The 113633-nt window shown below is 63.4% G+C and carries 103 protein-coding genes and 1 pseudogene (2 of these 104 cut by a window edge); 67 read left to right on the top strand and 37 right to left on the bottom strand.

Features of this window, described 5'->3' with window-relative positions; translation table 11 throughout:
- On the bottom strand, positions 1-215 hold the 5' end (the start) of the coding sequence (locus tag LMTR13_RS19195; protein ID WP_065729194.1) for a peptidylprolyl isomerase. The gene continues 1687 nt to the left of window position 1, outside the view; 215 of the gene's 1902 nt are visible here — the first part of the coding sequence; its start codon is at positions 213-215; its stop codon lies off the left edge, out of view.
- A 251-nt stretch (positions 216-466) separates the two neighbouring features.
- Between LMTR13_RS19195 and tpiA the strand changes: the two genes are divergently transcribed.
- Positions 467-1216 (top strand): triose-phosphate isomerase, encoded by a 750-nt coding sequence (gene tpiA, locus LMTR13_RS19200; RefSeq protein ID WP_065729195.1) that lies wholly within the window; start codon positions 467-469, stop codon positions 1214-1216.
- Position 1217: 1 nt separating this feature from the next.
- Here tpiA and LMTR13_RS19205 read toward each other — a convergent pair whose 3' ends face one another.
- Genes LMTR13_RS19205 through LMTR13_RS19215 form a run of 3 tightly spaced genes read right to left on the bottom strand, consistent with a single transcriptional unit; the run spans position 1218 to position 2697 of the window.
- Positions 1218-1751, bottom strand: a complete 534-nt coding sequence (locus LMTR13_RS19205) for a GNAT family N-acetyltransferase (RefSeq protein ID WP_065732808.1) — start codon at positions 1749-1751, stop codon at positions 1218-1220.
- Between the two features lie 20 nt (positions 1752-1771).
- Complete coding sequence (locus tag LMTR13_RS19210) at positions 1772-2125, bottom strand: hypothetical protein (RefSeq protein ID WP_236843434.1); 354 nt, start codon at positions 2123-2125, stop codon at positions 1772-1774.
- A 5-nt stretch (positions 2126-2130) separates the two neighbouring features.
- Entirely contained in the window at positions 2131-2697 is a 567-nt protein-coding gene (locus tag LMTR13_RS19215) for a helix-turn-helix domain-containing protein (protein ID WP_065729196.1), read from the bottom strand.
- 227 nt (positions 2698-2924) lie between these two features.
- Here LMTR13_RS19215 and secG point away from each other — a divergent pair, with 227 nt between their 5' ends.
- The 5 genes from secG (at position 2925) to LMTR13_RS19240 (ending at position 7755) form a co-directional block, all read left to right on the top strand.
- Complete coding sequence (gene secG, locus LMTR13_RS19220; RefSeq protein ID WP_065729197.1) at positions 2925-3302, top strand: preprotein translocase subunit SecG; 378 nt, start codon at positions 2925-2927, stop codon at positions 3300-3302.
- 167 nt (positions 3303-3469) lie between these two features.
- On the top strand, positions 3470-5101 hold the full coding sequence (locus tag LMTR13_RS19225; RefSeq protein ID WP_065729198.1) for a CTP synthase: 1632 nt from the start codon (positions 3470-3472) through the stop codon (positions 5099-5101).
- A 191-nt stretch (positions 5102-5292) separates the two neighbouring features.
- Positions 5293-5619 (top strand): NIPSNAP family protein, encoded by a 327-nt coding sequence (locus LMTR13_RS19230; RefSeq protein WP_065729199.1) that lies wholly within the window; start codon positions 5293-5295, stop codon positions 5617-5619.
- Between the two features lie 94 nt (positions 5620-5713).
- A complete protein-coding gene (kdsA, locus tag LMTR13_RS19235; protein ID WP_065729200.1) occupies positions 5714-6565 on the top strand; it encodes a 3-deoxy-8-phosphooctulonate synthase in 852 nt (283 codons plus the stop codon).
- Positions 6566-6579: 14 nt separating this feature from the next.
- Positions 6580-7755 carry an MFS transporter gene (locus tag LMTR13_RS19240; RefSeq protein WP_065732810.1) on the top strand — a complete coding sequence of 392 codons (1176 nt, stop codon included), beginning with the start codon at positions 6580-6582 and terminating at the stop codon, positions 7753-7755.
- Positions 7756-7859: 104 nt separating this feature from the next.
- On the opposite strand, the gene queF is transcribed toward LMTR13_RS19240, so the two are convergent.
- The 3 genes from queF to LMTR13_RS19255 are packed head-to-tail and all read right to left on the bottom strand — an operon-like array spanning position 7860 to position 9738.
- Positions 7860-8324 carry a preQ(1) synthase gene (gene queF / locus LMTR13_RS19245; protein WP_065729201.1) on the bottom strand — a complete coding sequence of 155 codons (465 nt, stop codon included), beginning with the start codon at positions 8322-8324 and terminating at the stop codon, positions 7860-7862.
- A gap of 56 nt (positions 8325-8380) precedes the next feature.
- On the bottom strand, positions 8381-8755 hold the full coding sequence (locus LMTR13_RS19250; RefSeq protein ID WP_065729202.1) for a c-type cytochrome: 375 nt from the start codon (positions 8753-8755) through the stop codon (positions 8381-8383).
- Positions 8752-9738: a Vgb family protein gene (locus LMTR13_RS19255; protein ID WP_065729203.1), complete on the bottom strand. Its 987-nt coding sequence runs from the start codon at positions 9736-9738 to the stop codon at positions 8752-8754. Before LMTR13_RS19255 ends, LMTR13_RS19250 begins: the two co-directional genes overlap by 4 nt.
- A gap of 179 nt (positions 9739-9917) precedes the next feature.
- Between LMTR13_RS19255 and eno the strand changes: the two genes are divergently transcribed.
- The 13 genes from eno to LMTR13_RS19315 all read left to right on the top strand — a co-directional run bounded on the left by eno (position 9918) and on the right by LMTR13_RS19315 (position 24054).
- Positions 9918-11201 (top strand): phosphopyruvate hydratase, encoded by a 1284-nt coding sequence (eno, locus tag LMTR13_RS19260; RefSeq protein WP_065729204.1) that lies wholly within the window; start codon positions 9918-9920, stop codon positions 11199-11201.
- A gap of 47 nt (positions 11202-11248) precedes the next feature.
- Positions 11249-12385 (top strand): zinc-binding dehydrogenase, encoded by a 1137-nt coding sequence (locus tag LMTR13_RS19265; protein ID WP_065732811.1) that lies wholly within the window; start codon positions 11249-11251, stop codon positions 12383-12385.
- Between the two features lie 132 nt (positions 12386-12517).
- Complete coding sequence (locus tag LMTR13_RS19270) at positions 12518-13072, top strand: NADPH-dependent FMN reductase (RefSeq protein WP_065729205.1); 555 nt, start codon at positions 12518-12520, stop codon at positions 13070-13072.
- 111 nt (positions 13073-13183) lie between these two features.
- Positions 13184-13501: an FtsB family cell division protein gene (locus LMTR13_RS19275; protein WP_065729206.1), complete on the top strand. Its 318-nt coding sequence runs from the start codon at positions 13184-13186 to the stop codon at positions 13499-13501.
- Positions 13502-13731: 230 nt separating this feature from the next.
- A complete protein-coding gene (pdhA, locus tag LMTR13_RS19280) occupies positions 13732-14754 on the top strand; it encodes a pyruvate dehydrogenase (acetyl-transferring) E1 component subunit alpha (protein ID WP_065729207.1) in 1023 nt (340 codons plus the stop codon).
- Between the two features lie 103 nt (positions 14755-14857).
- Entirely contained in the window at positions 14858-16258 is a 1401-nt protein-coding gene (locus tag LMTR13_RS19285) for a pyruvate dehydrogenase complex E1 component subunit beta (RefSeq protein ID WP_065729208.1), read from the top strand.
- A 6-nt stretch (positions 16259-16264) separates the two neighbouring features.
- Positions 16265-16570, top strand: a complete 306-nt coding sequence (locus LMTR13_RS19290; protein WP_028345892.1) for a DUF5076 domain-containing protein — start codon at positions 16265-16267, stop codon at positions 16568-16570.
- A 2-nt stretch (positions 16571-16572) separates the two neighbouring features.
- Positions 16573-17916 (top strand): pyruvate dehydrogenase complex dihydrolipoamide acetyltransferase, encoded by a 1344-nt coding sequence (locus LMTR13_RS19295; RefSeq protein WP_065729209.1) that lies wholly within the window; start codon positions 16573-16575, stop codon positions 17914-17916.
- A 145-nt stretch (positions 17917-18061) separates the two neighbouring features.
- Positions 18062-19480, top strand: coding sequence for a dihydrolipoyl dehydrogenase (lpdA, locus tag LMTR13_RS19300; protein ID WP_065729210.1), 1419 nt, complete (start codon positions 18062-18064; stop codon positions 19478-19480).
- A 124-nt stretch (positions 19481-19604) separates the two neighbouring features.
- Positions 19605-20846, top strand: coding sequence for a threonine synthase (locus tag LMTR13_RS19305; protein WP_065729211.1), 1242 nt, complete (start codon positions 19605-19607; stop codon positions 20844-20846).
- Positions 20847-20879: 33 nt separating this feature from the next.
- Complete coding sequence (locus LMTR13_RS19310; RefSeq protein ID WP_065732812.1) at positions 20880-21848, top strand: tripartite tricarboxylate transporter substrate binding protein BugD; 969 nt, start codon at positions 20880-20882, stop codon at positions 21846-21848.
- 97 nt (positions 21849-21945) lie between these two features.
- A complete protein-coding gene (locus tag LMTR13_RS40860; RefSeq protein WP_156795677.1) occupies positions 21946-22110 on the top strand; it encodes a hypothetical protein in 165 nt (54 codons plus the stop codon).
- A gap of 606 nt (positions 22111-22716) precedes the next feature.
- Positions 22717-24054 (top strand): hemolysin family protein, encoded by a 1338-nt coding sequence (locus tag LMTR13_RS19315; RefSeq protein ID WP_065729212.1) that lies wholly within the window; start codon positions 22717-22719, stop codon positions 24052-24054.
- 133 nt (positions 24055-24187) lie between these two features.
- On the opposite strand, the gene LMTR13_RS19320 is transcribed toward LMTR13_RS19315, so the two are convergent.
- From LMTR13_RS19320 to LMTR13_RS19330, 3 genes are all read right to left on the bottom strand, one after another.
- Positions 24188-25477: a hemolysin family protein gene (locus LMTR13_RS19320; protein WP_065729213.1), complete on the bottom strand. Its 1290-nt coding sequence runs from the start codon at positions 25475-25477 to the stop codon at positions 24188-24190.
- Positions 25478-26234: 757 nt separating this feature from the next.
- Positions 26235-27191 carry a calcium-binding protein gene (locus LMTR13_RS19325; protein WP_065729214.1) on the bottom strand — a complete coding sequence of 319 codons (957 nt, stop codon included), beginning with the start codon at positions 27189-27191 and terminating at the stop codon, positions 26235-26237.
- 520 nt (positions 27192-27711) lie between these two features.
- Entirely contained in the window at positions 27712-31680 is a 3969-nt protein-coding gene (locus tag LMTR13_RS19330) for an autotransporter outer membrane beta-barrel domain-containing protein (RefSeq protein WP_236843478.1), read from the bottom strand.
- 725 nt (positions 31681-32405) lie between these two features.
- Between LMTR13_RS19330 and ilvD the strand changes: the two genes are divergently transcribed.
- Both ilvD and LMTR13_RS19340 read left to right on the top strand, forming a co-directional pair.
- Positions 32406-34130: a dihydroxy-acid dehydratase gene (ilvD, locus tag LMTR13_RS19335; protein WP_065729216.1), complete on the top strand. Its 1725-nt coding sequence runs from the start codon at positions 32406-32408 to the stop codon at positions 34128-34130.
- Positions 34117-34968, top strand: a complete 852-nt coding sequence (locus LMTR13_RS19340; RefSeq protein WP_065729217.1) for a tetratricopeptide repeat protein — start codon at positions 34117-34119, stop codon at positions 34966-34968. The genes ilvD and LMTR13_RS19340 overlap by 14 nt, the downstream gene beginning before the upstream one ends.
- Before the next feature lie 147 nt (positions 34969-35115).
- On the opposite strand, the gene xth is transcribed toward LMTR13_RS19340, so the two are convergent.
- Positions 35116-35907, bottom strand: a complete 792-nt coding sequence (gene xth, locus LMTR13_RS19345; RefSeq protein WP_065729218.1) for an exodeoxyribonuclease III — start codon at positions 35905-35907, stop codon at positions 35116-35118.
- A gap of 157 nt (positions 35908-36064) precedes the next feature.
- On the opposite strand from xth, the gene LMTR13_RS19350 reads away from it, so the two are divergent.
- The 4 genes from LMTR13_RS19350 (at position 36065) to LMTR13_RS19365 (ending at position 42636) form a co-directional block, all read left to right on the top strand.
- Positions 36065-37195 carry an efflux RND transporter periplasmic adaptor subunit gene (locus LMTR13_RS19350; RefSeq protein ID WP_065729219.1) on the top strand — a complete coding sequence of 377 codons (1131 nt, stop codon included), beginning with the start codon at positions 36065-36067 and terminating at the stop codon, positions 37193-37195.
- Positions 37196-37198: 3 nt separating this feature from the next.
- On the top strand, positions 37199-40327 hold the full coding sequence (locus LMTR13_RS19355; protein ID WP_065729220.1) for an efflux RND transporter permease subunit: 3129 nt from the start codon (positions 37199-37201) through the stop codon (positions 40325-40327).
- Positions 40324-41178 (top strand): amidohydrolase family protein, encoded by an 855-nt coding sequence (locus LMTR13_RS19360; protein WP_236843435.1) that lies wholly within the window; start codon positions 40324-40326, stop codon positions 41176-41178. The genes LMTR13_RS19355 and LMTR13_RS19360 overlap by 4 nt, the downstream gene beginning before the upstream one ends.
- A gap of 162 nt (positions 41179-41340) precedes the next feature.
- Positions 41341-42636, top strand: a complete 1296-nt coding sequence (locus tag LMTR13_RS19365) for a Spy/CpxP family protein refolding chaperone (RefSeq protein ID WP_065729221.1) — start codon at positions 41341-41343, stop codon at positions 42634-42636.
- A gap of 129 nt (positions 42637-42765) precedes the next feature.
- Here LMTR13_RS19365 and LMTR13_RS19370 read toward each other — a convergent pair whose 3' ends face one another.
- Positions 42766-43740 carry a tripartite tricarboxylate transporter substrate binding protein BugD gene (locus LMTR13_RS19370; protein WP_197521130.1) on the bottom strand — a complete coding sequence of 325 codons (975 nt, stop codon included), beginning with the start codon at positions 43738-43740 and terminating at the stop codon, positions 42766-42768.
- 82 nt (positions 43741-43822) lie between these two features.
- On the bottom strand, positions 43823-44896 hold the full coding sequence (locus LMTR13_RS19375; protein ID WP_065732814.1) for a tartrate dehydrogenase: 1074 nt from the start codon (positions 44894-44896) through the stop codon (positions 43823-43825).
- 150 nt (positions 44897-45046) lie between these two features.
- Here LMTR13_RS19375 and LMTR13_RS19380 point away from each other — a divergent pair, with 150 nt between their 5' ends.
- The gene (locus tag LMTR13_RS19380) at positions 45047-45952 is read left to right on the top strand and encodes a LysR family transcriptional regulator (protein WP_065729223.1); all 906 of its coding nucleotides are present in this window, start codon (positions 45047-45049) and stop codon (positions 45950-45952) included.
- A gap of 139 nt (positions 45953-46091) precedes the next feature.
- On the opposite strand, the gene erpA is transcribed toward LMTR13_RS19380, so the two are convergent.
- Positions 46092-46421: an iron-sulfur cluster insertion protein ErpA gene (erpA, locus tag LMTR13_RS19385; RefSeq protein ID WP_065732815.1), complete on the bottom strand. Its 330-nt coding sequence runs from the start codon at positions 46419-46421 to the stop codon at positions 46092-46094.
- Between the two features lie 105 nt (positions 46422-46526).
- Here erpA and LMTR13_RS19390 point away from each other — a divergent pair, with 105 nt between their 5' ends.
- The 12 genes from LMTR13_RS19390 to surE all read left to right on the top strand — a co-directional run bounded on the left by LMTR13_RS19390 (position 46527) and on the right by surE (position 58496).
- Positions 46527-47735: a deoxyguanosinetriphosphate triphosphohydrolase gene (locus LMTR13_RS19390; RefSeq protein WP_156795678.1), complete on the top strand. Its 1209-nt coding sequence runs from the start codon at positions 46527-46529 to the stop codon at positions 47733-47735.
- Positions 47736-47744: 9 nt separating this feature from the next.
- Complete coding sequence (gene argS / locus LMTR13_RS19395; protein ID WP_065729225.1) at positions 47745-49538, top strand: arginine--tRNA ligase; 1794 nt, start codon at positions 47745-47747, stop codon at positions 49536-49538.
- 120 nt (positions 49539-49658) lie between these two features.
- A complete protein-coding gene (locus LMTR13_RS19400; protein WP_065729226.1) occupies positions 49659-51152 on the top strand; it encodes an SPOR domain-containing protein in 1494 nt (497 codons plus the stop codon).
- 47 nt (positions 51153-51199) lie between these two features.
- The gene (gene nagZ / locus LMTR13_RS19405) at positions 51200-52222 is read left to right on the top strand and encodes a beta-N-acetylhexosaminidase (RefSeq protein ID WP_065729227.1); all 1023 of its coding nucleotides are present in this window, start codon (positions 51200-51202) and stop codon (positions 52220-52222) included.
- Positions 52219-53046, top strand: a complete 828-nt coding sequence (locus tag LMTR13_RS19410) for a segregation and condensation protein A (RefSeq protein WP_065729228.1) — start codon at positions 52219-52221, stop codon at positions 53044-53046. The genes nagZ and LMTR13_RS19410 overlap by 4 nt, the downstream gene beginning before the upstream one ends.
- Positions 53047-53064: 18 nt before the next feature.
- Positions 53065-53817, top strand: a complete 753-nt coding sequence (scpB, locus tag LMTR13_RS19415; RefSeq protein ID WP_065729229.1) for an SMC-Scp complex subunit ScpB — start codon at positions 53065-53067, stop codon at positions 53815-53817.
- A 146-nt stretch (positions 53818-53963) separates the two neighbouring features.
- On the top strand, positions 53964-54203 hold the full coding sequence (locus tag LMTR13_RS19420; protein ID WP_028345916.1) for a twin-arginine translocase TatA/TatE family subunit: 240 nt from the start codon (positions 53964-53966) through the stop codon (positions 54201-54203).
- Positions 54204-54320: 117 nt separating this feature from the next.
- Positions 54321-54839 carry a Sec-independent protein translocase protein TatB gene (tatB, locus tag LMTR13_RS19425; protein WP_065729230.1) on the top strand — a complete coding sequence of 173 codons (519 nt, stop codon included), beginning with the start codon at positions 54321-54323 and terminating at the stop codon, positions 54837-54839.
- Positions 54836-55657: a twin-arginine translocase subunit TatC gene (gene tatC, locus LMTR13_RS19430; RefSeq protein WP_065729231.1), complete on the top strand. Its 822-nt coding sequence runs from the start codon at positions 54836-54838 to the stop codon at positions 55655-55657. The genes tatB and tatC overlap by 4 nt, the downstream gene beginning before the upstream one ends.
- A 212-nt stretch (positions 55658-55869) precedes the next feature.
- Positions 55870-57213 carry a serine--tRNA ligase gene (gene serS / locus LMTR13_RS19435; RefSeq protein WP_065729232.1) on the top strand — a complete coding sequence of 448 codons (1344 nt, stop codon included), beginning with the start codon at positions 55870-55872 and terminating at the stop codon, positions 57211-57213.
- A 12-nt stretch (positions 57214-57225) separates the two neighbouring features.
- Positions 57226-57633: a hypothetical protein gene (locus tag LMTR13_RS19440; protein ID WP_065729233.1), complete on the top strand. Its 408-nt coding sequence runs from the start codon at positions 57226-57228 to the stop codon at positions 57631-57633.
- A gap of 95 nt (positions 57634-57728) precedes the next feature.
- The gene (gene surE / locus LMTR13_RS19445) at positions 57729-58496 is read left to right on the top strand and encodes a 5'/3'-nucleotidase SurE (RefSeq protein ID WP_065729234.1); all 768 of its coding nucleotides are present in this window, start codon (positions 57729-57731) and stop codon (positions 58494-58496) included.
- Between the two features lie 138 nt (positions 58497-58634).
- Here the strand turns inward: surE and LMTR13_RS19450 are convergent, their stop codons facing one another.
- Complete coding sequence (locus LMTR13_RS19450; protein WP_082637436.1) at positions 58635-59012, bottom strand: response regulator; 378 nt, start codon at positions 59010-59012, stop codon at positions 58635-58637.
- A gap of 255 nt (positions 59013-59267) precedes the next feature.
- Between LMTR13_RS19450 and LMTR13_RS19455 the strand changes: the two genes are divergently transcribed.
- Both LMTR13_RS19455 and LMTR13_RS19460 read left to right on the top strand, forming a co-directional pair.
- Positions 59268-59912, top strand: a complete 645-nt coding sequence (locus tag LMTR13_RS19455; RefSeq protein WP_418219782.1) for a protein-L-isoaspartate(D-aspartate) O-methyltransferase — start codon at positions 59268-59270, stop codon at positions 59910-59912.
- A 109-nt stretch (positions 59913-60021) separates the two neighbouring features.
- Positions 60022-61392: a peptidoglycan DD-metalloendopeptidase family protein gene (locus tag LMTR13_RS19460; RefSeq protein ID WP_065729235.1), complete on the top strand. Its 1371-nt coding sequence runs from the start codon at positions 60022-60024 to the stop codon at positions 61390-61392.
- Positions 61393-61535: 143 nt separating this feature from the next.
- On the opposite strand, the gene LMTR13_RS19465 is transcribed toward LMTR13_RS19460, so the two are convergent.
- Positions 61536-62519, bottom strand: coding sequence for an ATP-binding protein (locus LMTR13_RS19465; protein ID WP_065729236.1), 984 nt, complete (start codon positions 62517-62519; stop codon positions 61536-61538).
- Positions 62520-62714: 195 nt separating this feature from the next.
- Between LMTR13_RS19465 and yajC the strand changes: the two genes are divergently transcribed.
- The 5 genes from yajC to LMTR13_RS19490 are packed head-to-tail and all read left to right on the top strand — an operon-like array spanning position 62715 to position 67058.
- Positions 62715-63077 carry a preprotein translocase subunit YajC gene (gene yajC / locus LMTR13_RS19470; RefSeq protein ID WP_065729237.1) on the top strand — a complete coding sequence of 121 codons (363 nt, stop codon included), beginning with the start codon at positions 62715-62717 and terminating at the stop codon, positions 63075-63077.
- A gap of 55 nt (positions 63078-63132) precedes the next feature.
- Positions 63133-64734: a protein translocase subunit SecD gene (gene secD / locus LMTR13_RS19475; protein WP_065729238.1), complete on the top strand. Its 1602-nt coding sequence runs from the start codon at positions 63133-63135 to the stop codon at positions 64732-64734.
- Between the two features lie 11 nt (positions 64735-64745).
- Positions 64746-65747 (top strand): protein translocase subunit SecF, encoded by a 1002-nt coding sequence (secF, locus tag LMTR13_RS19480; RefSeq protein WP_065732817.1) that lies wholly within the window; start codon positions 64746-64748, stop codon positions 65745-65747.
- A 55-nt stretch (positions 65748-65802) separates the two neighbouring features.
- Positions 65803-66198 (top strand): Mth938-like domain-containing protein, encoded by a 396-nt coding sequence (locus LMTR13_RS19485; RefSeq protein WP_065729239.1) that lies wholly within the window; start codon positions 65803-65805, stop codon positions 66196-66198.
- Positions 66195-67058, top strand: a complete 864-nt coding sequence (locus tag LMTR13_RS19490; protein ID WP_065729240.1) for a phytoene/squalene synthase family protein — start codon at positions 66195-66197, stop codon at positions 67056-67058. Before LMTR13_RS19485 ends, LMTR13_RS19490 begins: the two co-directional genes overlap by 4 nt.
- A gap of 180 nt (positions 67059-67238) precedes the next feature.
- Here the strand turns inward: LMTR13_RS19490 and LMTR13_RS19495 are convergent, their stop codons facing one another.
- The 5 genes from LMTR13_RS19495 to LMTR13_RS19510 all read right to left on the bottom strand — a co-directional run bounded on the left by LMTR13_RS19495 (position 67239) and on the right by LMTR13_RS19510 (position 72623).
- Positions 67239-68348 (bottom strand): serine/threonine protein kinase, encoded by a 1110-nt coding sequence (locus tag LMTR13_RS19495; protein ID WP_065729241.1) that lies wholly within the window; start codon positions 68346-68348, stop codon positions 67239-67241.
- Positions 68349-68352: 4 nt separating this feature from the next.
- Positions 68353-69786 carry a methylenetetrahydrofolate--tRNA-(uracil(54)-C(5))-methyltransferase (FADH(2)-oxidizing) TrmFO gene (gene trmFO / locus LMTR13_RS19500; protein WP_065729242.1) on the bottom strand — a complete coding sequence of 478 codons (1434 nt, stop codon included), beginning with the start codon at positions 69784-69786 and terminating at the stop codon, positions 68353-68355.
- Positions 69787-69966: 180 nt separating this feature from the next.
- Entirely contained in the window at positions 69967-70119 is a 153-nt protein-coding gene (locus LMTR13_RS39405) for a DUF1127 domain-containing protein (protein ID WP_074278622.1), read from the bottom strand.
- 568 nt (positions 70120-70687) lie between these two features.
- Positions 70688-71500, bottom strand: a complete 813-nt coding sequence (locus tag LMTR13_RS19505; protein ID WP_065729243.1) for a lytic murein transglycosylase — start codon at positions 71498-71500, stop codon at positions 70688-70690.
- Between the two features lie 211 nt (positions 71501-71711).
- Positions 71712-72623, bottom strand: a complete 912-nt coding sequence (locus tag LMTR13_RS19510; protein WP_065729244.1) for a DUF2189 domain-containing protein — start codon at positions 72621-72623, stop codon at positions 71712-71714.
- 291 nt (positions 72624-72914) lie between these two features.
- Here LMTR13_RS19510 and LMTR13_RS19515 point away from each other — a divergent pair, with 291 nt between their 5' ends.
- Positions 72915-73292: a DUF3597 domain-containing protein gene (locus LMTR13_RS19515; protein WP_065729245.1), complete on the top strand. Its 378-nt coding sequence runs from the start codon at positions 72915-72917 to the stop codon at positions 73290-73292.
- A 224-nt stretch (positions 73293-73516) separates the two neighbouring features.
- Here LMTR13_RS19515 and LMTR13_RS19520 read toward each other — a convergent pair whose 3' ends face one another.
- On the bottom strand, positions 73517-73789 hold the full coding sequence (locus LMTR13_RS19520; protein ID WP_065729246.1) for a GNAT family N-acetyltransferase: 273 nt from the start codon (positions 73787-73789) through the stop codon (positions 73517-73519).
- 391 nt (positions 73790-74180) lie between these two features.
- On the opposite strand from LMTR13_RS19520, the gene LMTR13_RS19525 reads away from it, so the two are divergent.
- The 3 genes from LMTR13_RS19525 to LMTR13_RS19535 all read left to right on the top strand — a co-directional run bounded on the left by LMTR13_RS19525 (position 74181) and on the right by LMTR13_RS19535 (position 77367).
- Positions 74181-74582, top strand: a complete 402-nt coding sequence (locus LMTR13_RS19525; RefSeq protein WP_065729247.1) for an SPW repeat protein — start codon at positions 74181-74183, stop codon at positions 74580-74582.
- Between the two features lie 333 nt (positions 74583-74915).
- Positions 74916-76505, top strand: coding sequence for an acyl-CoA synthetase (locus LMTR13_RS19530; RefSeq protein WP_065732818.1), 1590 nt, complete (start codon positions 74916-74918; stop codon positions 76503-76505).
- Positions 76506-76509: 4 nt separating this feature from the next.
- Complete coding sequence (locus LMTR13_RS19535; RefSeq protein ID WP_065729248.1) at positions 76510-77367, top strand: PCC domain-containing protein; 858 nt, start codon at positions 76510-76512, stop codon at positions 77365-77367.
- 120 nt (positions 77368-77487) lie between these two features.
- Here LMTR13_RS19535 and LMTR13_RS19540 read toward each other — a convergent pair whose 3' ends face one another.
- Together LMTR13_RS19540 and LMTR13_RS19545 are read right to left on the bottom strand one after the other, a co-directional pair.
- Positions 77488-78153, bottom strand: a complete 666-nt coding sequence (locus LMTR13_RS19540) for an outer membrane protein (RefSeq protein WP_065729249.1) — start codon at positions 78151-78153, stop codon at positions 77488-77490.
- 464 nt (positions 78154-78617) lie between these two features.
- Complete coding sequence (locus LMTR13_RS19545) at positions 78618-78941, bottom strand: hypothetical protein (RefSeq protein ID WP_065729250.1); 324 nt, start codon at positions 78939-78941, stop codon at positions 78618-78620.
- A gap of 78 nt (positions 78942-79019) precedes the next feature.
- On the opposite strand from LMTR13_RS19545, the gene LMTR13_RS19550 reads away from it, so the two are divergent.
- Both LMTR13_RS19550 and LMTR13_RS19555 read left to right on the top strand, forming a co-directional pair.
- Entirely contained in the window at positions 79020-79787 is a 768-nt protein-coding gene (locus LMTR13_RS19550; RefSeq protein ID WP_065732819.1) for an AAA family ATPase, read from the top strand.
- 185 nt (positions 79788-79972) lie between these two features.
- Positions 79973-80299: a PRC-barrel domain-containing protein gene (locus LMTR13_RS19555; protein ID WP_065729251.1), complete on the top strand. Its 327-nt coding sequence runs from the start codon at positions 79973-79975 to the stop codon at positions 80297-80299.
- A gap of 50 nt (positions 80300-80349) precedes the next feature.
- Here the strand turns inward: LMTR13_RS19555 and LMTR13_RS19560 are convergent, their stop codons facing one another.
- The 4 genes from LMTR13_RS19560 to LMTR13_RS19580 all read right to left on the bottom strand — a co-directional run bounded on the left by LMTR13_RS19560 (position 80350) and on the right by LMTR13_RS19580 (position 85711).
- The gene (locus LMTR13_RS19560; RefSeq protein ID WP_236843436.1) at positions 80350-80706 is read right to left on the bottom strand and encodes a barstar family protein; all 357 of its coding nucleotides are present in this window, start codon (positions 80704-80706) and stop codon (positions 80350-80352) included.
- Positions 80707-80789: 83 nt separating this feature from the next.
- Positions 80790-83771, bottom strand: coding sequence for an excinuclease ABC subunit UvrA (gene uvrA, locus LMTR13_RS19565; protein WP_065729252.1), 2982 nt, complete (start codon positions 83769-83771; stop codon positions 80790-80792).
- 264 nt (positions 83772-84035) lie between these two features.
- Positions 84036-84695 (bottom strand): outer membrane protein, encoded by a 660-nt coding sequence (locus tag LMTR13_RS19575; protein ID WP_065732821.1) that lies wholly within the window; start codon positions 84693-84695, stop codon positions 84036-84038.
- 227 nt (positions 84696-84922) lie between these two features.
- Positions 84923-85711, bottom strand: coding sequence for an outer membrane protein (locus LMTR13_RS19580; RefSeq protein WP_065729254.1), 789 nt, complete (start codon positions 85709-85711; stop codon positions 84923-84925).
- A 513-nt stretch (positions 85712-86224) separates the two neighbouring features.
- Here LMTR13_RS19580 and LMTR13_RS19585 point away from each other — a divergent pair.
- From LMTR13_RS19585 to LMTR13_RS19605, 5 genes and pseudogenes are all read left to right on the top strand, one after another.
- Positions 86225-86713: a single-stranded DNA-binding protein gene (locus LMTR13_RS19585; RefSeq protein ID WP_065732822.1), complete on the top strand. Its 489-nt coding sequence runs from the start codon at positions 86225-86227 to the stop codon at positions 86711-86713.
- Between the two features lie 329 nt (positions 86714-87042).
- Positions 87043-87439: pseudogene (locus LMTR13_RS19590) on the top strand (DUF2306 domain-containing protein).
- 191 nt (positions 87440-87630) lie between these two features.
- Positions 87631-90360, top strand: coding sequence for a DNA gyrase subunit A (gene gyrA, locus LMTR13_RS19595; RefSeq protein ID WP_065729255.1), 2730 nt, complete (start codon positions 87631-87633; stop codon positions 90358-90360).
- A 220-nt stretch (positions 90361-90580) separates the two neighbouring features.
- On the top strand, positions 90581-90793 hold the full coding sequence (locus tag LMTR13_RS19600; protein WP_156795679.1) for a hypothetical protein: 213 nt from the start codon (positions 90581-90583) through the stop codon (positions 90791-90793).
- Positions 90794-90951: 158 nt separating this feature from the next.
- Positions 90952-91461 (top strand): hypothetical protein, encoded by a 510-nt coding sequence (locus tag LMTR13_RS19605; protein ID WP_156795680.1) that lies wholly within the window; start codon positions 90952-90954, stop codon positions 91459-91461.
- 140 nt (positions 91462-91601) lie between these two features.
- Here the strand turns inward: LMTR13_RS19605 and LMTR13_RS19610 are convergent, their stop codons facing one another.
- Positions 91602-92312, bottom strand: a complete 711-nt coding sequence (locus LMTR13_RS19610) for a hypothetical protein (protein WP_197521131.1) — start codon at positions 92310-92312, stop codon at positions 91602-91604.
- Between the two features lie 756 nt (positions 92313-93068).
- On the opposite strand from LMTR13_RS19610, the gene LMTR13_RS42605 reads away from it, so the two are divergent.
- Together LMTR13_RS42605 and LMTR13_RS19615 are read left to right on the top strand one after the other, a co-directional pair.
- Positions 93069-93341, top strand: a complete 273-nt coding sequence (locus LMTR13_RS42605) for a hypothetical protein (protein ID WP_236843538.1) — start codon at positions 93069-93071, stop codon at positions 93339-93341.
- On the top strand, positions 93245-94300 hold the full coding sequence (locus LMTR13_RS19615) for a threonine--tRNA ligase (RefSeq protein ID WP_065729259.1): 1056 nt from the start codon (positions 93245-93247) through the stop codon (positions 94298-94300). The genes LMTR13_RS42605 and LMTR13_RS19615 overlap by 97 nt, the downstream gene beginning before the upstream one ends.
- A 187-nt stretch (positions 94301-94487) precedes the next feature.
- Here LMTR13_RS19615 and LMTR13_RS19620 read toward each other — a convergent pair whose 3' ends face one another.
- Positions 94488-95483, bottom strand: coding sequence for a Bug family tripartite tricarboxylate transporter substrate binding protein (locus LMTR13_RS19620; protein WP_065729260.1), 996 nt, complete (start codon positions 95481-95483; stop codon positions 94488-94490).
- Positions 95484-95516: 33 nt separating this feature from the next.
- Positions 95517-96854, bottom strand: coding sequence for a 3-carboxy-cis,cis-muconate cycloisomerase (gene pcaB / locus LMTR13_RS19625; RefSeq protein ID WP_065729261.1), 1338 nt, complete (start codon positions 96852-96854; stop codon positions 95517-95519).
- A 136-nt stretch (positions 96855-96990) separates the two neighbouring features.
- Here pcaB and LMTR13_RS19630 point away from each other — a divergent pair, with 136 nt between their 5' ends.
- Positions 96991-97773 carry a GntR family transcriptional regulator gene (locus LMTR13_RS19630; protein ID WP_210184841.1) on the top strand — a complete coding sequence of 261 codons (783 nt, stop codon included), beginning with the start codon at positions 96991-96993 and terminating at the stop codon, positions 97771-97773.
- Between the two features lie 168 nt (positions 97774-97941).
- On the opposite strand, the gene LMTR13_RS19635 is transcribed toward LMTR13_RS19630, so the two are convergent.
- Together LMTR13_RS19635 and LMTR13_RS19640 are read right to left on the bottom strand one after the other, a co-directional pair.
- Positions 97942-101169: an alpha/beta fold hydrolase gene (locus tag LMTR13_RS19635; RefSeq protein ID WP_197520868.1), complete on the bottom strand. Its 3228-nt coding sequence runs from the start codon at positions 101167-101169 to the stop codon at positions 97942-97944.
- A 239-nt stretch (positions 101170-101408) separates the two neighbouring features.
- The gene (locus tag LMTR13_RS19640) at positions 101409-101666 is read right to left on the bottom strand and encodes a hypothetical protein (RefSeq protein WP_065729264.1); all 258 of its coding nucleotides are present in this window, start codon (positions 101664-101666) and stop codon (positions 101409-101411) included.
- Between the two features lie 269 nt (positions 101667-101935).
- Here LMTR13_RS19640 and coaD point away from each other — a divergent pair, with 269 nt between their 5' ends.
- From coaD to LMTR13_RS19675, 7 genes are all read left to right on the top strand, one after another.
- Positions 101936-102433, top strand: a complete 498-nt coding sequence (coaD, locus tag LMTR13_RS19645; RefSeq protein ID WP_065729265.1) for a pantetheine-phosphate adenylyltransferase — start codon at positions 101936-101938, stop codon at positions 102431-102433.
- A gap of 44 nt (positions 102434-102477) precedes the next feature.
- Positions 102478-103020, top strand: coding sequence for a peptidylprolyl isomerase (locus tag LMTR13_RS19650; RefSeq protein WP_065729266.1), 543 nt, complete (start codon positions 102478-102480; stop codon positions 103018-103020).
- Positions 103021-103024: 4 nt separating this feature from the next.
- Positions 103025-103465 carry a hypothetical protein gene (locus LMTR13_RS19655; RefSeq protein ID WP_065732823.1) on the top strand — a complete coding sequence of 147 codons (441 nt, stop codon included), beginning with the start codon at positions 103025-103027 and terminating at the stop codon, positions 103463-103465.
- The gene (locus tag LMTR13_RS19660) at positions 103441-103902 is read left to right on the top strand and encodes a peptidylprolyl isomerase (RefSeq protein WP_065729267.1); all 462 of its coding nucleotides are present in this window, start codon (positions 103441-103443) and stop codon (positions 103900-103902) included. Before LMTR13_RS19655 ends, LMTR13_RS19660 begins: the two co-directional genes overlap by 25 nt.
- 142 nt (positions 103903-104044) lie before the next feature.
- The gene (gene queA / locus LMTR13_RS19665; protein WP_065729268.1) at positions 104045-105121 is read left to right on the top strand and encodes a tRNA preQ1(34) S-adenosylmethionine ribosyltransferase-isomerase QueA; all 1077 of its coding nucleotides are present in this window, start codon (positions 104045-104047) and stop codon (positions 105119-105121) included.
- A gap of 178 nt (positions 105122-105299) precedes the next feature.
- Entirely contained in the window at positions 105300-106601 is a 1302-nt protein-coding gene (locus tag LMTR13_RS19670) for a PQQ-dependent sugar dehydrogenase (protein WP_065729269.1), read from the top strand.
- Between the two features lie 186 nt (positions 106602-106787).
- Positions 106788-108116: an IS1182 family transposase gene (locus tag LMTR13_RS19675; RefSeq protein ID WP_197520869.1), complete on the top strand. Its 1329-nt coding sequence runs from the start codon at positions 106788-106790 to the stop codon at positions 108114-108116.
- 109 nt (positions 108117-108225) lie between these two features.
- Here LMTR13_RS19675 and LMTR13_RS19680 read toward each other — a convergent pair whose 3' ends face one another.
- The 4 genes from LMTR13_RS19680 to LMTR13_RS19695 form a co-directional block, all read right to left on the bottom strand.
- Positions 108226-109275, bottom strand: coding sequence for an aspartate-semialdehyde dehydrogenase (locus LMTR13_RS19680; protein WP_156795682.1), 1050 nt, complete (start codon positions 109273-109275; stop codon positions 108226-108228).
- 228 nt (positions 109276-109503) lie between these two features.
- Positions 109504-110109: a PepSY domain-containing protein gene (locus LMTR13_RS19685; RefSeq protein WP_065729271.1), complete on the bottom strand. Its 606-nt coding sequence runs from the start codon at positions 110107-110109 to the stop codon at positions 109504-109506.
- A 274-nt stretch (positions 110110-110383) separates the two neighbouring features.
- Positions 110384-111124: a TetR/AcrR family transcriptional regulator gene (locus LMTR13_RS19690; protein WP_065732824.1), complete on the bottom strand. Its 741-nt coding sequence runs from the start codon at positions 111122-111124 to the stop codon at positions 110384-110386.
- 136 nt (positions 111125-111260) lie between these two features.
- Positions 111261-112352 (bottom strand): patatin-like phospholipase family protein, encoded by a 1092-nt coding sequence (locus LMTR13_RS19695; protein WP_236843028.1) that lies wholly within the window; start codon positions 112350-112352, stop codon positions 111261-111263.
- A 306-nt stretch (positions 112353-112658) separates the two neighbouring features.
- Here LMTR13_RS19695 and tgt point away from each other — a divergent pair, with 306 nt between their 5' ends.
- Positions 112659-113633: the 5' portion of a tRNA guanosine(34) transglycosylase Tgt gene (gene tgt, locus LMTR13_RS19700; RefSeq protein WP_065729273.1), read on the top strand. Its footprint extends 159 nt past the window's final position; only the first 975 of its 1134 coding nucleotides appear in the window; its start codon is at positions 112659-112661; its stop codon lies off the right edge, out of view.

Genomic DNA, 113633 nt, shown 5'->3' on the forward strand with positions numbered 1-113633 from the left:
CGGCCGAGCTGCTGCAGCTTTTCCGTGTAGATCTGGCGGAATTGATCCGTCGAAATCTCGGTGTTGCCGATCGTGGCGAGCGACGACTGGCCAAATCCCTTGAAGATGTCGGCGATGCCCCAAACTGCGAAACTGACAATCAAAACGCCCATCACGGTGGCCATGACAATCTTGCCGAGCCAGTTTGATGAGGCTTTCCGAATTCCTCGAAGCATGGGTCCAACTTGTTTTTAAAGGAGAGGGGAAGCGGGTCGTGCCCTAGGGAATTCGATCCGGGACCGAATTCCGCAACAAGGCGTCACCGAGTTGAAAACGCATCATAAAGTGGCCGCAGCCCCCCCGCAACCTCGGCCATGCGGGCGAATTGAAGCGGTTGATGGCTCGCCGATCCCCAGACCGGCATCTGGAACTGGTGGCGCGGCTCTGCTAGCGCATCTAGAACGTTGACATTTGCGGGACAATCGACATGACCGATGCCATCCGGCCACTGATCGCCGGCAACTGGAAAATGAACGGCCTGAAATCTTCCTTGGGTGAATTCGAGGCAATGATTGCGGGGGCGGGTGCGTTGGCCGGCAAGGCCGACCTGCTTGTCTGCCCTCCGGTCACCCTGATCGCCGGTTTCGCCGACAGGGCGCTCGGTTCAAAACTTGCCGTCGGGGCCCAGGATTGTCATGCCAAGGCCTCGGGCGCCCATACCGGCGATCTCTCGGCGGAGATGCTGGCGGACGCCGGCGCCGGCGCCATCATCGTCGGGCATTCGGAGCGGCGTGCCGACCATGGTGAGACCGACGCGGTGGTCCGGCAGAAGGCAGAAGCGGCCTGGCGGGCGGGCTTGGTGGCCATCGTCTGCATCGGCGAGACCCAGAAGCAACGCGATGCCGGCCAGACGCTGGATATCTGCGGCGGGCAACTCGCGGGTTCGCTGCCGGACGGTGCGACGGCGGCCAATCTTGTGGTGGCCTATGAGCCGGTCTGGGCGATCGGCACCGGTCTGACGCCGACACCAAAAGATGTCGAACAAGTTCATCGCTTTATCCGCGATGTTCTCACCAGCCGATTTAAGGAAGGCAGCAAGATCCGGATTCTCTATGGCGGATCGGTCAAGCCCTCGAACGCGGCCGAACTGATGGCGGTTGCCGACGTCAATGGCGCGCTGGTCGGTGGCGCCAGCCTGAAGGCGACGGATTTTCTGGCGATTGCGGAGGCATGCTAACTCAGGCAGCCACGCCTTCCTGCAACCGCTTCCAGTAGATCAGCGTGCCCGTCAGCCCGCCATGCGGCTTGAACGCGTAGTCCGGAATCACGCCGGTCAGCTTGAATCCCATCCGCTCATATAGTCCGGCGGCGCCCTCGTCCTCGGCGGTATCGAGCACGAGCAACCAGCGCCCGCGCGCGATCGCCAGCCGCTCGGCCTCGCGCAATAGCGCGGTCGCGACGCCGCGGTGGCGGTGACTGACGAGCGTCATCATCTTTGCGATCTCGGCGCGATGCGGCTGGTTCGGCGGAAGATCGAGCAACAGCGTGACCGTCCCGATCAGCCTGTCCTCTTCAAAGGCGCCAAGGATGATCCGCTCGCCGCGGCCTGCAGCGCCAAGCGAGTTGGACCAGAACGCTTCGGCCGCCTTCCGCGATAACGGATGCATGAAACTGACCGAGCCGCCGTTCGCCACGGTTTCGATCAGCAAATCACCGAGCATCGCGCAAATTTCGGGCGACCGGTTCAAGGCTTTGATCAGGATGTCAGACATCAGCGTGAATTTCCGCAAGTTCAGCTTCGAGGATTGACGGCGCGCCGCGAGCGCGCCCGCTTGATTTCTGCAATCTGCTCGACATCCTCGATCTGCAGGTGACGGCCGCGTTCGAGAATCTCCAGCGTGTATTCCTCGTAGGTGAGGCCCAGCCGCTCGGCTTTCCGGATTCGGAACGCGACAATGCCGGGCGAGGGGTTGTGCCAGGCCGCGCGATGCGCCGCCTTCCAGTAAAAGTAATTGCCGATACCATCATGACCCCATTCCGGCGTGTGCTCCTCGTCGAGCGGCGGACCGCCATTGTGGCCGGTCGGAATAGGGTCATCGGCGCTTGCAGGCTCGATCGCGGTATCGTTGCGGGCGATCTCCTGCATCGGCGTCAGCTCCGGGCAAGGGCAACGACGTAAGTGCAGGGCGCGGCACTCTCGTTGGCGAACGTCACTTCCGCCGGCGGACCGAATCCGAGGCAGTCGCCGGCCCCGAGTTCGTGTCGTTCGCCGCCATCGATCAGCACGAGTGTGCCCGACAAGACCCAGAGGACCTGGCGGATGTGGGCGTAGGATGAAGCGGGCAGCGTCACGCGCTGCTTCGCCGGCATTTCGACCTTGACGATTTCGATGGGATGATCGGGCCGGTTGAACACCTGCCGGCGCAAATAGCCGGTTTCGGGATCGCGCCACACTGGCTGCTCGGCAGCGCGCGACAGACGTCCGCCCTGGCCTTCGGCGCGCAGCATCAGGCCGGCAAGGGTGAGGTCGAACGCGCTGGCGAGCCGAACCAGCACCACTGCGGTCGGGCTGACCTCGGCGCGCTCGATCTTGCTGATGGTGGCCTTGGAAACCCCGGAGCGCTCGGCGAGATCGGCGAGCGACCAGCCGCGGCTGTCGCGCTCGAGCCGAAGGCGGTGGGCGAGGCGGGTGCTGAGATCGTCTACTATAGTATCCATTTGTCTATTATATGAGAAATCGCCGCGACATCAAGTCCCGGATGCGAACATCGAGCGGGAGGTGTAGGCAGCCTTGCCGTCGCACCTGCGGCAATTATCTCCACGGCGGCGGTTGGGGGTGACAATGCCCCGTCCAATCGTGTAACACCGCGCAACTTCAGGAAAACCCGCAAGCCCTTGGTGCAGCCGAAGCCCGGCGCTCTTCGCTTGTGACGGAAGGTTTCGAGATGCAGACCGTCATTATCGTCGTTCACCTCATGATCGTCGCCGTGCTGATCGGCGCCGTGCTGCTGCAGAAATCCGAAGGCGGCGGCCTCGGCATGGGTGGCGGCGCCGGCTTCATGTCGAGCCGCGGCACCGCCAATCTCCTGACGCGGACGACCGCCGTTCTCGCAGGGCTTTTCTTCGTGACCAGCATGACACTGGCCTGGCTCGCGGGCGTCGATCGCAAGCCTGCTTCGATCCTCGGCACGCCGGCGACGCAGTCGCAGCCGGGTGGCGCAACGCCCGTCGCTCCGCCGACCTCTGGCGGCGTGCTCGATACGCTTAAGAAGGTGGATGAACAGCAGGGTCAGTCCGGTCCGCAGGCGCCGCGCTCGCAATAAAGCAGGGTGGCTATGCAGGGCGGCCCTCTACCGTCCTGCATCAGAACTTCCCATCAATGCTCTGAAATCGCTTTAAAATTCACGTCACCCACAGCCCGGCAAAATGTTTGCCCGCGCATGCGATTCGTTTTGGAGAATCGGGGCAGTGGCCTTAAAGGTAGAATCCCATGGCGCGGTACATATTCATCACCGGCGGCGTGGTTTCTTCGCTCGGAAAGGGTCTGGCTTCGGCGGCACTCGGTGCCCTGCTGCAGGCTCGCGGGTACAAGGTCCGTCTCCGCAAACTCGACCCCTATCTCAACCTCGATCCTGGAACGATGTCGCCGTATCAGCACGGCGAAGTGTTCGTGACCGATGACGGCGCCGAGACCGATCTCGATCTCGGCCATTACGAGCGTTTCACCGGGCGTCCGGCGACCAAGGCCGACAACATCACGACGGGGCGCATCTACCAGGACATCATCAGCAAGGAACGCCGCGGCGACTACCTCGGCGCGACGATTCAGGTCGTTCCGCACGTCACCAACGCGATCAAGGAATTCGTCCTCTCGGGAAATGACGAATATGATTTCGTGCTGGTCGAGATCGGCGGCACCGTCGGCGACATCGAAGGTCTGCCGTTCTTCGAGGCGATCCGTCAGCTCAAGAACGAGCTGCCGCGCGATCATGCGGTCTACATTCATTTGACGCTGCTGCCCTACATCCCGAGCGCGGGCGAACTGAAGACAAAACCGACCCAACACTCGGTGAAGGAGCTGCGTTCGATCGGCATCCAGCCGGATATCCTGCTCTGCCGCACCGATCGCGAAATCCCGAAGGAAGAGCGGCGCAAGCTCGGCCTGTTCTGCAACGTGCGCGAGAGCGCCGTGATCGAGGCGAGGGACGTCGACAATATTTACGCAGTGCCCGAGGCCTATCACGCCGCCGGCTTGGACGATGAGGTGCTGGCCGCGTTCGGCATCGCGCCAAAGATTCCGCCGGCGCTGCAAAGCTGGAACGTCATCAACGAGCGCGTGCGCAACCCCGAAGGCGCCGTGACGATTGCCATTGTCGGCAAGTACACCGGCATGAAGGACGCCTATAAATCGCTGATCGAGGCGCTGTCGCATGGCGGCATCGCCAACAAGGTGAAGGTCAATCTCGACTGGATCGAGAGCGAGGTGTTCGAGAACGAGGACCCGGCGCCGTTCCTCGAACACGTCAACGGCATTCTGGTGCCCGGCGGTTTCGGCCAGCGCGGCGCCGAAGGCAAGATCCGCGCGGCGCAATTCGCGCGCGAGCGCGACGTGCCGTATTTCGGCATCTGCTTCGGCATGCAGATGGCGGTGATCGAAGCCGCGCGCAACCTCGTCGGCATCGAGGAGGCCAACTCCACCGAATTCGGTCCGACCAAGGAGCCGCTGGTCGGCCTGATGACGGAATGGCTGCGCGGCAACGAGTTGGAGAAGCGCTCGCAGTCGGGCGATCTCGGCGGCACCATGCGCCTTGGCGCCTACCCCGCCATGCTGAAGCGCGGCAGCCGCGTCTCGGCCGTCTATGGCGGCGCCACTGAGATTTCAGAACGCCACCGCCACCGCTACGAGGTCAACACCGCGTACAAGGATCGCCTTGAACAGCATGGCCTGCGCTTCTCGGGCCTCTCGCCCGACGGCGTGCTGCCGGAGATCGTCGAATACGAGGACCATCCCTGGTTCATTGGCGTGCAGTTCCACCCCGAGCTGAAATCGCGCCCGTTCGAGCCGCATCCGCTGTTCGCGTCGTTCATTCAGGCGGCGGTGGTGCAGAGCCGGCTGGTGTAGATCTGCTACGAGCCGTAGGGTGGGCAAAGGCGCGCTCGCGCCGTGCCACCATCGCGCAGCACATACTTGGATCGAATGGTGGCACGGCGCTTCGCGCCTTTGCCCATCCTACACCTTTGACGAATGCGCCAATTGTTGCGACAAACCGCTCTCGTTACCTGCAAGAACAATAACCTTAGGGAGTAAAGCCGATGATCATGGAAATGCGCGTCTATCGCTGTCTGCCGGGCCGACTGCCGGCGCTGATGAAGCGCTTCGATACGCTGACGCTGAAACTGTGGGACAAGCATGGCATCAAGCAGGCCGGCTTCTTCACCACGCTGATCGGCACCTCCAATCAGGAACTGACCTACTTCATCGCCTGGGACTCGCTGGCCGACCGCGAAAAGAAATGGACCGCATTTCAGAGCGATCCCGACTGGATCGCCGGGCGCGCCAGAAGCGAGGAGGACGGCCAGATCATCGACAACATCGTCAGCCAGTTGCTGGTGCCCACCGCGTTCTCCGCGGTAAAATAACCGCCGGCGCAATCCTGATATTCAGGGGTTAAACGGGGTTGATCCTGAAGACGCGGACCGGCATGGTCCGCGCCTGACGTAAAGGAAAAATCCCTTGAACGCGAACCTTAAGGCAGCTCCGGTCGTCTCGGTCGGCAAAGTCAAATTCGGCAATGAGCTGCCGATTTCGATCATTGCCGGTCCGTGTCAGCTCGAAAGCCGCGCGCACGCCCTCGAAGTGGCGGGTGCGCTGAAAGAGATCGCAGGCCGGCTCGGCGTGGGCCTCGTCTACAAGACGTCCTTCGACAAGGCCAATCGAACCTCGGGCTCGGCCGCGCGGGGAATTGGCTTGGCGCAGGCCTTGCCGATCTTCGCCGAGATACGCTCCTCGCTCGGTTTGCCCGTGCTGACCGACGTGCACGAGACCGCCCAATGCGCCGAGGCGGCGCAGGCAGTGGACGTGCTGCAAATCCCGGCCTTCCTGTGCCGGCAGACGGACCTGCTGCTCGCGGCGGCGGCGACCGGCAAGGTCGTCAATGTGAAGAAGGGCCAGTTCCTCGCGCCGTGGGAAATGACCAACGTCGTCACCAAGATCACCGGCGGCGGTAATCCGAACGTGCTGGTCACCGAACGCGGCGCCTCGTTCGGCTACAACACGCTGGTCTCGGACATGCGTGCGCTGCCGATCATGGCGCAGACGACCGGTGCGCCGGTCATTTTCGACGCCACCCATTCAGTGCAGCAGCCCGGAGGGAAGGGCACCTCATCCGGCGGCCAGCGCGAATTCGTTCCGGTGCTGGCGCGCGCCGCGGTCGCGGTCGGCGTCGCCGGCGTGTTCATCGAGACCCATCCCGATCCCGATCATGCGCCGTCGGACGGGCCCAACATGGTGCCGCTGCGCGAGTTCGAAGCCTTGGTGAAGAGGCTGATGGGTTTTGACGCGCTGGCCAAGAACGCCTTGCCGTGACCGCAACCAGCGGCATGCCGCCGGCGCTCAATATCATTGCGCTCGCGACCTTTTCGGCAAGCCTGTCCGCCCGCGCGCTCGATCCGGTGCTACCGCATGTAGCCGAGGAATTCTCCGTCAGCATCGCGACCGCCGCGAGCTTTGCCGCCGTCTTCGCCTTCACCTTCGCCATCATCCAGCCGGTGCTCGGCGCCCTGGCCGACATGTTCGGCAAGGCGCGCCTGATGATCGTTTGCCTGGTGCTGCTCGGCTTCGCCCACATTCTCGGCTCACTATCGACCTCGTTCGGCATGCTGTTCGCCTCGCGGATTCTCGCCGGCATCGGCGCCGGCGGCGTATTCCCGGTCGCGCTCAGCTTGACCAGCGATCTCGTCGGTCCCGATAAGCGCCAGGTAGCGATCGGACGGACGCTGGCCGGCGCAATGGCCGGCAATATCCTGGGGGCATCGGCGGCTGGCCTGATCGGCGACTTTCTCGGCTGGCGCGGCGTGCTCGCCGTCCTCGGGGGATTGGTGGTGCTATCGTCAGTCGCGGTGGCGGCCGGATTCCGCGGCGCTGCGTTGACGCGCCCGCCGCGTACCAGCCTTGCGCAGCTCCGTAAAGGTTATCGGACCATCTTCAGCAATCCGAACGCGCGCATCTGCTACGGGGCGGTGTTCATCGAGGGCTGCTGCGTGCTCGGGTTGTTTCCCTTCATCGCGGCGTTTCTGTTCGAGCTCGGCGAAACCTCGCTGTCGGTCGCCGGCATCGTCATCGCAGGCTTCGCCGTCGGCGGTCTGTTCTACACCATGACGGTGTCGCGCTTTCTGCCGAGGATCGGCGTTAACGGCATGATGATCGGAGGAGCGACGCTGGTCGGTGTACAACTCATCGCGGTGGCGATGGGTCCGGAATGGAGGCTGCAAACGCTCAGCCTGATCTTCATGGGCTGGGGATTCTACATGATCCACGGCAGCCTGCAGGTATTCGCCAGCGAATTGTCGGCAGAAGCGCGCGCGAGCGCATTGTCGCTGCACGCGTTCTTTTTCTTCATGGGCCAGACCGTCGGCCCGATCGCCTACGGCTTCGGCATCCAGCATGCCGGCAAGGTGCCGACCTTGCTCGGCGCGGCGGCCGTGATGATCGCGCTGGGCCTCGTCTGCGCTCGGTTGCTGCGCCAGACGCCGCCGGCGGACGCGGCGGCGAAGTAATCCGCGTAGCTAACAAGTGCAACCGCGTGCGCCTGATCCTCGCCAATGCCAAGGTCGATTTGCTCAGCGCATAGTCCGGCACCGCGTCCGGGACACGAGAGGCGTCATCCCCGCCCGCGATACGGCGCGACGCCCTGATCGGGCACCCACACGTCCTTCGGCAGTTTGCCGGTCTGCCAGAACACGTCGATCGGGATGCCGCCGCGCGGATACCAATAGCCGCCGATGCGTAAGAACTTCGGTTTGATCTCGATCGCGATCCGCTTGCCGATCATGACCGTGCAATCCTCGTGGAAGGCGCCGTGATTGCGAAAGCTCGCGACGTAGAGCTTTAGCGATTTGGACTCCAGCAGCCATTGTCCCGGCACATAGTCGATCACGAGATGCGCGAAATCCGGCTGGCCGGTCACGGGGCAAATCGAAGTGAACTCTGGCGCGGTGAAGCGAACCAGATAATTGGTGCCGGCTTGCGGATTGGGCACGCGGTCGAGCTGCGCCTTTTCAGGGCTATCAGGCCATTCCACGGCGCGGCCGAGCTGCAATGATTGGGGTAATGATTTCTTGGCCATTCTGATCGTCCTTTGCGTGCGCAGACATGGCCGCAACGGGCCGTGATCGTCAACCGTTACCGGGAGGACGGATCGGCGAGAAATCGCACCAACGCCTGCCGCTCAGCAGCGTCCTCAACCCCGCGGATCGACATCCACAATCCCGGAAACATCGCGGCTGGATCGGCGAGGAACGTATCGAGCCGCTTCGCATCCCAGCGCAACCCTTCCTCGCGCGCCTTGCGCAGCGCCGGCGAATAGTCGAACTCGGGATCGCCGGCCACCGTGCGGCCGATCAGCCCGGAAAGATTGGGACCGGGCAGGCCTCGCTCAGCGGGATCGAGGCTGTGGCAGGCGCGGCAGGGCGCAAACGCCCGCGCGCCGCCTTCTTCCGCGAGGGCGGGAAGGGGCAGGGAAAACAACAACAGCAGCGGGACGGTGAAGAACTTCACGCGACCGTCTGTATCACGACCAGCCGGTCATTGCCGGATTCGCCGCCCCAGGTTTCGCCGGGCCGGCCGTCGAGCTGGCGCACATTCGCGCCTGGCTTGTCGCTGGGGAATGCGTTGAACTTTTCCGTCACCGGATCGAAGCGCACGATCGCATTGGCACCGAAATCGGTAAGCCAGACCTTATCCTTATCGTCGACGTAAACCGCATAAGCGCGCGGGCTTGTGCCGGGCAATTTCCACGCCTTCCAGGAGCCGTCGGCTGGATCGTGCACCGACACATTGCCGCTATTCCATTCGCTGACCCAAATCCGGCCCTTCGAATCCGACCATACCCGGCGCGCGCCCTGCTTGGGTGTGGGTGGCTCGACCACAGTCGCGTTGCCGGTCGCCGGATCGATCTTTGCGATGTGGTTGCCTGCGAGCGAGGCATACCAGATATCGCCGTTCGGCGTGACGGTCATGCCGTAAGTGCCCGGGCCGCGTGGCGATTTGAACACGGTCATGTCGCCCGATTTGGGGTCGAGCCGGCCGTAGATACCGGACTGGCCGGTGAACCAGTAGATGCCGCCTCTGTCGAATACGCCGGTGTTGAGGTTGGCGTAGGCCTCCTTTTCGGGCAGGCGGAACAGCGTCACCTTGTGATCACTGGGATCGACGCGCGCGATCGCGTTCTGTCCACCCTCAGTGATCCAGGGCGCGCCATCTGGACCGATGATGACACCATGGGGCGCGGCGCCCTTGCCGAGGTTGACCAGCTTGTAGGAGCCATCGCGCGGATCGAGCCGGCCGAGTGTCCCATTACGCTGGCCGCAGAACCAGATCGAGCCATCAGGGGCGGGGGTCGTGTCGCGCGAACCCGTGCCGGGCGCGACCGGATAATATTTGACGCGGAACGGACCTTCCTGTGCATTCGCGTGGCGCAGGATGGCCGGCGCGGCAAGAATTCCCGCGGCGGCGGTTCCAAGAAACTGGCGGCGATTCATTGCGTTACCCCGGCTTGTGAACATGAAGGTTTGGACGCCGATATCGAACCCTGAAGCAGTCTATCCTCACCGAGCGGTACCGTCCGGAAAAGGCCATTCCTCAAGCGTTCACATTTGCTTGCGTGCCGTGTAAGACCGCCCCCGAAACCCGACCACCCCTTCCCAGGAAAGTTTAAGACATGACCGCCATCGTCGACATCATTGGCCGTGAAATTCTCGATAGCCGGGGCAACCCCACCGTTGAAGTCGACGTGGTGCTGGAAGACGGCTCGATCGGCCGCGCGGCGGTTCCCTCCGGTGCCTCCACCGGCGCCCATGAGGCCGTCGAGCTGCGCGACGGCGACAAGCAGCGCTATCTCGGCAAGGGCGTGCAGAAGGCGGTGGAAGCCGTCAACGGCGAAATCTTCGAGGCGCTCAGCGATCAGGCCGTCGAGGACCAGGTCCACATCGACCAGATCATGATCGATCTCGACGGCACGCCGAACAAGAGCAGGCTCGGCGCCAACGCCATCCTCGGCGTTTCGCTGGCCTGCGCCAAGGCGGCGGCCGAATCCTTCGACATGCCGCTCTATCGCTATGTCGGCGGCACCTCGGCGCGGACGTTGCCGGTGCCGATGATGAACATCATCAATGGCGGCGTGCATGCCGACAACCCGATCGACTTCCAGGAATTCATGATCCTTCCCGTCGGCGCCGCGAGCTTCGCCGAGGCCCTGCGCTGCGGCTCGGAAATCTTCCACACGCTGCGCAGCGAACTGAAGAAGGCCGGCCACAACACCAATGTCGGCGACGAGGGCGGCTTTGCGCCGAACCTGCCGTCGGCGGATGCAGCGCTGGAGTTCGTCGTCAGCGCGATCGGGAAGGCCGGCTACAAGGCGGGCAGCGACGTCATGCTCGGCCTCGACTGCGCCGCAACCGAGTTCTTCAAGGACGGCAACTACGTCTATGGCGGCGAGAACAAGACCCGTTCGCGCTCCGAGCAGGCGAAATATCTCGCCGATCTCGTTGCGCGCTATCCGATCGTTACCATCGAGGACGGCATGTCCGAGGACGACATGGAAGGCTGGAGGGAATTGACCGATCTGATCGGCAAGAAGTGCCAGCTCGTCGGCGACGATCTGTTCGTCACCAACGTCACCCGGCTTGCCGACGGCATCAAGAACGGCCGCGCCAATTCGATCCTGATCAAGGTCAACCAGATCGGTACGCTGACCGAGACGCTCGCCGCCGTCGAACTGGCGCACAAATACGGCTACACGTCCGTGATGTCGCACCGTTCCGGCGAGACGGAAGATTCCACCATCGCCGATCTCGCGGTCGCCACCAATTGCGGCCAGATCAAAACCGGATCGCTGGCCCGCTCCGACCGCACCGCCAAGTACAACCAGCTCCTGCGCATCGAGCAGCAACTCGGCGCGCAGGCGAAATATGCCGGCAAAGCGGCGTTGAAGGCTCTGGCGTAACGCATCCGCGTACCCAGATAGAACGAACACAAAGGGGGAGGATGGCGATGAGTGACGGCAAGAGCGGGCTTCAACTGCGTTCGCTGCTCAAGAAGAGCGGCGAACTCGAACTGTCGCTGCTGGACGTCCCGACGCCGGAGCCGGCCGACGACGAAGTCGTGGTTCGTGTCGAGGCGACCCCGATCAATCCGTCCGACCTCGGGCTGCTGATCGGTCCGGCCGACATGTCGACGGCGAAGGAGTCCGGCACCAACGACGCGCCTGTGGTCACGGCGAAGATGCCGGAAGCCGCGATGCGGATGATGGCGGCGCGCCTCGACCAGTCGCTCCCCGTCGGCAATGAAGGTGCCGGCGTAGTGATCAGGACCGGATCCTCGGACGCTGCGAAAGCGCTGATGGGCAAGGCGGTCTCGATGATCGGCGGCGCGATGTACACGCAGTTTCGCACCATCAAGGTCAGGGACGTCATGGAGCTGCCACCCGGGACCACACCGGCCGACGGCGCGTCATGGTTCGTCAATCCGCTGACCGCGCTCGGCATGACCGAAACGATGCGGCGTGAGAACCACAAGGCGCTGGTTCATACCGCTGCCGCTTCCAATCTCGGCCAGATGCTCAACAAGATCTGCATCAAAGACGGCATCGGCCTCGTCAACATCGTGCGCAGCAAGGAGCAGGCCGACATCCTGCACAAGATCGGCGCCAAATATGTCGTCGATTCCACGTCAGACACGTTCATGGACGACCTGACCAATGCGCTGGTGGAAACCGGTGCCACGATCGCGTTCGACGCCATCGGCGGCGGCAAGCTGGCAAGCCAGATTCTCACCTGCATGGAGATCGCGGCCAACAAGACCGCCAAGGAATACAGCCGCTACGGCTCGAACGTGTACAAGCAGGTCTATATCTACGGCAGCCTCGATAACCGCCCGACCGAACTGAGCCGCGCCTTCGGCCTGACCTGGGGCGTTGGCGGCTGGCTCCTGACGCCGTTCCTGCAGAAGATCGGTCCCGCCGAAATCGGCCGGCTACGCCAGCGCGTGGCCTCCGAGCTCAAGACCACCTTCGCGAGCCACTACACGCAAACTGTGTCGCTGCAGGAGACGCTGCAGCTTTCCAATATCGCCGTCTACAACAAGCGCTCCACCGGCGAGAAATTCCTGATCAATCCGAGCAAGGTTTGACGCGACCAAGGGCGTTCATCCCGCCGCGAACAAGACAGGCCGCCCGAAAAGGGCGGCCTTCATGCACTTGCATCCTTTTTGCCGATCTGGCTTAAGTGAGCGCAGGCGCTTTTGCTGTAACAGGGAAATCCAATGGCCACCCATACCATCGTCACGATCGTCGGCTCTCTCCGCAAGGAGAGCTTTTCGCTCAAGGTCGCCAACGCGCTCGCCAAACTGGCGCCGGCTTCGCTCAAGCTCGACGTGACCACGCTGCATGACATTTCCTTCTTCAACCAGGACCTGGAAGCCAATCCCCCGGCCGACTGGCTTGCCTTCCGCGAGAAGCTGCAGAAGTCGAACGGCGTGCTGTTCGTGACGCCCGAATATAACCGCTCGATTCCCGGCGTGTTGAAGAATGCGATCGACGTCGGGTCGCGCCCCTATGGCAAGAGCTCCTTCCTTGGCAAGCCGACCGGCATCGTCAGCAACTCGCCCGGCGCGCTCGGCGGCGTCAGTGCGGCCAAGCATTTGCAGAACATCCTGCCCGGTATTTCCGGCCCGATCCTCGGCCAGCCCGAAATCTACCTCAACGGCATCGGCGACGCTTTTAACGAGAAGGGCGAACTCGTGAAGGAAGCGGTGCAGAAGGTGCTGCAGCAATATATCAACGCGTTCGCGGCGTTTATTGAACAGCAGAACAGGTAAACAAGCCTATCTCCGTCATTGCGACCTGGTGGCTCACAATGACGGGGCGCCGTTCTCGTTCGCCTCCGCCGCCTTAGCATTCCATTAACCCAGCCGTCGCATCTTGGCGGCATGGTCTCCCGCGCCCGATTGAAATCCATCCTGACCGGACTTGCCCTCTATACGGTGGCGGCGATGATGGTCGGCTATTTCGGCGTCAACGCCTATACCGGCAAGTACGGCTTGAACGCGCGCCAGGAGCTTGATCAGGAAATCATCGCGCTGACTTCGGAACTGGCGCGGCTGAAGCGGGAGCGGGCAGAGGGCGAGCAGCGGGTATCGCTGCTGCGCTCCGACCGGGTCGACCCCGACATGCTGGATGAGCGTGCGCGCTTTCAACTCGACTACGCCAATCCGCGCGATCTGATCCGGATCGTCAGGCCGAACTGACTTCAGACGCTCTGCCGTTGGCCCTGCATATCGGAAAGATCGTTACGCAGGGATGACGTCTCGACGCCCGGTCCGCAAATTTCAAAAAATCGCGAAATCAATTTCGAAAATGTCGCGGCCCACATTGCACTGCGGCATAGCAATATTTTCTCCAGCGCACGCAATCCTTTCACGGCGGTTTGAGTTGGGATAGAGAGGGCTGATCCGTCTCTCTTTCACCCGGAATTGCCATGGCTGCACCCAAGAAAAGCGTCCCGAAAGAATCAGGGCAGGAGAAGGCAAACGGGTCCCCACCGGAATTCACCAAGGCGCAGGAGCTGGCCGCGCTGCGGGACATGCTCCTGATCCGGCGCTTCGAGGAAAAGGCCGGCCAGCTCTACGGCATGGGTGCGATCGGCGGCTTCTGCCATCTCTATATCGGCCAGGAAGCTGTGGTGGTCGGAATGCAGATGGCCCTGAAGAAGGGCGATCAGGTCATAACGGGATACCGTGACCACGGCCACATGCTGGCCTGCGGGATGGACGCCAACGGCGTCATGGCCGAACTCACCGGCCGGCGCGGCGGCTACTCCAAGGGCAAAGGCGGCTCCATGCACATGTTCAGCATGGAGAAGAATTTCTACGGAGGCCACGGTATCGTCGGCGCCCAGGTTTCGCTCGGGACCGGCCTTGCTTTCGCCAACCGGTATCGCGGCAATGATTTCGTCAGCGTCGCCTATTTCGGCGACGGCGCGTCTAACCAGGGCCAGGTCTACGAGAGCTTCAACATGGCGGAGCTGTGGAAGCTCCCGGTGATCTACGTGATCGAGAACAACCGCTACGCCATGGGCACGTCGGTGACGCGTTCCTCGGCCCTGACCGATTTTTCCAAACGCGGCGCTTCCTTCAACATTCCGGGTCAGCAGGTCGACGGCATGGATGTCCGCGCCGTAAAGGCTGCCGGCGACGAGGCGGTCGCCTGGTGCCGCGCCGGCAAGGGGCCGTTCATCCTGGAAATGCAGACCTATCGCTACCGCGGTCACTCGATGTCCGACCCGGCGAAATACCGGACCCGCGAAGAGGTCGAGAAAATCCGCACCGACCAGGACCCGATCGAGCAGGTGCGCAACCGTCTGCTCGCCGCCAAGGTCAGCGAGCAGGAGTTGAAGGCGATCGACGCCGAGGTCCGCGAGATCGTCAACGCATCCGCCGACTTCGCCCAGCGCGATCCCGAGCCCGATCCGTCCGAGCTCTGGACCGACGTCTACCGCTGACTTCAAACCACGCGCAGAACTAGAGTGTGATCCGGAAAGTGGAAACCGGTTTTCCGAAACGATCATGCTCAAACGATCTAAAGAGTGATTTTCGGGAGCCGATATGCCCATTCAAGTGCTGATGCCTGCGCTGTCGCCCACCATGGAGAAGGGCAACCTTGCGAAGTGGCTGAAGAAGGAAGGCGAGACGATCAAATCGGGCGATGTCATCGCCGAGATCGAGACCGACAAGGCGACGATGGAAGTCGAGGCGACCGATGAGGGCACGCTCGGCAAGATATTGATCCCGGAAGGCACCGCCGACGTCGCCGTCAATACGCCGATCGCGACCATTCTGGCCGACGGCGAGAGCGCCGCCGATCTCGGCAAGGCCAGCGCGCCGGCGCAAGCGGCGAAGGCCGCGGAATCCGCGCCCCCTGCTGAAGCCAAAGCGGAAGCGCCGCAGCCCAAGGCCGAGAAGGCGCCTGCCGCGCCGCCGGCCGCGGTCGCCGAGCCCGATCCGGAAGTCCCTGCCGGTACCGAGATGATCACCCAGACCATCCGCGAAGCCTTGCGCGATGCGATGGCGGAAGAAATGCGGCGCGACCCCGACGTGTTCATCATGGGCGAGGAGGTCGCGGAATATCAGGGCGCCTACAAGGTGACCCAGGGCCTGCTGCAGGAATTCGGCGCGCGGCGCGTGATCGATACCCCGATCACCGAGCACGGCTTTGCCGGCGTCGGCGTCGGTGCGGCGATGTCGGGGCTGAAGCCGATCGTCGAGTTCATGACCTTCAACTTCGCCATGCAGGCGATCGACCAGATCATCAACTCGGCGGCCAAGACGCTGTACATGTCGGGCGGCCAGATGGGCTGCTCGATCGTCTTCCGCGGCCCGAACGGCGCCGCCGCCCGCGTTGCCGCCCAGCACAGCCAGGACTACTCGGCCTGGTACTCGCAAGTTCCCGGACTGAAAGTGATCGCGCCGTTCTCGGCGGCCGACTACAAGGGGCTGCTCAAGGCCGCGATCCGCGATCCCAACCCGGTCATCTTCCTCGAAAACGAAGTCCTGTACGGCCACACCGGCGAGGTGCCGAAACTCGACGACTACGTGATCCCGATCGGCAAGGCGCGTATCGTTCGCTCGGGCAAGGACGTAACGCTGATCTCGTGGTCGAACGGGATGACCTACGCGCTGAAGGCGGCCGACGAGCTCGCGAAGGAAGGCATCGAGGCCGAGGTGATCGACCTGCGCACGCTGCGACCGATGGACACCGAGACGATCATCGCATCGGTGAAGAAGACCGGCCGTGCGGTGACGGTGGAGGAGGGCTGGCAGCAGTCCGGCGTCGGCGCCGAGATTGCCGCGCGCATCATGGAGCACGCCTTCGACTATCTCGATGCGCCGGTCGCGCGGGTCTCGGGCAAGGACGTGCCGATGCCTTATGCCGCGAACCTCGAAAAGCTCGCATTGCCTTCCGTTGCCGAGGTGGTCGCAGCCGCCAAGGCCGTTTCTTATCGGTAGGTCCAGATGGCCGGTCCCAACGAACAACCGCTGCCGCCGGACGTGATCGGCCGCGAGGACGCCGTCGAAGTCCTGCGCGCCTTCGTCGTCGATGGCGGACTCTCGATCGCGTTCCAGCGCGCGTTCGAGGAGCCTGACATGTGGGGCCTCCTGCTGGTCGATATCGCCCGCCACGCCGCCCGCGCTTATGCGCGCGAGAGTGGCTACACCGAGGACGAGGCGCTCGCGCGCATCGTCGAGATGTTCGAAGCCGAAATCAATCGGCCGACCGACATGGGCTCCACCACGCCCCGGTCGCAACAGGGTCACTGACGATGCCGATCAACATTTTGATGCCCGCACTGTCGCCCACGATGGAAAAGGGCAACCTTGCCAAGTGGCTCAAGAAAGAGGGCGACAAGGTCAAGTCCGGCGACGTGATCGCGGAGATCGAGACCGACAAGGCGACGATGGAAGTGGAAGCCGTCGACGAGGGCACGATTGCCAAGATCCTGGTGCCGGAGGGCACGCAGGACGTCCCCGTCAACGACGTGATCGCGGTGTTGGCCGGCGACGGCGAGGACGTGAAGGCGGCTGGCGCCGCGCCCGCGCCGAAGGCGGCTGAAACGCCCAAAGAGGCGGCACCCAAAGAAGCGCCGAAGCCTGCTGCCGCGGCACCAACGCCTGCGCCCGCAGCGGCTCCCGCGCCTGCCCCTCAGGCGGCGGCTGCGCCTGCCAAGGGTAACGGCCAAGGCCGCATCTTCTCGTCGCCGCTCGCGCGCCGTCTCGCCAAGGATGCGGGCATTGATCTTTCGCGCATCAATGGCTCGGGCCCGCATGGCCGTGTTGTTGCACGCGACGTCGAGGACGCGAAATCCGGCAAGGGACTAAAAGCTCCGGCCGCAGTACCTGCGGCGGGTCCGAGCATCGCGCCGTCGATGTCCGACAAGCAGATTCTCGCGCTGTTCGAGGAGGGCACTTACGAAATCGTGCCGCATGACGGCATGCGCCGCACCATCGCGCAGCGGCTGACTGCGTCGGTGCAGACCGTGCCGCATTTTTATCTCACGATGGATTGCGACATCGGCAAACTCCTGGTCGCGCGTGAGGAGATCAACGCCGCCGCGCCCAAGGACAAGGAAAAGAAGCCGCTCTACAAGCTCTCGGTCAACGACTTCGTCATCAAGGCGATGGCGATCGCGCTGCAGCGGATTCCGAACTGCAACGTGAGCTGGACCGAAGGCGGCATGGTCAAGCACAAGCATTCCGACATCGGAGTGGCCGTTGCGATGCCGGGTGGCCTGATCACACCGATCATCCGCAAGGCGGAAACCAAAATGCTCTCGACCATCTCGTCCGAGATGAAGGACTTTGCCGCACGCGCGCGAGCCCGCAAGCTGAAGCCGGAAGAGTATCAGGGCGGCACCACCGCGGTGTCGAATCTCGGCATGTATGGCATCAATCACTTCACCGCCGTGATCAACCCGCCGCATGCGACCATCCTGGCCGTCGGCACCAGCGAGGAGCGTCCTGTGGTGCGCGCCGGCAAGATCGAGATCGCGCAGATGATGAGCGTGACGCTCTCCTGCGATCACCGCGCCATCGACGGCGCGCTAGGCGCCGAACTGATCGGCGCGTTCAAGCAGTTGATCGAAAACCCCGTCATGATGATGGTGTGACCATCATATGATGTAGCCCCCGTCATTTCGAGCGCAGCGAAGCAATCCATTTCACCGGCGACACGATAGATTGCTTCGTCGCAAGAGCTCCTCGCAATGACGAAAAGAACTGTGATGGTCGCACCACGATAACGAGCACATAGCCATGGCCGATACATCCTTCGACGTCATCATTATCGGCTCCGGCCCCGGCGGCTACGTCACCGCAATCCGCTCGGCGCAACTCGGCTTCAAGACCGCCATCGTCGAAAAATCCTATCTCGGCGGCATTTGCCTGAACTGGGGCTGCATCCCCACAAAAGCGCTTCTGCGCTCGGCTGAGATCTTTCACTACATGCAGCACGCCAAGGAGTACGGCCTCTCCGCGGAGAAAATATCGTTCGACCCGAAGGCCGTCGTGCAACGCTCGCGCGGCGTCTCGAAGCGACTGAATGACGGCGTCGGTTTCCTGATGAAGAAGAACAAGGTCACGGTGATCTGGGGCGACGCCTCGATCGACGCGCCCGGCAAGGTCACAGTGAAGAAGTCCGGCGTCGAGGCGCCGAAGGGGGCGCTGGGTGAGGGCGCCTATCAAGCCAAGCACATCATTCTCGCCACCGGCGCTCGGCCCCGCGTGCTGCCGGGACTGGAGCCCGACAAGAAGCTGGTCTGGACTTATTTCGAGGCCATGGTGCCGGAGCGGATGCCGAAATCGCTGCTGGTGGTCGGATCGGGCGCGATCGGCATCGAGTTTGCCTCGTTCTTCCACACCATGGGCGCGGACGTCACGGTGGTCGAGGTGCTGCCGCAGATCCTTCCCGTCGAGGATGCGGAGATTGCAGGCCTGGCGCGCAAGCGGTTCGAGAAGCTGGGCATCAAGATCCTCTCCAACACCAAGGTCACAAAGCTCGAGAAAAAGACCGACAGCGTCGTCGCCACCATCGACGACGGCAAGAAGCCGCAGACGGTCGAGTTCGAGCGGGTGATCTCGGCGGTCGGCGTGGTCGGCAACATCGAGGGGCTCGGGCTGGAAAAGCTCGGCGTCAAGACCGATCGCGGCGTCGTCGTGATCGACGGCTACGGCAAGACCAACGTGCCCGGCATCTACGCCATCGGTGACGTCGCCGGCCCGCCGATGCTGGCCCACAAGGCGGAGCATGAGGGCGTCGTCTGCATCGAGGCGATCAAGGGCCTGCACCCGCACGCCATGGACAAGAACCTCATTCCCGGCTGCACCTATTGCCACCCGCAGATTGCCTCGGTGGGCCTGACGGAAGCCAAGGCGAAAGAGGGCGGTCGCGAGATTCGCGTCGGCCGTTTCCCGTTCGTCGGCAACGGCAAGGCGATTGCGCTCGGCGAGGACCAGGGCCTCGTCAAGGTGATCTTCGACAAGAAGACGGGCCAATTGCTCGGCGCCCATATGATCGGGGCCGAGGTGACCGAGTTGATCCAGGGTTACGTGGTCGCGATGAATCTGGAGACGACAGAGGAGGAGTTGATGCACACCGTATTCCCGCATCCGACGCTGTCCGAGATGATGAAGGAGGCCGTACTGGACGCCTACGGCCGCGTGCTGAATATCTAGCCTAGTCCGTAACCGTCACGCGCGGGCTTGACCCGCGCATCCATCGCGCTTCACAAGAGCCTTGCGAAGAAGATGGATTGCCGGGTCGAGCCCGGCAATGACAAGCAAACCAGAAAGAACAGTTGTGAAAGACAACGACAATCTGACCATCGAACGCCCGACTTTCGTGACCCATCTCGAATGCGCGATGGAAGGCGATCGGTACGAGGCCGACCAGATCCACAACCTCTCCAAGGCCGGCAAGCCGCTGCTGGTGCGCTACGACCTCGCCGGCGTGAAGAACGCGCTGACCAAGGACGCGCTTAAAGAGCGCCCCGCTGACATGTGGCGCTATCGCGAACTGCTGCCGGTGCGGAAGGTCACCGACATCGTCAGTCTCGGCGAAGTGACGACGCCGCTGATCCGGCTGCCGAAGCTTGCGAAAAAACTCGGCGGAGCTGAAATCATCGTCAAGGACGAGGGGCGGCTGCCGACCGGCTCGTTCAAGGCCCGCGGCCTTGTCATGGCGGTGTCGATGGGCAAGGCGCTCGGCATCAAGCACATGGCGATGCCGACCAACGGCAATGCCGGCGCGGCGCTGGCGGCCTATGCCACCTCCTGCGGCATCAAGACCACGATCTTCTGCCCCGCCGATACGCCGGAAGTTAACGTCAGCGAGATCGAGCTGCAGGGCGCCACCGTCTATCGCGTCAACGGCCTGATCGACGATTGCGGCAAGATCGTCGGCGAGGGGAAAGCAAAAGCCGGCTGGTTCGACACCTCGACGCTGAAGGAGCCCTACCGGATCGAGGGCAAGAAGACGATGGGCCTCGAGCTCGCCGAGCAGCTCGGCTGGGAGATGCCCGATGTGATCTTCTACCCGACCGGCGGCGGCACCGGCCTGATCGGGATGTGGAAGGCGTTCGCCGAACTGGAAGCCATCGGCTTCATCGGTGCGAAGCGGCCGCGCATGGTGGCGGTGCAGGCGTCGGGCTGCGCGCCGATGGTGCGCGCCTTCGAGAACGGCACCGAGCATGCGCCGCGCTGGGAAGATGCCCACACCATTGCATCAGGCATCCGCGTGCCGCAGGCGGTCGGAGATTTTCTGATCCTGCGCGCGGTCCGCGAGAGCAAGGGATTTGCGATTGCGGTCCCGGATGAGAAGATTTCTGCTGCGCTCAACGAAGTGGCGCGTGAGGAGGGCCTGCTGTTGTGTCCGGAAGGGGCGGCGACGTATGCTGCCTATCAGCAAAGCCTTGCCGACGGCCGCGTGACGAAAAACGATCGCGTCATGCTGTTCAATTGCGCGACAGGGCTTAAATATCCGCTGCCGCCGGTCACGCGAACGCTCGATCGCCACCAGCCGATCGATTACGCCAAGCTCTGACCGTCATGCGGCGGAATGGGATGGGAGCACGAGATGCGAAAGATCATTCTGGCCGCGATTGCAGTGTTGGCGTTCGGCGGTGTTGCGGCAGCGCAAAACTTTCCGTCGCGCCCCGTCACCATCATCGTGCCGTTCTCCGCCGGCGGTCCCTCGGATGCGATGGCACGGATTCTGGCCGAACGCATGAAGGTTACGCTCGGCGAGCAGGTCCTGGTCGAGAACGTGACGGGGGCGGGCGGATCGGTCGGCGTCGGCCGCGCGGTGCGTTCGCCGCCTGACGGCTACACGATCAGCTTCGGCCATCTCGGCACCCACGTCGCCAACGGCGCGGTCTACAAGCTCGGTTACGATCTCGTCACCGACCTCGAGCCGGTCGCGCTATTGCCGAGCAATCCGATGATCATCGTCAGCAAGAAGGCGGTGCCCGCAACCTCGCTGAAGGAATTTGTGGCGTGGCTGAAAGCGCAGCCGACGGCGCCGACGGCAGGCACGGCCGGCGCCGGATCTGGTAGCCATATCGCCGGGGTCTATTTCGAGAGCATTACCGGCATCAAGCTTCAGTATGTGCCGTATCGCGGCACGGGACCGGCGATGAACGATCTCGTCGCCGGCCAGATCGATATGATCGTCGACCAGACATCGAACTCGATCGGGCAGGTGCGCGCCGGTAACATCCGCGCCTATGCCGTCACCGACAGCAAGCGCGTGGAATCCGCGTCCGACATCCCGACCGTGGACGAAGCGGGATTGCCGGGATTCCACATGACGCTCTGGTCCGGCCTCTGGGTACCCAAGGGTACGCCGAAGGACGTGGTTGCAAAGCTGAATGCGGCGACGGTGGATGCGCTGAACGATCCTGCGGTGCGCAAGCAGCTCGAAAATCTCGGCCTGCAGATGCCGCCGAAGGACAAGCTCACGCCCGAAGCGCTCGGCGCCTGGCAGAAAGCCGAGATCGCAAAATGGTGGCCGATGATCAAGGCCGCCAACGTCAAGGTGGATTAGCCGGCTCTGGATGCGCGCGGTCGAATCTTCAAGCACGGGGGCAGGAACCTACGGATAGCGCGGACGTTAACGTTCCTATACGTATACGGAGCGCACAATGGCTGGCAATGACAACCGACCCAAGCGCACAATCGGACTCATTCTCGGCGGAATCATCGCGGTGGCTGCCGCGGCATTCATTCTCACCGGCGGGGAATTGGGCGGGGTTAAAGAGGTGACTAGCGATTCTGACCTTGCGCCGGTCGCGCCCGGAAAGAAATAGCGTGAACATGGATTGGTGAGTGGGCTGATTTGTCCTATCTCCTTTGACTGCAGCGGCTGGGCCGTCCTCTATATTGACCGGATCCATTTCGGCTGAGCGTCCTCATCGTTTTGATCCTGGTCAATGGCATGCTTTGCGATGACCCAGCTTGCGTTGTCGCTCTCGCTGTGCCCGATTGCAGGCGCTCGTTGATCGGGACGTCGTCGGCTTGCGCCGCGTTGGCCCTCGCGGCTTATCCGGGTCTTGTCGACGGTCCGGATAGGCACCGCTCTCGTGGATGTTGCGCCTACAATCTCTTTGCTGCCTATTGCTTCGGCACAACTTCGGCCAGTTCGAGCTCTCCCGCAGTTTCTTCGGAGTTCCCGGCTGGGCACTACTTCGTCGCGAGTGTCCAAATGCCGCATCATTAATCGCCGGTAGCGGGCTATCTTTGTCGGTGCCGGCCATGAGCGACGAACCTCCAAGCACACATTCCCTGAAATCGACGAGCAGCGAGACCTGCCTCGCGGCATCAATGCTTGCGCGAGTCTTGCGAGGGTCGGCACATCACATCGAGAGGGTCCGCGTCGGACGGACGGGAACGGTCGACGCCCACGGGAGGTGACTATGCCCACGGACGATGGCAGTTTGGTCAACATACTTGGAATCCTCTCGATCATCGTACTCGTCGTTGCTAATGGCTTCTTCGTTGCGTCCGAATTTTCCCTCGTTGCGATACGCCGAAGCCGGGTAGGCCAGTTGGTCACCGGCGGCCGCATGAATGCTCGGGCGCTGCAACGAGCCATTACTCGGCTCGACTACAATCTTGCGGCGTGCCAGCTTGGCATCACGATTTCCTCGCTGGCGCTGGGCTGGATCGGCGAGCCGGCCCTGGCGCACCTGATCGAGCCACTATTGGTTGGGCCTCTTGGATCCGGCTCGACGTTCGGCGCTCACGCGATTGCCATCGCGATTGCATTCGTCATCCTTACGATGCTGCACATCGTGCTTGGCGAACTTGCGCCCAAGAGCCTCGCGCTGCAGCGGACAGAGATAACCGCGCTCCTGATCGTGCGACCGCTCGTGCTGTTCGGATTCCTGTTCAAGCCAGCCATCGTGTGCTTGAACGGGCTGGGCAACAGCGTTCTCCGCTTGGCCGGGTTGAGGCCGGCGAGCGAACAGGAAACAATCCACTCCCCTGATGAAATAAAGCTCCTGGTAGCCGAAACCGAGGCAGCAGGCTTGCTCGCGCGCGCGCAGCGCAATGTCGTCGAGCGGATCATCAACATCACCAGTCGTGAGGTGTGCGATATCATGACCCCACGGACGGATATCGATTGGACTGATGCTAACGACAGCCGGGACGAAGTCCTGCGCGCCGTGCGAGAGTGCTGCCACGAGCACGTCGTCGTGAGCCGTGGTAGCCTTGATGAGATCGTCGGCGTCATACGCAAGCAAGATCTGCTTGATCAGGCTCTCGATGGCGAACCACTCGATCCCCTCGCCGCAATTCAGCAGCCTTTGGTTCTCCCCGAATCGATTCCGGTGCTTCACGCTATCGAGAGGTTCAAGGCGCAGCCCGCTCGCGTCGGCGTGATCGTCGACGAATATGGAACGCTTCAGGGTATCGTGACGCGGACCGACCTCCTTGAGGCAATTGCGGGCGATCTGCCCGATGTCGATGAGGACCCAGCGGTGCTTGAGCAACAGGACGGCACCTTCCTCTTGGATGGCAAAGTGGCAGCGGACGAAGTTCTGATGCGCCTCAATATCGGTCGCAGGCCGGAAGGCGACTTTCACACGCTTGCAGGATTTGCAATTGCTCTACTCGGCAGAATACCCGCCGTTGGCGACCAGCTCGCTTGGGAGGGATGGCGATTCCGGATCGTTGATATGGACGGTCCGCGGATTAGCAAGGTTCTTGCATCAAGAGATTCTGATCCACCCTCGACTAGGCCATTATAGGTAACATCCGTGGCTGCGCCATCACCGACAACAAGCGCGTGGAATCGGCTGCCGATATTCCGACCGTTGACGAGGCGGGATTGCCGGGCTTCCCACGCTGTGGTCCGGCCTCTCTTTCTCCTTGAGTCGACATTTATGCCGGTTCAAGTCGGCTGGCCAACACCTTGTCAATCCGCCTGCCGTCGAGATCGGCAACTTCAAACTGCCATCCCTCATCTTCAATTCTATCACCCACGTTGGGAATCTTGCCAAACTCCTGAAGCAGAAAGCCGGCAAACGTCTGATACGGCCGCGATGTTGGAAGGGTAATACCGAGCAAATGTGCGGCCTCAAGTGCCGGCATCCAACCGGAGATCAAATACGATCCGTCGTCACGCTTTACGGCAGCAGGCTCGGCCGGTCCGTCTTTGGTATGGAAGGAGCCGACAATCGCTTCGAGGATGTCAGCGCTGGTCACGACACCTTGGAAAACGCCATATTCGTCATGCACCAGTCCCATGTGAACAGGTGCGCCGCGCAAGAGCATAACCACATCTCGAGCATCGAGCGCTTCCGGTATTATGGGCGCTTCGCGAACCAGATCTCGGACTTTGGGGATCTTGCCCGCCAGGTAGACGTCAAGCAGATCTTTTGCGCTCACGATGCCTATCGCGCCTTCGCGATTGCCATCAAAGACGACGAGATGGGAGTGTTCGCTCTCCAAGAGGTCAGCGAAAATCTGGTCGTTACTATCTTCCAAGTTGATAGAATCTACTTCGTGACGTGGGGTCATTACCGCCCCCACGGCCAGATCGCCGAGCCGCATCACCCCGGCGATCCAATCCTTTTCGCCCGGTTCTAATACTCCGGCATTCTCAGCCTCGGCGACGAGCGTTCGAATTTCATCCTCACTGACTCTATCGGCCGCTTGCTCTCGATGACCCAACAGCCACAGCAATATCTTGCCGGATCGGTCGAGCAGCCACACCAGCGGATGCGACGCCTTGGCAAGCAACACCATTGCCGGTGCCACCTTCACTGCCACGGCTTCCGGATCACGAAGTGCAATCTGCTTCGGAACGAGCTCGCCGACAATCAGTGACGCATAGGTGATGAAAGCCACGACAATGCCGACCCCGACCGGCTCTGCGATGCCGGGCGGCAGGCCGGCCTCGATCAGCCAAGATGCAAGACGCAGCCCTAACGTCGCGCCTGAGAAAGCGCCGGACAACACGCCAATCAGGGTAATGCCGATCTGCACCGTCGACAGGAATTTGCCGGGATCAGATGCCAGCGCAAGGGCGCGGCGAGCCCCCTTAACGCGCTTCTCGACAAGGCCGGCCAGCCGCGCCGGACGTGACGATACGATGGCCAACTCCGACATTGCGAGTAGGCCATTGAGAACAATCAGGACCGTGACGATCCCGAGGTCTAGATATAACACTATTTTACCTTCTATCGCGCGGGTGGCCGCGTTGGTACCACACGATCGCCGCAGCACATATGTAGTGTCCTGCCATGGGCACGCAAATGGAACCAGCTCCCGGAGGCCGGCATGCGGGACAGTCAAGGTCGTGGCTTAATCAGCTTCCGAACTTTTGTCGTTATCGCTGCAGCAATCATTCTGATGATTGCCGCCCTTGCATGGGAGAACGTCGCCCATGTTCCCAGTAATCCCGGACCAAGCGGAATACCGGGATCGACGGTGCGAGATCAGACCCCGCCGCCCGCCGGGGATCTCTCGGGGACGACCACCGGGAAGTCGCGCTGACCTCAGGGCGTTGATTGGCACGTTCCGATCGCGTCAGGCATCGTCAGCGATACAGATGCGCTCGAAAGCCAAAAGGCGGTGTGGGGCGGTGGAGCGTGCAGTCGGCCCGCAGCTTGAGTGCAGTATCTTGTCTCTGAGGAACTGAGCGAAATTGAACCGGACCTCGCGCCGCGGGCCGGGCTTTTTCATACAATGAGCGCTTTGCCTGGCAACAGGCGTAGGCTCCGGCGCGCTACTGCCGGCGCGCAAGCGCGCCCGATGGCAGGCTCCGCGATGTCTGAGAGCGTCAGCGTCCTACATCTCACTGCGCTCACGCGGCGACTGCATAAGGCGCAGTTCAGCGCCCGGTGACGAGTGAATCGAGACCGGACGCTGGAGAACAAGGGCCGTAGGCGGCCCTTGTTCGTGATCGTGTCTTGTTGTTTTCGGCTTACCCGTACATGGCCATGTTGGCCATCGCCGTCGCTTCAAGGTGATGTCCGCCGTCGGTGCCGCCATTCGGCAGCACGCCGTTGTCCTCCAACTGGAAGTGCGCGCCGTTAAGCTGGCCGACCTTCTCGTAGGCGCCATACACCGTCTGGGTCACGGTGATATCGCTTTGCTTCACCAGGTCGCCGTAAACAGTGATGGTGCCGAGCAGATCCTCGTCATGCGCGCCGGCATTGCCCTGCTGGCTGATGACGGTGATCACGCTGTAGTCGTTCTTGCCGTCGCCGTTGCTGTCCTTGTACGTGATCGACTTGACCTCGGCGGTGTGCGCCGAGATTTCGATCTTGTCGCCCTGGGCCCGACTGAAATCACGGATCGTGTCGTTGCCGAAGCCGTCGACCCAGTGATCGTGAACGGCGCCGTTTTCGCCGGTGACGCCGACCCAGTCGATGGTGCCGTCCGCATTGACGTGCTTGGCGACGATCTCGTCCTTGGCGTTCACCATGCCTTCGAAGCGGAAGGTATCGGCCCCCCGGCCGCCGGTCATGATGTCGTTGACCTGCTTGAATGCTGCCGTTTCAGCCGCGAAGATCTGCGTCTTGCCGTCCTGGGCTGCGACCATCTCGCCCGCATCCGATCGGCTGAGCAGGACGTCGTTGCCGGCGCCGCCATCCATGCGGTCGGCGCCGAAGCCGCCGACGAGAAGGTCATTGCCGGTGCCGCCCGAAAGGTTGTCATTGCCGGAGCCGCCCCACGCCTTGTCATCGCCTGAGCCGCCGTTGAGCGTGTCGTTGCCGGCCATGCCGGCGAGCGTGTCTGCCTTGGCTCCCCCGAACAACGTGTTGTTGCCCGTTGTCCCGTTCAGATGATCATGGTCGGAGCTGCCGCCGCCGAACCTGGCGAAAAAATCTTCGAAACGGTCGTTGTCGAAGAATCTGTTCAGATTGAAGCGTGCCATTATTTCAAACCTCTTACTCAGAGGCCTCACGAGCTACAAACGACCACCCTGGATTTTGGGAATGCGAGGTGATGCGCGCGGGGAGAACGTGAGGCAGGATTCCCTCGCCCGCATCGAAGGAAAAACAGCAAAACGGGCCGGGGGCTGGACCTGTGCGCGGCGGATTTGCGCTGCGTAGGGGCATTACGGTGACGCGAAAGGCGTTCGTGCGCCGATCCTTTGGCACGCGCCTCAATTCCGGCCGGTGTTCAAAACGTCTGCGACAAATTGCGTACCGCGTTGTTCTCTTTGCATATCAACGACAAGCGCCGACGGGACGCATGTCGCGGGCCGCGCCATCGCGTGACGAAAACTGGCGCAAAAGTGCCGGCCGCACAAAAATGACGCGATCCCTTTCGAACAGGATTGATGTCAGGCGCCGTAACTTTAGGTGCGCGCAGCCGCGGCATAGCGATCGGACGATCAGATGATGCAGGGATGCGCAGGAATCCGCCGCACTGCTCTGGACTGACCGAACGTGTCAAAACCTCACGGCGAGGCGGCCTCGGACGGCGTGGTCTTCGGCGTTGCGTGCGACCTGGCCCTGGTAGAGAATGCCGAGCGTGGTGTGCGCATTGAGATACAGGTCAGCGCCGGCTTCGAGGAGCGCGCTGTCGCGCGCGAGCGGCGCGCCCGCGATCTCGAAGGCAGTGCCTCCGCTCGCGAAGGAGAGGGTGGTGACCGGCGTCACGTCGCCGAGCACGTGCTGCCAGGCGGCGGAGAGGCGTGGCGCCAGCGTCATTCCCCCGACCACGACGCTGGTGGCGAGCCGCGCGCCAAGCGTCGCGAAGCCCGCCTCTTCGCGGTCGCGCGCACCCGTGAGCGCCGCGACGCCGCCCTTCTCCGTGAAACCGCTTGTCCTCGCCTGCACCCAGGCAGCCCCTGCGAACGGCTCGAGCGCGACCGGGCCGAGTCCGAAACCGTAGCCGATCTCGCCAAACACCTGGGTGGTGCCGCCATGATAGGCGGCCGACGCGCGATCGACAAAGCCCGGAAACGCGATGGTGCGGGTGGTGTCGATCTGGTGGTACGAATAGGCCATGCCGGCGCGCACGCTCCAGGCGCCGGCACTGCCCGCGCCGTAGAATGCCGCGTGGCTGCTGTCGACCGAGGCCGAGCTCGCGCGCGCGTCCACGCCGACCGCGGAGTCCGAATAGCCCGCTGCGAAGCCGAAGCGCCAGTCATCAACAGCGCCGTCGAGCCCCGCGACGGCGCCGGCGTGGCGGCGACCGACCGTTGCCGCATTGCCGTCGCCGTCGATGCGACCGCGCGCGCCGATTCCCTGCGCCCAGAAGGTCAGGCGGGACGAGTGCGTCTCCGGCACGGTCCCCGCAAGGGCCGCCGGGCGGGCGGCACGCGACGCTCTCCCGCCTGCCGCGCTGTCGAAGGACGCCTGGCGCAGACGGCCGAGCACCGCGTCGCGCAGATCGCGCGATTCGTCGACGAGCACGCCCGCCGTACTCGCATGCAACTCGCCCGAGAGTGCATCGAACGCCTGCCGCGCCTGCGCGGCCGTGCCGTAGAGCACCGTATTGAAGATGGGATTGCCGAAGCCCAGCGAATCGACGCCGGTGCCGGTGGCAATCTGGTTGCGCGTCCAGCCTGCGCTCGCGAAGCTTGCCGTGCGTGCGAGGGTGAAGAATACGCGGTCGGCATCGTAGGACACGGTCGGCGCCATGAAGGTGGACGACGTGAGATTGGAAGTCACGCTGTCGAACGTGCCGGCGATGCCGCCAGTCGCCGTGAGAATCGTGTAGGTGGTGCCCGGCGCGTAGGTCCCGGGCGCTGCGACCACACGCAAGGCACCGGCGAGCTGCGCCGCGCCCGTAACATCGGTGCGATCGGCATTCGTCGGCGCAATCTCGACCAGGTAGGTCGAGGCCGCCGACAGCACGAGATTGCCCTGCACCGTGATGGTGCCGATCGAGTTGCCGGGCGAGAGCGTGCCGGCACCGATGGTCGTTGCGCCAAGAAAACCGGTGCCCCCGACAAGACCGTCGCCATCCACCGTCAGCGGTGACGAGGCGATCGAGCCGTGCACGATGAGCGTAGCGCCGTTGACAGTCGTGGGACCCGTGTAGCTGTTGGCAGCCGTCAGGATGGTGGTGCCGGACAGCACATTGAGGCTGCCGTTGCCGGTCATCGTCGATCCGAACACGTAGTTGGCGGACGTATGATTGAAGTTGATCGTGCCAATGCCAGCGCCGAACACGAGGCTTGCCGCGTCGAGCGTGCCGGCGACCGCCGCCGGACTGCCTGCCGCCGCGCCGATGTTCAGCGTGCCTTGCGAGCCGGCTTGGCTTGCCACATGCACGGTGCCGGCGTGCACCGTCGCACCCTCCGCGACGGTGAGCGTACCGGTGCCGTAGAATCCGAGATGGAGGTCTCCGGAATTGGTCCATGTCGAGCCGGCGCCCGTCACCGCCACGGTTCCTTGCGAGCCGATGGCCGATCCGATGATGGCGGACGCGCTGCTCACGGATCCACCATTGTCGACGGCGAGCACACCAGTGCCGCTGACGCCAATTGTGAGGGAGGCACTGCTGTTCCAGGCCGAGCCCGGACCCGTCACTGTCACCGTGCCTTGCGAGCCGGTGTCGTAACCGGCGTAGCCGTTCGCATTGCTCACCGTGCCGCCATTCAAGACCGCAAGCGAACCCGTACCGGCGTTGCCGACGTAAAGGTCCTGGGAATTGGCCCAGGCCGAGCCGGCGCCCGCGACCGTGGCCGTGCCCTGCGCACCGGCAAACTCGCCGAGGATCCCATATGTGCTGCTGACCCTTCCCCCGCTTGCGACAGCGAGCAACCCGACGCCGGAGTAGCCGATCGAGAGTTGTGAGGAATTGGTCCAGGTGGAGCCAACCCCCGTCACCGTCACGCTCCCTTGCGAGCCGTTGGCCGACCCGACAATTGCGGAGGTGTTGCTCACGGCTCCGCCATTCTCGATGGCGAGTACGCCCGTGCCGCCGCCGCCGATCGTGAGGGAGGAACTGTTGCTCCAGGCCGAGCCGGCGCCTGTCACCGTCATGGACCCCTGCGAACCGGCGCCGAAACCGACGAAACCGAGCGTGTTGCTCACCCGGCCGCCGTCCACGATGGTGAGCGCGCCCGTACCGGCGTTACCGACGAAGAGGCTTCCGCTGTTGGTCCAGGCGGAGCCGTTGCCGGTCACCGTCCCCGTGCCGTGGGAGCCGGTGTCGTTGCCGACGATGCCGATTGCGCCGCTCACCCGGCCGCCGTCCGCGATCGTCAGCATGCCTGTGCCGGCATCGCCGATGACGAGATTTCCGCTGTTGGTCCAGGCGGAGCCGGCGCCGGTCACCGTCGCCGTGCCAAGAGACACAGCGCTGCGGCCGAGATAGCCGTCCGTATTGCTCACCGTTGCGCCATTCGCGATGGCAAGCGTGCCTGTGCCGTCATCCCCGACGAAGAGATTTCCGGAATTGGTCCAGGTGGATCCCGCGCCGGTCACCGTTATGGTTCCGCTGGCGCTACCGAGGGCGCCGACATAGCTGTTCACGCTGCTTACCGTTGCGCCGTCCGCGATGGTGAGCGTGCCCGTGCCGGCACGGCCGACGAAGAGATTTCCGGAATTGATCCAGGTGGAGCCGTTGCCGGTCACCGTCATCGTGCCATGAGAGAAGACGCTGTGGCCGAGATAGCCATCCGTATTGCTCACCGTTCCGCCATTCGCGATGGTGAGCGTGCCTGTGCCGGCACGGCCGACGAAGAGATTTCCGGAATTGGTCCAGGTGGATCCCGCGTCGGTCACCGTCACGGTTCCGCGGGCGCTATCGTCGTTGCCGACATAGCCGTCCACGCTGCTCACCGTTGCGCCATCCGCGATGGTGAGCGTGCCCGTACCGCCACCGCCGGCGAAGAGATTTCCGCTGTTGGTCCAGGTGGAGCCGGCGCCGGTTACCGTCACCGTGCCTGCGGAGCTGGAAATCGCGGCGACATAGCCGTCCACGCTGCTCACGGTCCCACCGGCCTCGATGGTGAGCGTCCCTGTGCCGAAGTAGCCGACGTAAAGGACCTGGGAATTGCCCCAGTTGGATCCGGGACCGGTCACCGTCACCGTGCCATGAGACCCCAAGGTGGCGTAGCCGACATAGCCATCGGCGCTGCTCAGCGTACCGCCTCCCGTTATGGTGAGCGCGCCCACGGCGTTGATGCCGACCGCAACGACGTGCGTGGCAGCGCCGGGTGCATTCACCACTGGAGCGTTCGGCACAGTCGCGTCGACGGCTGCCACTCCTCCGCCAGCGGCCGGAACGCCGCTCGTCCAGTTGCTTGCGTCGAACCAATTGCTGGATGCGGCACCGGTCCAGTCGGTGGTTTGCGCCGCGGCCGGCAACGACGTCGCCGCTGGCACGAGACAGATGCCGCCAAGGATAGCCGATGAGCACAACCAGGAATTGCGCAACCAGGAGTGCATGCGTGGCCACATCGACAACTGACCCGCCTCCCTCTCACGCTCGCCGCTCGATCCATGTCGCGAGCCGCGTCGCATCGCTCCTAATGCACGCCGTACTTACCTCCAAGACAGCGCGGCATGTCAATCGAGGCAGGTGCCATGCACCATTCAGAGGTGCTAATTCCCCCGCATGTTGCGCCCCAATCACACGGCATGCCTTTGAATATGACGCGAGCCGCACTCGCGCGCGCCGCTTCGGCGAGGTGCAAGCCTCAAACGAGATGTCGGCCACATGAGCCGCCGGCCGCTCGCCGCGAAGGCTGGTTGGCAGCCCTGCGGAGACAGAAAGCGATGAGTACCGATGTTGACGAACGCACAACCGGCTTCTCGCCGATGCTTGCCAAATTCAGTTCGGCCGAGTGATGAGGCGAATCTGCATCGAGCAGACTCTCTATCGATCGCCCTGAGATTGTGGGGCCGACCGAGGCGCGGGCTCTGAAATCGACGCCCGAAGGGCAGGGGCGGGTTCGACAAAACCCGCATAATGGTTGCCGTCCGGCCACGATTGTTGCGGAACCGCAACAGTGGGGGAACATTTGGTTAACCGTCCCGCCAGCCTATTGCTTGCGCCGCTTTTTGGCCACACCCCTCCATGAAACCATTTCTTTCATAGCTGATTGGCCATAGCGCCGGCGAAGGCGACGGGAAATTGCTCCCGAGACCGACAGGGAAAATGGCTGGGAGAACAGGTTCCGCGGATGGACGCCAAGACCGACATCAAGAAGAGGTTGCCGAGCCGTCACGTGACGGAGGGGCCGGAGCGTGCCCCTCATCGGTCCTATCTCTACGCGATGGGGCTGACCACCCAGCAGATCCACCAGCCTTTCGTCGGCGTCGCTTCCTGCTGGAATGAAGCCGCGCCCTGCAACATCTCGCTGATGCGCCAGGCACAGGCGGTCAAGAAGGGCGTCGCGGCTGCCGGCGGCACCCCGCGCGAATTCTGCACCATCACTGTGACCGATGGCATCGCCATGGGCCATGACGGCATGCGCTCGTCCCTGCCATCCAGGGAGTGCATCGCCGATTCGGTCGAACTGACCGTCCGCGGCCATGCCTACGACGCTCTCGTCGGGCTCGCCGGCTGCGACAAGTCGCTGCCGGGCATGATGATGGCGATGGTCCGGCTCAACGTGCCCTCGATCTTCATCTATGGCGGCTCGATTCTGCCCGGCAATTTCCGCGGCCAGCAGGTCACGGTGCAGGACATGTTCGAGGCGGTCGGCAAGCATTCGGTCGGCGCAATGTCGGATGCCGATCTCGACGAAATCGAGCGGGTGGCTTGCCCCTCGGCCGGCGCGTGCGGCGCGCAATTCACCGCCAATACCATGGCGACGGTGTCCGAGGCGATCGGCCTGGCGTTGCCCTATTCCGCCGGCGCGCCCGCGCCTTACGAAATTCGCGACGCGTTTTGCGCCGCTGCCGGCGAGAAGATTTTGGAGCTGATCGCAGCCAACATTCGCCCGCGCGACATCGTTACCCGCCGCTCGCTGGAAAACGCCGCCGCCGTCGTTGCTGCCTCCGGTGGGTCGACCAATGCTGCGCTGCACCTGCCGGCGATCGCGCATGAGTGTGGAATAAAATTTGACTTATTCGACGTCGCCGAAATCTTCAAAAAGACTCCTTATGTCGCGGATTTGAAGCCAGGGGGCCGTTATGTTGCCAAAGACATGTTCGAGGTTGGCGGCATTCCGCTTCTGATGAAGACGCTGCTCGACAATGGCCACCTGCACGGAGATTGCATTACCGTCACGGGCCGTACGATCGCCGAAAACCTCAAGAGCGTGAAATGGAATCCGCATCAGGATGTGGTGCGGTCCGCCGACAACCCGATCACCGTCACGGGAGGCGTTGTCGGGTTGAAGGGTAATCTCGCGCCGGAGGGTGCGATCGTGAAGGTCGCGGGCATGTCGAAGTTGAAATTTACTGGTCCTGCCCGTTGCTTCGACCGCGAGGAAGACGCCTTCGAGTCGGTTCAGAAAAAGACCTACAAGGAGGGCGAGGTCATCGTGATCCGCTACGAGGGACCGCGCGGCGGTCCCGGCATGCGGGAGATGCTCTCGACCACGGCGGCGCTGACCGGGCAGGGGATGGGCGGCAAGGTCGCCCTGATCACCGACGGCCGGTTCTCCGGCGCCACCCGCGGCTTCTGCATCGGCCATGTCGGGCCGGAAGCGGCCGTGGGCGGCCCGATCGCGCTGTTGCAGAATGGTGACATTATCGAGATCGACGCCGAGGCCGGGACTCTTAACGTAAAATTGACCGACACCGAACTCGCCGAACGTAAAACCAAATGGCTGCCTCGACAGACTAACCATACGTCGGGTGCGCTGTGGAAATATGCCCAACAGGTTGGGCCGGCGGTGGACGGGGCTGTGACCCATCCTGGCGGTGCGCACGAGAAACAGTGTTATGCGGACATCTAGGCGTATCATTCTTGCGTTGATGCTGGGGGCCGCGCCGGTGGCCGCCCCCGGATTCGCATTTGATGGCTCACCGGTGAAGCCGGACGCGGCGCTCCCCGTGATGAACCAGCCCGCGGCCGCGCAGGCGGTCACGGCGCAGGCGCTGAAGAAGGCTGCGCCCGCGGCGGCTACCGCCACGGCGACTGCGGTTAACGCGCCTTCGCTGACTTCGCTGCAATACGCCGCCGAGGGTGGCCATCCCGTCGCGCAGTGGAAGCTCGGCCGGATGTATGCCGACGGCGATGGCGTGGTGCAGGATGACTTGCGCGCGTTTGAATATTTCAGCCGTATCGCCAACCAGCATGCCGAGGATAGCCCGTCAGCGCCGCAGGCCGCGATCGTTGCCAACGCCTTCGTGGCGCTCGGCCGCTACTACCTCAACGGCATCCCGAATTCCAAGATCAAGGCGGATACCGATCGTGCCCGGGAGATGTTCTCCTATGCCGCGTCCTATTTCGGCAATGCCGACGCGCAATACGATCTGGCACGGCTTTATCTGAAGACTCCGGACGCCTCGCGGGACGATTTCCGCTACGGCGCGCGCTGGCTTGGTCTGGCGGCCCAGAAGGGCCAGCATCAGGCGCAGGCCATGCTCGGCCAGATGCTGTTCAACGGCGACCGGCTACCGCGGCAGGCCGCCCGCGGATTGATGTGGCTGACGCTGGCGCGTGACAACGCCGCGCCCGATGAGACCTGGATCCGCGAAAGCTACAACCGCGCCTTCGCCAAGGCCTCCGACGACGACCGCGCCACGGCCTTGCAGATGCTCGAGCACTGGGTGCAGGGCAAGCGCGACTGACCGCGATTTGTCGGGTGGGCAAAGGCGCTCCTGCGCCGTGCCCACCATCTTTCCGAGATCGTGGATGACAATGGCGGGCACGCGGAGCCTGTCACCGGGCGCGCGCATTCGCGCGACCCGTTGACTTTGCCCACCCGGTTCTCCCGCTCAAGCCTTCTCCAGATCGAAATCCGCCCAGACCGGCACGTGGTCGGACGGCTTCTCCCAGGCGCGGACGTGGCTGTCGACGCCGACATCGGTCAGGCGGTCGCTGGCCTGCGGCGACAGCAGGAGGTGGTCAATTCGAAGGCCCCAGTTCTTCTGCCAGGCGCCGGCCTGGTAATCCCAGAAGGTGTAGTGGCCCGGCTCGTCGGTCACCGCGCGCAGGGCATCCGTCAGGCCGAGGCCGAGCAGGGACTGGAAGGCCTCGCGGGTTTGCGGGCGGAACAGCGCGTCGTTACCCCAGGCAGCGGGGTTATAGACGTCGGCGGCCGCCGGAATGACGTTGAAGTCGCCTGCGAGCACCAGCGGTTCTTCCGCCTTAAGCCGCTCCTTCGAGTACTCAAGAAGCCGGGACATCCATTTGAGTTTATAGGGATATTTGTCGGTATCCGGAGGGTTTCCGTTGGGCAGATAGAGGCAGGCGATCCGGATCACGCCGGTCTTCAGCGTCACCACGCCTTCGAGGAATCTGGCATGGGCGTCCTCGTCGTCGCCGGCCAGGCCCGATTTGGTCTCGTCGAACGGCAGTTTCGACAGTAGCGCGACACCGTTGAAGGTTTTCTGTCCGTGGGTGACGACGTTATAGCCAAGCGCCTCGATCTCCAGCCGCGGGAACGCATCGTCGACGCACTTGGTTTCCTGCAGACAGACGACGTCCGGCGAGCAGTCTTTCAGCCACGTCATGAGATGGTCGAGCCGCTGCCGGATCGAATTGACGTTCCAGGTTGCAACACGCATGAGATGGCTCGGGATTGTAACTACACATTTTCTGGCAGTGGCATACCATGTGCAGTGAGGCTGTGGTAACCGTTTAGAAATAAGGCGCAAAGATCGCCGTCAAGGGGCTAGGAGAATACTGTCCCGTCCTTTGTCAGGACCGGCGGGCGTGAAGAATATGAAAAAGCGTACCTTGATACTTCTTGCCGGCGTCATCGCCATTGCTACCGTGGCCGGCTTCATTACCCGCTCCTCATGGATGGGCGGCAGCAGCAGCGCCCAAGCCCCGCAGCGGCCGCGAACGGTTTCGGTCGAACTGGCGAAGGCGGAGCGCAAGTCCGTCCCGGTCGATGTCGACGCCAATGGAACGGTGACGCCGATCTCCAGCGTGGCGCTGAAATCGCGGCTGGAAACCACCATCGTCGCTGTGCATTTCGAGGATGGCGCCAGGGTCAACCAGGGCGACTTGCTGTTTACGCTCGATAGCCGCCAGATCGACGCCCAGATCGAACAGGCCGAGGGCGTGCTCGCCAGAGACCAGGCGCAGCTCGAGGGCGCGCACCGCGACCTCCGCCGCTTCAATGATCTGGTCGCCAAGGGCGCGACCACGCAGGTCAACGTCGATAATGCCAGGACACAGTCGGATATCCTGACTGGTACGATCAAGGCCAATCAGGCTGCGCTGGACAATCTGAAGGTCCAGAAGAGCTACACCATGATCCGCGCGCCTTTCTCGGGCCGGATCGGCGCGGCCAACGTGAAGATCGGCAATTTCGTACGCCCCGCCGATACCACCCCGCTTGCGGTCATCAACCAGATGGCGCCGGTCTACGTGACCTTCGCGGTGCCGCAGCGCGTGCTGGTCGATTTGCGGGAGTCGATGGCGAAAGGGATCTCAACCGTCACTGCGATGATCCCAGGCCATCAGCATTCAGAGACCGGCAAGGTCGCCATGGTCGAAAACACGGTGGACGCCACCACCGGCATGGTCACCGTTCGCGGCATCATGGCCAACGAGAATGAGACGTTGTGGCCGGGCACGCTGGTCGCCACCAAGCTCGTCATCCGTCACGAAGACGCGGTCGTGGTGCCGACGGTCGCCGTGCAGCGCAGCCAGAGCGGCAATTTCGTCTTCGTCGTCAAGGACGGCATCGCCAAGGTCCAGCCGGTCACGGTCGACCGCACCTCGCAGGGCATCTCGGTGATTTCCGAGGGGCTCGCCGGCGATGAGAGCGTGGTGGTCGACGGGCAATTGCTGCTGTCTGACGGAACGCGGGTCGAGCCGCGGGCCAGAAAGGCCGGGGCGTAGCCGATGACGCTGTCCGAACTCTGCATCCGCCGGCCGGTCATGACGACGCTGATCACGGCGTCGATCATCGCGTTCGGGATATTCGGCTTTCGCCTGCTGCCTGTATCGGCGCTGCCGCGGGTTGATTTCCCGACGATCGCGGTGACCGCGACCTTGCCGGGCGCGAGCGCGGAGACCATGGCGTCCTCAGTTGCTGGAGTCATCGAGCGCCAGCTCTCGACGATTGCCGGCATCTCGTCGATGTCGTCGAACTCCTCGCAGAGCACCAGCGTCATCACCATCCAGTTCGATCTCAATCGCGACATCGATGCCGCCGCGCTCGATGTGCAGACCGCGCTCACCATCGCGCAGCGGCGGTTGCCAATCGAGATGAGAATCCCGCCGAGCTTCCGCAAGGTGAACCCGGCCGAATTCCCGGTGCTGTTCGTGGTACTCGGCTCCTCTACGCTGCCGCTGTCCACCGTCAACGAATATGCCGAGATCAACATCGGCCAGACCGTCTCGCAGATTCCGGGCGTCGCCCAGGTCAGCGTCTATGGCGCGCAGAAATTCGCCATTCGCGTCCAGGCCGATCCCGAAGCCGCCGCGGCCCGCGGGCTGTCGCTCGACGACATCCGGAATGCGGTTTCGGCTGCCAATTCGTCGACACCGGTCGGAACGCTGAACGGGCCGAAGCAGGACGTGGCATTGCAGGCCTCGGGCCAGATGGACAAGGCGATGGACTATCGCCAGATCGTGGTGGCCTGGCGCAACGGCTCGCCGGTCAAGCTCGACGAGGTCGCGCGGATCTACGACAGTGTCGAGAACGACAAGATCGCGAGCTGGCTCAACGGCAACCGTTCCATCGTGCTCGGCATCCAGAAGCAGCCGGACGCCAACACGGTCGCGGTGGTCGATTCCATTCTCGCCAAGTTGCCGGCGCTGCGAGCGCAGATCCCGCCATCGGTCTCGGTCAACGTGCTGATGGACCGCTCGATATCCATTCGTCAGTCGGTGGCCGACGTCGAGGAAACGCTTCTGATCGCGATCGGGCTGGTCATCCTGGTGATCTTCCTGTTCCTGCGATCGGCCTCCGCGACCTTCATTCCGGCGCTGGCGGTTCCGATCTCCCTGATCGGCACCTGCGCCGTGATGTACGCGCTCGACTATTCCATCAACAACATGACGCTGCTGGCGCTGGCGCTGTCGGTCGGCTTCGTGGTCGACGACGCCATCGTCATGCTGGAAAATATCGTCCGCCACATCGAGCACGGCATGCGGCCGTTCGAGGCCGCACTGAAGGGCGCGCGCGAGATCGGCTTCACGATCATCTCGATCACGTTTTCGCTGATCGCCGTGTTCATTCCGGTGCTGTTGATGGGCGGCATCGTCGGCCGCGTATTCCGCGAGTTCGCGGTCACGATCTCGGTAGCCATCCTGGTGTCCGGATTCGTCTCGCTGACGCTGACGCCGATGCTGTGCGCGCGCGTGCTGCGGGCGCACGACGCGACCAGGAGGCCGAATATCATACTCCGCGCCTTCGAGGCGATGTTCGACTCCTGGCTGCGCGCCTATGAATGGACGCTCGATCTCGTGCTGGCGCGCAAGTTCCTGATGCTGATGGTGACGCTGGCAACGCTCGGCGGCACCGTCTACCTCTACATGATCGTACCGAAGGGTTTCTTTCCGCAGGAGGACACCGGCTTCCTGGTCGGCATAACGGAAGCCGCTACCGACACCTCCTTCGAGGCGATGAAGGAGCGGCAGCAGGCGCTGGTCGATGTGCTGAGATCCGATCCCGCCATCGAATACATCAACTCCACCGTCGGCGCCGGCGGGCTCAATACCACGACGAATTACGCACGCATGTTCATTGCACTGAAGCCGAAAAAGGAGCGCGACAAGCTCGCCGTCGTGATCGGGCGGCTACGTGCCAATTCCCAGCAGATTCCGGGCATGAAGACGTATTTCCAGCCCATCCAGAACCTCAATATCGGGGGCCGGATCTCGAAGGGCCAGTATCAATACGTGATGCAGAGCGGTGACACCGAGTCGCTGTACCGGCTGGCACCGGAGATGAGCGACAAGATCGAAAAGGTGCCGGGTCTGCTCGACGTCAACACCGATCTCTACATCAAGAATCCGCAGATGACGGTCGATATCGACCGCGAAAAGGCCGCGGTCTACGGCGTCACCGTCGATCAGGTGCGCAACCAGCTTTACAATGCCTACGGTGCGCGCCAGATCGGCACCATCTACATGCCGTCGAACGACTACCAGATCATCCTGGAGGTGCAGCCGCAGTTCCGCGTCGATCCGTCGGACCTGTCCAAGCTTTACATGAAGACCCAGGACAACCAGACCATCCCGCTGTCGGCGGTGGCGCAACTGGTTCCGACGGTCGGTCCGCTGCAGATCAGCCATCAGGCGCAGCAGCCGGCAGTGACGATCTCGTTCAACCTCGCGCCCGGCTACTCGCTGGGCCATGCGGTCGACGAGATCACCAGGCTCGAGCAGGCCGCGAACCTGCCGGCGACCATTGCCACCGGCTTCTCCGGCACCGCGCAGGTGTTCCAGGATTCGCTGCGCGGGCAGGGCGTCCTGATCCTCGCCGCCGTGTTTGCCGCTTTCGTCATCCTCGGCATTCTCTACGAGAGCTTCATCCACCCGATCACCATCATCTCCGGCCTGCCGTCGGCCGGCATCGGCGCGATCCTGACCCTGATGCTGTTCGGGATGGAGATGTCCGTGATTGCGATGATCGGCATCGTCATGCTGGTCGGCATCGTCAAGAAGAACGCCATCATGATGGTCGACTTCGCGCTGGAGCGCCGCCGCGTCGGCCTGAGCGCCGAGCACGCGATCCGGGAAGCGGCGCTGTTGCGCTTCCGCCCGATCATGATGACGACGTTCGCCGCGATCTTCGGCACGCTGCCGATCGCCCTCGGCACCGGCGCCGGCGCCGAATTGCGCCAGCCGCTTGGCGTCGCCGTGGTCGGCGGCCTGTGCCTGTCGCAATTGCTGACGCTCTATATCACCCCCGTGATCTACATCTATCTCGACCGCATCGACCGTCGCCTGCGGCGCAAGCTCGAGCCGCAACTGCAGGAAGCGGGCGAGGGCGAGCGGCCGCACGTGGTTGCTGCCGAATGACGATGTTCGGACGGACGTCGCGCTTCGTTGTCCTGCTGATCGCGCTCGCATGGACCGCAGGCACAATCGATCGCGCCACTGCCGACGAGCCGATCGAAATCTTCGACGCCCATCTGCACTACAATTGGGAGCCAAAGCCTCATTTTGGCGTCGACGAGGTGCTGGCGCTGTTCAGAAAGCACCGCGTCACCGGCATTCTCGCGACCAGCCGTCCGAACACCGGCACGCATGCGCTCATGGATGCCAAGCCGGAGGACCTTTGGATTGTGCCCTTCATCCGGCCCTATCGGGTGCGCGCCGACATCCAGACATGGTTCGGCGACCCCTTCATCTTCGACCTTGTGCAGGACGAGTTCAAACGCGGCTATTACCGCGGCATTGGCGAATTCCACATCTCGGGCAAGGCGGCCGATACCGAATGGGTGAAGAAGACCGTCGATTTCGCGGTCGAGCACGACCTCTATCTGCATGCCCATGCCGACGACGTCGCCATCGAAATCCTGATGCGCCACAATCCGCGCGCCCGCATCGTCTGGGCCCATACCGGTTTTGGTCTCTCGACCGACCGCGTCGCCGAGATGCTCACAAAATATCCGAAGCTGTGGGGCGAGTTGTCCTATCGCGGCGGCATCACCAACGGCAGCGGCAAGCTGACGGCGGAATGGCGCGCGCTGTTCGAGCGCTTCCCGGACCGCTTCCTGCTCGGCTCCGACACCTGGATCAACGAGCGCTGGGAGAGCTACGGCGAGATCATGACCGGCTATCGCGCGTGGCTTGCGCAATTGCCGCCGAAGATTGCGGCGCAGATTGCCAACGGCAATGCCAGGGCGCTGTTCGGCAGCGATCGCTGAAAGCCTGTTCGGTAGCATCGGCTTGACAGCAGTGCACTCCTCGTCAGCTAGCGGTTGCTGCCGTTTTCCAAGCGCGATGCCTTTGTCTGCATTAATTGACGGAACTTTCGGACCTGTGCAGCGTCATAGCTAGCGCAGCCAAGGCTTGGCACGGGAGGTGCCATGTCGAAGTTCGGCGTTACACTAATCGCTGTCGTCCTGGTGACCGCGCTGTCGAGTGCCGCCACTGCGAAAAGTCGCGGACATTTTGGTCTCGGCCCACTTGGCAGCGTGAAATCCGCGTTCGCCCGCGTGCTTGGGCCAGGGCTGTTTCATAGCCGCCCCAGGCATCACCGCCGGGTGCACGTCCGTCGGATCAAAAACGCTCCCGTCGCTTTAAAGAGCGCTCCCGTCGCTTTACAAGGCATCCCGTCCGCAACGAAACAGCCCTCCGGCGAGGAGGGGTTGGTTGTTGGCAGGCTATTCACTGACCCTGCGGCACGCAGGCAGATCGCGGCGACTGCCGCACTTGCTCACTGGCATGGCGACCGTAACGCCACAGACGGGTGGTGGTCGCATGGCCATGGCGGATATGGCTGGGTTGGGCCGCTGTTCTGGCCGTTCGCCTACAATGATATTTATGGTTATGCCATCTTCGGCGATGGCATGGGCTTCTGGGACTACGGCTACCCCGACATCTATGCAGGAGTTTTTGGGCCTTACGGCAGTGACGAACTAGCGGCTTATATGGCACCGCGCTCTTCCGACCGACGAGAGCAAGGGATTCCGCCGCTGCAGCAGCTCTGCGGTGATGCCGGCCGCGAAAGTACCGGTCTCGCCATTGATCAGATTCAGCGGGCGATTCAGCCGACCGAGGCGCAACGGGCCGCGCTGGACCATCTTGCCGACGCGTCGAATTCGGCCGCTCAGATCATTCAGGCATCTTGTCCGACGCAGCCCGCATCAACGGCGCCGGCCCGATTGGCCCTGATGCAGCAGCGCACTGCGGCTATTCTCACTGCAGTAATATCCCTGCAGCCGCTGCTGGGGGACCTTTATGATCTGCTGAATGACGAGCAGAAAACACGGCTCAACGCACTCGCCGATGATCAGCTCAAGACGGCGTCCGCAAACGGGGCCATGAAGGCGCCGGCCCAGGGCTGCGAAGCGTCCCTGCCAGCGGCGTTGCAATGGCCGGCTGGCGAGATCGAGGCCAGCCTACACCCTAACGAGGCCCAACGCGACGCGCTTGAACGGCTGCAGCGTGCCAGCGCCAGAGCTGTCGAGATGCTGAGCTATGAATGCCAGCCGAAAGATGCGATCACGCCACCCGCTCGCCTCGCCGCGGTGGATGGTCGGCTCGATACCATGCAACAAGCCATCAATCTGGTGAGCGACGCGCTGGAAGACTTCTATAATACACTGAGTGATGAGCAGAAGTCTCAATTCGAGCTGATCGGACCAAAACGAGCGCCGTGATTGCCATGTATTCCGATCAGCGAAGGATCGGAGAAGACGCCTGGCTGGCGCGGCGGTCGCCGAACATCGCCGCGGATGGCGCACGGCAATGCGCGCGCACTGTTCGCCGCGGCGCAGTGATGGGACGCCTCAATCCGCGAACTGCCCCGCCGCATTGATGATCGGCGCCCAGCGATCGACCTCGCTGATCAGTTTTGCCTTCAAGGCTTCCGGCGTCGCTTCGTTCTGAGGAACAGGTTCCGTGTTGATGTCATTGAACCGCTTTACCAAATCCGGATCGCGCAGCGCTTGCTGCAACGTCTTGGAAAGTTTCTGAACGATCTCGTCGGGCGTGCCCTTGGGCGCATAGATGCCGTGCCAGGCGCCGACTTCAAAGCCCTTCAGCCCGGCCTCATCCGCGCTCGGGAGATCGGGCATGGACGCGAGCCGTGTCTTCGTCGTGATGGCGTAGGCCTTGACCAGCTTCGACGCGATCGGGCTCGTGGTGTTGGTGGTCTGGTCGCAGGAGAGGTCGATCTGCTTGGCGATCAAATCGTTCATCACGGGGGCATTGCCCTTGTAGGGCACGGTCAGGATTTCCTTGCCGACCGCGGTCATGAACAGCATGCCGCAGAGATGCGAGGCGGCCCCTAAGCCTGCATTGCCAAAGGTCATCTTCTCGCCATTGGCCTTCATGTAGGTGACGAGTTCGGCCAGCGTGTTCGGCGGCAGATCGGGACGGCCGATGATCGTCATCGGCGCGTTGGTGACGAGGCCGATCGGCGCGAACGCGGTCTTGGTGTCGTAGGGCAGCTTGCGGTAAAGCGTGGCGGCCGTCGAGATACCGATGTGGTGGATCAAGAGCGTATAGCCGTCCGGCTCCGCGCGCGAGGCGCGTGTGGCCGCGATCGTGCCGCCGGCGCCGGTGGCGTTTTCTATGACGATGGTCTGGCCCAGCAGTTTTGACATCGACTGCGCGGTCACCCGCGCCACCGTGTCGGTGGCGCCGCCGGCGGCGAAGGGCACCAGCAATGTGATTGGCCGGCTCGGATAATTCTGCGCGAGCGCCGCAGAGCTGACCATGGCGAACGCCAGCGCGATGACGGCTGTCTTCTTCATTTGCATTTACGCCTCCCTGAATTCTTGTTCTGATTTGTCTCGCGGGCCTTTTGCCTCGCGACCGTACCGTCACCCCAGTGAGGGACCGTCACACGTTCGAGCTATGGATCGCCTCCACCACTGCGTTGGTAACATCCTTCGTGGTCGCGGTGCCGCCGACATCCGGCGTGGTGATGCCGGCGCCTGTAACCTTCTCCACGGCGCGCATCAGCCGCGCCGAGGCTTCATCCTCGCCGAGATGATCGAGCATCTGCGACGCCGTCCAGAAGCTCGCGACCGGATTGGCGATGCCTTTGCCGGTGATGTCGAAGGCCGAGCCATGGATCGGTTCGAACATCGAGGGAAAGCGCCGCTCCGGATCGATGTTCGCGGTCGGCGCCACGCCGAGGCTGCCGGCGAGCGCGCCGGCGAGGTCCGAAAGGATATCGGCGTGGAGATTGGTCGCGACGATGGTATCGAGGCTCTGCGGCTTCAGCGTCATCCGCACCGTCATCGCATCGACCAGCATCTTGTCCCAGGTGACGTCGGGAAACTCTTTCGAGATCTCTTCGGCGATCTCGTCCCACATCACCATGCCGTGCCGCTGCGCATTCGATTTTGTGACCACCGTGAGCAGCTTGCGCGGCCGCGACTGCGCCAGCTTGAAAGCGTAGCGCATGATGCGCTGGACCCCGACGCGGGTGAACACGGCCACTTCGGTGCCGACTTCCTCCGGCAGCCCGCGATGCACCCGCCCGCCGCAGCCGGCATATTCGCCTTCGGAATTTTCACGCACGATCACCCAGTCGAGGTCGCCCACCTCGGCATGGCGAAGCGGCGAGGTGATGCCGGGCAGGATCCGGGTCGGACGGACATTGGCGTATTGATCAAAGCCCTGGCAGATCGGCAGGCGCAGGCCCCACAGCGTGATGTGATCGGGCACGTCGGGCGCGCCGACCGCGCCGAAATAGATCGCATCGAATTTCTTCAGCGTGGCGAGGCCGTCAGCCGGCATCATCACGCCGTGCTTGCGATAATAGGCCGAGCCCCAGTCGAAGGTTTCGACGTTGAATTTTACGTCGCCGAGCCGCTTCTGAAGGCTTTCGAGCGCGGTGACGCCGGCGGCGATAACCTCTGGGCCGATGCCATCGGCAGGTATGGCCGCGATTGAATATTCGCGCATCGAAATCTCCTTGGAAACGGCCTCGGTCTGCGGTCTACCCGCGTCGGGGCGCCAGCGAGTCTTGCTCTGCGCATCCTGCGGCCGCCGCCACCAATGGACAATCGCCTCGCGTTTATACAAAAAATTGATATAATCGCCCCAGGAGGATCGATGGATCTGCATCACTTGCGCTGCTTCGTGGCTGCGGCAGAAGAACTGCATTTTGGCCGGGCGGCGCAGCGGCTCGATATGCTGCCGTCGGCGCTCGGCCGTTTTGTCCGCCTGCTCGAAGAGGACCTCGGCACGCGGTTGATGACGCGCACGACGCGGAGCGTCGCGCTGACAGATGATGGCGCCGTGCTGCTCAAGGAGGCGCGGGCGCTGTTGACGCAGGCCGATGCGCTTGCCGGCAAGTTCCGTACGCGCGGCCGCAAACGCGCGGCAATCATTCGCGTCGGCGCCATCGACAGCGCCGCTGCGGGGCTGTTGCCAAAACTGCTTCATGACTTCCGGCAGCGCCGGCCCGACGTCACCGTGCAATTGGTCGAGGACAAGACGGTGCGCCTGCTGCCGCGCCTGTTGTCCGGCCGGCTCGATCTCGCCTTGGTGCGCCCGCCGGAGCGGCCCGACAAGCGGCTGGAGTTTGCCTTCCTGCTGCACGAGACCGCCGTCGTTGCGGTCGCCGACCGGCACCCCCTGGCATCGCGCAAGCGGGTCGCCATCGCCAATCTCAAAAACGAGCCGTTGATCGTGCCCGAGCGCCGCTCGCGTCCGCACAGCCACGACCTCACCATGAAACTGTTCGCCGAGGCGGGGCTAGATGCGCGCGTCGCCCAGATCGCCGACGAGAAGCAGACCATCGTCAATCTGGTTTCCACCGGCCTCGGCGTCGCCATCGTCCCGCGCTGGACATCGCGCATGGCGACGCGCGGCGTTCGCTTCATCCGCCTTGCCGCTTCCGACATGAACAAGCTGCCGTTGGCGGCTGCCTGGACGCGAGGCACACGCGATCCCGTGAGGGACGACATTCTGAAAATGCTGAAAGCCGATTTGCCGCGCTACGCGCGCGAGGCTTAGCCGTTCCCGTCATCGTCCGCGAAGGCGGACGATCCAGTATTCCAGAGGCCGGAGTGACTGAACGGATAAGTCCCGGCGTACTGGATACCCCGCCTTCGCCGGGTATGACAGTCAGCGTGATGAAACGCGCAGTAGCTTCTCAAATCGAAAAACTGGTCCCGCAGCCGCACGATGCCGTGGCATTCGGATTGACCACGCGGAACGAGGCGCCGATCAGATCGTCAACGAAATCGACCTCCGAGCCGGCGAGGAACGGCACCGAGGCCGGATCGACCAGCACCACCGCGCCCTCGCGCGCGATCACCAGGTCGTCCTCGGCCTTGGCGCGGTCGACGTCGAACTTGTACTGAAAGCCGGAGCAGCCGCCGCCCTCGACGGAGATGCGCAGCATGGCGCCGTCGCCTTCGCTCTTTAGGATTTCGCCGATGCGGCGGGCAGCCCGTTCGCTGACGGTGATGGCAGTGGTCATGGCAATCGTCTCCGGCCCCGTCATACCCAATTCATTTGGTATGGCGTGTCAGACATAGTTAAGTGCGTAATCTCGCGGAATCAAATGGATAAGGACTAAAAAACCGTGTCGGTCGGAATGGCTGCCCCCCGTGCGCTTTATGGCTGCGACCCTGATTCCAGCCGCGGCCGGCTGTTTGCGGAGCCGCCCAGCCGGACCCGCAGCCCGTTCCGGCGCGATTGCGACCGGGTGATCCATTCCACCGCGTTCCGCCGGCTGAAGCACAAGACACAAGTTTTCGTGTTCCACGAGGGCGACCACTACCGCACGCGGCTGACCCATTCGCTGGAAGTGGCGCAGATCGCCCGCGCGCTGGCCCGCCAACTCGGCCTCGACGAGGATCTCACCGAAACCCTGGCGCTGGCCCATGATCTCGGCCATCCCCCGTTCGGCCATGCCGGCGAGCGGGCGCTCGACAAATGTCTGAGAGACCATGGCGGCTTCGACCACAACGCGCAGGCGCTGCGGGTCGTGACCTCGCTGGAGCATCGCTATCCGGAGTTCGACGGGCTGAACCTGACCTGGGAGTCGCTGGAGGGCATCGTCAAGCACAACGGCCCGCTGACCGAGCGGGACGGGGCCCCGGCCGGGCCTTACGGCGACAGCGGCATTCCCGTCGGCATCGCCGACTTCAATCAAAAATTCGATCTGGAACTGTGGAGCTACGCCTCGCTGGAGGCGCAGGCCGCAGCGTTCGCCGACGATATCGCCTATGACGCCCACGACATCGATGACGGCCTGCGCGCCGGCCTGTTTGCCGTCGACGACCTCAAGGTGATGCCGCTGACTGAGGCGATCATCGCCGAGATCGACAGGCATTATCCCAAACTCGACGATGCCAGGCGTGGCGCGGAACTGGTGCGTGAGCTGATTTCCTACATGATCGGGGCTGTCATGTCGGAGGCGGGCAGGCGCCTTGCGGCGGCGAATCCGCAATCGGCCCATGATGTCCGCCACCATCACCAGCCGTTGCTCGCCTTTCCGCCTGACGTTGCCGAGCAGGAGGCCGCCATCAAGGCGTTTCTGAAGCAGCACATGTACCGCCACCACCGGGTGATGCGGGTGATGGGCGAGGCCGAAGGCATCCTGTTCGACTTGTTCGCGCGCTATCAGAATTCGCCGGGGGACCTGCCGGCCGAATGGGTGGAGGGTACGGAGCGCGTCACGGACGGCGAGCGGGCACGCCGGATCGGCAATTTCATCGCCGGGATGACTGACCGCTACGCCCTGATGGAGCACCAACGGCTTTTTGACTCGACCCCGGATTTGCGTTAGGCGGCGGCCATGTCCGACAAGCCAGCTACACAACACCTGTTCGCCGACGCGCTGGCGCGCGTGCAGGCGATCTGCGCCACGCTCGCAGCCGAGGGCGGGTGGCCCGCCGGCATCGATTTTTCCCGCATCGTGGTCGAACCGCCGCGCGATGCGAGCCATGGCGACATGGCGACCAACGCCGCGATGGTGCTGGCCAAGGATGCCAAGATCAAGCCGCGCGATCTCGCCGACATGATCGCCGAAAAATTGCGCGCCGATGATCTGATCGCCGCCGTCGAGGTCGCTGGTCCCGGCTTCATCAATCTCACCTTGAAGCCTCAGGTCTGGGTCGATGAACTGCGCACGATGCTGCGCGAAGGTGCGGCGTATGGCAAAAGCGCCGTCGGCGCCGGGGCCAAGGTCAATGTCGAATACGTCTCGGCTAATCCGACCGGGCCGATGCATGTCGGCCATTGCCGCGGCGCGGTGTTTGGCGACGCGCTTTGCGGGCTGCTTGATTTTGCAGGCTACGACGTCACCCGCGAATATTACATCAACGATGCCGGCGCACAGGTCGACGTGCTCGCGCGCTCGGCCTACCTGCGCTATCTGGAAGCACTCGGCGAAATCATCGGCGAGATCCCGGAAGGACTCTATCCTGGCGACTATCTCGTGCCGGTCGGGCAGGCGCTTGCAGCCGAGTATGGCGACAAGCTGAAGGCGATGGCCGAAGCCGCCTGGCTGCCGATCGCGCGCGCCAAGGCGATCGCCATGATGATGGATATGATCAAGGGCGATCTCGCCGCGCTCAATATCAAGCACGACGTGTTCTTCTCGGAGCGGTCGTTGATCGAGACCGGCAACAACAAGGTCACCGAAACCATCGACTTCCTGCGGGCCAAGGGCGACATCTACGAAGGGCGGCTACCGCCGCCAAAGGGCAAACCGGTCGAGGATTACGAGGACCGGATCCAGACGCTGTTCCGCGCCACCGCCTATGGCGACGACGTCGACCGTCCGCTGATCAAGTCGGACGGCGCCTACACCTATTTCGCCTCAGACATCGCCTATCACAAGAACAAGGTCGATCGCGGCTTCCTCGACATGATCGACGTGTTCGGCGCCGATCATGGCGGCTACATCAAGCGCATGCAGGCGGCGGTGAAGGGCGTCAGCGACGGCAAGGCCGCGCTCGACGTCAAGGTGGTGCAACTCGTGCGCCTGCTGCGTGCCGGCGAGCAGGTGCGGATGTCGAAACGCTCCGGCGATTTCGTCACGTTGCGCGAGGTGGTTGACGAGGTCGGTTCCGACGCGGTGCGGTTCATGATGCTGTTCCGCAAGAACGACGCCGTGCTTGATTTCGACCTCGCCAAGGTGCTCGAACAATCGAAGGACAATCCGGTCTTCTACGTCCAGTACGGGCATGCCCGCGGTCACTCCATTTTCAAGAATGCCCGCGAGGTGGTTCCAGACCTGCCTGAGGATGACACAGCCCGGGCGGCCTATTTGGGGGATGCCCCGGTGGATCGGCTGACCGATCCGTCCGAATTTGACCTTTTGAAGCGGTTGGCGCTCTATCCCCGGATCATCGAGGCGGCGGCGGTCGCACATGAGCCCCACCGAATCGCTTTTTATCTGTATGATTTAGCCAGTGAATTTCACGCGTTGTGGACGAAGGGGCGGGATTTGCCCTATTTACGCTTCATTATAACTAATGATGCAGAGATCACGAGGGCGCGACTGGCTATGGTCCAGGGCGTCGTCTCGGTTCTGGCATCGGGCTTAGCCGTTCTCGGCGTCCACGCTCCGACCGAGATGCGGTAGGCAGGGGCGAAGGCCCTTCACGAATGGGGGTTCGTGAGGGTATCTGGCAGGGGCCACGCTCGTCATGGTTTGTTTGACATGGCGGGTTTGGCGCTGTCCCGTAGGGGATGCATCATCACGATGGCTGATCGATATCAGGACCGACCTTTTCCCTCCGCCGACCAGGACCGCGGCGAGAGCGATCCGCTTGCCGAGCTCGCAAGGCTGATTGGGCAGAGCGATCCGTTGGGGGGCGCGGCCAAGCCCGCGCCGCACCCGCTGCAGTCGCGGGCCAATGCGCGTCCGCGGCAGTACCATCCACCGGAAGAAGACCTCGACGCGCCGCCGGCCCCGCCAGCATGGATGCAGCGCGCGCGCCAGGAAACGCGTCAGGAAACAACCCCGCCACCGCCACTTCCATCGCCGCTGCCGCAGGATCAGGCTTACGACGACGAGCCGGACTACCAGCCGGCGCCGGTACATCCGTTACACCGCTACGCGGCCCAGCATCAGGCGCCCGAGCAGGAAACGCAGGACTATTACGAGCCTCCACAGCAATATGCCGACGAGCCGCAGCAGGATCCCGCGCGCTACGACGATGCGCTGTATGGACGGTTAGAGACCGGCGAGCACGACTACCAGCGCGATCCGGCCTATCCGGACGATCCCTATGCCTACCAGGGCGAATACGAGGAAGAGGAGCCCGCGCCGAAGAAGCGCTCGAGCGGCCTGATGACGGTCGCCGCGGTGCTGGCGTTGGCTGTGGTCGGGACGGGCGCTGCCTTTGCCTATCGCACCTATGTCGGTTCGCCCCGCTCGGGCGAGCCGCCGATTATCAAGGCCGACAACAGCCCGACCAAGGTGGTGCCGGCGCCGTCCGACGGGGGCGCCGGCAAGGCCCCTGACCGCATGCTGCCGGGCGATGGCGGCGAGAAGCTGGTGTCGCGCGAAGAAACGCCGGTCGACGTCAATGCGAGGTCCGGCGCGCCCCGTGTCGTATTTCCGCCGCTCAATCCGAACAGCAACCCGCCGCCGGTCGCGAGTGTGTCCCCGTCCGGTCCGCCGCCTGCATATGGCGCCAACGGTACGATGCCGAACAACGAGCCGCGCCGGATCAAGACGCTCGCCGTCAGGGGCGACGCCGCAGACAACGGTGGCATCCCGGCAGGGGCCGGTGCGCCGCCGCCGAAGCCGACGACGAGAAGCGCCGCCGCCCCAGCCCAGGCTGTCGCGCCGGGTCCCGGTCCCATTGCGCCGCCGGCGCGTAATCCGGCATCGGCCAATGCCAGTGCCAATGGGCCGATGTCGCTGGCGCCGCAGGCCGATGCCGCGCCGCCGACCCGGATGGCAGCGACTAATCCGACCCAGTCGGCCCCCGCGGCCGGAGGCGGCTATCTGGTTCAGGTCTCCTCGCAGAAGAACGAGGCGGACGCGCAGGCCTCCTATCGCGCGCTGCAGGGCAAGTTCCCGAACGTGCTGGGGCCGCACTCTTCGCTCATCAAACGCGTCGATCTCGGCGAAAAAGGTGTCTACTACCGCGCCTTCGCCGGCCCGTTCGGCTCGTCCGAGGAGGCGGCGCAGGTCTGCAGCAGCCTGAAATCTGCCGGCGGGCAGTGTTTCGTCCAAAGGAATTAACGGCGGTTTCCTTGACCAAGGGGCTGCGAGGGGCCTAATCGGCCCCCATGACAAGCCGCGCATTCATTACGGGCGTATCGGGACTGGAACTGCGCGCCGCGGAACGCGAATTCATCCGTGGCGAGCTGCCATGGGGCTTGATCCTGTTCAAACGTAACGTCGAGACGCCGGATCAAGTATCTGCGCTTGTTGAGGAATTCCGGAACCTTGTAGGCGAGGCGGATGCGCCGGTCCTGATCGACCAGGAGGGCGGACGAGTGGCGCGGCTCGGGCCGCCGCACTGGCAGGTCTATCCGCCCGGCGCCAGCTTCGGCGCGCTCTACGACATCGAGCCGGAGCTGGGTCTGCAAGCCGCGCGCTTGAGCTCGCGCCTGATCGCGGCCGATCTGATCGACATCGGCATCACGGTCGACTGCCTGCCGCTGGCGGACGTGCCGGTGGCCGGCGCCGACGCCGTGATCGGCAACCGGGCTTACGGAACCGAGCCGGGCAAGGTCGCGGCGATCGCCCGCGCCGTCAGCGATGGGCTGGAGCACGGCGGCGTGCTGCCGGTCCTGAAGCACATCCCCGGGCACGGCCGGGCTACAGCGGATAGCCATTTTCGGCTCCCAACCGTTGATACCTCGCGGGAGGAGCTGGAACGGACCGATTTCGCGGCCTTTCAACCGCTGTCGGACCTGCCAATGGCCATGACCGCACATGTTGTGTTTAGCGCGTTAGATCCCGTCCAACCGGCGACGACTTCTGCGACAATCATCCGGCAGGTGATTCGCGGCGTAATTGGGTTCCAGGGTTTGTTGATGAGTGATGATGTGTCCATGAATGCGTTGGCGGGATCGATCGCTGATAGGACCCGAGCCATCGTCAACGCGGGCTGCGACATGGTCCTGCATTGCAACGGCAAGCTCGACGAAATGCGCGACGTGGCGCGCGAGACGCCGGCACTGACGGGCGAGGCCTTGGAACGCGCCACACGGGCGCTGGCCTCGCGAAAGCAGCCTGAGCCGCTCGACCGGCAGGCGGCGCGGGTTGAACTTGAAGCGTTGATGGATCGGGTAGGAACGGCATGACGGCTGAGATTCTATCGTTTGAAACCGGACGGCCCGCCGAAGTCACCGACGGCGAGCCGGCGCTGGTCGTCGACGTCGAGGGCTATGAGGGTCCGCTCGACCTGTTGCTCACGCTGGCGCGGCAGCAGAAGGTCGATCTCGCCAAGATTTCGATCCTGGCGCTGGCGGACCAGTATCTGACCTTCATCGAGGCGGCGCGAAAAATCCGCCTCGAACTCGCCGCCGATTACCTCGTGATGGCTGCGTGGCTGGCGTTCCTGAAATCGCGGCTGTTGTTGCCCGAACCGGCGACGCCCGATGGGCCGAGCGCGGAGGAAATGGCCACCGCGCTGGCCAACCGGCTGCGCCGGCTCGAGGCCATCCGAGAAGCCGCCAACCGGTTGATGAACCGGCCGCAGTACCAGCGCGATATCTTTCCGCGCGGCAATCCGGAAACGATCGCCGAGATCAAGCATCCCAAATTTACGGCGACGCTGTTCGACTTGCTGACCGCCTATGCCACGCAGCGTCAACAGCGAGTGCTGGCGACGGTGCATCTGGCCAAGCGCACGGTGTGGTCGCTGGCCGAGGCGCGCGCCTCGCTGGAGCGGCTGGTCGGCATGACCGAAACCGAGGAATGGAGCTGCCTCGACGACTACCTGCTCAGCTACGTGGTCGACCCCTCGCAGAAAGCAACAGTGTTCGCGTCGAGCTTTGCCGCGGCGCTCGAACTGGTGCGCGAAGGCGAGATGGAATTGAACCAGAAAGAGGCGTTCGCGCCGCTGTATTTTCGGAAGCGTCCGCCGCAGGCAGCAATCCCTGCACCGGATATGACGGTCGAGTAAGTGGAAGGAGACCTAGCCATGGCAAGCCTGGCGGAAAAACGCATGGAAGATGCCGAGGACCATCCCATCGACCAGAATGTCGATCAGGCCGCGCGGCCCGAGGAATTGCGGCTGCTCGAAGCGTTGCTGTTTGCCTCTGCCGAGCCGATCGACCAGGCGACGCTCGCCAAGCGCATGCCCGACGGCGTCGACGTCAAGGCGGCGCTGGCGCAGTTGCAGGCGGAATATGCGCCGCGCGGCGTCAATCTGGTGCGCGTCGCCAACAAATGGACGTTCCGCACTGCTGGCGATCTGTCGTGGCTAATGACACGCGAAAGCACGGAGACGCGGAGGTTGTCGCGGGCGGCGATCGAGGTGCTCGCGATCATTGCCTATCACCAGCCCGTGACGCGGGCCGAGATCGAGGAGATCCGCGGCGTGATCACGTCCAAGGGAACGCTGGATGTGCTGCTCGAAACCGGCTGGATCCGTCCCCGCGGCCGCCGCAAGACGCCGGGCCGGCCGCTTACCTTCGGCACGACGGAAGCGTTCCTGTCGCAGTTCAGTCTGGAAGCGCTGAGCGATCTGCCGGGCCTGGAAGAGCTGAAGGGTACGGGGCTACTAGATTCGCGGCTGCCTTCCGGCTTCAGCGTTCCGACGCCGTCGGACGACGTGGCGCTGCGTGAGGACGAAGATCCGCTGGACGCTGGCGACAATCTGGAACTCTTGCTGGCGCCGGCGGCCGAGCCTGAGGATGGTGGCGGAGCTGGTTCCGAAGGCTCCGCCGGCTAGTCCGGCAAGAGGGGTTAATAATAGCCATAATACGTAGCCGCGACAGCGATTTGCCGCGGCATGGGTCCTTGTTTTTGACACCCCGCGGGCCTACCTTCCGCCAAAGCTTGGCCGGAAGCCGGCCGTCTCTTTTGGAGGGTTGCAGGATGGGTTCGCTTAGCATTTGGCACTGGATCGTCGTGATCGCAGTGGTCCTGCTGTTGTTCGGCCGCGGCAAGATTTCCGACCTGATGGGCGATGTCGCGAATGGTATCAAGGCCTTCAAGAAGGGCATGCAGGACGATGAAAAGGCGCCCGAAAAGCCGGCCGAGCCGGTGAAGACCATTGATCACAATGCGACGCCGGCGCCGACGGCGCGGACGGATGTCGGCAGCAAGGCTGTCTAACCGGGCATCTTGAACCTGGCGTCGGTTCAGGACGCCGGTTGAGAAAAGGCGCGGGCTGCTCCAAATCTTGGTTATGATGGATTGGAGCGCGGACGTCTCGCGCGAGCGGAAGAATTCATGTTCGACATCGGGTGGAGTGAACTGGTCATCATCGCGGTTGTCGCGCTGATTGCCATCGGCCCGAAAGAGCTTCCGGGCGTGCTGCGCATGGTCGGGCAATGGATGGGCAAGGCGCGCAAGATGGCCTCCGAATTCCAGGGCCAGTTCCAGGAAGCCATGCGCGAGGCCGAAATGGCCGATCTCAAGAAGAGCTTTGACGAGGTCAAGGACACCGCGACGGCGCTTTCCCCGGCTAGCGTCATGACCTCGCTGCAGAAGGACGTCAACGACGCCCTGCAGATCGGCGATATCGACAAGCCTGCCACGACCCAACCCAACGACGCGCAGATGGCGTCCGCGATCGGCGAACCCGTCACCCCGACGACGCCGGCAGCGCCGGCGCCGGAAACCTTCGTCGAAGCCGAGGCGCATGCGGCTGCTTCCGAGCCGTTGGCGATCACCCGTGAAGTTCAGGCCGTCCAGCAGGACGTTGCGCCCTCGGCGCCCGACATTCTCAAGGACGCCAAAGCGTCATGACCATCGAAGACATCGAGGCCAGCAAGGCGCCGTTGATGGATCATTTGATCGAGCTGCGCTCGCGGCTGATCAAGGCGCTGCTCGGTTTTGGCATTGCGTTCATCTTCTGCTTCTTCTTCGCCAAGCAGATCTACAACGTGCTGGTCTGGCCGTTCGTCTGGGTAGCGGGTGCCGAGAATTCGAAATTCATCTACACCGCGCTTTTGGAATATTTCCTCACGCAATTGAAGCTCGCGCTGTTCGGCGCCGCCTTCATCTCGTTCCCGATCGTGGCGACGCAGATCTACAAATTCGTGGCCCCTGGCCTCTACAAGCACGAGCGCGGCGCATTCCTGCCGTACCTGATCGCTACCCCGTTCTTCTTCGTGCTCGGTTCGGTCGTGGTTTATTTCGTGGTGCTGCCGATGCTGGTGCGGTTCTCGCTCGGCATGCAGCAGGTGGGCAGCGACGAGAGTGCGCAGATTCAGTTGCTGCCCAAGGTCGGCGAATATCTGTCGCTGATGATGTCCCTGATCTTCGCCTTCGGCGTCGCATTTCAGCTCCCCGTAATTCTGACGCTGCTGGGGCGGATCGGCATCGTAAACTCCAGGATGCTGCGCGAAAAGCGGCGCTATTTCATCGTCGGCGCCTTTGTCATCGCCGCTGTTCTGACGCCCCCCGACGTCATCAGCCAGGCCTCGCTCGCGATCCCGCTGATGGCGCTCTACGAGGGCGCGATCATCGCGGTCCGCATGGTGGAAAAGAAGGCCACCGCCGCGCAGGCCGCGTCCGGTACACCACCCGCCAGCCCGCCGCCGGAAGCCAATCCGGCCGAGTAGGGCGCTGCTCGCGCCTCGGCATTGGCTGTCATTCCCCGCGAAAGCGGGGAATCCAGAACGCCGCGGCCCAGCGAATTTGCCTCGAACTGCTCTGGAATACCGGATCACCCGCTTTCGCGGGTGATGACGGGTGTGGTACTTGGGACGCGCACGCAAACAATCAACATGAGTGTTGATTGTTTGCAGGAAGACGACCTCAGGACCGAGCCCTCATGCACGACATCAAATCGATCCGCGACAACCCTCAGGCGTTCGACGCCGGACTGAAGCGCCGGGGGCTGGCGCCGTTGTCGGCGTCGCTGCTCGCGATCGACGAAAAGCGCCGGGCCGCCATCCTGGCCTCCGAGCAGGCGCAGGCGCGACGCAATGCGGCGTCGAAGGAAATCGGCGAGGCCAAGAAGGCCAAGGACGATGCGCGCGCCAACAAGCTGATGGCTGAAGTGGCCGAGCTCAAGACCACGATGCCGGAGCTCGAGCTCGCTGCGAAGACGGCGGACGAGGAGCTGGCGAAAGAACTCGCTGCGATTCCTAATCTGCCGCTCGACGACGTGCCCGAAGGCACCGACGAGCACGGCAATGTGCAGCGGCACGTCTACGGCAAGACCCGCAACTACGCCTTCAAGCCGAAGCCCCATGACGATCTCGGCGGCGCGCTCGGCTACATGGATTTCGAAGCGGCCGCGAAACTGAGCGGTGCGCGCTTTGTCGTCTTGAAGAAGGGGCTGGCGCGGCTGGAGCGCGCGATCGGCCAGTTCATGCTCGATCTGCATACGGGCGAGCACGGCTACACTGAGGTCAATCCGCCGCTGTTGGTGCGCAACGACGTCATGTTCGGCACCGGGCAATTGCCAAAATTCGAAGACGACCAGTTCTGGGCCATCAAGGGCGAATTGCTTGCGGCGCCCGACGAACGACTGAAGACCGAGCGCCTCGGTCTCATTCCGACCGCCGAAGTCTCGCTGACCAATCTCGTCCGCGAATCCATCGTCGACGAAAAAGAACTGCCGATGCGGCTCACCGCGCTGACACCGTGCTTCCGCGCCGAAGCGGGCGCCGCCGGCCGCGACACCCGCGGCATGATTCGCCAGCATCAATTTACAAAGGTCGAACTGGTCTCGATCGCAACGCCCGAGACCAGCCGAGACGAGCACGAGCGCATGCTGTCCTGCGCGGAGGAGGTGCTGCGGCGGCTCGACCTGCATTACCGCGTGATGACGCTGTGCTCCGGCGACATGGGATTTTCCGCACAAAAGACCTACGACATCGAGGTCTGGATGCCAGGACAATCTTCAAGTCAGGGCGACGGCGGCGCTTACCGTGAAATCTCGAGCTGCTCAGTGTGCGGCGATTTCCAGGCGCGACGCATGGATGCACGCTCGCGTGGGCCCGACGGAAAGCCGCGCTTCGTGCATACGCTGAACGGCTCCGGCACGGCGGTCGGCCGCGCGCTGATCGCGGTGATTGAAACCTATCAGCAGGAAGATGGCTCGATTGCAGTGCCGGCCGTGTTGCAGCCTTACATGGGCGGGCTCAAGACCATCGAGCGGGATAAATAGCGCAAAGCAAAAATGGCATTGCATCGCGACATTCTTTGGATCGGGAGGCAATGGGCTGTTACCGGCCATGGGATGCAATTGATCGATCAGAAGCTGCAAGGCTTCTTCGATATCGAAGTGGCGCGCTTGTGGGACGACGATCTCATCGCGCAGATGCATGCCAAGGAGTGGCTCAACGTCGCGGATTTCGACAAGGGACTGGCGGTCGCGCGGACGCGACACAAGCGGCCGGAGGAGGGGTCGGCTGCGGCGCTTCCGGCGATCGAGCCCGTCGCAGCACCTTCGCCCAAGCCGGCGGATGCGAGCCCGTCCTCTCTGCCCATCGAATCGGCGCAACAGGCATCGCCGGACCTGCAGATGAAAATCGATGGCGGCGCCAAATTCGCGCGCCCCTGGCGTATCTGGATGAAGAAAACATGAGGAAATAGGCGCGTTTGCCTCAGCCGCGATAGCCGGATAAGACCACGGCCAGAGGCAACACCCGCCTCGACCGGAACCAGAAGGCACTTTGACGGATGCGAATTCTCTGCACCAACGACGACGGCATTCATGCCCCGGGTCTGAAGATCGTCGAGGAGATCGCCCGTGCGCTGTCCGACGACGTCTGGATCGTGGCGCCGGAGCTCGATCAGTCCGGGGTCTCGCATTCGCTGTCGTTGAACGATCCCTTGCGGTTGCGCGAAGTCGGTCCGCGCCATTTCGCGGTGCGGGGCACGCCGACCGATTGCGTGATCATGGGCTCGCGCCACATCCTCGGCGAGAAGGTGCCCGATCTCGTGCTGTCCGGTGTCAACAAGGGCCGCAACGTCGCCGAGGACGTCGTCTATTCCGGGACGATCGCGGGCGCGCTCGAGGGCACCATTCTCGGAATCCCGTCATTTGCGCTGAGTCAGGAATTTTCGATCGAGACCCGTCACGCGCCGCTGTGGGACACCGCGCTGAAATTCGGTCCCGGAATCCTGCGTAAGGTGATCGACGCCGGCGTGCCGAAGAACACCGTGATCAACGTCAACTTTCCTGCCTGCACGCCCGACCAGGTCAAGGGCGTCCGCGTCACGCGGCAGGGCAAGCGCAATCTCGGCTTCCTCAAGGTCGACAAGCGGCACGACGGCCGCGGCAATCCCTATTTCTGGATCGGGTTCGAGCGGGCCGCGATGATGGATGCGCCGGCCGAGGGCACAGATCTGGCGGCGTTGGCAGCGCGCTATGTGTCAGTCACGCCGCTGCGGCTGGATCGCACCGATGAGGCTTTTTCGGAAGAGTTGACGTCGACGTTGAAGTAGTCATCCAGCAGCAAACTCGTCATACCCGCGAATGCGGAGATCCAGTACGCTGCGGCTTCTCGGTTCTTTCACAGGTCTCCGGAATACTGGATCATCCGCTTTCGCGGATGATGACGGCTGGGTGTGCGGACGGACGGCCTAAACCGGCGCGCTCTTCAACGTAGAGGCGATCACTTGGGCCAGCGTTTCCAGTTGAAACGGCTTCTGCAGCGCGGGACGGTCGCGATATTCCTGGGGCAAGCCGGAGGAGCCGTAGCCGGTCGCAAAGATGAAGGGGCGGTTACGCGCGGTGATCAATTCGGCTACCGGCGTGATCACCTTGCCGTTGACGTTGACGTCGAGAATGGCGAGATCGAATTCGGTCGATTGCACCAGCTTGACCGCTTCGCCGATTTCGCCGGCCTCGGCAGCTACGCTGTGTCCAAGCTCTTCCAACATGTCGGCGACCATCATGCGGATCATGACCTCGTCCTCAACGAGGAAAACAGAACAGCCCGCCGGCCGTGTCGCTACCATGATGGATTCCTTGCCCTTCCGAGTGTCGAGGTTCGCAAAAAACGTCCCTGCGTGCAATGTCGACATAGGCTGCCAGGCCCTGCGTAAAGGCTCTTCGCGAAGGATTTTCCCGAGCCCTAACGTCGGGACGCGGCCCCCAGTTCCGGACGAGGAACCACAATCTTAAAGGAAATCGTTCCTTAAGTGCGCGCACGCTATTACATCTTGGCAAGGCCGAAGCACTGGATTGGCGGCAGACTCCGCCACGAGACCGCTATGTCGCAAGAACCGCCGGAAAAGATGATGTTTCAGCTCACCCTGCGGCGGCGGGGGATCAGCGACCAGGCAGTGCTGCGGACCATGGAAGAGGTGCCGCGCGAGCACTTCGTGGCGGCTGGCGACCGCGACCATGCCTATCGCGACAGCGCGCTCGGCATCGCCTGCGGGCAGACCATCAGCCAGCCCTTCGTGGTCGCCTACATGACCGAGCAGCTACACCTGCAGAAGCAGCACAAGGTGCTCGAGATCGGGACCGGCTCCGGCTACCAGGCTGCGGTGCTGTCACGGCTATGCGCGCATGTCCTGACCATCGAGCGCTACCGGACGCTGGCGGATATAGCCCGCGACCGGCTCGAGGCGCTCGGCTATTTCAACGTCGAGGTGATGTTCGGCGATGGTTTCGATATTCCGCCCGGCGCCGGCGATTTCGACCGCATCATCGTGACGGCTGCGATGGAGCAAATTCCCGAAAAGCTGCTGGAGCGGCTGCTGCCGGGCGGCATCCTGATCGCGCCAGTTGGCCCCCACCACGGCACCCAGACGCTGGTCAGGGTAACCAGGACGGACGGCGGTTTTGAGCGCAAGGAATTGGTCGATGTCCGCTTCGTCCCGGCCCTGCCGGGAATTGCGCGCGAACTGTAGAATCCCGGATTGGCGGTTCCCTCCAACATCTTATTCCAAGGGTTAAGCGGTTATTTACTCGGTACGTGTTTACTCAAAACAGTATTTTGTTGCGTACGAGTGAGTAACCATGTCCCGTGTCGCCGAGTTGCTTCGCTCGCGTCGGGTACCGCAGGTCGCGGTGCTGGCGCTGATGTCGGTCGGCTTTGCCGGCTGCAGCGCCGATATGCAGACGCGCTTTTCCGATAGCTCGTTCTCCAATCCCTTTGCCTCCCAGCCCGAAGCGACCGGTTCGGTACGCGCTCCCGCCGCCGATCGCCGCGAGCTGCCGCAATATGCCCGGCCGCAGTCGCAGGCTCCGCAATTCCAGTCCCAAGCCCTGCCGCCGCCCGCTGTTGCTGCGCCGCACGCCTACCCCCCCAGCTCGGGCGGGGTGTCCGGAGGAGGTCGCGGCGTTTCGTCCTATGCGCCGCCATCCCATCCGCCGATCGAGACCACCGCCACGGTACCGCCGCGCTCGGTGGCAGCCGCCCGTCCGCCTGCGCAGGGTGGTGGTACCACGATCATTGTCGGCACCAGCGACACGCTCGACATTCTGGCCAAGCGCTACAACGTCTCAGCCGCCGCGATCCTGCAGGCCAATGGCTATAAGGGCCCGCGCATATTGTCGCCCGGCCAGCAACTGATCATTCCCCGGCAGACGGCGGCGGCTGCGCCGGCACCCGCAGCCCCGGCCAGCAAGCCGGTCGCTACTGCCGCGGCGGCGCCGAGCGTCCATGTCGTCAATCGCGGCGATACGCTGATGGGCATCGCCCGGCGGAATCAGGTTTCGGTCAGCGAGCTCGCCAGGGCCAACAATCTCGATCGGTCCGCCAAGCTCAGCCTCGGCATGAAGCTCACCGTGCCGGGTTCGAAATCCGCGGCCGCAGCTCCGGCGGCGCAGCCCGTTGCCGCAGCTCCCGCCCAGCCGGTCGCCGCGGTTGCCGCACCGGCTACCAAAGTGGCCTCGGCCGGCGGTCCGCCGCAGAGTGCGCGGCTGGCCTCCGCCACCACGAATGTTACCGAAGAAAAGCCCGTCGTCGAGCAAGCCTCGGTCAAGCCCAGCGAGGCCACCGGCGCGCTGCCGACCTTCCGCTGGCCGGTGCGCGGCAAGGTGATCACAAGCTACGGCGCCAAGACGAACGGCAAATCGAATGACGGCATCAACCTGGCGGTGCCGGAAGGAACGCCCGTGAAAGCCGCGGAAGACGGCGTGGTCGCCTATTCCGGTAACGAGCTCAAGGGCTACGGCAATCTGGTTCTGGTGCGGCACTCCAACGGTTACGTCACCGCATATGCCCATGCGAGTGAACTGCTGGTGAAGCGCGGCGATACCATCAAGCGCGGCCAGATCATTGCCAAGTCGGGTCAATCGGGCGAGGTGGGGTCGCCGCAGCTCCACTTCGAGATCCGCAAGGGATCTTCACCGGTTGACCCGCTGCAATTCCTGAACGGGGCGTGAGGCGCACCTCGTGTCCCGGACGCGGTGTAGCGTGAAACGCTGCGCCACTGAGCGGGGACCATCGCCGAAGCGAGCCGTGAAGCTGGACCCCGGTTCTGCAGCGCACCGCTTCGCGCTGCGCTGCGCCCCGGGGAACGTAGCGCCTACTTCCCCGCTAACCTCACGCCCAGCCGTCCCGCCAACTCCTGCGTGAACTGCCAGGCCACGCGGCCCGAGCGGGAGCCGCGGGTGGTCGACCATTCCAAGGCTTCGCGCTCCAGCTCTTCGTCGGCAATTTCGATGCCGAAATGGCCGCAATAGCCGCGGACCATGGCGAGGTACTCATCCTGACTGCAGCGGTGGAAGCCGAGCCACAGACCAAAACGATCCGACAGCGACACCTTCTCCTCGACCGCTTCGCCGGGATTGATCGCGGTCGAGCGTTCGTTCTCGATCATCTCACGCGCCAAGAGGTGCCGCCGATTCGAGGTGGCGTAGAGGATGACGTTGTCAGGGCGCCCTTCGATACCGCCTTCCAGCACCGCCTTCAGCGACTTGTAAGAAGCGTCGTTGCCATCGAAGGAGAGGTCGTCGCAGAACACGATGAAGCGGAAATCGGAGCTGCGCAGGAGATCCATCAGGCCGGGCAGGCTCTCGATATCCTCGCGGTGAATCTCGATCAGCTTCAGCCGGTCGGCCGGTTTGCGATCGACGTTGATGTCGGCATGTGTCGCCTTCACCAGCGACGACTTGCCCATGCCGCGTGCGCCCCACAGCAGCGCGTTGTTGGCGGGCAGGCCGTCGGCAAAGCGCTCGGTGTTTTCGATCAGGATGTCGCGCATCCGGTCGATGCCCTTGAGCAGGCCGAGCTCGACACGGCTGACGCGCGGCACCGGCGAAAGGCGCCCGTCCGGATGCCAGACAAAGGCGTCGGCGGAGCCGAACGACTCGGGCCGTCCCGCCGCCGGAGAGGCCGCGGAAAGATGGCCGGCGATGGCTTCCAGCGCAATGGCGATCCGCTCGGCGGTGGCTCCGTTAAGCGTATTTGCCGGACCTTTTGTCGCGGTTTTCGGCTGCCCTCGCGAGGCGGCCTTGGGGGTGGCGCGGGGCGCTGGTTGAGCCGCAGTTTTCTTGGCTTTTTTCGACATTTCCGGAGTTCCTGACGGCGCAGCCTTAACGGGCCTTGGAAGCTCTCGCAAGCGGCCTAAATGAGGGGACGGCCAGCGTTGCAATTGGGCCCGCCGCCGCTATAGTCCGCGCAAATTTACCCCGGACCGGCGACATGCCCAGGATGCTGTGCCCAGGCATGGCCGGTTCTTTTCCGTCTCACGAGGATTGTTCGAATGCTGATTACCCCTGCGTACGCCCAGGCTGCAGCCGGTGGCGATGCCAACAGCATGTTGATGTCGCTGCTGCCGTTCGCGCTGATCTTCGTGATCATGTACTTCCTGATTCTGCGGCCGCAGCAGAAGAAGATCAAGGATCACCAGGAACTGGTCAAAAACATCCGCCGCGGGGACACCGTCGTCACCTCGGGCGGCCTGGTCGGCAAGGTGACCCAGGTGGTGGACGACGACCAGATCGAGTTCGAGATTTCTGACGGCGTCCGCGTGCGGCAGATGCGGCAGATGATTTCGGGCGTCCGCGCCAAGGGCGAGCCGGCCAAGGAAAAGAGTGAGGCCAAGGACGAGACGTCCGCGAGCTGAGTTTTTCCGCGCCGCTTGTCGCAGCGCATTTTCCTGGATCTGACGGGTCTGCTCGATGTTGTATTTCACGCGGTGGAAGGCGCTGACGATCATTCTGACCGCGCTGATCGTCTGCCTTTTCGCGGTTCCGAACTTTTTTAACCAGGAGCGCGTGAAGACCTGGCCGGCATGGGCGCAGCGGCACATCGTGCTCGGCCTCGATTTGCAGGGCGGTTCGTACCTGCTGCTCGAAGTCGATTCCAACTATGTGAAGAAGGAAAAGCTCGACCAGGTGCGCGACGAGGTCCGTCGCGTGCTGCGCGACGCCAAGATCGGCTATACTGGCCTTTCCGCGCGGGCCGATGCGGTCGAGGTCCGCGTCAAGGAGAGTGACCAGCAGGCGGCCCTCACCAAGCTGCGCGAGCTATCGCAGCCGCTTGGCGGCCTGCTCGGCTCCTCAGGGCAGCGCAGCCTCGAAGTCTCCGATGCCGGCGGCGGCCTGTTCCGTCTCACCGTGCCGCAAGCCGCCATCACCGAGCGCATCCGGCAAACGATTGAACAGTCGATCCAGATCGTCGAGCGCCGTATTAACGAACTGGGCACTGTCGAGCCCTTGATCCAGCGGCAAGGCACCGATCGTATCCTGGTCCAGGTACCGGGATTGCAGGATCCAACTGACCTGAAGCGCATCCTTGGTCAGACCGCCAAGATGGAATTCCGCATGGTCGATCCGTCGGTATCGCCGGATCAGGTTCAGTCGGGGCGGGGGGTTCCGGCGGATTCGGAAGTCTTGATGAGTGAGCAATCGCCCAAGGTTCCCTACGTCATCAAGCGGCAGGTGCTGGTGTCGGGCGGCGACCTGACCGACGCGCAGCCGGGCTTCGACCAGCGCACCAACGAGCCGATCGTGAACTTCAAGTTCAACAGTTCGGGCTCGCGCAAATTCGCGCAGGCGACGTCGGAAAATGTCGGGCAACCCTTTGCCATCGTCCTCGACAACAAGGTGATATCCGCACCCGTGATCCGTGAACCGATCACCGGCGGCCAGGGGCAGATTTCCGGCAGCTTCACGGTGCAGGCTGCCAACGAACTCGCGCTGCTAATGCGTGCCGGCGCACTGCCGGCGCCGCTGACCGTGATCGAGGAGCGCACCGTCGGTCCGGGCCTCGGCCAGGACTCGATTGAGAAGGGCAAACTCGCCGCCTATGTCGGCTCGATCATGGTCGTCGTGTTCATGCTGCTGACCTACCGGCTGTTCGGCGTGATTGCCAATGTCGCGGTTGCCATCAACATTGCGATGATCTTCGGCGTCCTGTCGCTGCTGAACGCCACCCTGACGCTGCCCGGCATCGCCGGCATCGTGCTGACCGTTGGCATCGCGGTTGATTCCAACGTGCTGATCTATGAGCGGATCCGCGAGGAACTGCGTGGCGGGCGTAACGCGATTTCGGCGATCGACGCCGGATTCAGGCGGGCGCTGGCGACCATTCTGGACTCCAATATCACCACTTTCATCGCCGCCGCGGTGCTGTTCTATATCGGCACCGGCCCGGTGCGCGGCTTCGCCGTCACGCTTGGCATCGGCATCATCACCACGGTCTTTACTGCGTTTACGGTTACCAGCCTGATTGTCGCCGGCTGGGTACGGTGGAAGCGGCCGAAGACTGTGCCGATCTAGGAACCTGGTTCGTGACTCAGTACGTCCTCATTGGGCTTGGCATTCTGATTGTCGTGCTGACCGTGGTCAGCGTGCTCGACCTTTTGCCGCCGCTGCGCATCGTCCCTGACGAGACGCATTTCGATTTCACGCGCTTTCGCCGCATCAGCTTCCCGATCTCGGCCGCTCTGTCGATTCTCGCGATCGTGCTGTTCTTCACCCACGGGCTGAATTTCGGCATCGACTTCAGGGGCGGTACGCTCCTCGAAGTGCAGAACAAGTCTGGTCCCGCCGACATCGGCGCGCTGCGCGCGACTTTGAGTGCGCTCGGGCTCGGCGAAGTCCAGTTGCAGCAGTTCGGCGGTCCGAACGACGTGATGATCCGGGTGGCCGAGCAGCCGGGCGGCGACGCCGCGCAGCAGGCGGCGGTTCAGAAGGTTCGCGGTGCGCTCGGCGACAGCGTCGAATACCGCCGTGTCGAAGTGGTGGGACCGCGCGTCTCCGGCGAATTGCTGGCTTACGGCATGCTCGGCCTGATGCTCGCGATTTTCGGCATCCTGATCTATCTCTGGTTCCGGTTCGAATGGCAGTTCGCGCTCGGCGCCATGATCGCCAACGTGCACGATATCGTGCTGACGATCGGTTTCATGTCGATCTCCCAGATCGACTTCGACCTCACCAGTATCGCGGCGCTACTCACGATTCTCGGTTATTCGCTGAACGACACGGTCGTGATCTACGACCGAATCCGGGAAATGCTGCGGCGCTACAAGAAAATGCCGATGCCGCAGCTTCTGAATGAATCCATCAACTCGACGCTGTCGCGCTCGATCATCACCCACGTCACGGTGACGCTGGCGTTGCTGGCGCTGCTCTTGTTCGGCGGCCACGCGATCCACAGTTTCACCGCCGTGATGATGTTCGGCGTGGTGCTGGTCGGCACCTACACCTCGATCTTCATCGCCGCACCGATCCTGATCTATCTCGGCGTTGGTGAGCACCGCGACGCGCCGGATACACCCGCGAAGAAATAGCGCATAGTCCGAAAAGCATGCCCTCGGGCTGGACCCCGAGGGTGCGGAAAAGGTCATGCCCAATCAAACAAGCCCATCCTCGGACGCTCCGCATCTTCCGAGGTCGGCGCCGATCGAAGCTTACGGCAAGGGCGGCTTTGCCTTCGCCGACATGTCGCATCGTGGCTCCCTGTTGTGCCTGCCGGATGCGATGTGGGCCTGGCCGGTGACGAAGCCTGCCGAGATCGACCAATATTCGCTGGATCGCGTGTTCAAGGCCGCCAACGCGATCGACACGCTGATCGTCGGCACCGGCACTGAGGTCTGGGTACCCTCGCGCGACCTCCGCGAGGCGCTGCGCGCCGTACGCGTGGTGCTCGATGCGATGCAGACGGGGCCGGCGATCCGCACCTACAACATCATGCTGGGCGAGCGGCGGCGCGTCGCGGCGGCGTTGATCGCGGTGCCATGAGCTACGCCACGACGTCGAAGGATACCGCTGCGTTCTGCGCCGATTTGGTGCGCACGCACGACTTCGTCCGCTATGCCTCGACGCTGTTCCTGCCTCAGGTCCAGCGCCGCGCGCTGCTGTCGATCTATGCCTTCAACGTCGAGATTTTGCGCGTGCGCGAACAGGTCAGCCAGCCGTTGCCGGGGGAAATCCGACTGCAATGGTGGACCGACATGCTGGAAGGCGCCGGCCATGGCGGCGTTGAGGGCAACCCGGTTGCAGCCGAACTGTTGCAGACCATCGGCGAATTCCGCCTGCCGATCGAGCCGCTGTCGCGGCTGATCGAGGAGCACCAATTCGACCTCTACAACGATCCGATGCCGTCGATGGCGGCGCTGGAAGGCTATATCACCGATACCGCCTCAGCGCTTTTTTCGCTGGCTGCGCGGATTGCGACGCCGCCGTCGGCAGCGGTCGACCATCTCGCGCGGCATGCGGGTCTCGCGCAGGGGATGACGCAGGTGATCGCGGCGCTGCCGCTCGATGCCGCACGGCGCCAGCTTTTCGTGCCGCTGCAACTGCTGCAGCAACATGGCAGCGGGATGGAGCAAGTGTTTTCGGGCAAGCAGACACCGCAGGCGCGTGCCGCGATCGATCAGTTGATCGGAGACGCCCGACAACATCTCCGCACGGCCCTCGAGCTACTCGCGCATGTGTCGCCGCAAGTGCGGCCGGTATTCCTGCCGTTGGCGCCGGTCCGCCGCGATCTGGAGCGCATGTCACGAGCCGACGTCGATCCATTCGTGCCGCAGGTGACGTCACGACTCCGGACGCTGTGGACACTCTGGCGCGCCTCGCGGTCGCGTGAGTTCGGCGGGTAAGTTTCCGGCGTTCCCCGGATGCTGCGCAGCGCGTCGCACTTGCACTCGGGTCCACGCTCTGCGCGGCCCGTGCACAGGCTGTGGTGCGCTGCTGATCCGGGGTCCATCCGTCACCGCCAAGTGGGTCCCGGTTCTGCGAAGCAGCGCGAAGCGTTGCATCGCGCCCGGGACACGCCGGAATCAATTCGGCCGCGAATTCAACTCGCTGCTTTCGAAATTGAACCGATCCCGCAGATTCTTGCGGCTCTCCAGAATGTCCTTCAGGAACGCGCGGTCGATATCGCTCGTGATCAGCGGTTCGATCAGGTCGAGCTGGTTCATCGCCACAAGCTGCAAGATCTCTGTGCGCGGCTTGCCTGCGGCATCGCGGGGCAGGGCATGCACCACCTGGATGTGCTCGGGCGGTTTGACGCCCTTGGCCGACAAAAGCTCGCTGCGCAACTGCTTTTCCAGCGCCACTTTGTCGGCTTCGACGAAGGCATATAACCCGACGCCGGTACGGCGGTCGGCAAACGCGACAATGGCCGTATCGCGCACTTCGGGATTTTTCCTGATCAGGGCGCTCAGCACCGGCGCGTCGTTGACCAGCCGGCGGCCGCCGCCCTCGCGGTCGGTGAAGTTGAACAGACCGCGGGTGATGGCCTGGTAGACCTTCTTGCCGGTCTTGAGCCAGATGCTGGCGACAAAGGATTTGCGCGCCAGAATCTTGCGCTCCATCGGCGTCAGCGCTGACGGCGCATAGCTGCGCTTGTGCTTCAGGAGATGCCGCAGATCCTCATAGGCTGCGATCCGGAACAGCCGGCTGCGGGTTTTGAAGCAGGCGGCCAATTGAAAATCGGTGAGATAGGCGCGGCCGTCGCGGCCCACCAGCCAGTTCTGCTCCTTGGCGAGATCGTTATGGCAGATGCCGGCGCGGTGCAGCTTGCGAAGAGCGAGCTTGGCGGAACGGAAATAGGCGAGGTCGCCATGGGGTTTTGCCAGATGCAGCGCGACGCCATCGATGAAGCCGCGCACCAGTGCCTGCCGTCCGGCCCATAGCAGTCTCGGGCCGACGTCGAGATCGCGCGCCAGCGCCAGCGCCAGCGCGCGGCGCTCGCGGTCGAACAGATAGCGGGCGAGCGGATAGGACCACACCGGCACCTGGTCGAGCCGGCGCAGCACGGCATCAACTTCACCGGAATCGTCGCGAAAGCGGCCGCGTTCGACGGTCGAGAACACGTCACGCTTCAGCAGAATGCCTTCGGTCCATCGTGCCGACAGGGTTGCGGCGTCGTCTTTCGGCAAGCCCATGGGATTACGCCGCCGCCGCTACGCGCAGATGATCGGCGATCCATCGATCGAGATCGGTCAGTGCGCGTGCGCTGAGCGCCTGCTTCTTGGCGACCGTCTTCTCGTTGCCTCGCAGCCTGGAGCCATCGGCCTTCTTGGTCGGCACGCTGGCAAGCGGCGGGAATAGGCCGAAATTGATGTTCATCGGCTGGAACGAGCGTGTTCCGGCCTCGATCGTTTCGATGTGGCCGCCGGTGATATGGCCGAGCAGCGAGCCCAGCGCTGTTGTCGCCGGCGGCGGTTCGAGCGCCTGCGCCCGCGCATTGGCCGCAGCATAGAGGCCGGCGATCAGACCGATGCTGGCAGATTCCACATAGCCTTCACAGCCGGTCATCTGCCCGGCAAAGCGCAGCCGTGGCTGCGCGCGTAGGCGCAACTGGCCATCCAGCAGCTTTGGCGAGTTCAGGAAGGTGTTGCGATGCAGGCCACCGAGCCGGGCGAATTCGGCGTTCTCGAGCCCCGGAATGGTGCGGAACACGCGCTGCTGCGCGCCGTAGTTCAGTTTGGTCTGGAAGCCCACCATGTTGTAGAGCGTGCCGAGCTTGTTGTCCTGCCGCAACTGCACGACAGCGTAGGGCTTGACCGTCGGATTGTGCGGATTGGTGAGCCCCACCGGTTTCATCGGTCCATGCCGCAGCGTTTCATGGCCGCGCTCGGCCATCACCTCGACCGGCAGGCAGCCGTCGAAATACGGCGTGTTGGTTTCCCAGTCCTTGAAATCGACCTTGTCGCCGGCCAGGAGCGCCGCGACGAAGGCGTCGTATTGCTCCTTCGTCATCGGGCAATTGATGTAATCGGCGCCGGTGCCGCCGGGCCCAACCTTGTCGTAGCGTGACTGAAACCACGCCACCGACATGTCAATGGAATCCCTGTGCACGATCGGCGCGATCGCATCGAAGAATGCCAGCGCGTTCTCATCGGTGAGTTCGCGGATGGCCTCGGCCAGCGGCGCCGAGGTGAGGGGGCCGGTCGCGACGATCACATTGCCCCATTCGGCCGGCGGCAAGCCGGCGATCTCGCTCCGGTCGATTTCGATCAGGGGATGGTCGCGCAGGGCCCGGCTGACGGCTGCGGAAAACCCGTCGCGGTCGACCGCCAGCGCTCCGCCTGCGGGCACTTGGTTGGCATCTGCGGAGCGCATGATCAGCGAGGCCAGCCGCCGCATCTCGGCGTGCAGCAGGCCCACGGCGTTATTGGCAGCGTCGTCCGAGCGGAACGAGTTGGAGCAGACGAGTTCGGCCAGGCCCTCGGTGCGGTGTGCCTCGGTCATTCGCGAAGGGCGCATCTCATGCAGGACCACGCGAACGCCCGCAGTGGCGATCTGCCAGGCCGCTTCCGAGCCGGCAAGGCCGCCGCCGATTACATGGACAGTGTCGGTTTTGGGAGTGTTGGAATTCATGCGCGCAGGGTTAGCGCGTTTTCGCGGCTAGCGCACCTACGATAGCGCTTTCAAGTGAAGCCTGCCCCGGACTTGATCCGGGGTGGATACCGGTTCGCATGAAGAAAGCGCGTCAAGATTAAACGACAACGCCCGCGGCGGGGCGGGCGTTTATCCGTTCATCAGGCGGCTGAACAGTGATCAGCCGTTGTAGTTTCCGGCGGCAACGCGCGGGATGTCCGAACGATCAAGGCCGATATCGGCCAGTTCACGATCGCTGAGCTGGGACAGTTCGCTGACATTGCGCTGATAATCCCGGAACGCCTGGATCATGCGGATGAGCGAGAGCAACATGGTAGTCTCCTTGCAATTACGATTCAGCTCTTGGGGGGTAGCTTCATCGTTGAAATGAATATAGCTTAGATTTTGCAGTGCAGAAGTTCCTATGCTGCGATGCAGCTAATCCTAAAACGCATGACAAAGGTAAGGGCCGTTTAATCTTTCGCGATGGCAGGCGGATCGGATGGCCCACACGCATGAGTGGTTGTCTCTTTGAAGAAAATAATGCCGTAAATTTGTGAGGTTATCGGAATATCCAGATTAACCGTAGCGTCCATTGGGATGGCGATAGGGGCGGTTCAATGCAAAACCGCAGCCGTCGAAAGGGAACAAAACGTGCTTCGAAGGCAGCCGGTTTGGAACTTTCTTATGCGCGAATCGCATGTGCTGACTTGAATCTGAATGAATATATATTCATTATTACAGGGGCGCCAATTTCTGATTCACAGCGGGGGAGCGACCGGCGTGACGGGCTACCGCATCCACGCGGCCCACGCGGATGCGAAGCATTATGGCCCGTGCTTTGGTCGGCGACCGCTGAGATAGATCGGCCAGCGAAGGGCTGGTCAGCCGGCCCTTTTTGTTAAGGCGCCCGCGAAAGCTGCGTCGCGAAATGGCCGATGGTCCTGGCGTAGACCTCGCTCTTGTTCCACTCCTTGATCGCGGCGAAATTGGCGCTGCCGGGCTCCCAGTCCTTGCCGCGCTGCCAGCCGTGGTTGGCGAGGAAGTTGGCGGTCGAGGCCAGTACGTCGGGCGCGCTGCGCAGGAGATCGCGGCGGCCGTTGCCGTCGAAGTCGACCGCGAACTTGACATAGGACGACGGCATGAACTGGGTCTGGCCGATTTCGCCGGCCCAGGCGCCGCGCATTTCCTGCGGCGCGATATCGCCGCGCTCGACGATGCGTAGTGCGTCCATCAGCTCGGCCTTGAACATGTCGGTGCGGCGGCAATCATAGGCCAGCGTCGCCAGCGAGCGCAGCGTCGCGAATTTCCCGATGTTGACGCCAAAATCGGTTTCCAGTCCCCAGATCGCCACCAGCACTTCGCCGGGCACGCCATACGCCTGTTCGATGCGCCCGAGCACCGAGCCGTATTGCTTGAGCATGTTGGAGCCACGCGTCAGCCGGGGCGGGACCATGCGGCCGGAGAATTCCTCAAAACTCTGGCTGAAGACCTTTTGCGATTGGTCGCGGGCCAGCACGGTCTTGTCGAACGTGACGCCGGTCAAGCCAGCCTGGATGGCGGACGCCGATATTCCATTGGAGGCCGCTTCCTTCTTGAAGTCCTCCAGCCATGTTTCGAACGAGCCCGTGCCGCAGGGCGCGGCGAGCGCGGCCGCCGAGGTCAGTAACAGCGCGCCCAAGGTCAGGGCGCGCACATAAAGGCGAGAGATCATCGTGCCGTTCGCTCCACGATCGATGCGTCTTCGCGTTAGTGTCGACGCCACGCCGAATGTTCGAAGCAAGATCGGCCAAAACAAGGCCTATGTAGGTGCCGGCAATGCCATTCCGTTGATCATGCTCAATTCATCGTTAGTGAGGGGCTGAACAACCAAACCGCCGGTCGGGATTCGACCGGCGGTTCGATCGATCAGGTTCCGTGCAGGCTTACGCGCTATCCTTGCGCCGCCAGGGGAACAGATTGGCCGGGAAATCGGCGGCAGACTTGCGTTCGCGGTGTGCGCGTGGCGGAAGCGGCTGCGGATTGAGTTCCGGCTCGATCGTCTCCCGATAGAGATGCCAGGTCGCGTGCCCGAGCAGCGGGATGACGACGGCAAGGCCGAGGAAGAACGGCAACGTTCCCGCGACAAGCAGCACCGCGACGATCAAGCCCCAGGCCGCCATCGGCACCGGGTTGCGCGCGACCGCGCGCAGCGAGGTCACCATCGCATCGCCAGCGCCGGCATGACGGTCCAGCATCAGCGGGAACGAGACCACGCTGATGCAGAGCGCGACGAGGGCGAACAGAAAGCCGACGCCGCAGCCGACCACGATCAGCCACCAGCCTTGTGACGTCGTCAGCACGCGCGTCGCGAAATCGGAAAAGCCGGTCGCGCCCGCATAGCCGAATGCGGCGATGTAGATCGCCTGCGCGGTGGCCACCCAGGTCACGAACAGCGCCAGCAGCAGCACGCCGAGCCCAAGCATCGCGCCGAATGACGGCGAACGCAGCATCGCTAGCGCATCCCAGGCAGTTGCCTGTTCACCATGTTCACGACGACGGCTCATCTCGTAGAGGCCGAGCGCCGCGAACGGACCGATCAGGGCGAAGCCGGCGGCCAGCGGAAACAACAGCGGTATGACGGAATAGCCGAGAACGGCGCGTGCCAGCACAAGTCCGAGAACGGGATATATCACACACAGGATGATGGCGTGGGTTGGCACCGCCTTGAAATCTTCCCAGCCGCGCCGCAACGAGCGGCCGAGTTCGGCGAAGCCGATGGTTCGGATGACTGGCGCGGCAGCGGTATCCGGTGCGCGCTGCGCCACTGATGTGACATTGCCGTGATATGTGGCCATGGTCGTCGTCTCCCTCGCGGTCGCATTGTGCGCCAATCGAAAGACGCAAACGCGCCGTTTCATAAAACGATCACGATCAGGCCAGACGCGAAGGGTGGAACTGGGCCGTGTCGCGAACTGTCCGGATAGCGTACTCCCAAACAGCAACAAACACACTCACGCTTAGGTGAATGTTTCATTGGCAAGCTTCTCTTGGGTGGCTAGACTTGCAGGCGATCCCGGCGTGGTGCTGCCGGTCAAACAGTGCCGCCAGAGACTCACCCCCATCATCAAACTCATTGGGAGCGAACGATGAGCATTTTCGGAAAAATCATGAACGCGATCTTCGGCAGCAAGGCAGACGCCGCGCCGGCCGGCGGCGGTGCGGCTGCGGGAGGTGGATCAACCGATGCGGCCGCTGCACCAGCGGCGACCGTCGACGTCGCGCCGATTCTCGATCAGGCCGTGAAGGCCAAGGGTGAGAAGCTGCAGTGGCGCACCTCGATCGTCGATCTGATGAAGGCGCTCGACATCGATTCCAGCTTTGCCGCGCGCAAGGATCTTGCGAAAGAGCTCGGCTATACAGGCGACAGCAATGATTCCGCCAGCATGAACATCTGGCTGCACAAGCAGGTCATGGCCAAGTTGGCTGCCAATGGTGGCAAGTTGCCGCCGGATATCAAGCACTGACGCTTCGCTCGGCCCTGATATACGAAGGCCCGCCGCGACGCGGGCCTTCTTCTTTTGGGGCGATTGCAATGCAGCTATGCGTAGCTACCTCACGTAGAAGCGCTGTACATACCGGCGGACAAAAAGATTCCCGGAAAATGTCGGTAGCGCGAACTCCGATGTGCAATTGCACATCGGAGAATCTGGAGATTTCGCGCTAACGCGCGCCCCGGAATGACGGTGTGTCACCCCGTCAGATCGGCAAATTCCGGATTTCTGCGCAGATAGTCCACGACAAAGCCGCAGCCGGCGATGACCTTGCGTCCGTCGGCGCGGATCAGTTCGAGGGCGCCCCTGATCAGCTCAGAAGCGATGCCGCGGCCGCGCAGGGCGCGCGGCGTTTCGGTATGGGTGATGATGACCGCCGCGGGCGTGGCTCGATAATTCGCAAACGCCACGGCGCCGTCGACGTCGAGTTCGAAACGGTTTTGAGCCTTGTTGTCGCGGACGGCGGCCATGCTGCGATTCCCGGATGATTCACCGTGTCATTTAGGGACATGAACCCGCCGATGCAAACCGGCGACGAAGGGACAACTGGCTCGCTGGGGTTGGCTGATATGCTGTCTTGAGCCTGACCGCTGCACTGTTGGGCACCGCCGTGATATCGGCGCCGACCGCCTCAACGAGCCGGCTGGCCCGATCGCGAGAGCCTGCAGCAGCGGCTCGGTGCAGCGCAATAAGGGACGCACACGCTTACTGGATCTTTGCGGGGAAGGCCTTGCAAGCGTGGGTCGGGTTCCTAGGTCTTTGAGATGACATACGCCGCCGTGGCGGCCGGGTCTGGGCTCGATATCGGAAATGCAGTGATCGCGGCCGCCGACGTATGCCTCTTTTCAAGGGGAGGTTACAATGTCGGGCATCCATTTCTTCAGCAAGCATCGCACGTGGGAAGACTGGTTCGGCATGCTGCTTGGCGCGCTGATCGTGGTATCGCCGTGGTTTCCCTTTTCCAGCCACGACGTGATGGACTCCGAACGCAGCACCATGATCCTGAATACGTTCGTGATCGGCATGCTGGTCTTCGGTCTGGCCCAGCTCGAATATGTCGCACTGCAGCGCTGGGAGGAGGTGGGGGAGATCGCGCTTGGCCTCTGGCTGGCCGCATCGCCCTTCATACTCGGCTATGCCGGTGACGACATGCTGCGGGCCTGGCACGTCGCCCTCGGTGGAATCGTGGTCCTGCTGGGCGCGCTTCAGCTCTGGCAGGACTGGCGCTTGAGCGATCAGGAACTGGCCAATCATCCGCAGTAGATTCTGGAGAGCCCGCCGGCTCCACACATGGCTGGCGGGCTTTCGATTCAATCCGAATATTTGAACGAGTCGACGAGCAGGGCGGACCGACATCGATCTTCGATTGGCCGACGAGAATCATTTGCATGGGCTTATGGACGCGAACGCGTGGGCATGGTGATGTCGGCGCGGCTAGCGAAGAGACCATCATGGTGATGCCCGGATTTGAGCTGGCGCCGGGCTTTCTGCTATCGTTGCAATGAGATGTCCTATGTCTGTTTTCCGAAGCGTAATGGTTGATTCCCTGTGACTGAAACGGTGACCATTCCTATCCCGCGCGGCGGTCTGGCGCGGATGTCGCGCCGGGTGATGAATCTGGCGCATATGCTGACCCAGAATGCCCGCCGCCATGGCGACCGCACTGGCTTCATCTGGGGCGATAAATCCTGGACCTGGCGCGAGATCGATGACGCCGTGTCGGCGCTGGCCGCCGGCCTCGCCGCACGCGGTATCGTCAAGGGCGATCGCCTGCTCGTCCATTCCAAGAATTGCGACGAGATGTTCTGGTCGATGTTCGCGGCGTTTCGCCTCGGCGCGGTCTGGGTGCCGACCAATTTCCGCCTGATGCCGGACGAGGTCGCCTATCTCGCCAGCGCCTCCGGTGCCAAGGCCTTTTTGTGCCATGGCGATTTCCCCGATCACGCCACGGCGGCGGCCAATCCGGCGCTCGAATTCACATGGCGGATCGGCGAGGGCGCCTTCGGCGAGAAGGCGGTCAGTGACGTGATCGCGGCGCAGGCCGGCGCCAGGGTCGAGAATGCGGCGGTCGACTACGACGATCCCTGCTGGTTCTTCTTCACCTCCGGCACCACCGGGCGCTCGAAGGCCGCGGTTCTCACCCATGGGCAGATGGCCTTCGTCGTTACCAATCATCTCGCCGACCTGATGCCGGGCACGACGGAGACGGACGCCTCGCTGGTGGTCGCGCCACTGTCGCACGGCGCCGGCGTCCACCAACTCGTGCAGGCCGCGCGCGGCGTACCGACCATTTTGCTGCCGTCGGAGAAATTCGACATTGCCGAAGCGTTCCGGCTGATCGAGGCGCACCGCGTCAGCAACATCTTCACCGTGCCGACGATTTTGAAGATGATGGTCGAGCATCCCGCGGTCGACAAATACGACCATTCTTCGCTGCGTTTCGTGATCTATGCCGGCGCGCCGATGTATCGCGAGGACCAGAAGGCCGCGTTGAACAAGCTCGGCAAGGTGCTCGTGCAGTATTTCGGCCTCGGCGAGGTCACTGGCAACATCACGGTGATGCCGGCCAGTCTGCACGACGCGGAGGATGGCCCGCATGCGCGGATCGGCACCTGCGGCTTCGAGCGCACGGGCATGCAGGTCTCGATCCAGGGCGATGACGGGCGCGAGCTCAAACCGTTCGAGACCGGCGAGATCTGCGTGATCGGACCCGCCGTGTTCGCCGGCTATTACGATAATCCCGAGGCCAATGCGAAAGCGTTTCGCGACGGCTGGTTCCGCACCGGCGATCTCGGCCACATGGACGAGGAGGGTTTCGTCTACATCACCGGCCGTGCTTCGGACATGTACATCTCCGGCGGCTCCAATATCTACCCGCGCGAGGTCGAGGAGAAGATTCTCACCCATCCTGCGATCGGCGAGGTCGCGGTGCTCGGCGTGCCCGACCCGTTCTGGGGCGAGGTGGGTGTTGCCGTCTGCGTCGCGCGCGAGGGCGCTGGCGCCGTGAGCGAGGCGGAGCTCGCCGCGTTCCTGGCGCCGAAGGTGCCGCGCTACAAGATGCCGAAGCGCTTCTTCTTCTGGGAGGCGCTGCCGAAATCCGGCTATGGCAAGATTCCGAAGCGGCTGGTCCGCGATGAACTGGAAGCGCGAGGGCTGCTTGAGCTCATCTCCAAAACGCCTAGCTGAGCCGATGCGTAGCGTCGAGCAGCCCGGGCCGCCCGCGCCTGAGCGAATCCAGTGGGTCGAAGCGCGGGGACGGGCGTTTTCGTTCGCGTTGCAGGCCGGCCTGCCGCTACTCGAGGCCGCGCGCCGCGGTTTTGCCGAAGCTGGATTTTCAGGCGGCGTGTTGAACATGCGGGGAGGGGCGCTCGGGCCGTTTGCCTATGTGATGCCGGCGCTGTCGAAGACCGGCGCCAATGCCGCGTTCTACAGCGATACGTTTCGGCCCTCCGACGTCACGCGGCTGAAGCTCGGCGCGATGACGCTCGGCGAACGCGACGGCGCGCCGTTCTTCCATTGCCACGGGCTGTGGACCGAGACAGACGGACATCTGCACGGCGGCCACATTCTGCCCGAGGAGAGCATTGTTGCCGAATCGTTCGCGGTGGAAGCATTCGGTATCGACGGCGCCATGTTCACGGCCGAGCCCGATCCCGAGACCAATTTCAAACTGTTCGGACCGGTGGCGTGCGCCGGCACAGATGTGAAGGCTGACAGCCGCGCCTTCGCGCTGCGGCTACGGCCGAACCAGGATTTTGCGGCCGCACTGGAGACCTTCTGCCGGCAGCACGGAATCCTGCGCGCGCGGATTCACGGCGGCGTCGGCTCCACCATCGGCGCGCATTTCACCGACGGCCGAACCGTTGTGCCGTTTGCGACCGAGCTTGCGATCAAGGCTGGCCTGATCGCGCCCGGCGCTGACGGCACGTTGCATGCGGAGATCGATGTCGCGCTCGTCGATTATCTCGGCGACATCGCGGAGGGCCGGCTGATGCGCGGCGACAATCCGGTGTTGATGACGATGGAGCTGGTGCTGGAGGTGGTGTGAATCCGTAGGGTGGGCAAAGGCGCAACGCGCCGTGCCCACCATCTCTCCGATTGGTTTGCGGAAGGGTGGGCACGCTTGCGCTTTGCCCATCCTACGCAGCTTGCGCGTTGATAGCGCGTCTCACCTGAAGTGATAGTTCACCCCAACCTTGATGGTATGGAAGTCGATGTTGGGGGAATCGAGCAGCAAGCCGCCCAGATTATAAGTCTCGCCGCCGAGGCTGGTGTACATGTACTCGGCCTTGGCCGACCAGCTCGGCGTGAACAGGTATTCGAGGCCGCCGCCGATGGTGTATCCCGAGTGAAACTGGCTATCCGAAAACGAAAACGGCGTGCCGGGCGCTGAAAGCGAGGCCTTGTGGTTGGCCCACGCGTAACCGCCCTTGGCGTAGATCAGGGCCGCATCCAATGCGAAGCCGGCGCGGCCGGTCACGCTGCCGAACGAGTTGATCTTGCTTTCCTGCGTGAGCAGGATGCCGCCGACGTCCTCGGTGAAGCTGTCCTTGATGCTGGCGCCAGCGGCGTCGACTTCGACACCGAATACAAACTGGCTACCGGGAAACTGCCAGTTGTAGCCGATCGTACCACCGCCGAAACCGCCGCTAGCATCGCTATCGCTGCCGCCCCAGCCATAGCCACCCATCGCGCCGATGTAGAAACCGGACCAGTTATAGGCCGCAACCACCGCCGCCGGGGGCGCTTTGGAATAGGGCCGCGCCTGCATGTCGGCGGCCGAGGCCGCGCTCGCGACCGAAAGAGCCACACCAGCTAAAAGTAGTCGTTTCATTTTCTGTCCCCTGAAGTTGAACGCACGTGTAACCCCCTGCAGGCCCCATAGCGGACCGATTGCACCGGCATGGTGACGTATCGTTTGTGGAAGTGGGCGCGAACGCGCCCCCAAAGAGCCGTCTGCAAGCGACGTTCGTGCGGATGTGAGAACGTCGTTCGCAGGTTAACCATACGTCATGTATGCCGGCAAAAATTGGACCGAAGCGCGTCCGCTCATTGGCGCAGGCAGGTTGCTATTTCGACAGCCGTGCGGCGACGTGTGGCGTGAGACGAGTTCTCGATTTGCGCGATAGGCGGTTTTCGTTCGCTCGCTGCTTCATCGTGTTGCTCACTGGCGAGCTACGGCGGACAAGTCGCTCTATCCATCCTACGCAGATACGCTTTCGCGACGCATTGCGTCCGAGGTTTGGCGCAACAGGTTTGGGGGCGTGAATAGGGGCCTGATGACAGGCAGGCCTCGTGTCACCGCCGTTTGCGGACGTGAACGTTGATGTCGAGATCGATATCGCTGACGCAGGTTTGCGTCGTGCGATGCGAGCCGCCTTCGTGCCAGCGGCCGGAGCGCGCGCGGGCGTTGCTGACATTGGCGAGTTTCAGGCAGCGCCATTGCGGCAACGGGCCAGAGCTTTCGCCGGCGAACTGCCACGCCAGCACAACTTCTTCACCGCGTTTGTTGGTGCCGATGATATGCGGGCAGAGTTCGCGGCTGCGGCCGCCATAGTCGCAGACGACCTGCTGCTCGCCGAGGATGGCGTTGCGGAAGAGGGGGTAGGCGGTGCTTGGCATCGGCAGGGTACCATCTAGGATTGTGCGGCATTGTCTGTATAACCCTTCCGAATGACTTTGTTCCGCGGGCTGCGAACCATGGCTTACAAACGCAATCGTGCGATCAATCTGCCGGCGCCGTATCTCAAGCGCATCTGGCTCGAGCCGGCGCGGGTCACCAACCGCGAGGCCTATCCGTTCTGCCTGCCGCTGCTGCGCGATGAGTTCGAACTGAGTTTCAATAAGGCGATCACGATCATCGTCGGCGAGAACGGCACCGGGAAATCCACCTTGCTCGAAGGCATCGCCGTGCTTGCCGGCTATGACGAAGCCGGGGGCGGCAAGGGGTACATGCCGGTCGATCATTCGAAGGCGTTGGAGAAGATGGGTGGAACGTTGTCGACCGCCCTTCGCGCAAGCTGGCTACCCAAGATCACCAACGGATGGTTCTTCCGTGCCGAGAGCTTCTTCTCAGTCGCCCGCTATCTCGATGAAGCGGCCATCGGAACGCCCGGCCCGCCTCCTGATTTCCTCTCGCATTCCCACGGCGAAGGTTTTCTGCGCTTCTTCGAAGAGCGCTGCCAGCGCCAGGGCATCTTCATCTTCGACGAACCGGAATCCGCGCTGTCGCCCGCGCGCCAGATCGAGTTTTTGAAGCTGATGCGGCGGATGGAGAATATCGGCCATTGCCAGATCATCATGGCCACGCACTCGCCAGTCCTGATGGCCTATCCGAACGCGACCCTGCTGCGGCTGACGAAATATGGGCTGGAGCCGGTGACGGTGCGCGAGACCGACCACTACAAGGTCCTGCGCGAGTTTTGCGACGATCCGGACGGATTCGTCCAGGCGGCGATCGAGGAGTGAGGGGTTGTAGGGTGGGCAAAGGCGCGAAGCGCCGTGCCCACCGTCTCACACTTCACCCTTGATGGTGGGCACGCTTCGCTTTGCCCACCCTACACCACTGCAGACTTTGTCGCAGGTTGGGTCACCCGCGACAGGCTCGGTTGTGCTATTATGTCGACCGAACAAGGGAAAACAGGGAGGATGCCATGCCTCATACCCTGGTGCCCAGTGACCGCGTCGAGCGCGTGAGCGTGTACGGGCGCGACGGCACAAAGCTCGGCTCGATCGAGCGGCTGATGCTCGACAAGGTGAGCGGAACGGTTGCCTACGCCGTGATCAAAACCGGAGGGCTGCTCGGCAGCCACCATCATTGTCCGATCCGCTGGGACGCGCTCCGATTTGATCCCGCGCGTCAGGCCTACCAGACCGACGTGACACTGGATGATCTGCGCGCGGGCCCATCCGAACTCGATGACGACACCTTCGACTGGGGCGACCGCTCGCAGCCGCATCCGCACTATTGGACGGTGTAGGGCGACGGCGGAGTGCCCCGCTCGCGGGAGGAACGGCGGATTACGCTTCGCTAATCCGCCGTACGCTTGTTGCCTTTAACGAAGCTGGATCGAAGTAACCACACTACTTGGTCACGGCATCCGTTCGGAAAGACGATCGAAAGCGGATGATCCTCTGATTTCGACATCTTGCGGGCGGCGGCATTCAGTATAGCAACATAGGTTTTCGCATTTCGGGGATCGCCAACCAGCGGTACGTCGGCGTGTCTGATAATCACCGGGCCATTAGGCAACCAGGATAGGTCGGCAATACATTCCTCGAGCGCGTCCCAATTCTCCCCAAAGTAGTCGGGAAAACTAAGCTGTGTAGCGAGGGTAGCTAAAAGTGCCTGTTTGCTCAAAATGCTCGCCGTGATGTTGGCGCACACGGCTGCATTCTGAGACGGGCCTTCTTTAAACGCGAAGAATATCTGTAAGTCCCTGCTCAACCGGCCACTCGCTTCAGCTAACCTCACTCCGCCGCTTCGCTCGCGCTGATCCTCTTCCTCGGCCTTCCCTCCGCCTTCTTCAGCACCGGCGCCAGAAACTTCCCCGTATAGCTCCGCGGCGCTTTCACGATGTCCTCCGGCGGACCCCAGGCGACGATTTCGCCGCCGCCGTCGCCGCCTTCGGGGCCGAGGTCGATGACCCAGTCGGCGGTCTTGATGACCTCGAGGTTGTGCTCGATCACAACGACCGTATTTCCTTGCGCAACCAGCTCGTGCAGCACTTCCAGGAGTTTTGCGACGTCGTGGAAGTGCAGGCCGGTAGTCGGCTCGTCGAGGATGTAGAGCGTGCGGCCGGTGGCTCGCTTTGACAATTCCTTGGCAAGCTTGACGCGCTGGGCTTCGCCGCCGGATAGCGTGGTCGCCTGCTGGCCGACGTGGATGTAGTCGAGGCCGACGCGGTGCAGCGTCTTGAACGTCTCGCGGACGCGGGGGACGGCCTTGAAGAACTCGGCCGCTTCTTCCACCGTCATGTCGAGCACATCCGAGATCGACTTGCCCTTGAACAGGACCTCCAGCGTCTCGCGGTTGTAGCGTTTGCCCTTGCAGGTGTCGCAGGTGACGTAGACGTCGGGTAAAAAGTGCATCTCGATCTTGATGACGCCGTCGCCCTGGCAAGCCTCGCAGCGGCCGCCCTTGACGTTGAAGGAGAACCGGCCGGGCTCGTAGCCGCGCGCCTTGGCTTCGGGCAGGCCGGCAAACCATTCGCGGATCGGCGTGAAGGCGCCGGTATAGGTCGCAGGGTTGGAACGCGGGGTGCGGCCGATCGGCGACTGGTCGATGTCGATGATCTTGTCGATATGCTCCAGCCCCTCGATGCGGTCGTGGGGGGCTGCGCCTTCGCTGGCATTGTTGAGCTTTCGCGCAATCGCGCGATAGAGCGTGTCGATCAGCAGCGTCGACTTGCCGCCGCCGGAGACACCGGTGACGCAGGTGAACAGGCCCAGCGGAATTTCCGCCGAGACGTTCTTGAGGTTATTGCCGCGGGCATTGACGACCTTGATGGTTCGCCTGTGGTTCGGCGGCCTGCGCTCGGGAATCGCGACCGACAATTCGCCGGTGAGGTATTTGCCCGTGAGCGATTTCGGGTTCTTCATGATGTCGGCGGGCGTGCCTTGCGCCACGATGTGGCCGCCATGCATGCCGGCGCCGGGGCCGATGTCGAGCACATAATCGGCAAGACGGATCGCGTCCTCGTCATGCTCGACGACGATCACGGTATTGCCGAGGTCGCGTAGCCGCTTCAACGTCTCCAACAAGCGCGCATTGTCGCGCTGGTGCAGGCCGATCGAGGGCTCGTCCAGCACGTACAGCACGCCGGTCAGCCCCGAGCCGATCTGCGAGGCGAGGCGGATGCGCTGGCTTTCGCCGCCGGACAGCGTGCCCGAAGAGCGCGAGAGAGTGAGGTAGTTCAGGCCGACGTCGAGCAGGAAGGACAGCCGCTCGCGGATCTCCTTCAAGACGCGTGCGGCGATCTCGTTCTGCTGGTCGTTGAGCGCGGCAGGCACGCTTTCGAACCATTCGCCGGCACGCTTCACCGACAGTTCCGAGATTTCGCCGATATGCTTGCCGCCGATCTTGACGCAGAGCGCCTCGGGTTTGAGGCGGTGGCCCTTGCAGGCTTCGCAGGGGATGTCGGAGAAATATTTGGCCAGCTCCTCGCGCGCCCATTCGCTCTCGGTCTCGCGGTAGCGGCGCTCGAGGTTGGTGATGACGCCCTCGAACGGTTTCTTGGTGTCGTAGGAGCGGACCCCGTCCTCGTAGGAGAACTTGATCTCGTCGTCGCCGGAGCCATGCAGCAGGGCGGCCTGCGTCTTCTTCGGCAGGTCCTTCCACTTGGTGTCGAGCGTGAACTTGTAGAATTTGCCGAGCGCCGTCAGCGTCTGGATGTAATAGGGCGAGGACGACTTTGCCCACGGCGCGATCGCGCCCTTGCGCAAGGTCAGCTCCTTGTCGGGAATGACGAGGTCCTCGTCGATGTGCTGCTCGACGCCGAGGCCGCCGCAGGCCGGGCAGGCGCCGTAGGGGTTGTTGAACGAGAACAGCCGCGGCTCGATTTCGGGAATCGTGAAGCCGGAAACCGGGCAGGCAAATTTTTCCGAGAACAGAATCCGCTCGGGTCCGCTCTTGTCGTGGATCTTTGCGGTCTTCTTGTCGGACTTCTTCTCTTCCGCGCCCGCCGGCGCGTCGGCATATTCGATCACAGCCAGCCCTTCGACAAGCTTCAGCGCGGTCTCAAAACTTTCGGCGAGGCGCTGGCCGAGATCGGGACGGACCACGATGCGATCGACGACGACGTCGATGTCGTGCGGGAATTTCTTGTCCAGCGTCGGCGCTTCCGACAGCTCATAGAAAGTGCCGTCAATCTTGACGCGCTGAAAACCCTTCTTCAGCCATTCAGCGAGCTCTTTTTTGTACTCACCCTTGCGGCCGCGCACCACCGGCGCCAGCAGATAGAGCCGGGTACCCTCGGGCAGCGCCAGCACGCGATCGACCATCTGCGATACGACCTGGCTTTCGATCGGAAGTCCGGTGGCCGGCGAATAGGGTACGCCGACCCGCGCCCACAGCAGACGCATGTAGTCGTAGATCTCGGTAACGGTGCCGACGGTGGAGCGCGGGTTCTTCGACGTTGTCTTCTGCTCGATCGAGATCGCAGGAGACAGACCGTCGATCTGGTCGACATCCGGCTTCTGCATCATCTCCAGAAATTGGCGCGCATAAGCCGAGAGCGATTCGACGTAGCGGCGCTGGCCCTCGGCATAGATGGTGTCGAAGGCGAGCGAGGATTTGCCGGAGCCGGAAAGGCCGGTGAACACGACCAGCTTGTCGCGGGGAATCTCGAGATCGACATTCTTGAGATTGTGCTCGCGCGCACCGCGAATCGTAATCGCGCGCGATGCGGAGCCGGCGTTCTGTTGGCGCTTCGCCCTTAGCACTTCATCCATATCGGCATTTCCAGGCGCACGAGGCACGCGCCGCGTTGGGCGCGCATTGCCGGGCAAGAACCGGGATCAGGCGCCGTTGATTGAAAGTCGGAACATAGGAAGAACGGGAAACGATTTCCAGTGCCGCGTGCGAATCATCAACGGATTGTTTGCGCGAAAAATTCTTGGCAGCAGTCGTCAGCAGCACCGTGCAAAACGCCGCGGCAATAAATTGCCTCCGTTCCGGTTTCGGAACGGAGGCGCAGGCAGTTTCAGCAGGAAATCTTAGAAATGATAGTTCACGCCGACCTGAACGCTGTTCAGGTTGAGCGTTCCGCTCGCAATGCCGGGCGGGATAATGCCTGCGAAGTAGTTTTGGCTTTCGAAGCTGCGATAGAGGTACTCGGCCTTGACCGACCATTTCGGTGCGAACATCACCTCGACACCGGCGCCGACGGTCCAGCCAGAGTGAAACTGGCTGTCCGAGATACTCACGCCGAGCGCCGTTGCCGTCAGGCGGTTATCGGCCCAGGCATAGCCGCCGGTGCCGTAGATCAGGACCTGATCGAAGGCGTAGCCGATGCGGCCACGAACGGTGCCCATCGAGCGAATCGTGTCGCTGACCGAGGCGAGGCCGCCCAAGACGCCCACGGTCGCGCCCACGTCAGCCCAGGCGCCATCGGCTTCGAGGCCGAGGACAAGGGCACCAGTCTGCCAGTTGTAGCCGACGGTGCCGCCGGCGAAGCCGCCGCTGAGCGAACCCACGCCCGACGCGTTTTCCTGGGCGTAGCCGCCCATCGCACCGATGTAGAAGCCGGTCCAGTTGTTGATCGCGATCGCTGCGGCCGGCGCCTTGGTGTAGGGCCTGGCAGCGAGATCGGCGGCCATCGCGGGCGCCATCCCAAGCGCGATCAGGCCAGTGGTGGTCAGCAGAATCTTCTTCACTTTCTTCTTCCTTTCGCGGCTCTCCAACGCAACTTTCCTCAGCCGTCAATTTGAGGTTGCTTCGGCATATAGCTCGAAGTTCCCGCAAAAGGCTGTCGCCGAAATACCACATCAGCGGCAAAAGTATGGTGGTACAACCGCAGCGGGTACGGGCAATGCCGGTCTACAACCAAACAAAAAGGCCGGCGTGAAGCCGGCCTTTCCGTAGTCCCGCGCTGGTGTTGCGATCAGTACCTCGCGACAACCGGACCGCCCCAGCGGTAGTTGAGGCGGACAGTGACGAGATCCACGTCCTGGTCGATGCGAGAAGTCCTCGAAAACGAGCCGGCCGGAGCACCAATAAAGTTGCCGGATGCGGCAAAGTCGACGTCGCGGTCACCCATGAACAGGTGGTTGTACTCGACTCCAACTGACCAGTTCGGGGCGAAGCCGACTTCGAGACCGGCACCAACGACGCCGCCCCAACGCGTTTCCTTGGCGCTGTCGACAAGAAGCCCGGTCGCGGTTTCGATACCCCTGTACTTTTCGCCGGTCACGGCCGCGCCGCCCTTTACGTAGAGCAGAACGTTGTTCCAAGCATAGCCGACCTGACCGGTGATCAGTCCGAACGCATTGATCTTCGACTCATTCTCGATGGTGCTGAGCGGGGTGAAAAACGCCAGACTTGTGTTGGAGCCCTTGAAGTCAGCCCAGTTGCCTTGCCCTTCCAGACCAAACACCCAGCTGGCAGCCTGCCAGCGATAGCCGATTTGACCGCCGGCCGTGGCGCCCGTTGCGTCATGGCAGCCCTCGGCCAGCGGCGGAACGAAAGGACCTATGACGTCGGCAGTGAGATCCCAGCACTTGTGGCTCGAACCCCAGCCACCGTTGGCACCGATGTAGAACCCGCTCCAATCGTACACGACGGCGACGGGTGCCGGCGGCGCCTTGGTGTAAGGGCGCGCAGCGAGGTCGGCGGCCGCCGCAGGAGCGGCGAACGCGATGAGAGCAACTGTAGCTAGCAGATACTTCTTCATGGTCTATCCCCAGTTCTAATCCGCTTCCGCTCGTCCTGAAGCGCTGTTGGTGACGCGAGCGCCCGCGCCGCTGTGCAATTTCTATAGCGTGACTCGCCCGAAAATTGCGTCTCCGAATTGCAACAGTCGCGAACGAAGTATATGGAACCAAGATGATGATTTACTTAACATATTCCCTATGTTGTGCGGAACTTTCGGGTTCCATTTCGCGATTTTCGGGTTCCATTTTGTTCCAACGAACTCCCCCGCTGGTTGAGCGGTTGGATTGGAATAGGCCCAACGACCAGTAACGGGAACAAAGCTGGAACACTTGCCCCGGCGATGCTATATGTGGATAACCGCCGACTTGCCGAGGGATCGCCAGGTCAGCGGGGCCTGCGAGCGTATAGGGTCCGTTCGGATGTCCGGAAACGGGCGAGCGGCGGACAAGCGACAGGTCAAGAATTGAAGACGGCCGGCACGATGCAGGCCGAACCAGTGATTTTTGCCGGCGATATCGAGTGGAGAGCGGCGATGGCGGGAAGCGTGAACAAGGTGATTCTGGTCGGCAACCTCGGCAAGGATCCTGAAATCCGGCGCACACAGGACGGGCGGCCGATTGCCAATCTGAGCATCGCGACCTCGGAGACCTGGCGCGACAAGGCCACCGGCGAACGCAAGGAAAAGACCGAGTGGCACCGCGTCGTGATCTTTAACGAGGGGCTCTGCAAGGTCGCCGAGCAGTACCTGAAGAAGGGCGCCAAGGTTTACATCGAGGGCCAGTTGCAGACGCGCAAATGGACCGACCAGAGCGGGGTCGACAAGTACTCGACCGAAGTCGTGCTGCAGGGTTTCAACTCGAACCTGACCATGCTCGACGGCCGCAGCGGCGGTGGGGGCGGCGGCTTTGGGTCCGACGATTCCGGCGATTTCGGCTCCAGCGGTCCGGCCTCTTCGGCGCCGCGTCGGGCAGTCGCGGCAGGCAGCCGCAACAGCGACATGGACGACGACATTCCGTTCTGAGCGCGAAGTCAGCCGGCACAATAGCACTTTGAGGTAGAGCATTTAGTTTGAGGCATTCGGCCGATCTCGCGCCGAATGCCTTTGTGCACCTGCAACCTCACCGCAGCCAAATCTGCGCGGGTGGACGGGATGACCGGACCAAGAATACGCGCGTTTTGAATGGCTCGGCAGAGGTTTGTGACCTCGGGCGTCACGCGCGATCGGAGCGGTCGTTCATCCAATCGATCAGGACGGTGTCGATTGAACTTGACAGTGGAAAGATTGATGTAAATACTCCTTACATGGTGCAGGAGCCCTGCATCGCGCGCAGCAATCGCCGGGAGTTTCAGATGCCGCTCGCACCGCTGCTGGACGCCGCGCCCGCGATACCGGTCCATGCCTTTGCCGCCATGGCGGCGTTCGGGCTCGGTGTCGTTCAATTGGCTGCTCCTAAGGGAACGCTGCCGCACCGGACGGTTGGCTGGATCTGGGTCGGCCTGATGATCGTCGTCGCCACCAGTTCGTTCTGGATCCACGAGATCCGGCTGCTCGGCCCCTGGAGCCCGATACATCTCCTGTCGGTCATGGTTCTGGTGATGCTGCCGATCGCCGTCATCGCTGCGCGCCGGCACAATGTGAGCCGCCATCGCAAGGCGATGGTCGGTATTTTCGCCGGCGGATTGATCATCGCCGGGCTTCACATTCGTCCCCGGGCGGATCATGCACGCCGTGCTTTTTGGCCAGTAAGCGGGCGCGGAAAGAGGCCTCCGGCGGCGCTGTTTCGAGCCCCCGAAACGCAGGCTCCGCGGGTCTCTCGCCAATCCTGTAAGTCTATGAAAAAACGAGCGGAAAAACGACGCGTCCGAGGCGCTTCGGGGTGGTTATTGGACCCTCGATGCGCTATATGATTCTCAGTTGAGAACTGACTGGATTTCCCTTTGTCCGACAACGAAGACGACAAGCCCGGCGAGCCGCCGGAGCACTCCGACATTCGCCCCGTTTCCATCCTCGACGAGATGAAACGCTCCTACCTCGATTACGCCATGAGCGTGATCGTGGCGCGGGCGCTGCCGGATGCGCGCGACGGGCTCAAGCCCGTGCATCGCCGCATTCTGTATTCGATGTACGAGCAGGGGCACACGCCGGACAAAAAGCACGTCAAATCCGCGCGCGTGGTCGGTGACGTGATCGGTAAATATCATCCGCACGGCGACCAGTCGATTTACGATGCGATGGTCCGGATGGCGCAGGATTTCTCCATGCGCGTGCCGCTGATCGACGGCCAGGGCAATTTCGGCTCGGTCGACGGCGATCCGCCCGCGGCCTATCGATATACCGAGGCACGTCTGACCCGGTCGGCACTGGAAGTTCTCGGCGATATCGACAAGGACACTGTCGATTTCCAGCCGAACTACGACAATTCCGAGAAGGAGCCGTCGGTTCTGCCGGCGAGGTTCCCGAACCTGCTGGTCAACGGTGCCGGCGGCATCGCGGTCGGCATGGCGACCAACATCCCGCCGCACAACCTCGGCGAAGTCATCGACGCCTGCGTGGCGCTGATCGACAATCCCGCGCTCGGCATCGACGATCTCATCAACATCATTCCGGGGCCGGATTTCCCGACCGGCGGCATCATCCTCGGCCGCCAGGGCATCCGCTCGGCCTATCACCTCGGCCGCGGCTCGATGGTGATGCGCGGCAAGGTCACGATCGACGCCATCCGTAAGGATCGCGAAGCGATCATCATTACGGAAATTCCCTACCAGATAAACAAGGCCACCATGGTCGAGCGCATTGCCGAACTGGTGCGCGAAAAGAAGATCGAAGGCGTCGCCGATCTCAGGGACGAATCCGACCGCGACGGCTACCGCGTCGTCATCGAGTTGAAGCGCGAAGCGATGGCGGACGTCGTGCTGAATCAGCTTTATCGCTTCACGCCACTGCAATCGAACTTCCCGGCCAACATGCTGGCGCTGGATAACGGCCGCCCGCAGACGATGAACCTGAAGGATCTGCTGACGCTATTCATCGCGTTCCGTGAGCAGGTCATCACCCGTCGGACCAAGTTCCTGCTCAGCAAGGCCCGCGACCGCGCCCACATCCTGGTTGGCCTTGCGATTGCAGTTGCCAATATCGACGAGATCATTCGTGTGATCCGCACCTCGCCCGATCCGAACACCGCGCGCGACACGCTGATGTCGCGCGATTGGCCGGCAAGGGAAGTCGAGGCGATGATCACGCTGATCGACGATCCCCGTCACCGGATGGCGGCCGACGGTACCGCGCGGCTGTCGCTGGAGCAGGCCAAGGCCATTCTCGACCTGCGCTTGCAGCGCCTGACGGCGCTCGGCCGGGACGAGATTTCCGCAGATCTCGACAAGCTCGCGGTGGAAATCGCCGACTATCTCGATATCCTGCGCTCGCGTGCGCGCGTGCAGGCGATCGTCAAGGCCGAGCTCGCCGAGGTGAAGACCGAGTTCGCCACTCCGCGCAAGACTGTCATCGTCGAGCAGGAAGGCGAGGTCGAGGACGAGGATCTGATCCAGCGCGAGGACATGGTGGTCACGGTCTCGCACGCCGGCTACGTCAAGCGCGTGCCGCTCTCGGCGTATCGTGCCCAGCGGCGCGGCGGCAAGGGCCGCGCGGGCATGCAGACTCGCGACGAGGATTTCGTCAGCCGACTGTTCGTCGCCTCGACCCATACGCCGGTGCTGTTCTTCTCCTCGCGTGGTCAGGTCTACAAGGAAAAGGTCTGGCGGCTGCCGATGGCGGCGCCGAACGCCCGCGGCAAGGCAATGATCAACATCCTGCCGCTGGAGCAGGGTGAGCGCATCACCACCATCATGCCGCTGCCGGAGGATGAATCCTCCTGGGCCAATCTCGACGTGATGTTCGCCACGACCGGCGGCACCGTCCGCCGCAATAAGCTTTCCGACTTTGTCGACGTCCGCCGCTCCGGCATCATCGCCATGAAGCTTGGGGAGGGCGAGTCGATCGTCGACGTGCAGATCTGCACCGAACATGACGACGTGCTGCTGACGGCGGCGGGCGGCCAGTGCATCCGCTTCCCCGTCACCGACGTGCGCGTCTTCACCGGCCGCACCTCGATGGGTGTGCGTGGCATCGCGCTGGCGGAGGGCGATAAACTGATCTCGCTGGCGATCCTGCGCCATGTCGAGGCGACCGCCGACGAACGGTCGGCCTACCTGAAGATGCGCCGCGCTGTCGCCGGCGAAACCGCGGCGGAAGAGCCGGCGGAAGTCGAGGGCGAGGAGACCTCGGGTTCGCTCCAGCTCTCGCAAGAGCGCTACGCCGAAATGTCGGCGCAGGAGCAGGTGGTGCTGACGGTCTCCGTCAACGGCTACGGCAAGCGCACTTCGTCCTACGAATACCGCACCACCGGCCGCGGCGGCAAAGGCATCGTCGCGATGAGCGTCAATAACCGCAACGGCAAGCTGGTGGCGTCGTTCCCGGTGGAGGATGCCGACCAGATCATGCTGGTGACCGACAAGGGCCAGTTGATCCGCTGCCCGGTCGAGGGTATCCGCATCGCGGGCCGCTCGACGCAAGGCGTCATCGTGTTCGATACGGCCGAGGACGAGCACGTGGTGTCGGTCGAGCATATCGGCGACGACGGCGAAAACGGCGTGAACGGGAACGGCGGTTAGCGCGCGGCCAAGTGTGCAGCCCCTGGGTGGAGCCAACGGGTCGCGCAAATGCGCGCCGGATGACAGGCTCCGCGCAACCCGGGATCAACGCTGGGACATGCTCGCCATCCAGGTCGACGGGTATCGTAAGCGCTTCCAAAACGGGGCGTAATCGTGAACCCATCCGGATGCGGGATTGCACGTTTGTGTCACAAGCCGATGTAATCGGAGCATGGGCCGCATGGGAGCGGTCGGCGTGAACAAAAACGAACAGATAGCCCGGATCATGCTAGCGGCGGCGCCAAGGCCGCATGCGCGCCTGAGCGGACAGTTCCGCGTTCACGGCGTCATGTTCGAACCATCCCGCGTCGCTGCCGACATCCCGATCGGTGGCTTAGCCAGAGATCGTGGCGGCAGCTATGATGAGAGGCGTATCGAAACTGTGACGCAGTAGCACGATGGCCAAGCAACAATAGCGGGCTACGACGCTGGACGCTCACCCCGGCGCGCCGCGTCAGGGCTCCCGCTCACGGTAAACCAGACATTAACTATACATTGGTACACATTCGATGTGTCCGGGTGGTGACCGTCCGGCCAACGGGAGCGGATATCATGCCCGTCGAGATGCTGACGTATGCCGATCTAGGCGAGCGGCTCAAGATTTCCCCAGAGGCTGCCCGTGCTCTGGTGAAACGACACCGGTGGCCGCGCTCCCGCTCCAACGACGGCAAGACGCTCGTCCACGTCGATCTCAGCGAATTCAGCCATTCCCCAATATCCCGTCCGCCGCAAACCCAGGCCGGTCACCAGGTGGTCACCGCCCTAAAGCAACGAATCGAGGCCTTGCAGACCGAGCTGGCAGAGATGAAGGTGATTGCCAGCGGCCATCGGGCCGACTTCGAGAGGGAATGCGAACGCACGAACAAGCTGTTGGCCGAACTGCTCAAAGTCAGCACGGAAAGCGTGGGAGCCCGGGAAAGGGCAGCTCTGCTCGAAGGCAAGCTATCGATGCTGACGCAGCCGTGGCGACGTCGCCTGGTCGACGCTCTCACCCTTGCCCTGCCACAAGTCGCCTCCAACCCTCGCGAGAGCGCCGGCCCCGTAACCCAGTCACGGAATTGAACCGACTTGCCAACGTGCCGCGCTTCGCCCCGATTGGCACAAATTGCAGATCGCACCGACTCTGCCATGTGCAATCATGGACGGGCAACGCCGGCATTCGCGCTCGTGATAGGGGCGCTCCGGTGTTTGTTCAGTCCGGTCTATCTCTGAGATGGTGTGCTTGTTGGCGTAGACAGGAAGTCACTCGCCCGCCTTCGAACTGGCACTTCTGACTCCATGGCGCGCCAACTCGTCCTCGCATTAAATCGCGCAAACAGCATCGCCTCCCGGAGGGTCCGGCTCGAGCATAAGACGGAGACAAGGCCCAGCGCCATCAGCAGCACGCCAAGCCAGGTTGCCGCCCAGCCTTGGCCGTCATCGGCCGCCTCGGCGTTGGAAAGGGCGACCGGCGCGGCAGGAGGCACGGGCACGGAGGCGGCAACAGCGTTGCTGGCGGCTGGCGCGGGTGCCGGAGGCATCTCCACGTCGGCCTGGCGCGAGGCGGGCTGGTCAAGCGTGAGCTGATCGGTCGGGCTGTTGGTGACGGGTGCCGGCAGCACCAGGGCCGCGGCGCCCGCAGGGACGACGGGAGCGGCATCAACCACCTTTGGCTTGGGCGCGAGCGGGGCCGGCTGAGACGTTTCCGCCGGTGCGGAGGGCAGCAGCTCCGCACGCGCATCCTCGACCGCCTTCCGCTTGCGCTCCGCGGCCTCGTTGTCCTCGGGAGCGGCGACACGAGGCCTCGCGACGCGATGACGAACCTTCTTCACCGTCGCGGTCTCCTCGGCAGCCTGGAACCAGCATTTGCGGCGCCCCTCAGTACGATAGACCCAGCGCTGACCTTCCGCCGTCGACTTGCCGGGTCGCGGCAAGCACTCCCTTTCCTTTTCCGCGGAAGCGGGCTCAGGGGCCGGCTGGGGCGGAGAGACATTGAACAAGTCTGCAAGAGGATTCGAAGACGCAGGCGAAGTCGGGAGACCTGCGAGAAGGACAAAGGTGGCGATGCAAAATCGCAGATGACCGGACATGAGAACCCCGGAGTTGCGCCCCCGCGGAAACGACCTTTGGTCGCGACCTGGGTCACAATGCGGCTCGAATCCGGCAAGGGGATGGATTCATTCTGGTCCGGAAACGAGATTGAGGCCAGGGTGCCTGCAGCCGCGCGAAAGGCGTCCAAGGTGGCTTCTTCCTCGTCTCGAACCTCGATAGGTCGTTGAAACTCAGCAAGTCATGTTGCTGACAGCATCGATGTGGCGGGAACCGCCCCATGCACCGCTGCACCTCGTCCGGAGTCGCGCATGACAGTGCGGCTGTCGCGCACCCCTCTCGCTGCACCACGAACATCCAGAGCGCGTGGCCGGCCTCCTTCACCAGAATGCGCCGTGGCTGCTGCGCTAAGCGGCTGGCGTTGACGCCTGAGCGCTTTACCGCCATACACAGAGCATGAATAAGCTTCTATCAGCCGCATCGACGACCACTGCGACCGCTTACGGCGGATCGCCTGCTGGTTGCGCGCGCTAGAGACAAGCGTACTTCACCCAGAAAAGGCCCCGCCGGCGACGGACGGGGCCTTTTCTGGTTTTTGATGGTCCCCGTCCGCGCTTTTTCCCATCACAAGGAACACAGCCATGGACGATCTCGACCACAGAAATCTCGGCGTGAAGCTCAAACTCTGGCACCTTCAGGAAGATGCGCCGGGCATGGTGTTCTGGCATCCGCGCGGCTACGCGCTCTACCGTGTGCTGGAGGACTATCTCCGACGCAAGATGCGCCAAGCCGGTATGCCGAGGTCCGGACGCCACAGTTGCTGCCAAAGGAGTTCTGGGGCCGCAGCGGCCACTGGGACAAGTTCGGCGAGCACATGTTCCGGGTCGACGACGGCGAGCTGGCGATGGCGCTGAAACCGATGTCGTGCCCGTGCCACGTGCAGATCTTCAACAAAGGGCTGCGCTCGTGGCGGGAACTTCCGATCCGCTATGCCGAGTTCGGCGTTTGCCACCGCAATGAGCCTTCCGGTTCGCTCCACGGCATCATGCGGACGCGCGCCTTCGAGCAAGACGACGCGCATGTGTTCTGCCGCGAGCAGGACGTGGAGGCCGAAGTCGCGCGCTTCATCACCCTCCTTGACGAGGTCTATCGCGACCTCGGATTTCCCGACTACGAGGTGGCGCTGGCGACGCGACCGGCGGCGCGCGCCGGCGACGACGCGACCTGGGATTGGTCAGAAGCGAAGCTCAGCGATGCCGCGCGGCGCTGCGGCCTCGCGCCTCAAATCAACCCCGGCGAAGGGGCGTTCTACGGACCGAAGCTGGAATTCGCGCTGCGCGACCGGCTGGGACGATCCTGGCAGTGCGGCACAGTGCAGCTCGACGGCGTGCTGCCGCAGCGACTCGAGGCGTCCTACGTCGCCCCCGACGGCAGCCGCGCGAGGCCCCTGATGATCCACCACGCCATCTTCGGATCGCTCGGCCGCATGATCGCGATCCTGCTCGAGCACCATGGCGGCGTGTTACCGTTCTGGCTGTCACCGGACCAGGTCGCGGTCGCGCCGATCTCGAAAGACCAGGCCGGATACGGCGCGGACGTTCTGGCGGCGTTCGAGGATGCCGGGATCCGGGCCGTTGCCTATGACGGCGCCGATACTCTTTCGCGGCGCATCGTGGCTGCGCATGAAATGGCGGTGCCGGTGATGGCTGTTGTCGGCGGGCGCGAGATGAGGGACGGCCGGGTGAGCCTGCGCGAGCGCGACGGCTCACAGGCCGACGTTCCGCTGGCCGAGGCGGTGTCCCGCCTGCAGGCGAGGGCCCGGCCAGGTGCCCTTGTGGCTGAAGCCTTGCAACCCGCGGACGCGGGATCCTAGGCGAGCAAGCGCTAGCAAAAGGGCGTATGCCGCCGCCCTTTGGCGCTTCGCGTCATTTTGCTGCCGTGCAGGAACCGCGTCACTTTGGGGCGGAGCAGACATTGCTTCTGCACGTCACGCCACCGGTTTTATGGGTACACGGCCCAAATGAGCGAATTGGCCGGCGGCCGAGCTACGGGCCTGGACCTCATTCGATCACCAAACCGGCCTTCTGAATCAGTGGCACCCAGCGATCGATTTCCGACTGGACGAAGTTGCGGAAGCCGGTTGGGGTGTTGGTCGCATCCGCTGGCATTTCGAGACCGAGCGGGGCGAGGCGGTCGCGCAGGGCTGTGTCCTGCGTCGCCTTGCGGATCGAGGCGTTGAGCCGCTCCACGATCGGTTGCGGCGTGCCCTTCGGCGCCAGGAAGCCGAGCCAGACCGGGAAGTCGAGCCCAGCGACGCCGAACTCGTTGGTGGAGGGCACATCGGGCAGCGTGGAAATCCGCGCCGAGCGGAAGACCGCGAGCGGCCTCACCGTTTTTGCCTGAATCTGAGCCAGCGCGGTGAGGGACACTTCGACCATGTAGTCGATCTGGCCCGCGATCAGATCGTTCATCGCAGGACCCGTTCCCCGGTACGAGACCAGATTGACCTTGGTGCCGAGGCGTACGTTCAGCATGGCCGCGCCCATATGCGCCGACGAGCCGGGTCCGGCGGTGCCGGCGTTGAGCTTGGTCTCATTGGCGCGGACGTAATCCACGAATGCCCTGAAGGTATCAGGCGGAAGGTCACGCTTGACGATCAGCACCTGCGGGAGATCGCCGAGCAGTCCGAGATGTTCGTAGTCCGTGATGGGATTGTACTTCAGGTTACGATAAAGCCCGACGCTCGACACGTGCGTGCCGGCCTGACCGATCTGTATCGTATAGCCGTCGGGCGTCGCGCGCGCGGCTCTGGTCGAGCCGATCGTTCCGCCGGCGCCGGCGACGTTTTCGACGACCAGCGTCTGGCCGAGGTCGCGCGAGAGGAATTCGGCATAGATGCGCGCAATCGCGTCGGTCGGACCGCCGGCGGCAAACGGCACGATGACGTTGATCGGCCGGTCCGGATAATTCGTCTGGGCGCGCAGGACCGAAGGCATGCAGAGGGCGCCAGCGAGGCCGAGCGTGACGGCGCGGCGATCAAGCGTGTGGGTCGCCATGAATCGATCCTCCCAGATGTTTATTGATCGTGTTTATCGTTTGCTTTGACGCGCGAGCACGCGGTCTACCATTGCTCCGGCCGTACCGAGATAGTTTGACGGTTCGCACAGGGCGGCGAGCCGATCGCGCGGCAAAGCGGATGCGATGGCCGGGCGCCGCAGCAAGGCATCGAGCAGCGGGTCGCCGCGCTCGAACGCGTCGCGGCAGGCGGCATAGACTTCGTCGTGCGAGAGCTGACGGCCAAGCGCAGGCGCGAGCCCCATCATGACCGCTTCGGCGACGATCAGCCCGCGCGTGGATTGCAGGTTTCGCTTCATCGCTTCGGGATCGACGATCAGGCCGGACAGCATGAATTGCCCCTGCGCCAGCGATCCGGCCGTCAGCAGACAAACCTGGGGCAGCGCCAGCCATTCGCAGTGCCAGGGCCCGGTGGCGCGCTCGAGATCCTGCACCATTGCATCCAGCATCAGCGAAGCGGCGTCGCGGGACGCTTTTGCGTTCGCCAGCAGAATTTCCGAGGAGATCGGGTTGCGCTTCTGCGGCATGGTCGAGGATGCGCCGCGATGCGAGGAAAAGGGCTCGAACACCTCGCCGATCTCGGTCGCCATCAGGATCATGACGTCATAGCCGATCTTGCCGAGCGCGCCGCAGATGACGGCCAGCGTCTGCACCAGTTCGATCAGCCCGTCGCGGGCGACATGCCAGGTGATGTCCGGTTCGGCAAGGTTGAGCGCTCGCGCGTAGCCGGCACGCACGTCCAGTCCGCGTTCGCCGAGCGAAGCCAGCGTTCCCGCCGCGCCCCCGAGCTGCGCCTGAAGGGCGCGAGGCTTGGCCTGCGCGAGCCGATCGGCCGAGCGCTGCAGCGCCGAGAGCCAGATCGCCGCCTTGTGCCCGAACGTGATCGGCAGGGCCTGCTGAAGATGGGTTCGGCCGGCCATCGGCGTATCGCGATGCAGTCGGGCGAGATTGGCGAGTGTTGCCATGACCTCGCCGAGCTGGGTTTCGATCAGCGCGACCGCTTCGCGCAGTTGCAGCACGGTCGCCGTATCCATGATGTCCTGGGTGGTCGCGCCCCAATGCAAATAGCGGCCGGCTTCGCCCAGTCGCTCCGATAGCTGGCGGACCAGGCCGACAATGGGATAGCCGACATTCTCGGTGTCGCGCTTCAACTGCTCTATATCGAGCGACATCGCCGGCGCCTGGCGCGCGATCGCCTCAGCCGCCTCGTGCGGAATCACGCCGGCTTCGCCCTGCGCAATGGCAAGTGCCACTTCGGCCTGCACAAAGGCCATGAGCTGCGCCTCGTCGGAAAACACCGCGCGCATGGCCGGCGTCGAAAAGACGTCGCGATAAATGGCGCTGTCGAACATCGTGCTGGCCACGCGCTTGTTTCCTCCCTGTTAATATGTACGGCCATATGATTGATACGTACAAATTTGTCAAGCGCGGGTGCGGGGCTGGCGCGGCCGTGCTATGGGAGCCGCCAACCCGCGAGAGCTGTTCGACATGCCAATCTACGAGGACATCGCCCGCGATTTGCTGGAGGCGATCCACCGCGGCCAGTATCCGGTCGGCGGCCTGATCCCGACCGAACTCGAGCTTGCCGCGCGCTACGACGTGAGCCGGCAGACCGTGCGGGCGGCGATGCGCCGGCTCACTGAGCTCGGGGCGGTCTCGCGCCGGAAGGGCTCCGGCACGCGGGTTGAGACGCGCGAACGCCCGCAAGAGAGTTTTCAGCAGACGCTCGGTTCACTGAGCGATCTCGTGGAGCTCGCTGCGGCGACGGAGCGCGACATCAGGAGCATCGAGACCGTCGTGATGGATCGCCAGGCAGCAAGGCGCTTCGGCTGTCAGCCGGGGTCACGCTGGCTTCGGATCGCGTACGTTCGCGCATCGACAAAGCCCAAAAGTTCACCGTTGGCCTGGGTCAACGTTTATGTCGAAGAGAGCTACGCAGATGCCGCGCGCGATATCAGAAAAGACCGCCGCCTGGTGTGCGAAATGATTGCGGACAGTTACGGCGTGATCGCCTCCGAAGTGCATCAAACCGTTGCCGCGACCGTTGTGCCGAACGAGTTTGCCAAGGCGCTGGGCGCAGAAGCAGGATCGGCCGCGCTCGAGGTCATCCGCAGCTATCTGGACTCGCGCGGCCGCCTGTTCGAGATCTCGGAAAGCATCCATCCCGCCGGCCGCTACGTCGTGACCTCGGTACTGAAGCGGGTGGCCAATCCGGGAGCGGCAGACGGCAGCCCGGCGCGATCTTCCGGAAGGGCGAGACCGCGCGCCTGAGGTAGGCGGTAGCGGGCATCTCTACTCGCTACTGGCTGCAGTCGGTTGGAGATTAGGGTGCGGGTTCATTGGCAACCAGCTAAAGCAGATCGACGCGAGCTTAAAGGGGCAACTCCGCTGGCCGGCTCGCGACCAATACTGGCCCGCCAGCGGCCCCGACTTTTGGTTTCACGCCGCCAGCGATCCTCGAGACGTTCTTTCCGCGCGTCCCGTGCGAACGAAATTGCGAAGCACATCGCAAAACTCGTTCGTGGCCGAGAACATCGGGTTATGGCCCTTGCCCTCAAACATATAGAGCTGCGCGTCCGGAATGCGGGATGCGATGAATTCGCTCGCGGTGCAGGGAATGAGTTGGTCTTCTCGACCGTGGGCGACAAGCGTCGGGACGGCGATCGATTCAAGCAGTGGTGCGATGTCCAAGTCCGGATCCGCATCGTAGAAGCTCAAGATCGTCTCCAGTGGCAGCCTGCAGACGCGCTCGGCGGCCATCCGCCGCAACTCGTCGGTATCTGGCTCGCTGTAGACGTACCGATTGTGCAAGCGAATCAATTCCTCAATGGCACCCCGACTATACGCGTCCTCACGACGCGCCATCTCGGCACGAAACGCCATGTAATCCGGGTTGAGTACCGGGCGCCCGTCCGCTCCGATCAACGGCGTGCCCACCGTCATGATCTTTCCGACGAGCTCCGGGTGTTTGTGGGCAAGCTGGATAAGCAGGTTGGAGCCGCGCGAGATGCCAACGCCAACGATCGGGGCAGCGTCGGCCGCGTGGATGATCGCCCGCAGGTCCTCCATGTGTTGGAGCGTCGAATAAGGGCGCACCAGGGGGTCGGATCTTCCGGCGCCCCGGCAGTCGATGGTGATGACACGGAATTCCTGGCAAAGCTGCTCGAGAATCGGTTCAAAGGTCGCCAGCCCGTATACGATCGGATTGATGAACACGATCGACGGCTCGCCGCTACCGTGCTCGTAGAAGACGAGCCGCGCGCCGTCCCGCACCGCGTGTCGGGCGCGGTGAATGCAGTTGCGCGCGCGGTCGCGGTCAGCGTCGGATTCGCCGAGCGCCATGGCGCGCTCGTAGTAGTTGTTCGCTCGATCCAGGTCGTCGTCGACGCCGGCCAAGTCGCCCAGCATCAGGAGGCACTCGCGCTCGGTGCACCGATCGGTCGGCGCCGCATTGTCCCGATGACGGGTGGTGAGCCGCAGGCACGTTTCAAGCTGGGAGACCGCTTCTCTTGCGGCGTGCCGCGCCTTTGCCAGCCGACCGGCGGCTAGAAGATAAATTGCCCCCCGGTCAGGCAGGCCGCCTTCAATGAAGTGATGGGCGACGATCTCGGGCTGGCCCTCTGCGATCTCTGGTCGCAAGCGCTCGATCGCCTGCGCGATGCGCGCATGCAGCTGCTGACGGGACGACTTGAGCAGGGTGGCGTACGCCGCGTCGCGGACGAGCGCGTGCTTGAAGTTGTACGCGTGCCGCGGCGGCATTCCGCCTCGCTGGATCAGTCCAGCCTTGCAAAGTTGACCGAGTGCCGCAGCCAGCTGCGGTTGGGGGTATCCGGCAATCGCGCCAACGACATCCTCCTCGAACTCCCGACCGATGCAGGCGGCGATTTGGGCCACCTCGCGTGCCGGAGCCAGGCGATCGAGGCGCGCCATGAGCGAATCCTGCAGCGTCGCCGGGATGGCAAGTGGCGGAAGAGGGCCGTCAAGCTCGAGATCGCCATCGACGGCTGTCGTCTTCCAGATCGCCGCTTCAAGGACCGTTTTCGTCAATTCCTCGACGAACAGCGGAACGCCCTCGGTGCGGGAAAGAATGGCTTCAATCACGATTGGCGGCAGCGATCGTTCGCCCGCCGCCATTTGGATAAGCGTTCGGCATGCTGGCCGCCCGAGGCGGTTGAGGCTCAGTAATGTGACGTGCGGGAAATTGGTCCAGGGCGTAGGCACGTCGGGCCGCAAAGTTACGACGAGAAGTATTGGCAGACCGCGGATCCTGTCCACCATGCGTTCGAAGAGTTCCTCCGAGGTCGGATCGAGCCAATGCGCGTCTTCCAACACCATCAGCATCGGCCGCTGGCGCGAAAGCCCCTCCATCTGTCCCAGCAGAATGCCGAACAGCCGCGCCTTCTTCTCCTGTGGCGTCCCTCCAGGCGCCACGTAGCCGCCATCGAGCGGCAGCCCCATGACCTCGGCGAGCCGCGGCACCGCGTCCTCGCCAAACTCGCCGGCTTGGCCGACAAGCCGATCCAGTTTCTCGAGCTTCAATGACGGAGTGTCCTCGTGGAGATACCCTGCCGCGCGCTGAAGCTGGGCGATCACCGGCCAGAGCGCGCTGTTCACATGGTGCGGCGAACAGTAATACCCGATCCGGAAACGAGGTTCGGTTCGCAGGCGCTCACGAAGCGCGAGCACAATCCGCGACTTGCCGATGCCGGCCTCCCCGGACAGCAGCACGACCTGTCCCTCGCCGCTTTTCGCCATCTCCCAGCGGTCGATGAGCAAAGCGAGCTCATTTTCGCGGCCGATGAGAGGACCAACATCGGCCCGCCGGAGGGCTTCGAACCGCCCCTCGGCCGTCGCTTCGCCAAGGACGCGGAAAGCCGATACCAGGCCTTCGATTCCTTTGAGCTGTTGCGGCCCCAGATCCGTGATTGTGAACCAGCTGCCAAGAAGACGACGCGTGCTCTCGGAGACCACGACGGCACCGGGCTCTGCGAGCTGCTCCAGGCGTGCGGCGAGGTTGGGCGTGGCGCCCACGACTCCCTCTTCCTGTGCAGCACCTTCCCCGATCAGGTCGCCGACCACGACCAACCCGGTCGCAATCCCGACGCGCGCGGAAAGAGCTAGGCCGGCTCGTTTCTCTAGTCCCTCTACGGCTTCCACAATTGCAAGCCCGCTGCGCACTGCACGTTCGGCCTCGTCCTCATGCGCCTGCGGCCAGCCGAAATAGACCAGCACACCATCGCCCATGAGCTTGGCGATGTATCCCTCGAAGCGGTCCACCTCCGCTGCAACCGCTTTGTGGTAGGCGGCAAGGATTTCCCTCAACTCCTCGGGATCGAGGCGCACCGAAAGTGCAGTGGAACCGACGAGGTCGACGAACATCACCGTCAAATGACGGCGCTCGGCGGGCCGCGTTTTAGTCGACGGTCGTGAAGCGCTTGCCTCCGCTGGCGGCGGTCCGCGATCTTCCTCCAGATTCTTGCCGAGTGTCGGGGATAGTGCGGCGATCGCCGAGAGTAGCTTCTTGCGATGGCCAAGCGATGCGATGCCGAGTTCACGCAGATCGTCTGCCGTCAAGCTGGGCAGCGTCTCCGCATCTACGTCGTTGTCACGAAACACGCTCTCGTACTGATGCAACCCGAGGCGGCGCAGCCAATCCGCTATGTCCACATCGACCTCCCGCAGGAAAGGGGCGGTCACTAGTCGCAGCGGAAGTCTACCGCAGCCTTCAACAGCACACCATCCCCGGTCCCGTCCACTGGCAAAGAGCCGCGGTCGGCGGGCTCGAATTGGCAGCGCAATCCCGGGCGATGGGCCACGAGGTCTGGCGCGCAAATGGCGAGCAGGGGGGCATCCCTACTCGCCACCAGAGCGTTCCTTGGAGGTTAAGCGGAACGAAAATTGCGCCGTTACGGGGTGCGGTCGGCGGTAACCAGGCGGGCTTCCTTCACCATCGATTTGGAGTCGGCGGCGCGGAGGCAGGAAGCTTCGAAATTCGGCCAGGCCTGCTGCGAGCAATCCTTACCGACGGTACGGATGTCCAGGCGGTCGCCCTTGGCAAGCGCCTGCGGCACGCTGGCTTCGACCTGGGGGGCAAAGCCGGGCAATACGGTCAGCGCGGCAGCAATGAAAGCGGCAGCAGCGATGGCGGAAAAAGCCTTTATCATGACGGTCCCCTGTCATGGGCCTTCGCGGCCCGTCGTTTCGTTGGGAGGACTTGTAGCCAGGGCAAGTTTCCGGCCGTCTTCGCGGGTGCGGAAAATGGTTTCGTCGGGGCTGAGTTTTGTTTCGTCGGCCAGTGGCGGACGAAACATTGCCGCCCGTCCAGCGCGCGCCCGGCCCCACGACTGGTTCATTGGCCGATCCCAAAAAAAGCCGCACCAGGGGGAACCGGGCCCGGCTTGCCGGGCCGCCCGGGGCGGGGTAGGAGGGACCTATGCCCCGTATCGCGCTCTATCCCGGTTCATTCGATCCCATCACCAACGGCCATCTGGACGTGCTGCGGCACGCCGTGACGCTGTGCGACCGCCTGATTGTCGCCATCGGCGTCCATTCCGGTAAAAAGCCGCTGTTTTCGACCGAGGAGCGGCTCGAGATGGTTCGGGCGGTATGTGAGCCGATTGCGCAAAAGGCCGGCTGCGCTTTCGACTGCACCACCTACGACAACCTCACCGTAGCTGCGGCGCGGCAGGTCGGCGCGACCATCATGATTCGCGGCCTGCGCGACGGAACCGATATGGACTACGAGATGCAGCTTGCCGGCATGAACGAGGTCATGGCGCCGGAGGTGCACACCGTGTTCGTTCCGGCGTCGCCCGCGGTCCGCCCGATCACCGCCACGCTAGTGCGCCAGATCGCGGGCATGGGCGGCGACTTCTCCGCCTTCGTGCCGCCCCAGATTGCCGCGAGGCTGAAGGCCAAGTTCGCGGGCTAACGCGCTCGCACGCGCTGTCCTGTTTTCACATCACCGGAGCTTTCATGATCCGAATTCTCGCCGTTCTCGCCGCGCTGTTCGTTGTGGTCCCCGCGATCGCGCAGCCGCTGCCCGCCAACCTCGACAAGGCGAATGCGATCGTGATCGACACCACCAAGGGCCGCATCGTGATCAAGCTGCGCAACGACATCGCGCCCCAGCATGCCGAGCGCATCAAGCTCTTGGCGCGCGAGGGCTACTACAACAACGTGCCGTTCCATCGCGTGATCGAGGGATTCATGGCGCAGACCGGCGACGGCAAGAATTTCAACGGCACCGGCGGTTCGAAACATCCGAACCTGCCGGCCGAGTTCTCCAACGTGCCGTACAAGCGCGGCATCGTCGGCATGGCGCGAACGAGCGATCCCAACTCGGCGAATTCGCAGTTCTTCATCATGTTCGCCGAAGGCGCGTCGCTGAACGGAAAGTACACCGTGATCGGCGAAGTCGTGTCGGGCATGGACGTGGTCGACAAGATCAAGCGCGGCGAACCGGTCGTCGATCCCGACAAGATGGTGAAGGTGCAAGTCGCATCCGACATCAAGTGAGGCCATGACGGCGGGCCGCAGCAAGCCATTCGTCTGGTTTACCGCGGTTCTCGTGTGGCTTGCATCGGGTGCGCATGCGCAGGCTCAGCCGCAGCAACTCGATACCATCAAGGACGTCTTTGCCAAACTGCATTCCTGCTGGCAGCCGCCGCCTTACTCGCGCGCCAACCCGATGGACATCACGGTCGTCGTCAGCTTCAACCGCGAGGGCGCCATTCTGGGTCAACCGAGGATCACGTACGAATCGGAACGAGCCAGCGACAACGACCGGATAGCGTACCGAACTGCCGTAATGGAGGCATTGCAACGCTGCACGCCGTTGCCATTTACCGAGGGACTGGGCGGTGCGGTCGCCGGCCGGCCTTTCGCGGTCCTTTTTAGAACCCGCAAACGTCCACCCAAACCGGAAGAGAAACGAGCATGGCTGATACAGAAAATACTTTGATCCTTGAAACCACCCAGGGCCCCGTCACCATCGAAATGCGTCCCGATCTGGCGCCGGGCCATGTCGCCCGGATCAAGGAACTGGTGCGCGAGGGATTTTACGATGGCATCGTGTTCCATCGCGTCATCGAGGGCTTCATGGCGCAGACCGGGTGCCCGCACGGCACCGGCACCGGTGGCTCCGGCAAGAAGCTGAAGGCCGAGTTCAACAAGGAGCCGCATGTGCGCGGCACCGCCTCGATGGCCCGTGCCGCGAGCCCTGATTCCGGCGACAGCCAGTTCTTCATCTGCTTCGACGATGCCTCCTTCCTCAACGGCCAGTACACGGTCTGGGGCAAGGTCACGTCCGGCATGGAAAACGTCGACAAGATCAAGCGCGGCGAGCCGGTGCAGAACCCGGACAAGATCGTCAAAGCGCGGATGGCGCTGGACGCGTAACTCTCGCCCCTCATGGTGAGGAGCGTACGCACTACGCGTCTCGAACCATGAGGCCAAGGACGCTGCAGCACCCGGGCCTCATCCTTCGAGACGCGCTATCGCGCTCCTCAGGATGAGGAACTGGGGTTGACGTGCAAAGCCGATGCGCACCGATCTCTTCGATTTCGAACTCCCCGCCACCCGCATCGCGCTGCGGCCCGCGAGCCCGCGCGATGCTGCGCGGATGCTGGTGGTGCAGCCCGATGGGGTGCTGCGCGACCGCACCGTCGCCGAGTTGCCGCAATGGCTGGAGCCCGGCGACCAACTCGTCGTCAACGACACCAAGGTGATCTCCGCCCAACTCAAGGGCCGCCGTATCGGCCGCGAGACCGAGCCGAAGATCGAGGCAACGTTGATCAAGCGGCTGGACGGCTCGCGCTGGCGCGCGCTGGTTAGGCCTGCGAAGAAGCTCGCGCCCGGCGACATCGTTCGCTTCGGCAATGAGGGCAAGGTCTGCCTGCTCGGCCATCTCGATGCCGAGGTGGAGGCCAAGGGCGACGAGGGCGAGATCACGCTGTCGTTCTCGTTTCACGGGCCGGCGCTGGATCAGGCCATCGCCGATCTCGGCACGCCGCCGCTGCCGCCCTATATCGCCTCCAAACGCACGCCCGACGATCGCGATGCAGCCGACTACCAGACCATGTTCGCAGCGAATGAAGGTGCCGTCGCAGCGCCGACGGCGGGATTGCATTTCACGCCTGAGCTCGAAACGGCGCTTCGCCGCCACGGCGTCGAATTGCATCGGATAACGCTGCATGTCGGGGCAGGGACCTTCCTGCCGGTGAAGGTCGAGGAAACTTCCGCGCACAACATGCATGCCGAATGGGGATCGATCTCGGCCGATACTGCTGCCGCGCTGAACGCTGCGCGCGCCAATGGCGGCCGCATTGTTGCGGTCGGCACCACGTCGCTACGGCTGTTGGAAAGCGCCACGGCCGAAGACGGCACCGTTCAGCCGTTCGACGGCGAGACCTCGATCTTCATCACGCCGGGCTATCGCTTTCGCGCGGTCGATATCCTCATGACCAATTTCCACCTGCCGCGCTCGACGCTGTTCATGCTGGTGTCGGCGTTCTCCGGTCTCGACACGATGAAGCGCGCCTATGCGCATGCGATCGCGGCAGGCTACCGGTTCTATTCCTATGGCGATGCTTGCTTGCTGTTTCGCGCGCCGGATTGAGGCAAAGCCGGGCGTCTTCGCTTGAAAAGAGGCCCGCCAATTGGGCGGGCAAAGGTCAGGGAGGAAGCGCTCTGACAATAAAGCGCCACCCCCTGTCTCTTTGATTCGGCTGATGTCGCCAAGATCGTATAACTACCGTCTCGCGGCGCATCGGTGCGCGGAACAACAGGGGCCTTGCATGAACTTTTCCGGCATTTTCGCGCGAATAGTCGCGCTGATCGGGGCCGCGGCGCTGCTGTGGCGCCGTCGGCAGGGATCCGAACCCAAACCGGCCTGGGGCAACACGCCCGCAATTCCGGCGGCGAAGCCGCAAGGGGCTATTCCGACGCTCAAGATGCCGACGGCTCAAGGCTGGAACACTGGGCAAAAGCCGACCGCAGCGCCCGGGCTCAAGGTCAACGCGTTTGCGACCGACCTGGACCATCCGCGCTGGATCAACGTGCTGCCCAATGGCGACGTCCTCATCGCCGAGGCGACGCAGATCGCCGGACCGCCCAGGAGCGTGTTCCACTATGCGATGCAAGCGACAATGCGGCGTGCCGCGGCGCTCGGCATCAGCGCCGACCGTATCACGCTGTTGCGCGATCGCGACGGCGACGGCGTTGCGGAGGCGCGAGGGATCTTCATGGAGGGACTGAGCCAGCCGTTTGGCATGGCGCTGGTGGGCGACACCTTTTATGTCGGCAACACCGACGGCGTCGTCGGCTTTCCCTATGTGGCCGGTGCTGACCGCATCGCCGCCGAGGGAAAAAAACTCGTGACGTTCAAACCCGGCGGGCACTGGACCCGGAGCCTGCTGCCGAGCGCGGAGGGCAAGAAGCTCTACGCGGGCGTCGGCTCGCTCAGCAACATCGCCGAGAGCGGCATGGAGGTCGAGCACGGCCGCGCGGCGATCTATGAGCTCGATCTGGCCAATGGCACGAGCCGCATCTTTGCCAGCGGCCTGCGCAATCCCGTCGGCCTCGCCTGGGAGCCCAACACCGACGCGCTCTGGACCGTCGTCAATGAACGCGACGGCCTCGGCGACGAAACGCCGCCGGATTATCTGACGTCAGTGCGCGACGGCGGCTTCTACGGCTGGCCCTATTGCTACTGGGGCCAGACGGTGGACGACCGCGTGCCGCAGAATCCGGCCATGGTAGCGAAGGCGATTCAACCGGACTATGCGCTCGGCGGCCATACCGCCTCGCTCGGCCTGTGCTGGATGCCATCCGGCACGCTGCCGGGCTTTCCTGACGGCATGGTGATTGGCCAGCACGGTTCCTGGAACCGCAGCACGCTGAGCGGCTACGCCGTCGTCTTCGTACCGTTCGAGAACGGCCGCCCCTCCGGCCCGCCGCGCGATATTCTGACGGGCTTTCTCGCACCGGATGAAAAGGTCTCCTACGGCCGGCCGGTCGGAGTGACGCTGGGTCCTGACCGTTCGCTGCTGGTGGCCGACGATGTCGGCAACGTCATCTGGCGCGTGACGGGCGCGTAGCTGCGGTAGGGTGGGCAAAGGCGCGTTTGCGCCGTGCCCACCCTCGTTTCGCATCAACCTGAATGGTGGGCACGCTTCGCTTTGCCCACCCTACGAGGCTGTGAATCTTTCATTTCGGCTTGGCGGATGTAGCGGAGATCAAGGCGGTCGTGATTCTCTATGTGCGTTGATTCGCCGGAGAGAATAATGGCTGACGAAGGGCTCTTTGGAGAATTGCCGGAACAGGTAAAGCCCCGAGCGGGTGCGGAGCCGCGTGGAGCGCCGCGACTGCGCGAGCCAATGCGCGAGCAGATCGAACTTCGCGCTGTGGATATCGAGAGCCTGATCGGGCAAGAGCATCCGGCGCGCGTGATCTGGGGCTATGTTGAGGGGCTGGACCTGAGCGAGCTTGAGGATCGGGTCAAGGCGCGGGAGAATACGCCCGGCCATCCGCCGCCATCGCCACGACTGCTGCTGGCTCTTTGGCTTTACGCCACGAGCGATGGCGTGGGCAGCGCGCGTGCCTTGGCCCGCCTCTGCGAGAACCATGACGTCTATCGCTGGCTCTGTGGCGGGGTGTCGATGAACTATCACACGCTGTCGGACTTCCGGGTCGGTTGTGCCGACCTGCTCGACCGGTTGCTGAGCGAGCATCTGGCGGCGCTGAGCAAGGCGGGGCTGGTCGATCTGGAGAAGTTGACCCAAGACGGGGTGCGGATACGGGCCAATGCGGGGACCGGATCGTTCCGGCGCGAGGCGACGCTGGATCGGCAGATGGCGCAGGCCCAGGCGATAGTGGAGGAGCTGAAGCGCGAGGTCGATGCGGATCCGGAAGCCAGCAATCGGCGCATCCGGGCCGCCAGGGAGCGCGCGGCGCGCGAACGCAGCGAGCGCGTACAGGCTGCGCAAGCGGCGCTGGCCGAGATCAAGCGCAAGCGAAAGCAACTCGACGAGAAGGGCGGCAATGGCAAAAAGCCGAAGGAACCGCGGGCCTCTACCACAGACCCGCAGGCACGGGTGATGAAGATGGCGGATGCCGGCTTCCGTCCAGCCTACAACGTGCAGGTGGCCAGTGCAGCGGGCGAGCTGATCGTGGTCACGGTCGATGTCGATAACAATGGATCGGATCGCGGCCTGATGCGGCCGATGCTGGAACGAACGCGCTCACTGCTGGGCTGCTTTCCCCGCCGCCACCTCGTCGATGGCGGGTTCTGCAGCGCCGAGGACATCGAGTGGGCGCATGGCAAAGGCGTTGACGTCTACTGCCCACCAACACAATCCAGGAGTGGCATCGATCCTTATTTGCCCCGGCCCGGCGACAGCCCGGGCGTGTTGGCCTGGCGTGCCCGCATGGCCAGCGAAGATGGCAAGGCGCAGTACCGAGCCCGCACGATCTGCGAATGCATCCATGCCCGCTGGCGCAACTGGGACCTGCGGCAATTGACCGTCCGCGGCATCGACAAGGTCCGCGCCGTCGTGCTCTGGTTCGCGCTCACCAACAACATCTTGCAGGGCCACCGTCTCGCCAAAACCTAGTGGCACCGCCAACGTCCGTCTCTTCACAACGGTCGGATCAACTCACACCCTGACCTCGCCTTGCCAATCCCCGCGGACCCAAAAGCTTCACAGGCTCTACGGTCGCCCCTCACGCCATCGCGCGCTGCGGCAATAGCTCCGCGATCTGGATCGCATTCAAGGCCGCGCCCTTCAGCAGCTGATCGGCCGACACGAACATCGAGATCGAGTGGCCGGAGGCATCGCTGAGGTCCTTGCGGATGCGACCGACGAGAACGTCGTCCTGGCCGGACGCATCGATCGGCATCGGAAAGTAGTTCTTCGCGCGGTCGTCGACGATTTTGACGCCCGGCGCCTTCGACAGGATCGCGCGCACCTCGTCCTCGGTGATCGGCTTTTCGCATTCGAAGGTGATGGCTTCGCAATGGGCGCGCAGCACCGGCACGCGGACGCAGGTGACGCCGATCGCGATCTTGTCGTCCTCGAAGATCTTGCGTGTCTCCTTGATCACCTTGGTCTCTTCGTCGTTGTAGCCGGTCTCGGGGTCGATCGCGGTGTTGTGGCTGAAGACGTTGAACGCGTAGGGGAGCGGGATCACCTTGGGCGTGAAAGGCCGGCCGTCCAGATAGGCGCGGGTCGACTCCACGAGCTCTTCCATCGCGGCCGCGCCTGCGCCGCTTGCCGCCTGGTAGGTCGAGACGATCATGCGCTTGATGCGGTTCTGGCGGTGGATCGGCCACAGCGGCACCAGCGCGGTGATGGCCGAGCAGTTCGGGTTGGCGATGATGCCCTTGTGGTCGCGGATGCGGCCCGCATTGATCTCGGGGATCACCAGCGGTACGTTCGGGTCCATCCGGAACGCCGAGGAATTGTCGACCACGACCGCGCCGGCCTTCACGGCAGCGGGCGCGAACTTGCGCGAGATGCCGCCGCCGGCCGAGAACAGCGCGATGTCGACGCCTTCGAACGACTTTTCGGTGAGCTCCTCGATGACGATCTTCTCGCCGCGGAAGTCGATGGTCTTGCCGGCCGAGCGGGCGCTCGCCAGCGCCTTGAGCTTGCCGACGGGAAAATGGCGCCTGTCCATGGTGGCGATGAATTCGGCGCCGACCGCGCCGGTCACGCCGACGATGGCAACAACGGGTTCGTGGCTCACGGGTCTATCCTCTGGTTTAAGCATATGCTTGCGGGCAATAAAAAAGCCCCGGTCCTTTTCAGGCGGGGCTTCGGTTCGGATGATGCGGTCGTTCGACTACGCGCGCGCGGCTCCCGAGCCCCCAGAGGGTGCTTTGGTTTTCGCGGTCGCTTTGGTCGAAGTCGTCATGGCGCGGACTTATGCGGCAGCTTTGAGCTGCCGTCAACGGCTTTTCGCCTTATCCGGGCTGCAACGGAGGCAGACGAGCCCGCATCATCGCCGCCTTGCGGCGCCGGGAGGCTCGAGGATCACCGCTTTCAGGTCGTTGCCAGTCATGACGACGATCGCAAAATTCAGCCGGCCGCGTTCGCGGATCAGGCCGCCGCTGATGGCCTTGCCCGACGCCGCGTGCTCGGCCACGCGGACGGCATCTGCCAGGCGCTGCCGGATCGTCTTCAGTGCAACGAGGTTGCTGCGGTCCCCGGCATCGAACTCCTTCAAAGGAAAGGCGGCTTCGCCGCCGACGATCTTGCCGGTCGTGGCGTCGATGGTGTGGTGCCAGATGCGGTCGTTGTGAAGGGTCTTGACGCGGTAGACCGGTGAATCCGGCGCGCCGTCGAAGCTGACGTCGGCGGTCGTCGCGCCGGCATGTAGCGCTTCGGCGATGGCCATCGCCTGGCTCAGCGAGATGGCCGAGCCACGGAAAAGCTCGAGCTCGCGACTGACCGCCTGCTGGTCGGACGCGGCACCATCGTCGGCCTCATTGCGGAGCGAGGTCGGCTCGTCGGTCGGCGAGGCCATGGCATAGATCGGGGCAGGGAGGATGACCGCCACCAGGACGACTGCAAGCAAATGTCTCCAACATCGGGGCGTACGCATGTTTGCAAGTCTCCATCCTTGAGGCTGTCTCTGCCGGCGGAGGGGCCGGTTCGTCTCGTATAACGCGCGGCCGACCCTTTGGAGGCATACGGGTCGGCCGCGGAACGCCGCAAAGGTACCGCCGTTCGCAGCGATCGAAGCGGTGCGAGCCCCGCCGGGACTGCCAAACAGGAACTCGCACTTCGCTTGTAACAAAACCATACCGTATCGTTTTGTTTTGGTCAAGAACGCCCCCGCGCCGCTCCGCATGTGAAACTCCGTTCTCACGGAATTGTCAGCGGGAGGGACGTCGCCGAGGTGTCGTTTTGGGAATGGACTGGACGCGATTCGGTGGCCCGAGTGCACCGGCCAGGAACAGCCTGATCGCCAACCGCATGCGCTTTTCGGCGGACTTCATCTCCAGCGGCGTTCCGAACGTCGCCATGCGGTGCGTGTGACCGACGACCACGTCGAGAAAGACCTCCGCCGCGATCCCGGTATCCTCGACGTCCATGGCACCCTGCGCGACCAGATGATCAAAGAACCGCGCCGTCGTTGAAACGGCCTTCAACCAGCCTTCCTCCTTGCCAAGCTTGGCAATGTCGGGAAAGTTGATGGCCTGTGACGTCATCATGCGGCTGAACGCGACGGCATCGGGTCCGCAGGTGAACATCAGCATCTCGCGCCCGACCTCTATCAGGCGCTGCTCGACCGAAATGTCCGAGGCACGCGTGAGCTGCACCTCCGCCGCTTCGGCAAGCGGCGCAAGCCAGCGGTCAATTTCGCGCCTCAGCACTTCCGCAAACAGTCCGCGCTTGTCGCCGTAGCGCGCATAGACGGTGGGCTTGCTGACCCGGGCTGCTTCCGCAACCGCATCAAGCGACGTCGCATCATAGCCCCGGTCCAAGAAAAGACGGGTGGCAACTTCGATCAGCCGCTGATCGCGCTCGATGGCGGCGCTCTTCGTCGGCCGGCCGCCGCGCGACTTCGGGACGTCTCGCCTTGCCGGTCTGGCCTTGGTCGCAGTCAATCCCATGCCCAATGATTCCTGCGCGGTCGTAATAGTCGTCATTGCTCTATAACGCGCAGCAACAGGGGCGTCATCGCGAATCTGGCCGAATTGGCCATATCGGCAACCGTCCAGGCAGGTCGTCGTGCGCTCCTAAAGTGGTTCACGGAAGCGTGGCCGTCCAGGCGCGGCCCGATGCAGCCTTCTCATAGCCATACCGATAGAGGGCGCGCATATAGGTGGTGTCGAATCCCTCGGAGCGCAGCGCCGGATAGTCGCGCTCGATATAGGACAGATGGAAGCCCCACCGGTTGCGCTTGGCGAAATCGTAGGTCGAGAAGATGACCGAGCGCGTCTGGGACTGGGTGATCGACGACAGGCTGCGCGAGGCGACATCGAGCGTGCTGTTGGACACGAGCTCGAAAGTTCGTTCGAGCTTCTTGTTGACGAGGATGTAGATGTTCATCCGGCTGTTTCCGGGCAGGCGTCCCTGGAAGAGCAGGGCATCCGGCAGCGTCAGGACCGGAGCTGTCACGCCGCCGTCGACATGCATCTCCTGAAAGCGCCGGCCCTGGCCCTCGGCTTCGATGAGGATGGGCGGGAAGACCAGAGGAATGCTGGCGGAGGCCGCCATCACGTCGCGAAACAGGTGCAGCGCCTCGGGCGAACCGACGGCTGCGATTTTCCCCATGTCCCAAACGACCGTGCGCTGGGTGTCGAGATCGGTCGTCACCACGAGCAGTTTTCGGCCCTTGGCATTTTCGCGTGCAACGGCGGCCAGGATCTCCGGCCCGACATAGCGAGCCACCAACTCGCGCAGTCGCTTGTTGCCGAACAGGCCGGATCCGAAGAGCACGCGGATGATGCTGGGATCATCGAGCAGGCTCTCGGCTATGCCGCTGGTGTAGACCTCCCTCAGCGTGTCGTCGTATTGGGACCCGAGGAACGCAAAGGGCGCGATCAGGCCGCCGGTGCTTACGCCTGAGACGACCGAGAAGGTCGGGCGGGTGCCGGCCGCGGTCCAGCCGTTCAGCACGCCCACCCCATAGGCGCCATCTGCGCCGCCGCCGGAGAGCGCGAGATAGGTCCTGGTTGAGGAGAGGTCGTCTTTCTCGAAACGGAATTTCGTGACGGGGTCGTCAGTGTAGCGCCGCAGGCCGTCGATATCGAGCACGCGGGAGCTAGAGGAATCCGCAGCGCTGTAGGGCGTCCGCGGCAGGGACGTGCAGGCGGCCAGCGCGAGGCTGCACAGCAAGACGGCTGACCTGAGCAGGCGTGAGCCTGTCCTCCTGATCCGCCCGTCGGAGAGAATTGATCCATTCAGAAGAGAGGGGGAGGGCATTCGCCGTCAGTTACCGTACACGCAGTTGCCGCCGCTGGCCTCACCGCCGCGGCGTCCCGTCATGGCTTCGTTTATAAAACTACACGGTATCGTTTTATTTAACAAGGGAGATGCTGAGCCGCTCTGGGCGGCTCAATTGTGTCCGGCGTGGGGCACGGGCTGTTCGGAACGCGCACTGAGCGGTTGATTGGCCGTTCCCGGCACGCAATAAGCAGCGCCATGAATCTTCCCAATCATTTCGAATTGCTCGCCACCAATGGTACTGCGCGCACCGGGCGACTGACTACGCCGCATGGCGTAGTGCAAACGCCGGCCTTTATGCCGGTCGGCACGGCGGGCGCGATGAAGGGCATGCATTGGCGCGAGGTGCGGGACGCCGGCGCCGATATAGTGCTCGGCAACACCTATCATTTGATGCTGCGGCCGGGCGCCGAGCGGATCGCCGCACTTGGCGGCTTGCAGACCTTCACCGGCTGGAACGGGCCGATGCTGACGGACTCTGGCGGCTTCCAGGTGATGTCGCTGTCGGACCTGCGCAAGGTGAGCGAGAAAGCCGTGACGTTTCGCTCGCATATCGACGGCACCAAGGTCGAGCTGTCGCCGGAGCGTTCGATCGAGGTGCAGCGGCTGCTCGGCTCCGACATCGCGATGCAGATGGACGAATGCGTGCGGCTGCCGGCTGCGCGCGACGACATAGAACGCGCGATGCGGCTGTCGTTGCGCTGGGCCGAGCGCAGCAAACGGGCGTTCGAGACCGCGCCTGATGGCTACATGCTGTTCGGTATCGTGCAGGGCGGCGACATTCCCGAGATGCGCCACATCAGCGCGCGCGAACTGGTCGACATCGGTTTCCACGGCTACGCGATCGGCGGGCTTGCAGTGGGCGAGCCGCAGGCCGTGATGTTGTCGATGATCGAGGAAACCGCGCCTGCGCTGCCGGCCGATCGGCCGCGCTATCTGATGGGCGTCGGCACGCCGGAGGATCTGCTGGAGGCGGTGGCGCGCGGCATCGACATGTTCGATTGCGTGATGCCGACCAGGAACGGGCGTCACGGCATGGCGTTCACGCGTTTCGGCCAGATCAATCTGCGCAACGCCCGCCATGCCGACGATCCGCGGCCGCTCGATGAGGAGAGCGAATGGCCCGCAGCGCGCAACATCTCGCGCGCCTATTTGCATCATCTGGTCAGGTCG

Origin of the sequence: Bradyrhizobium icense, assembly GCF_001693385.1 — a bacterium.
In the GTDB taxonomy this organism is placed as follows: domain Bacteria; phylum Pseudomonadota; class Alphaproteobacteria; order Rhizobiales; family Xanthobacteraceae; genus Bradyrhizobium; species Bradyrhizobium icense.

What these genes read in the sequence shown, in the direction of transcription:
- queA (WP_065729268.1), top strand. Translation starts at nt 104,045, where the DNA reads ATGCGCACCGATCTCTTCGATTTCGAACTCCCCGCCACCCGCATCGCG.
- LMTR13_RS19315 (WP_065729212.1), top strand. Translation starts at nt 22,717, where the DNA reads ATGCCCACGGACGATGGCAGTTTGGTCAACATACTTGGAATCCTCTCG.
- nagZ (WP_065729227.1), top strand. Translation starts at nt 51,200, where the DNA reads ATGACAAGCCGCGCATTCATTACGGGCGTATCGGGACTGGAACTGCGC.
- tatC (WP_065729231.1), top strand. Translation starts at nt 54,836, where the DNA reads ATGACCATCGAAGACATCGAGGCCAGCAAGGCGCCGTTGATGGATCAT.
- LMTR13_RS19230 (WP_065729199.1), top strand. Translation starts at nt 5,293, where the DNA reads ATGATCATGGAAATGCGCGTCTATCGCTGTCTGCCGGGCCGACTGCCG.
- pcaB (WP_065729261.1), bottom strand. Translation starts at nt 96,854, where the DNA reads ATGTTCGACAGCGCCATTTATCGCGACGTCTTTTCGACGCCGGCCATG.
- LMTR13_RS19660 (WP_065729267.1), top strand. Translation starts at nt 103,441, where the DNA reads ATGGCTGATACAGAAAATACTTTGATCCTTGAAACCACCCAGGGCCCC.
- LMTR13_RS19360 (WP_236843435.1), top strand. Translation starts at nt 40,324, where the DNA reads ATGACGATGTTCGGACGGACGTCGCGCTTCGTTGTCCTGCTGATCGCG.
- LMTR13_RS19325 (WP_065729214.1), bottom strand. Translation starts at nt 27,191, where the DNA reads ATGGCACGCTTCAATCTGAACAGATTCTTCGACAACGACCGTTTCGAA.
- LMTR13_RS19580 (WP_065729254.1), bottom strand. Translation starts at nt 85,711, where the DNA reads ATGAAGAAGTATCTGCTAGCTACAGTTGCTCTCATCGCGTTCGCCGCT.
- LMTR13_RS19255 (WP_065729203.1), bottom strand. Translation starts at nt 9,738, where the DNA reads ATGAATCGCCGCCAGTTTCTTGGAACCGCCGCCGCGGGAATTCTTGCC.
- LMTR13_RS19365 (WP_065729221.1), top strand. Translation starts at nt 41,341, where the DNA reads ATGTCGAAGTTCGGCGTTACACTAATCGCTGTCGTCCTGGTGACCGCG.
- LMTR13_RS19550 (WP_065732819.1), top strand. Translation starts at nt 79,020, where the DNA reads ATGGCTTACAAACGCAATCGTGCGATCAATCTGCCGGCGCCGTATCTC.
- LMTR13_RS19380 (WP_065729223.1), top strand. Translation starts at nt 45,047, where the DNA reads ATGGATCTGCATCACTTGCGCTGCTTCGTGGCTGCGGCAGAAGAACTG.
- LMTR13_RS19630 (WP_210184841.1), top strand. Translation starts at nt 96,991, where the DNA reads ATGCCAATCTACGAGGACATCGCCCGCGATTTGCTGGAGGCGATCCAC.
- LMTR13_RS19370 (WP_197521130.1), bottom strand. Translation starts at nt 43,740, where the DNA reads ATGCAAATGAAGAAGACAGCCGTCATCGCGCTGGCGTTCGCCATGGTC.
- LMTR13_RS19210 (WP_236843434.1), bottom strand. Translation starts at nt 2,125, where the DNA reads ATGCAGGAGATCGCCCGCAACGATACCGCGATCGAGCCTGCAAGCGCC.
- LMTR13_RS19355 (WP_065729220.1), top strand. Translation starts at nt 37,199, where the DNA reads ATGACGCTGTCCGAACTCTGCATCCGCCGGCCGGTCATGACGACGCTG.
- yajC (WP_065729237.1), top strand. Translation starts at nt 62,715, where the DNA reads ATGCTGATTACCCCTGCGTACGCCCAGGCTGCAGCCGGTGGCGATGCC.
- LMTR13_RS19400 (WP_065729226.1), top strand. Translation starts at nt 49,659, where the DNA reads ATGGCTGATCGATATCAGGACCGACCTTTTCCCTCCGCCGACCAGGAC.
- LMTR13_RS19510 (WP_065729244.1), bottom strand. Translation starts at nt 72,623, where the DNA reads ATGGCCACATATCACGGCAATGTCACATCAGTGGCGCAGCGCGCACCG.
- LMTR13_RS19265 (WP_065732811.1), top strand. Translation starts at nt 11,249, where the DNA reads ATGAGTGACGGCAAGAGCGGGCTTCAACTGCGTTCGCTGCTCAAGAAG.
- LMTR13_RS19600 (WP_156795679.1), top strand. Translation starts at nt 90,581, where the DNA reads ATGGGAGCGGTCGGCGTGAACAAAAACGAACAGATAGCCCGGATCATG.
- pdhA (WP_065729207.1), top strand. Translation starts at nt 13,732, where the DNA reads ATGGCTGCACCCAAGAAAAGCGTCCCGAAAGAATCAGGGCAGGAGAAG.
- LMTR13_RS19285 (WP_065729208.1), top strand. Translation starts at nt 14,858, where the DNA reads ATGCCCATTCAAGTGCTGATGCCTGCGCTGTCGCCCACCATGGAGAAG.
- lpdA (WP_065729210.1), top strand. Translation starts at nt 18,062, where the DNA reads ATGGCCGATACATCCTTCGACGTCATCATTATCGGCTCCGGCCCCGGC.
- coaD (WP_065729265.1), top strand. Translation starts at nt 101,936, where the DNA reads ATGCCCCGTATCGCGCTCTATCCCGGTTCATTCGATCCCATCACCAAC.
- surE (WP_065729234.1), top strand. Translation starts at nt 57,729, where the DNA reads ATGCGAATTCTCTGCACCAACGACGACGGCATTCATGCCCCGGGTCTG.
- LMTR13_RS19465 (WP_065729236.1), bottom strand. Translation starts at nt 62,519, where the DNA reads ATGTCGAAAAAAGCCAAGAAAACTGCGGCTCAACCAGCGCCCCGCGCC.
- LMTR13_RS19295 (WP_065729209.1), top strand. Translation starts at nt 16,573, where the DNA reads ATGCCGATCAACATTTTGATGCCCGCACTGTCGCCCACGATGGAAAAG.
- secG (WP_065729197.1), top strand. Translation starts at nt 2,925, where the DNA reads ATGCAGACCGTCATTATCGTCGTTCACCTCATGATCGTCGCCGTGCTG.
- LMTR13_RS19460 (WP_065729235.1), top strand. Translation starts at nt 60,022, where the DNA reads ATGTCCCGTGTCGCCGAGTTGCTTCGCTCGCGTCGGGTACCGCAGGTC.
- ilvD (WP_065729216.1), top strand. Translation starts at nt 32,406, where the DNA reads ATGGACGCCAAGACCGACATCAAGAAGAGGTTGCCGAGCCGTCACGTG.
- LMTR13_RS19375 (WP_065732814.1), bottom strand. Translation starts at nt 44,896, where the DNA reads ATGCGCGAATATTCAATCGCGGCCATACCTGCCGATGGCATCGGCCCA.
- LMTR13_RS40860 (WP_156795677.1), top strand. Translation starts at nt 21,946, where the DNA reads ATGGCTGGCAATGACAACCGACCCAAGCGCACAATCGGACTCATTCTC.
- LMTR13_RS19585 (WP_065732822.1), top strand. Translation starts at nt 86,225, where the DNA reads ATGGCGGGAAGCGTGAACAAGGTGATTCTGGTCGGCAACCTCGGCAAG.
- LMTR13_RS19330 (WP_236843478.1), bottom strand. Translation starts at nt 31,680, where the DNA reads ATGTGGCCACGCATGCACTCCTGGTTGCGCAATTCCTGGTTGTGCTCA.
- LMTR13_RS19455 (WP_418219782.1), top strand. Translation starts at nt 59,268, where the DNA reads ATGTCGCAAGAACCGCCGGAAAAGATGATGTTTCAGCTCACCCTGCGG.
- eno (WP_065729204.1), top strand. Translation starts at nt 9,918, where the DNA reads ATGACCGCCATCGTCGACATCATTGGCCGTGAAATTCTCGATAGCCGG.
- LMTR13_RS19670 (WP_065729269.1), top strand. Translation starts at nt 105,300, where the DNA reads ATGAACTTTTCCGGCATTTTCGCGCGAATAGTCGCGCTGATCGGGGCC.
- LMTR13_RS19530 (WP_065732818.1), top strand. Translation starts at nt 74,916, where the DNA reads ATGTCGCGCCGGGTGATGAATCTGGCGCATATGCTGACCCAGAATGCC.
- LMTR13_RS19340 (WP_065729217.1), top strand. Translation starts at nt 34,117, where the DNA reads ATGCGGACATCTAGGCGTATCATTCTTGCGTTGATGCTGGGGGCCGCG.
- LMTR13_RS19420 (WP_028345916.1), top strand. Translation starts at nt 53,964, where the DNA reads ATGGGTTCGCTTAGCATTTGGCACTGGATCGTCGTGATCGCAGTGGTC.
- LMTR13_RS19520 (WP_065729246.1), bottom strand. Translation starts at nt 73,789, where the DNA reads ATGGCCGCCGTCCGCGACAACAAGGCTCAAAACCGTTTCGAACTCGAC.
- queF (WP_065729201.1), bottom strand. Translation starts at nt 8,324, where the DNA reads ATGGCCAAGAAATCATTACCCCAATCATTGCAGCTCGGCCGCGCCGTG.
- tatB (WP_065729230.1), top strand. Translation starts at nt 54,321, where the DNA reads ATGTTCGACATCGGGTGGAGTGAACTGGTCATCATCGCGGTTGTCGCG.
- LMTR13_RS19685 (WP_065729271.1), bottom strand. Translation starts at nt 110,109, where the DNA reads ATGCGTACGCCCCGATGTTGGAGACATTTGCTTGCAGTCGTCCTGGTG.
- erpA (WP_065732815.1), bottom strand. Translation starts at nt 46,421, where the DNA reads ATGACCACTGCCATCACCGTCAGCGAACGGGCTGCCCGCCGCATCGGC.
- LMTR13_RS19680 (WP_156795682.1), bottom strand. Translation starts at nt 109,275, where the DNA reads ATGCTTAAACCAGAGGATAGACCCGTGAGCCACGAACCCGTTGTTGCC.
- LMTR13_RS19540 (WP_065729249.1), bottom strand. Translation starts at nt 78,153, where the DNA reads ATGAAACGACTACTTTTAGCTGGTGTGGCTCTTTCGGTCGCGAGCGCG.
- LMTR13_RS39405 (WP_074278622.1), bottom strand. Translation starts at nt 70,119, where the DNA reads ATGTTGCTCTCGCTCATCCGCATGATCCAGGCGTTCCGGGATTATCAG.
- LMTR13_RS19440 (WP_065729233.1), top strand. Translation starts at nt 57,226, where the DNA reads ATGGCATTGCATCGCGACATTCTTTGGATCGGGAGGCAATGGGCTGTT.
- LMTR13_RS19655 (WP_065732823.1), top strand. Translation starts at nt 103,025, where the DNA reads ATGACGGCGGGCCGCAGCAAGCCATTCGTCTGGTTTACCGCGGTTCTC.
- LMTR13_RS19545 (WP_065729250.1), bottom strand. Translation starts at nt 78,941, where the DNA reads ATGCCAAGCACCGCCTACCCCCTCTTCCGCAACGCCATCCTCGGCGAG.
- LMTR13_RS19650 (WP_065729266.1), top strand. Translation starts at nt 102,478, where the DNA reads ATGATCCGAATTCTCGCCGTTCTCGCCGCGCTGTTCGTTGTGGTCCCC.
- LMTR13_RS19505 (WP_065729243.1), bottom strand. Translation starts at nt 71,500, where the DNA reads ATGATCTCTCGCCTTTATGTGCGCGCCCTGACCTTGGGCGCGCTGTTA.
- LMTR13_RS19485 (WP_065729239.1), top strand. Translation starts at nt 65,803, where the DNA reads ATGCCCAATCAAACAAGCCCATCCTCGGACGCTCCGCATCTTCCGAGG.
- LMTR13_RS19495 (WP_065729241.1), bottom strand. Translation starts at nt 68,348, where the DNA reads ATGGGCTTGCCGAAAGACGACGCCGCAACCCTGTCGGCACGATGGACC.
- trmFO (WP_065729242.1), bottom strand. Translation starts at nt 69,786, where the DNA reads ATGAATTCCAACACTCCCAAAACCGACACTGTCCATGTAATCGGCGGC.
- LMTR13_RS19535 (WP_065729248.1), top strand. Translation starts at nt 76,510, where the DNA reads ATGCGTAGCGTCGAGCAGCCCGGGCCGCCCGCGCCTGAGCGAATCCAG.
- LMTR13_RS42605 (WP_236843538.1), top strand. Translation starts at nt 93,069, where the DNA reads ATGGACGATCTCGACCACAGAAATCTCGGCGTGAAGCTCAAACTCTGG.
- LMTR13_RS19525 (WP_065729247.1), top strand. Translation starts at nt 74,181, where the DNA reads ATGTCGGGCATCCATTTCTTCAGCAAGCATCGCACGTGGGAAGACTGG.
- LMTR13_RS19275 (WP_065729206.1), top strand. Translation starts at nt 13,184, where the DNA reads ATGGTCTCCCGCGCCCGATTGAAATCCATCCTGACCGGACTTGCCCTC.
- LMTR13_RS19205 (WP_065732808.1), bottom strand. Translation starts at nt 1,751, where the DNA reads ATGTCTGACATCCTGATCAAAGCCTTGAACCGGTCGCCCGAAATTTGC.
- LMTR13_RS19640 (WP_065729264.1), bottom strand. Translation starts at nt 101,666, where the DNA reads ATGATAAAGGCTTTTTCCGCCATCGCTGCTGCCGCTTTCATTGCTGCC.
- LMTR13_RS19450 (WP_082637436.1), bottom strand. Translation starts at nt 59,012, where the DNA reads ATGGTAGCGACACGGCCGGCGGGCTGTTCTGTTTTCCTCGTTGAGGAC.
- LMTR13_RS19240 (WP_065732810.1), top strand. Translation starts at nt 6,580, where the DNA reads ATGCCGCCGGCGCTCAATATCATTGCGCTCGCGACCTTTTCGGCAAGC.
- argS (WP_065729225.1), top strand. Translation starts at nt 47,745, where the DNA reads ATGTCCGACAAGCCAGCTACACAACACCTGTTCGCCGACGCGCTGGCG.
- uvrA (WP_065729252.1), bottom strand. Translation starts at nt 83,771, where the DNA reads ATGGATGAAGTGCTAAGGGCGAAGCGCCAACAGAACGCCGGCTCCGCA.
- LMTR13_RS19310 (WP_065732812.1), top strand. Translation starts at nt 20,880, where the DNA reads ATGCGAAAGATCATTCTGGCCGCGATTGCAGTGTTGGCGTTCGGCGGT.
- xth (WP_065729218.1), bottom strand. Translation starts at nt 35,907, where the DNA reads ATGCGTGTTGCAACCTGGAACGTCAATTCGATCCGGCAGCGGCTCGAC.
- LMTR13_RS19675 (WP_197520869.1), top strand. Translation starts at nt 106,788, where the DNA reads ATGGCTGACGAAGGGCTCTTTGGAGAATTGCCGGAACAGGTAAAGCCC.
- LMTR13_RS19410 (WP_065729228.1), top strand. Translation starts at nt 52,219, where the DNA reads ATGACGGCTGAGATTCTATCGTTTGAAACCGGACGGCCCGCCGAAGTC.
- LMTR13_RS19605 (WP_156795680.1), top strand. Translation starts at nt 90,952, where the DNA reads ATGCCCGTCGAGATGCTGACGTATGCCGATCTAGGCGAGCGGCTCAAG.
- LMTR13_RS19225 (WP_065729198.1), top strand. Translation starts at nt 3,470, where the DNA reads ATGGCGCGGTACATATTCATCACCGGCGGCGTGGTTTCTTCGCTCGGA.
- scpB (WP_065729229.1), top strand. Translation starts at nt 53,065, where the DNA reads ATGGCAAGCCTGGCGGAAAAACGCATGGAAGATGCCGAGGACCATCCC.
- LMTR13_RS19215 (WP_065729196.1), bottom strand. Translation starts at nt 2,697, where the DNA reads ATGGATACTATAGTAGACGATCTCAGCACCCGCCTCGCCCACCGCCTT.
- LMTR13_RS19270 (WP_065729205.1), top strand. Translation starts at nt 12,518, where the DNA reads ATGGCCACCCATACCATCGTCACGATCGTCGGCTCTCTCCGCAAGGAG.
- secD (WP_065729238.1), top strand. Translation starts at nt 63,133, where the DNA reads ATGTTGTATTTCACGCGGTGGAAGGCGCTGACGATCATTCTGACCGCG.
- LMTR13_RS19290 (WP_028345892.1), top strand. Translation starts at nt 16,265, where the DNA reads ATGGCCGGTCCCAACGAACAACCGCTGCCGCCGGACGTGATCGGCCGC.
- tpiA (WP_065729195.1), top strand. Translation starts at nt 467, where the DNA reads ATGACCGATGCCATCCGGCCACTGATCGCCGGCAACTGGAAAATGAAC.
- LMTR13_RS19490 (WP_065729240.1), top strand. Translation starts at nt 66,195, where the DNA reads ATGAGCTACGCCACGACGTCGAAGGATACCGCTGCGTTCTGCGCCGAT.
- LMTR13_RS19690 (WP_065732824.1), bottom strand. Translation starts at nt 111,124, where the DNA reads ATGGGATTGACTGCGACCAAGGCCAGACCGGCAAGGCGAGACGTCCCG.
- LMTR13_RS19555 (WP_065729251.1), top strand. Translation starts at nt 79,973, where the DNA reads ATGCCTCATACCCTGGTGCCCAGTGACCGCGTCGAGCGCGTGAGCGTG.
- LMTR13_RS19350 (WP_065729219.1), top strand. Translation starts at nt 36,065, where the DNA reads ATGAAAAAGCGTACCTTGATACTTCTTGCCGGCGTCATCGCCATTGCT.
- serS (WP_065729232.1), top strand. Translation starts at nt 55,870, where the DNA reads ATGCACGACATCAAATCGATCCGCGACAACCCTCAGGCGTTCGACGCC.
- LMTR13_RS19515 (WP_065729245.1), top strand. Translation starts at nt 72,915, where the DNA reads ATGAGCATTTTCGGAAAAATCATGAACGCGATCTTCGGCAGCAAGGCA.
- LMTR13_RS19620 (WP_065729260.1), bottom strand. Translation starts at nt 95,483, where the DNA reads ATGGCGACCCACACGCTTGATCGCCGCGCCGTCACGCTCGGCCTCGCT.